The organism is Gemmatimonadota bacterium, from assembly GCA_041390125.1.
Taxonomy (GTDB): domain Bacteria; phylum Gemmatimonadota; class Gemmatimonadetes; order Longimicrobiales; family Gaopeijiaceae; genus JAGQIF01.
In genome coordinates this window covers 115,344-230,686 of sequence record JAWKQN010000010.1, presented here as the reverse complement: position 1 = coordinate 230,686, position 115,343 = coordinate 115,344, and the positions used below count along the sequence as shown (strand labels likewise).

The 115,343-nt window shown below is 71.2% G+C and carries 96 protein-coding genes (2 of these 96 cut by a window edge); 57 read left to right on the top strand and 39 right to left on the bottom strand.

Annotation, left to right across the window (positions count from 1 at the left end; translation table 11 throughout):
• Nucleotides 1–763, bottom strand: partial view of a type IV toxin-antitoxin system AbiEi family antitoxin domain-containing protein gene (locus R3E98_12780; protein ID MEZ4424279.1) — the 5' portion only. Its footprint begins 95 nt before the window's first position; only the first 763 of its 858 coding nucleotides appear in the window; the start codon lies at nt 761–763; its stop codon lies off the left edge, out of view.
• Between the two features lie 210 nt (nt 764–973).
• Between R3E98_12780 and R3E98_12775 the strand changes: the two genes are divergently transcribed.
• Together R3E98_12775 and R3E98_12770 are read left to right on the top strand one after the other, a co-directional pair.
• The gene (locus R3E98_12775; GenBank protein MEZ4424278.1) at nt 974–1,306 is read left to right on the top strand and encodes a helix-turn-helix transcriptional regulator; all 333 of its coding nucleotides are present in this window, start codon (nt 974–976) and stop codon (nt 1,304–1,306) included.
• Nucleotides 1,303–4,029 (top strand): ABC transporter permease, encoded by a 2,727-nt coding sequence (locus R3E98_12770; protein MEZ4424277.1) that lies wholly within the window; start codon nt 1,303–1,305, stop codon nt 4,027–4,029. Before R3E98_12775 ends, R3E98_12770 begins: the two co-directional genes overlap by 4 nt.
• 91 nt (nt 4,030–4,120) lie before the next feature.
• On the opposite strand, the gene R3E98_12765 is transcribed toward R3E98_12770, so the two are convergent.
• On the bottom strand, nt 4,121–4,687 hold the full coding sequence (locus R3E98_12765; GenBank protein MEZ4424276.1) for a DUF2306 domain-containing protein: 567 nt from the start codon (nt 4,685–4,687) through the stop codon (nt 4,121–4,123).
• Nucleotides 4,688–4,804: 117 nt separating this feature from the next.
• On the opposite strand from R3E98_12765, the gene R3E98_12760 reads away from it, so the two are divergent.
• The 4 genes from R3E98_12760 (at nt 4,805) to R3E98_12745 (ending at nt 11,285) form a co-directional block, all read left to right on the top strand.
• Nucleotides 4,805–6,646: a hypothetical protein gene (locus R3E98_12760; GenBank protein MEZ4424275.1), complete on the top strand. Its 1,842-nt coding sequence runs from the start codon at nt 4,805–4,807 to the stop codon at nt 6,644–6,646.
• Nucleotides 6,647–6,677: 31 nt separating this feature from the next.
• Entirely contained in the window at nt 6,678–7,499 is an 822-nt protein-coding gene (locus R3E98_12755; protein MEZ4424274.1) for a carbon-nitrogen hydrolase family protein, read from the top strand.
• A 142-nt stretch (nt 7,500–7,641) separates the two neighbouring features.
• Nucleotides 7,642–9,654, top strand: a complete 2,013-nt coding sequence (locus tag R3E98_12750; protein ID MEZ4424273.1) for an Ig-like domain-containing protein — start codon at nt 7,642–7,644, stop codon at nt 9,652–9,654.
• The gene (locus R3E98_12745) at nt 9,651–11,285 is read left to right on the top strand and encodes an amidohydrolase (protein MEZ4424272.1); all 1,635 of its coding nucleotides are present in this window, start codon (nt 9,651–9,653) and stop codon (nt 11,283–11,285) included. Before R3E98_12750 ends, R3E98_12745 begins: the two co-directional genes overlap by 4 nt.
• An 11-nt stretch (nt 11,286–11,296) precedes the next feature.
• On the opposite strand, the gene R3E98_12740 is transcribed toward R3E98_12745, so the two are convergent.
• Nucleotides 11,297–12,073, bottom strand: coding sequence for an NUDIX domain-containing protein (locus R3E98_12740; GenBank protein MEZ4424271.1), 777 nt, complete (start codon nt 12,071–12,073; stop codon nt 11,297–11,299).
• A gap of 383 nt (nt 12,074–12,456) precedes the next feature.
• On the opposite strand from R3E98_12740, the gene lon reads away from it, so the two are divergent.
• The 7 genes from lon (at nt 12,457) to R3E98_12705 (ending at nt 20,484) form a co-directional block, all read left to right on the top strand.
• A complete protein-coding gene (gene lon / locus R3E98_12735; GenBank protein ID MEZ4424270.1) occupies nt 12,457–14,991 on the top strand; it encodes an endopeptidase La in 2,535 nt (844 codons plus the stop codon).
• A gap of 255 nt (nt 14,992–15,246) precedes the next feature.
• Nucleotides 15,247–15,654: a GntR family transcriptional regulator gene (locus tag R3E98_12730; GenBank protein MEZ4424269.1), complete on the top strand. Its 408-nt coding sequence runs from the start codon at nt 15,247–15,249 to the stop codon at nt 15,652–15,654.
• A gap of 8 nt (nt 15,655–15,662) precedes the next feature.
• A complete protein-coding gene (locus R3E98_12725) occupies nt 15,663–16,571 on the top strand; it encodes an ABC transporter ATP-binding protein (protein ID MEZ4424268.1) in 909 nt (302 codons plus the stop codon).
• Nucleotides 16,572–16,573: 2 nt separating this feature from the next.
• Nucleotides 16,574–17,254, top strand: coding sequence for a hypothetical protein (locus R3E98_12720; protein MEZ4424267.1), 681 nt, complete (start codon nt 16,574–16,576; stop codon nt 17,252–17,254).
• Nucleotides 17,247–18,383 (top strand): hypothetical protein, encoded by a 1,137-nt coding sequence (locus R3E98_12715; protein MEZ4424266.1) that lies wholly within the window; start codon nt 17,247–17,249, stop codon nt 18,381–18,383. The genes R3E98_12720 and R3E98_12715 overlap by 8 nt, the downstream gene beginning before the upstream one ends.
• Nucleotides 18,380–19,462 carry a hypothetical protein gene (locus R3E98_12710; GenBank protein ID MEZ4424265.1) on the top strand — a complete coding sequence of 361 codons (1,083 nt, stop codon included), beginning with the start codon at nt 18,380–18,382 and terminating at the stop codon, nt 19,460–19,462. Before R3E98_12715 ends, R3E98_12710 begins: the two co-directional genes overlap by 4 nt.
• Nucleotides 19,463–19,572: 110 nt before the next feature.
• Entirely contained in the window at nt 19,573–20,484 is a 912-nt protein-coding gene (locus R3E98_12705; protein ID MEZ4424264.1) for a creatininase family protein, read from the top strand.
• 20 nt (nt 20,485–20,504) lie between these two features.
• On the opposite strand, the gene R3E98_12700 is transcribed toward R3E98_12705, so the two are convergent.
• Genes R3E98_12700 through R3E98_12690 form a run of 3 tightly spaced genes read right to left on the bottom strand, consistent with a single transcriptional unit; the run spans nt 20,505 to nt 22,992 of the window.
• Nucleotides 20,505–21,944 (bottom strand): hypothetical protein, encoded by a 1,440-nt coding sequence (locus R3E98_12700; protein ID MEZ4424263.1) that lies wholly within the window; start codon nt 21,942–21,944, stop codon nt 20,505–20,507.
• Nucleotides 21,945–21,991: 47 nt separating this feature from the next.
• Nucleotides 21,992–22,456, bottom strand: a complete 465-nt coding sequence (locus tag R3E98_12695) for a GNAT family N-acetyltransferase (protein ID MEZ4424262.1) — start codon at nt 22,454–22,456, stop codon at nt 21,992–21,994.
• Nucleotides 22,453–22,992, bottom strand: coding sequence for a DUF1572 family protein (locus R3E98_12690; protein MEZ4424261.1), 540 nt, complete (start codon nt 22,990–22,992; stop codon nt 22,453–22,455). Before R3E98_12690 ends, R3E98_12695 begins: the two co-directional genes overlap by 4 nt.
• Before the next feature lie 358 nt (nt 22,993–23,350).
• Between R3E98_12690 and R3E98_12685 the strand changes: the two genes are divergently transcribed.
• Nucleotides 23,351–24,373 (top strand): transporter, encoded by a 1,023-nt coding sequence (locus tag R3E98_12685; protein MEZ4424260.1) that lies wholly within the window; start codon nt 23,351–23,353, stop codon nt 24,371–24,373.
• Between the two features lie 205 nt (nt 24,374–24,578).
• Here the strand turns inward: R3E98_12685 and selD are convergent, their stop codons facing one another.
• Nucleotides 24,579–25,652, bottom strand: coding sequence for a selenide, water dikinase SelD (gene selD, locus R3E98_12680; protein MEZ4424259.1), 1,074 nt, complete (start codon nt 25,650–25,652; stop codon nt 24,579–24,581).
• 93 nt (nt 25,653–25,745) lie between these two features.
• On the bottom strand, nt 25,746–26,495 hold the full coding sequence (locus R3E98_12675; GenBank protein MEZ4424258.1) for a hypothetical protein: 750 nt from the start codon (nt 26,493–26,495) through the stop codon (nt 25,746–25,748).
• Between the two features lie 104 nt (nt 26,496–26,599).
• Between R3E98_12675 and R3E98_12670 the strand changes: the two genes are divergently transcribed.
• Both R3E98_12670 and R3E98_12665 read left to right on the top strand, forming a co-directional pair.
• Nucleotides 26,600–27,475, top strand: coding sequence for a tetratricopeptide repeat protein (locus R3E98_12670; GenBank protein MEZ4424257.1), 876 nt, complete (start codon nt 26,600–26,602; stop codon nt 27,473–27,475).
• Between the two features lie 4 nt (nt 27,476–27,479).
• Nucleotides 27,480–28,499 carry a glycine cleavage T C-terminal barrel domain-containing protein gene (locus tag R3E98_12665; GenBank protein MEZ4424256.1) on the top strand — a complete coding sequence of 340 codons (1,020 nt, stop codon included), beginning with the start codon at nt 27,480–27,482 and terminating at the stop codon, nt 28,497–28,499.
• A 77-nt stretch (nt 28,500–28,576) separates the two neighbouring features.
• Here the strand turns inward: R3E98_12665 and R3E98_12660 are convergent, their stop codons facing one another.
• Together R3E98_12660 and R3E98_12655 are read right to left on the bottom strand one after the other, a co-directional pair.
• Nucleotides 28,577–29,575, bottom strand: a complete 999-nt coding sequence (locus R3E98_12660) for a YpdA family putative bacillithiol disulfide reductase (protein ID MEZ4424255.1) — start codon at nt 29,573–29,575, stop codon at nt 28,577–28,579.
• 47 nt (nt 29,576–29,622) lie between these two features.
• Nucleotides 29,623–30,489, bottom strand: coding sequence for a c-type cytochrome (locus tag R3E98_12655; protein MEZ4424254.1), 867 nt, complete (start codon nt 30,487–30,489; stop codon nt 29,623–29,625).
• A gap of 154 nt (nt 30,490–30,643) precedes the next feature.
• Between R3E98_12655 and R3E98_12650 the strand changes: the two genes are divergently transcribed.
• The 6 genes from R3E98_12650 to R3E98_12625 are packed head-to-tail and all read left to right on the top strand — an operon-like array spanning nt 30,644 to nt 37,671.
• Entirely contained in the window at nt 30,644–31,120 is a 477-nt protein-coding gene (locus R3E98_12650; GenBank protein MEZ4424253.1) for a (2Fe-2S)-binding protein, read from the top strand.
• A complete protein-coding gene (locus R3E98_12645; GenBank protein MEZ4424252.1) occupies nt 31,117–33,252 on the top strand; it encodes a xanthine dehydrogenase family protein molybdopterin-binding subunit in 2,136 nt (711 codons plus the stop codon). Before R3E98_12650 ends, R3E98_12645 begins: the two co-directional genes overlap by 4 nt.
• Nucleotides 33,249–33,518: a hypothetical protein gene (locus tag R3E98_12640; GenBank protein ID MEZ4424251.1), complete on the top strand. Its 270-nt coding sequence runs from the start codon at nt 33,249–33,251 to the stop codon at nt 33,516–33,518. Before R3E98_12645 ends, R3E98_12640 begins: the two co-directional genes overlap by 4 nt.
• Nucleotides 33,519–33,558: 40 nt before the next feature.
• Nucleotides 33,559–35,232 carry a D-aminoacylase gene (locus R3E98_12635; protein MEZ4424250.1) on the top strand — a complete coding sequence of 558 codons (1,674 nt, stop codon included), beginning with the start codon at nt 33,559–33,561 and terminating at the stop codon, nt 35,230–35,232.
• A complete protein-coding gene (locus R3E98_12630; protein MEZ4424249.1) occupies nt 35,229–36,332 on the top strand; it encodes a long-chain fatty acid--CoA ligase in 1,104 nt (367 codons plus the stop codon). Before R3E98_12635 ends, R3E98_12630 begins: the two co-directional genes overlap by 4 nt.
• On the top strand, nt 36,325–37,671 hold the full coding sequence (locus R3E98_12625; GenBank protein ID MEZ4424248.1) for an acyl-CoA reductase: 1,347 nt from the start codon (nt 36,325–36,327) through the stop codon (nt 37,669–37,671). The genes R3E98_12630 and R3E98_12625 overlap by 8 nt, the downstream gene beginning before the upstream one ends.
• A gap of 20 nt (nt 37,672–37,691) precedes the next feature.
• Here R3E98_12625 and R3E98_12620 read toward each other — a convergent pair whose 3' ends face one another.
• On the bottom strand, nt 37,692–37,886 hold the full coding sequence (locus R3E98_12620; GenBank protein ID MEZ4424247.1) for an AbrB/MazE/SpoVT family DNA-binding domain-containing protein: 195 nt from the start codon (nt 37,884–37,886) through the stop codon (nt 37,692–37,694).
• A 204-nt stretch (nt 37,887–38,090) separates the two neighbouring features.
• Here R3E98_12620 and R3E98_12615 point away from each other — a divergent pair, with 204 nt between their 5' ends.
• The 3 genes from R3E98_12615 to R3E98_12605 all read left to right on the top strand — a co-directional run bounded on the left by R3E98_12615 (nt 38,091) and on the right by R3E98_12605 (nt 41,622).
• A complete protein-coding gene (locus tag R3E98_12615; protein ID MEZ4424246.1) occupies nt 38,091–39,014 on the top strand; it encodes an ATP-binding cassette domain-containing protein in 924 nt (307 codons plus the stop codon).
• Nucleotides 39,011–40,261, top strand: coding sequence for an ABC transporter permease (locus R3E98_12610; protein MEZ4424245.1), 1,251 nt, complete (start codon nt 39,011–39,013; stop codon nt 40,259–40,261). The genes R3E98_12615 and R3E98_12610 overlap by 4 nt, the downstream gene beginning before the upstream one ends.
• Before the next feature lie 239 nt (nt 40,262–40,500).
• Complete coding sequence (locus R3E98_12605; protein MEZ4424244.1) at nt 40,501–41,622, top strand: hypothetical protein; 1,122 nt, start codon at nt 40,501–40,503, stop codon at nt 41,620–41,622.
• 87 nt (nt 41,623–41,709) lie between these two features.
• Here R3E98_12605 and R3E98_12600 read toward each other — a convergent pair whose 3' ends face one another.
• From R3E98_12600 to R3E98_12585, 4 genes are read right to left on the bottom strand one after another with little or no spacing between them, the layout of a single operon-like run.
• Nucleotides 41,710–41,988, bottom strand: coding sequence for a hypothetical protein (locus R3E98_12600; protein ID MEZ4424243.1), 279 nt, complete (start codon nt 41,986–41,988; stop codon nt 41,710–41,712).
• A 29-nt stretch (nt 41,989–42,017) separates the two neighbouring features.
• Nucleotides 42,018–44,060: a transglutaminaseTgpA domain-containing protein gene (locus R3E98_12595; protein MEZ4424242.1), complete on the bottom strand. Its 2,043-nt coding sequence runs from the start codon at nt 44,058–44,060 to the stop codon at nt 42,018–42,020.
• A complete protein-coding gene (locus R3E98_12590) occupies nt 44,057–45,064 on the bottom strand; it encodes a DUF58 domain-containing protein (GenBank protein MEZ4424241.1) in 1,008 nt (335 codons plus the stop codon). The genes R3E98_12595 and R3E98_12590 overlap by 4 nt, the downstream gene beginning before the upstream one ends.
• Nucleotides 45,065–45,072: 8 nt before the next feature.
• On the bottom strand, nt 45,073–46,038 hold the full coding sequence (locus R3E98_12585; GenBank protein ID MEZ4424240.1) for a MoxR family ATPase: 966 nt from the start codon (nt 46,036–46,038) through the stop codon (nt 45,073–45,075).
• A gap of 148 nt (nt 46,039–46,186) precedes the next feature.
• Between R3E98_12585 and R3E98_12580 the strand changes: the two genes are divergently transcribed.
• Genes R3E98_12580 through R3E98_12555 form a run of 6 tightly spaced genes read left to right on the top strand, consistent with a single transcriptional unit; the run spans nt 46,187 to nt 53,644 of the window.
• A complete protein-coding gene (locus R3E98_12580; GenBank protein ID MEZ4424239.1) occupies nt 46,187–46,726 on the top strand; it encodes a cytochrome c3 family protein in 540 nt (179 codons plus the stop codon).
• A 58-nt stretch (nt 46,727–46,784) separates the two neighbouring features.
• The gene (locus R3E98_12575; protein ID MEZ4424238.1) at nt 46,785–49,787 is read left to right on the top strand and encodes a 4Fe-4S dicluster domain-containing protein; all 3,003 of its coding nucleotides are present in this window, start codon (nt 46,785–46,787) and stop codon (nt 49,785–49,787) included.
• 16 nt (nt 49,788–49,803) lie between these two features.
• Nucleotides 49,804–51,171, top strand: coding sequence for an NrfD/PsrC family molybdoenzyme membrane anchor subunit (gene nrfD, locus R3E98_12570; GenBank protein ID MEZ4424237.1), 1,368 nt, complete (start codon nt 49,804–49,806; stop codon nt 51,169–51,171).
• The gene (locus tag R3E98_12565; GenBank protein ID MEZ4424236.1) at nt 51,171–51,677 is read left to right on the top strand and encodes a DUF3341 domain-containing protein; all 507 of its coding nucleotides are present in this window, start codon (nt 51,171–51,173) and stop codon (nt 51,675–51,677) included. The genes nrfD and R3E98_12565 overlap by 1 nt, the downstream gene beginning before the upstream one ends.
• Complete coding sequence (locus R3E98_12560) at nt 51,674–52,288, top strand: cytochrome c (GenBank protein ID MEZ4424235.1); 615 nt, start codon at nt 51,674–51,676, stop codon at nt 52,286–52,288. The genes R3E98_12565 and R3E98_12560 overlap by 4 nt, the downstream gene beginning before the upstream one ends.
• A 27-nt stretch (nt 52,289–52,315) precedes the next feature.
• Nucleotides 52,316–53,644 carry a hypothetical protein gene (locus tag R3E98_12555; protein MEZ4424234.1) on the top strand — a complete coding sequence of 443 codons (1,329 nt, stop codon included), beginning with the start codon at nt 52,316–52,318 and terminating at the stop codon, nt 53,642–53,644.
• A gap of 228 nt (nt 53,645–53,872) precedes the next feature.
• Here the strand turns inward: R3E98_12555 and hisN are convergent, their stop codons facing one another.
• From hisN to R3E98_12525, 6 genes are read right to left on the bottom strand one after another with little or no spacing between them, the layout of a single operon-like run.
• Nucleotides 53,873–54,676 carry a histidinol-phosphatase gene (gene hisN / locus R3E98_12550; GenBank protein MEZ4424233.1) on the bottom strand — a complete coding sequence of 268 codons (804 nt, stop codon included), beginning with the start codon at nt 54,674–54,676 and terminating at the stop codon, nt 53,873–53,875.
• Entirely contained in the window at nt 54,669–56,183 is a 1,515-nt protein-coding gene (locus R3E98_12545) for a diguanylate cyclase (protein MEZ4424232.1), read from the bottom strand. Before R3E98_12545 ends, hisN begins: the two co-directional genes overlap by 8 nt.
• Nucleotides 56,184–56,219: 36 nt before the next feature.
• On the bottom strand, nt 56,220–57,032 hold the full coding sequence (locus R3E98_12540; protein MEZ4424231.1) for an RNA methyltransferase: 813 nt from the start codon (nt 57,030–57,032) through the stop codon (nt 56,220–56,222).
• Nucleotides 57,029–58,228, bottom strand: coding sequence for an MFS transporter (locus tag R3E98_12535; protein MEZ4424230.1), 1,200 nt, complete (start codon nt 58,226–58,228; stop codon nt 57,029–57,031). Before R3E98_12535 ends, R3E98_12540 begins: the two co-directional genes overlap by 4 nt.
• 7 nt (nt 58,229–58,235) lie before the next feature.
• On the bottom strand, nt 58,236–58,421 hold the full coding sequence (tatA, locus tag R3E98_12530) for a twin-arginine translocase TatA/TatE family subunit (protein ID MEZ4424229.1): 186 nt from the start codon (nt 58,419–58,421) through the stop codon (nt 58,236–58,238).
• Nucleotides 58,422–58,464: 43 nt separating this feature from the next.
• Nucleotides 58,465–59,634 (bottom strand): acyl-CoA dehydrogenase, encoded by a 1,170-nt coding sequence (locus R3E98_12525; GenBank protein ID MEZ4424228.1) that lies wholly within the window; start codon nt 59,632–59,634, stop codon nt 58,465–58,467.
• 209 nt (nt 59,635–59,843) lie between these two features.
• Between R3E98_12525 and gcvH the strand changes: the two genes are divergently transcribed.
• From gcvH to ssb, 12 genes are all read left to right on the top strand, one after another.
• Complete coding sequence (gene gcvH, locus R3E98_12520; protein ID MEZ4424227.1) at nt 59,844–60,233, top strand: glycine cleavage system protein GcvH; 390 nt, start codon at nt 59,844–59,846, stop codon at nt 60,231–60,233.
• Between the two features lie 125 nt (nt 60,234–60,358).
• Nucleotides 60,359–63,223 carry an aminomethyl-transferring glycine dehydrogenase gene (gcvP, locus tag R3E98_12515; protein MEZ4424226.1) on the top strand — a complete coding sequence of 955 codons (2,865 nt, stop codon included), beginning with the start codon at nt 60,359–60,361 and terminating at the stop codon, nt 63,221–63,223.
• 68 nt (nt 63,224–63,291) lie between these two features.
• Nucleotides 63,292–63,972 carry a metal-dependent hydrolase gene (locus R3E98_12510; GenBank protein ID MEZ4424225.1) on the top strand — a complete coding sequence of 227 codons (681 nt, stop codon included), beginning with the start codon at nt 63,292–63,294 and terminating at the stop codon, nt 63,970–63,972.
• A complete protein-coding gene (locus R3E98_12505; protein ID MEZ4424224.1) occupies nt 63,953–64,777 on the top strand; it encodes a hypothetical protein in 825 nt (274 codons plus the stop codon). The genes R3E98_12510 and R3E98_12505 overlap by 20 nt, the downstream gene beginning before the upstream one ends.
• 60 nt (nt 64,778–64,837) lie before the next feature.
• Complete coding sequence (locus R3E98_12500; GenBank protein ID MEZ4424223.1) at nt 64,838–66,541, top strand: ABC transporter substrate-binding protein; 1,704 nt, start codon at nt 64,838–64,840, stop codon at nt 66,539–66,541.
• Between the two features lie 33 nt (nt 66,542–66,574).
• Nucleotides 66,575–67,558, top strand: a complete 984-nt coding sequence (locus R3E98_12495; GenBank protein ID MEZ4424222.1) for an ABC transporter permease — start codon at nt 66,575–66,577, stop codon at nt 67,556–67,558.
• The gene (locus R3E98_12490) at nt 67,551–68,426 is read left to right on the top strand and encodes an ABC transporter permease (protein MEZ4424221.1); all 876 of its coding nucleotides are present in this window, start codon (nt 67,551–67,553) and stop codon (nt 68,424–68,426) included. Before R3E98_12495 ends, R3E98_12490 begins: the two co-directional genes overlap by 8 nt.
• Nucleotides 68,427–68,699: 273 nt before the next feature.
• Nucleotides 68,700–69,326: a MotA/TolQ/ExbB proton channel family protein gene (locus R3E98_12485; GenBank protein ID MEZ4424220.1), complete on the top strand. Its 627-nt coding sequence runs from the start codon at nt 68,700–68,702 to the stop codon at nt 69,324–69,326.
• A 233-nt stretch (nt 69,327–69,559) separates the two neighbouring features.
• The gene (locus R3E98_12480) at nt 69,560–71,842 is read left to right on the top strand and encodes a transglycosylase SLT domain-containing protein (protein MEZ4424219.1); all 2,283 of its coding nucleotides are present in this window, start codon (nt 69,560–69,562) and stop codon (nt 71,840–71,842) included.
• A gap of 101 nt (nt 71,843–71,943) precedes the next feature.
• A complete protein-coding gene (locus R3E98_12475) occupies nt 71,944–72,144 on the top strand; it encodes a cold shock domain-containing protein (GenBank protein MEZ4424218.1) in 201 nt (66 codons plus the stop codon).
• Nucleotides 72,145–72,287: 143 nt separating this feature from the next.
• Nucleotides 72,288–75,056 (top strand): DNA polymerase I, encoded by a 2,769-nt coding sequence (gene polA / locus R3E98_12470; protein ID MEZ4424217.1) that lies wholly within the window; start codon nt 72,288–72,290, stop codon nt 75,054–75,056.
• 189 nt (nt 75,057–75,245) lie between these two features.
• Nucleotides 75,246–75,605 (top strand): single-stranded DNA-binding protein, encoded by a 360-nt coding sequence (gene ssb, locus R3E98_12465; GenBank protein ID MEZ4424216.1) that lies wholly within the window; start codon nt 75,246–75,248, stop codon nt 75,603–75,605.
• A 133-nt stretch (nt 75,606–75,738) separates the two neighbouring features.
• Here the strand turns inward: ssb and R3E98_12460 are convergent, their stop codons facing one another.
• The 8 genes from R3E98_12460 to R3E98_12425 form a co-directional block, all read right to left on the bottom strand.
• Entirely contained in the window at nt 75,739–77,763 is a 2,025-nt protein-coding gene (locus R3E98_12460; GenBank protein MEZ4424215.1) for a hypothetical protein, read from the bottom strand.
• 195 nt (nt 77,764–77,958) lie between these two features.
• Nucleotides 77,959–78,819, bottom strand: a complete 861-nt coding sequence (locus R3E98_12455; protein ID MEZ4424214.1) for an RNA polymerase sigma factor RpoD/SigA — start codon at nt 78,817–78,819, stop codon at nt 77,959–77,961.
• Between the two features lie 205 nt (nt 78,820–79,024).
• Entirely contained in the window at nt 79,025–80,047 is a 1,023-nt protein-coding gene (locus R3E98_12450) for a DUF4126 family protein (GenBank protein MEZ4424213.1), read from the bottom strand.
• Nucleotides 80,044–81,297, bottom strand: a complete 1,254-nt coding sequence (locus R3E98_12445; protein MEZ4424212.1) for a beta-ketoacyl-[acyl-carrier-protein] synthase family protein — start codon at nt 81,295–81,297, stop codon at nt 80,044–80,046. Before R3E98_12445 ends, R3E98_12450 begins: the two co-directional genes overlap by 4 nt.
• Nucleotides 81,294–81,770, bottom strand: a complete 477-nt coding sequence (locus tag R3E98_12440) for an SRPBCC family protein (GenBank protein ID MEZ4424211.1) — start codon at nt 81,768–81,770, stop codon at nt 81,294–81,296. The genes R3E98_12445 and R3E98_12440 overlap by 4 nt, the downstream gene beginning before the upstream one ends.
• A complete protein-coding gene (locus R3E98_12435) occupies nt 81,764–83,002 on the bottom strand; it encodes an NAD(P)/FAD-dependent oxidoreductase (protein ID MEZ4424210.1) in 1,239 nt (412 codons plus the stop codon). The genes R3E98_12440 and R3E98_12435 overlap by 7 nt, the downstream gene beginning before the upstream one ends.
• Entirely contained in the window at nt 82,999–83,682 is a 684-nt protein-coding gene (locus R3E98_12430; GenBank protein ID MEZ4424209.1) for a methyltransferase domain-containing protein, read from the bottom strand. Before R3E98_12430 ends, R3E98_12435 begins: the two co-directional genes overlap by 4 nt.
• Nucleotides 83,682–85,595 carry a hypothetical protein gene (locus R3E98_12425; GenBank protein ID MEZ4424208.1) on the bottom strand — a complete coding sequence of 638 codons (1,914 nt, stop codon included), beginning with the start codon at nt 85,593–85,595 and terminating at the stop codon, nt 83,682–83,684. The genes R3E98_12430 and R3E98_12425 overlap by 1 nt, the downstream gene beginning before the upstream one ends.
• On the opposite strand from R3E98_12425, the gene R3E98_12420 reads away from it, so the two are divergent.
• From R3E98_12420 to R3E98_12405, 4 genes are all read left to right on the top strand, one after another.
• Nucleotides 85,563–87,827: an NADP-dependent malic enzyme gene (locus R3E98_12420; protein MEZ4424207.1), complete on the top strand. Its 2,265-nt coding sequence runs from the start codon at nt 85,563–85,565 to the stop codon at nt 87,825–87,827. The genes R3E98_12425 and R3E98_12420 overlap by 33 nt on opposite strands.
• Nucleotides 87,828–87,873: 46 nt before the next feature.
• Nucleotides 87,874–89,484: a phosphoenolpyruvate carboxykinase (ATP) gene (gene pckA, locus R3E98_12415; GenBank protein MEZ4424206.1), complete on the top strand. Its 1,611-nt coding sequence runs from the start codon at nt 87,874–87,876 to the stop codon at nt 89,482–89,484.
• A gap of 208 nt (nt 89,485–89,692) precedes the next feature.
• Complete coding sequence (locus tag R3E98_12410) at nt 89,693–91,066, top strand: M24 family metallopeptidase (GenBank protein MEZ4424205.1); 1,374 nt, start codon at nt 89,693–89,695, stop codon at nt 91,064–91,066.
• A 10-nt stretch (nt 91,067–91,076) separates the two neighbouring features.
• Nucleotides 91,077–91,541, top strand: coding sequence for an EVE domain-containing protein (locus tag R3E98_12405; protein MEZ4424204.1), 465 nt, complete (start codon nt 91,077–91,079; stop codon nt 91,539–91,541).
• Between the two features lie 132 nt (nt 91,542–91,673).
• Here R3E98_12405 and R3E98_12400 read toward each other — a convergent pair whose 3' ends face one another.
• A complete protein-coding gene (locus R3E98_12400; GenBank protein ID MEZ4424203.1) occupies nt 91,674–92,129 on the bottom strand; it encodes a nuclear transport factor 2 family protein in 456 nt (151 codons plus the stop codon).
• Between the two features lie 143 nt (nt 92,130–92,272).
• Nucleotides 92,273–93,463 carry a nuclease gene (locus tag R3E98_12395; protein MEZ4424202.1) on the bottom strand — a complete coding sequence of 397 codons (1,191 nt, stop codon included), beginning with the start codon at nt 93,461–93,463 and terminating at the stop codon, nt 92,273–92,275.
• Between the two features lie 121 nt (nt 93,464–93,584).
• Here R3E98_12395 and R3E98_12390 point away from each other — a divergent pair, with 121 nt between their 5' ends.
• From R3E98_12390 to R3E98_12365, 6 genes are all read left to right on the top strand, one after another.
• The gene (locus tag R3E98_12390) at nt 93,585–94,874 is read left to right on the top strand and encodes an HD domain-containing protein (GenBank protein MEZ4424201.1); all 1,290 of its coding nucleotides are present in this window, start codon (nt 93,585–93,587) and stop codon (nt 94,872–94,874) included.
• A 353-nt stretch (nt 94,875–95,227) separates the two neighbouring features.
• Entirely contained in the window at nt 95,228–96,127 is a 900-nt protein-coding gene (locus R3E98_12385) for an RNA polymerase sigma factor RpoD/SigA (GenBank protein ID MEZ4424200.1), read from the top strand.
• A 139-nt stretch (nt 96,128–96,266) separates the two neighbouring features.
• Nucleotides 96,267–97,184 (top strand): ribosome small subunit-dependent GTPase A, encoded by a 918-nt coding sequence (gene rsgA / locus R3E98_12380; protein ID MEZ4424199.1) that lies wholly within the window; start codon nt 96,267–96,269, stop codon nt 97,182–97,184.
• A gap of 283 nt (nt 97,185–97,467) precedes the next feature.
• Nucleotides 97,468–99,648 (top strand): carboxypeptidase-like regulatory domain-containing protein, encoded by a 2,181-nt coding sequence (locus R3E98_12375; protein MEZ4424198.1) that lies wholly within the window; start codon nt 97,468–97,470, stop codon nt 99,646–99,648.
• An 81-nt stretch (nt 99,649–99,729) separates the two neighbouring features.
• Complete coding sequence (locus R3E98_12370; GenBank protein MEZ4424197.1) at nt 99,730–100,035, top strand: hypothetical protein; 306 nt, start codon at nt 99,730–99,732, stop codon at nt 100,033–100,035.
• A gap of 121 nt (nt 100,036–100,156) precedes the next feature.
• The gene (locus R3E98_12365) at nt 100,157–100,381 is read left to right on the top strand and encodes a hypothetical protein (protein ID MEZ4424196.1); all 225 of its coding nucleotides are present in this window, start codon (nt 100,157–100,159) and stop codon (nt 100,379–100,381) included.
• Between the two features lie 100 nt (nt 100,382–100,481).
• Here R3E98_12365 and R3E98_12360 read toward each other — a convergent pair whose 3' ends face one another.
• Nucleotides 100,482–101,504: a hypothetical protein gene (locus R3E98_12360; GenBank protein MEZ4424195.1), complete on the bottom strand. Its 1,023-nt coding sequence runs from the start codon at nt 101,502–101,504 to the stop codon at nt 100,482–100,484.
• Between the two features lie 41 nt (nt 101,505–101,545).
• Here R3E98_12360 and R3E98_12355 point away from each other — a divergent pair, with 41 nt between their 5' ends.
• Complete coding sequence (locus R3E98_12355; GenBank protein MEZ4424194.1) at nt 101,546–102,133, top strand: hypothetical protein; 588 nt, start codon at nt 101,546–101,548, stop codon at nt 102,131–102,133.
• A 31-nt stretch (nt 102,134–102,164) separates the two neighbouring features.
• The gene (locus tag R3E98_12350; protein ID MEZ4424193.1) at nt 102,165–104,744 is read left to right on the top strand and encodes a zinc-dependent metalloprotease; all 2,580 of its coding nucleotides are present in this window, start codon (nt 102,165–102,167) and stop codon (nt 104,742–104,744) included.
• Nucleotides 104,745–104,837: 93 nt separating this feature from the next.
• On the opposite strand, the gene R3E98_12345 is transcribed toward R3E98_12350, so the two are convergent.
• A complete protein-coding gene (locus R3E98_12345; protein ID MEZ4424192.1) occupies nt 104,838–105,851 on the bottom strand; it encodes a CehA/McbA family metallohydrolase in 1,014 nt (337 codons plus the stop codon).
• Between the two features lie 288 nt (nt 105,852–106,139).
• Here R3E98_12345 and R3E98_12340 point away from each other — a divergent pair, with 288 nt between their 5' ends.
• The gene (locus R3E98_12340) at nt 106,140–107,540 is read left to right on the top strand and encodes a spondin domain-containing protein (protein ID MEZ4424191.1); all 1,401 of its coding nucleotides are present in this window, start codon (nt 106,140–106,142) and stop codon (nt 107,538–107,540) included.
• Nucleotides 107,541–107,683: 143 nt separating this feature from the next.
• On the opposite strand, the gene R3E98_12335 is transcribed toward R3E98_12340, so the two are convergent.
• The gene (locus tag R3E98_12335; GenBank protein ID MEZ4424190.1) at nt 107,684–107,845 is read right to left on the bottom strand and encodes a hypothetical protein; all 162 of its coding nucleotides are present in this window, start codon (nt 107,843–107,845) and stop codon (nt 107,684–107,686) included.
• Between the two features lie 149 nt (nt 107,846–107,994).
• On the opposite strand from R3E98_12335, the gene R3E98_12330 reads away from it, so the two are divergent.
• Entirely contained in the window at nt 107,995–109,326 is a 1,332-nt protein-coding gene (locus R3E98_12330; protein ID MEZ4424189.1) for an MATE family efflux transporter, read from the top strand.
• A gap of 14 nt (nt 109,327–109,340) precedes the next feature.
• Here R3E98_12330 and R3E98_12325 read toward each other — a convergent pair whose 3' ends face one another.
• The 5 genes in view from R3E98_12325 to R3E98_12305 are tightly spaced (at most 53 nt apart) and all read right to left on the bottom strand, a layout consistent with a single transcriptional unit that may run on beyond the window.
• Nucleotides 109,341–109,820 (bottom strand): nuclear transport factor 2 family protein, encoded by a 480-nt coding sequence (locus R3E98_12325; GenBank protein ID MEZ4424188.1) that lies wholly within the window; start codon nt 109,818–109,820, stop codon nt 109,341–109,343.
• 29 nt (nt 109,821–109,849) lie between these two features.
• Nucleotides 109,850–110,323, bottom strand: a complete 474-nt coding sequence (locus tag R3E98_12320; protein MEZ4424187.1) for a DUF4440 domain-containing protein — start codon at nt 110,321–110,323, stop codon at nt 109,850–109,852.
• 53 nt (nt 110,324–110,376) lie between these two features.
• Nucleotides 110,377–111,360: a mechanosensitive ion channel family protein gene (locus tag R3E98_12315; GenBank protein MEZ4424186.1), complete on the bottom strand. Its 984-nt coding sequence runs from the start codon at nt 111,358–111,360 to the stop codon at nt 110,377–110,379.
• Entirely contained in the window at nt 111,357–113,699 is a 2,343-nt protein-coding gene (locus R3E98_12310) for a DUF2723 domain-containing protein (GenBank protein MEZ4424185.1), read from the bottom strand. The genes R3E98_12315 and R3E98_12310 overlap by 4 nt, the downstream gene beginning before the upstream one ends.
• Nucleotides 113,696–115,343 carry the 3' portion of a hydantoinase/oxoprolinase family protein gene (locus R3E98_12305; protein ID MEZ4424184.1) on the bottom strand. The gene runs 335 nt beyond the window's last position, so the window shows 1,648 of its 1,983 coding nt (coding positions 336–1,983); its start codon lies beyond the right edge, outside the window; it ends in the stop codon at nt 113,696–113,698. Before R3E98_12305 ends, R3E98_12310 begins: the two co-directional genes overlap by 4 nt.

Genomic DNA, 115,343 nt, shown 5'->3' with positions numbered 1-115,343 from the left:
CGAGCTTCGCCAATCCCGACGTGAGTTGCGCTTGCCAACGGGTCAGGTGGGCTTCGCGATCTGGTACGGCAAGGTCGCTCCGCTCCACCAGGAACCCGAGCCGCTTGGCCACCGCCCCCGCGCCCATCTGGGCGAGGTAGTCATCGAGCACGTCCCAACGGATTCGATCGGTCTGGCGGAGCGCCTTCATGACCTCATGGATCCCTCCAGCCAGGTCCGGCCGGTCGAGGCAGTCGAGGAGCGTCTTCTCAGGGTCCGTGATCCGGTAGCTCCGATGACCGACGAACTCCCGTTTCTGGCCGAAGAGCTTCCGCTCCGTGACCGTGACGAACTGGTAGGTGATCCCGAGCACCGTCTTGCGACGGACACGCTTGCGAGCGGTCGTCTGGACGTAGGTGATCCGCGGCATCTGCTCCGTGAACTGCCAGTGATGCAGCGCCGTCCAATAGGCCACGACGGCCGGCTCGACCAACTCGCCGGCAATCAGGAAGGGGTTTTCCGACCACTCCCGCGCCGGCCCGGCTTCCAGGGGGATGATGATGTACTTCCCGCGCTCCAGGCGCTCGATCCATCCCTTGGATGCGAGTTTGTGAAGGTGCGCGCGCGCACGCGTTTCGTCGCCCCAGTGCGCATGGGCGTCCTCGACGGTGAACAGGGTCCGACCGTCCCCTGCCAGGGTCGTCAGGAACGCGGCCTCTTCTGCGCTCAATCCAGGTATAGTTTCTGTCACGTTGATTTGCTCTGAGGCCAATTTTCTACGCACAAACTATAACTCTTGGCGCTTCCGGCAAAGCCGGACCCGCCACAGCCCCGCCCTTCTAAACCGGAGCGGCCCGGTTGGACCCCGTTCCCGCCCCACTCCCGTCCTGCGCCCGGGACGCCCCCTGAAACTTCCCGCCCCCAAACCAGTATGGTTCCATATCGATATCAATTCCATACCGGTAAGGCCCCAGCCGTGACCCCACCCGACCCGATGGACCTGCTGCCTCTCAAGCCCGCCTGGTTCCACCTGCTCCTGGCCCTCCGTGAGATCGGCCCGGCCCACGGGAAGGCGCTGCGGCGCCACGTGGAGGAACGGACGGAGGGGCGGGTGCCGCTCTACCCGGCCACGCTCTACGGCTCCATCCGCGAGCTGGCGGACGCCCGCCTGATCGAGCCCGCCGACGGGTCGGACGGCGACGAGGACCAGCGGCGCCAGGACTACCGGCTGACCCGCGCGGGCTCCCGCGTCCTGGACGCCGAAGCGGACCGGCTGGCGTCCCTGGTGGACGCCGTGCGCGCGGCGCGCGGGCCGGGCTACGCGTGAGCCCACGGCGCCGCTCCCGGACGCACGCCGTGCTGGTGCGTCTGTATGCCCTGCTGGCCGCGCTGCTGCCGCCCGGCTTCCGCGCCCGTTTCGGGGACGATCTGGTCGCGGACTACGCCGACCTGCTGGAGGAATCCCGCCGCGCCGGTGGGCTTCCCGTTGTCCTGACCCGCGGCCTCCGTGGCCTCGGGGACCTGGCTTTGCGCATCCCCGCCGAACGCCGCGCCGAGCGCGCGCGGGCGGGCCGCACCTCCTTCTCTTCTCGAGCGAGTGACACCATGGGCACCCACCTGCGGGATCTGCGCGTCGCCTGGCGCGCCCTGGCCAAAGCACCGGCCTTCACGCTCACCGCGATCGTCACGCTCGCGCTGGGGCTGGGCTCCACGCTGGCCATCTTCGCGCTCGTGCAGGGCATCCTGCTGAACCCGCTCGCCTACCCGGACTCCGAGCGCATCGTCGAGGTGCGGCACCACTCCCCCGGGTTGGATCTGCCCAACCTGAACAACTCCGACGGCACACTTCGCTTCTATCATGCGAACGGGGATCCCGTCTTCGCGGCGTTCGCAGGGCTCGATGTCTCACGCCGCAACGTGCTGCTGGGCGACACGCCGGAGCGCGTGCCGGTGCTCTACGCCACGCCCGAGGTCTGGGACGTGCTGCGCGTACCTCCCGCGCTCGGCCGCGCCTTCACGGCGGCCGACGCCGCCGAAGGCGCCGCCCCGGTCGCGTTGCTCACGCACGGCGCCTGGACGCGCTGGTTCGGTCGCGATCCCGGCATCGTCGGCCGCACCGTGGACATCGATGGTCAGAGCACCGAGGTCGTCGGGGTGATGCCGGCGGGCTTCGACTACGACACGGACGGCCTGGCGCTGATGGCGCCGCTGTACGTGGATCCCAACGGACCCTTCGGCGCGTTCGGCACGGACGGCATCGCCCGCTTGCGGGACGGCGTCAGCCTCGCGGACGCGCGCACGCTGGTGTCCGATCTGCAGGCGCGCCTCCCCGACTTCTTCCCGGAGGAGGAGCTGGATGCCTCCTTCCTGGAGAGCGCCGGGTGGTCTGCGTCCGTACGCACCCTGCGCGAAGCGCTGGTCTCCGGGACCGACACGGCGTTGTGGGTGGTGCTGGGGTCGGTGGCGTTCCTGCTGCTGGTCGCCTGCGCGAACGTGGCCAACCTCTTCATGGTGCGCGCCGAGAGCGCCCGGAAGCCCACGGCCGTCCGGGCCGCGCTGGGCGCCAGTGGCTGGCGCATCGCCTGGAGCGTGCTGGCCGAGACGCTGTCGCTCACCGCCGTAGGCACCGCACTGGGCGCGCTCCTGGCCTGGGGCGCCCTCGCGTGGGTCACGTCCCGCGGCGTGGCCGACCTGCCGCGTCTGGACGAGGTCGCCATGGGCGGGACCACCCTCGCGGTCGCGGTGGGGCTGGCGCTCATGGTGGGGACGGTCCTCGCGCTGCTCCCCATCCTCCGCCTGCGCGCCACGGCGGTGGCGGACGGGCTGCGCCGCGACGGTCGGACCACCACGGGCGGTCGTGAATCGACGTGGAGCCGCGACGTCCTCGTCAGCCTCCAGCTCGCGGCCGCGCTGGTCCTGGTGGTCGGATCCGGTCTGCTGTTCCGGAGCTTCACGCGTCTGCAAGCGGTCGATCCCGGTTTCGATCCCGACAACGTCACCATCGCGGGCGTCAGCCGCAGCGCGTCCGAGGATCCCGAGCGCGCGCTCGCCGCGCACCGCGTCCTGATGGAGCGGCTCGAGGGCCTGCCCGGCATCGACCAGGTGGCGATGACCTCCGGTCTGCCCTTCATCGAGGGCAATGCGAACGGCGGCTCGTTCGACATCGAGTCCCGCCCCACGCCGGACGACGCGCTCCCACCCGTCGCGATGAACAAGTCCATCTCCACGGGCTACTTCGAGCTGATGGACATGCCCGTCCTGGCGGGTCGCACGATGCAGCGGGGAGACGGCGACGACGGTCGGCCCGTCCTGTGGGTCAACCAGACCTTCGCGGACCGCTTTCTCGACGGCCAGGCCGTCGGCGAGCGGGTGCGTGACAACGACGAAGGCGAGTGGGGCGAGATCGTCGGCGTGGTGGGCGACGTGCACGAGTTCGGCCTGAACGCCGAGGTGCGCCCGATGATGTACGTGCCCGCGGGCCTGCACGACTGGGGCCCGAACCTCGGCGTGGCGCGCGTGGTGCTCGTCATCAAGGGAAGCCTGGACCCCGCGTCGGTGGGCACGTCGCTGCGCGGCCTGATGGCCGAGCTGGATCCCGGCGTGCCGGTCCTCACGGTGCGCGCGCTGCGCGAGGGCATGGCGGAATCGATGGCCCAGCGCCGCTACACGATGATCATCGTGCTGCTGGCGGGCGTGGTGGCGCTATTGCTCGGAGCCATTGGTCTGTTCGGTGTCATCTCGTACGTGATCAGCCAGCGTCGCCGCGAGATCGGGCTGCGCATGGCGCTGGGGGCCGAGCGCCAGGACGTGGAGCGGCTGTTCCTGCGCAAAGGGGTGAAGGTCACCGCGTTCGGCATCGTGCTGGGGCTGGCCGGCGCCGTGGCGCTGTCCCGGACGCTGGCGTCCGCGCTCTTCGAGATCTCCGCCATGGATCCCGTCACCTTCGTGTCGGCTCCGTTGCTGCTCGCGGCGGTGGCGCTGCTGGCTTCGTGGCTGCCCGCGCGCCGCGCCGCGCGGCTCGATCCCATGGAGACGCTGCGGGCGGAATAGACGCGGCCGGGCGCCCGACGGTCGACCGGCCGCACCGGGACCGGAGGCACGGAAGCCAGGGCCGACCGCTCACCCGCGGTCGGCCCTTGGCTCAGCCGGACCTGGTCCCCACCTTCGCTTCGGCGGCCCGCAGCAGCTCCCGGTCCCGCCGCATGGCCGCGGGCGTGCCCGCGACGGCGCCGGGCAGCCGCTTCCGGATGAGCCAGGCGCCCACCCCGAAGACGCTGAAGCTCCCCACCGCCACCAGGGTCCAGAAGAGCGGCCAGAGCGCGTTCGCCTGGAGGCTCGGGGCGATGAGCGGCATCACGAACCGCGTCATGGACTCGGCGACGAACGCGGCACACAGCCCCACGTAGGACCAGGCCATCCAGGTGGCGTGCGCCAGGATCCAGTGCTTGGGAGGACGCCTGCCGAGCGCGGTCCACAGGCCGCCCGCGACGGTCACCCCGCCCACGACCGCGGCGAGGTGGAAGGGGCCCGGCCGGCCGGTCAGCCGATACATGGCGAACGACGTGCCGATCACGCCGATCATGCACCACACGTAGCCATGACCCCAGGTGCGGTGCCATCGTGTGCCCTTGGGGATCCTCAGGACCACGGCGCCCAACACCAGGGCGAGGAGGCTGAAGACCAGGTGGACGGTGCCGATCGGGCTCATGGACGGAACTCCGGATCCTCGGGGGTGCGGGGTGCGGCGTTCCCAGCCTACGGGGGCGAACGCCCCTGTCTTCACGGGGCCGGCCGCGGCGCTGCCGTGCCGGTGCGTCCTCCGCGCGTGCGCTCCGATCGCGCGCGCCACCGGCGCGCCTGGCTGACGGTCGGCCTCCTCGCCCTCGCGGCCTGCGGCCCCGACGACGTCGTCGTCGGGCGGGACGCCCCGCCGGGCGAGCCGCGCCTCCTCGCCACCGCCGTGCAGGACGGCCCCGTGGCCTTCCGCGACCCGGTGGGTGTGGTCTCACCGGACGGCCTGTGGCTCGCCTACACGGAGCACCGGCGGATCGTGCTCCTTCCGCTGGGCGGAGGGGACGCGCGCGTCCTCGGCGACGGCGAGCGCGAGCCCCGCGACCTCGTCTGGCTGCTCGACTCCAGCGCCTTCATCGCGCGCGAGCGCACCTACGATCGCTCCGACGAGACCTGGTTCCGCTACGAGGTGCCAGGCGGTGCGCGCTCGGTGTGGCTGGACGGCTTCGAGATCCCTATCCAACCCCAGGAGGGGGACACGCTCCTGCGCGAGCTGCGTCCCAACACCCTCGCGGACGTGGCGTTTGTGGAGGGCGTGGAAGGCGGCCTCGGCATCCAGCGCCGCGCCGAGGGCGACGTGCTGTGGGGTTGGCGGGACGACTTCAATCAGGCCGACCACTACGCACGCGGCGGACGTCTGCAGTATCCCCTGCGCATCCCGCCGAACGACGGACTCGCCTGTCTGCAGTCCGAAGGGGGTGCCGCGCCGCGGCTGGCGTTGCCCTGTGGTCAGCCGCGCTCCAGCCGTCCGTTGGCGAACGTGGACGTGGCGTACGGTCCGTTCGCGTTCAGTCCGCGCGGGGACGCCGTCTACTACGGCGCGCCGAACGAGCGCGGCGTCCTGGAGCTGTGGATGCGGGCGCCGGAGGGAGGCGAACCCGTACGTCTGGCGAGCGCGGAGCGCGACGCCTACGCGCCGTCCGTGACCGCCGACGGACGCGTGGTCTACAAGACGCAGGAGTATCGCGTGCGTCTGGCCACCGCACCCGCGGACGGCGGGCCGGCCACGCCGCTCACCACGTTCCAGTCGGAGACGCCCACGTGGAGCCCGGACGGGCGGCAGGTGGCATTCACGTTCGGGGACTGGCGCCGCGCGGCCGACGACTTCCGCTACCCGGACATCAGCCAGCACCTGGGCATGGTGGACGCGGACGGCGCGCCCCACGCCGAGCCGACGCGCGTCTTCCGGCAGTCGGACTCCGAGGACCAGGGGCTGTCGTGGTCGCCGGACGGCCGCTTCGTGGCGTTCCACTCGCATGCGGACGGCAGCGACGACATCTACATCCAGCGCGCCGACGGCAGCGGAGACGCGGTCCGCGTCTCCCCGGACGGGAACGAGACGGGCTGGCCGCGCTGGTCGCGCAACGGCCGCTGGATCGTCTACCCCTCCTACGCCGTCACGGAGTCGGGTGGTCGGCGGAGCGCGCTGTTCGTGATCGAGGTGGATCCGCGCAGCGGTCAGCCGCGCGGCGCACCCACGCGCGTTCCGCTGCAGGACTTCGACGCGGACGCGTTGCAGGCCGAATGGTTGGATGCGGGGGACGCGCTGGTGTTCGAGGCGGCGACCGCATTCGGGAGCAAGACGCTGTACCGCGTCCCGCGTACGGGCGGCGTGCCCACGCCGCTGCACACCTTCGAGACGGACCAGGTGCATTCGGGGATCGCCGTCTCGCCGGACGGACGCTGGGTGGCGTTCGTCGCGCCCGACAGCGCCGGCTGGTACCAGATCCAGCGCGTGCCGACCGCGGGTGGTCCGGCCGAGCCGCTGACCACGGACGCGTCGCACAAGACGCAGCCCGCGTACGCGCCGGGCGGGGACCACATCGCGTTCACCGTCTTCGACTATCACGCCTCCTTCTGGATGCTCGAGCCGTGAGCGTGAGGCCCGAATCCGCGAAGCGCGGACGATGAGCGACGTCCCCGCCCGCTGGACCGTGGCGCTGGCCTCACCCCGCCCGGCGGTGTCCCTGGTGCACGGCCTGGAGAAGATCGAGGCTTCGATCCGCGAGGCGCAGACCGCGGGCGCGGCCCTCGTCTGCTTTCCGGAAGCCTACCTGCCGGGGCTGCGCGGCCAGGACTTCCCGGTCTTCGAGTGGGACGGCGACACCCAGGGCCGGGTGGTGGAGGTGGTGGGCGGCATGGCCCGTCGGCACCACGTGGCCGTCATCCTGGGCCTGGAGTGGCTGGACGAACCCGGCCGCCAGATCGGAGCGGCCGTGTTCGGGCGCGACGGATCGCTTCTGGGGGTCCAGACCAAGAACCAGCTCGATCCCAGCGAGGACCACGGCTACGTGCCGGGGCACGACCGGCGCCTCTTCCGCGTGGACGGCGTCCCGTTCGGCGTCACCATCTGCCACGAAGGCTGGCGCTATCCGGAGACGGTGCGGTGGGCGGCGGCGCGCGGCGCGCCCATCGTCTTCCATCCCCAGCATACGGGCAACGAGACGGACGGCATCGAGCTCACCACCTTCGGTTCGCCGGAGGCGCCCTACTACGAGAGCGCGATGCGGATGCGCAGCATCGAGAACACCATCTGGTTCGCGAGCGTCAACTACGCGCTCCGCTTCCAGGAGTCGGCGACCGCGTTCATCGACCCGAACGGGGATTGCCATGCCTGGCAGCCCTATGGCCAGGAGGGTGTGCTGGTGCGCACGCTCGACCTGACGGCCGCCACGGGCCTGCTGGCGCGGCGCTGGGCGCCGGAGCGGTACGTGGAGGCGCGCGCCTGAGGGCTGGTCTCGCGCGGGTGGAGGGAAGGGCCGGGCGCGCAGGCGCATCCGCCCGGAGGGGCGCGTCTCCTGCTCCGCATCGCACCGCATCGCCGCGGCCCACGCTGCAACCCCGTGGGCCGATCGGCGTAGCACACCCGATATGGACGCCCGCACCTGCCGCCGGGGAGCCCGTCGTCTCCTGCTCCCGCTCGTCTTCGGCCTGATGGCCGGGTGCGGCAACGAGCCCACCGGCGGGCCGGTGGGCGTCGACCGAATCCTGGTCTCGACCGGCGTCCTCACCCTGGACGCCCTGGGCGCCTCCGACACGCTCCAGGCGTCTGCCGTGGACGGCAGCGGGTTGCCGCTGGAGGTGGCGCTCACCTGGACCAGCAGCGATCCGTCCGTGCTGCAGCTCTCCCAGATCCGGAGCGGAGCCGTGATCACCGCGCGCGCGGACGGGACCGCGGATGTGATCGTCTCCCATGGGGACGTCGAGGCCGTGATCCGGGTGACGGTGGCGCAGGCCTTCGCACGGATGGACTTCCGGGGTCTCCCCACCGCGCTGCGTAGCGGCACCCCCCTCGCGCTCGAGGTGGCTCCCACGGACCGGCTGGGCACGCCGCTGAAGGGCGCGACCGGTTCGGTTCGCCTCCAGTTGACGGGCGCCGGCGGCGTGCAGCTGGCCGGCGGGCTGGAAGCGCCGCTGGTGGACGGGTGGGCGTCGTTCCCCGACCTGTCGGTGCAGGGCTCCGGCTTCGAGCAGCGGATCGAGGCCCGCACCGACCAGCGCACGGGCAGCTCGGGCGCCTTCGACGTGGTGCTGGACTTCGACCGGGTCCACGTGCTGGGCGTCCCGACCGGAGTGCCCGCAGGCGTGCTGGTGGACGGCCGCGCCGGCGGCACCGAGGCGGTGGACCTCGGCTACGTGGGCGCCGACGCGGCCGGCATCGAGGTGGGCTCCGTTCGCAGTGGCCTCTACGACGAGGTGCTCGCCTTCGCGCCCGACCGCGCGCCGGGATGGGTGACGGGCGCGCTCTGGTCGGACGCGCCGGACGTGGTGCAGGTGGCGACCCACGACCCCGTCGTGGTGGACCTGGCGGTGTGGATCGTGAAGGGCCCGTTCGAGGCGCAGCGCGACTGGGCCCTGGACGCCGTGCAGCGTACCCGCGAGATCTGGGCCGCCGAGCGCTACGGTGTGTCCATCGGAGACGTCGAGGTCATCGACGTGACCAACCACCCGGACGCCAGCCGCTACCACGTGTGGGAGCTGTGTGGCGCGCGTCCGGACATCGAGGCGCGGATCGGACGGCGGGACGGCCGCATCAATCTCTACTACGTGGAGCGCGTGGACGGCGGACAGGACCGCGGCCGCACGTGTCCCGTGGGAGGCGATTTCGTGGTGATGGCCGAGCGGTCGGGCGACGAGTTGCTCTCCCACGAGATCGGCCACGTGTTCGGCATGGGGCACGTGGACGGGCTCATGAGCTGGTTCGACCGCACCAACGTCATGCACTCCGCCAGCAGCACCCGCGCCTATCTCACGGAGGGTCAGACCTTCCGCAGCCATGCCTCGCCGTTCTCGGCGCTGAACGGCGTGCTCGGCGTGCGCAGCGGTCCCACGCGCAGCTGCCCTGAGGGTCTGGCTTCCGCGGCCTGTCCGGCGCTGGAGCGCCGGCTGTGGTCGGACGGGGCCGTTCCCCGCGAACGCGGGCCCGATCGGCGTGCGCACGGCGCCGCCCGCCGTGGTGACCGCAGATCTGGCAGAGCGCTGGCTGGCCACCACCTGCATGCTGGAGGAGAACGCCGGGCTGGTGGCCGCGATGGCCGCGGAGGCGGAGCCCGTCATCGCGCGTCTGGAGCGCGCGGCGGGCAACGGCCACGCCAGCGAGGTCCGGCGCCGCAAGGCCGTGCTCGGCATCGCGGCGCTGGACGGCGAGGCCGCACGCGCCGCGCTGACGCGATTGGCGGTGGGCCCGGACGGACCGGCGGCCGCGGAGGCGCGTCGGGCGCTCGAAGCGCGGCGGCGGTAGAGGCGTCGACCCGCCCCGGGGGCGTACGCCTTCACGGCTCCTTCCCTCGGGATGCATCGGCGCCCACGCCGGCGAGGTTGCCGCGGCGCCGCGAACGGCCGCATGCTGGACGACTCCCGCCGCCGCCCAAGGAGCCCGCATGAGAGCCCGCGCCACCCTCTCCCTCGCCGTCCTGCTTCCGCTGATGGCCGCCCTGCTCCCCTCCAGCGTCCGCGCCCAGTCCGCGCGCCAGATCGATCGCTGGAAGAACGAGCTCTCCACCGCCGTGGATGAACGCGCGCAGTTCACGCAGCAGATGGTGGATCAGATCTTCAGCTTCGCCGAGCTGGGCTTCCAGGAGGTGGAGACCTCCGCCTACCTGGTGCAACTGCTCCGCGACAACGGCTTCACCGTGGAGGAAGGGGTGGCCGGCATCCCCACCGCGTGGGTCGCCACCTGGGGCTCCGGCGAGCCGGTCATCTCGCTCGGGACGGACATCGACAACATCCCCAAGGCGTCGCAGGTGCCGGGCGTAGCCTGCGCGCTCCCGCTGGTGGAGGGCGCGCCCGGCCACGGGGAAGGGCACAACGCCGGTCAGGCCGTCAACATCACGGCGGCGCTGGCGGTCAAGGAGCTGATGGAGCGGGAGAACCTCCCGGGCACGTTGCACCTCTGGCCGGGTGTGGCGGAGGAGCTCGTGGCCGCCAAGGCCTTCTACGTGCGCGCCGGTGTCTTCGACGACGTGGACATCGTGCTGTACGCCCACGTGGGCTCGGCGCTCGGCACGGGGTGGGGCATCACGCCCGGCACCGGGCTCATCTCCGCCGAGTTCACGTTCACGGGCGAGAGCGCCCACGCGGCCGGGGCACCCTGGCGGGGCCGCAGCGCCGCGGACGCCGTCACCTTGATGGACGTGGGCTGGAACTTCCGCCGCGAGCACATCCGTCCGGACGCGCGCTCGCACTCGGTCATCGTGGACGGCGGTGACCAACCGAACGTGGTGCCGTCACGCGCCTCCATCTGGTACTACTTCCGCGAGCGCAACGCGCCCGAGATCCGGCAGCTCTTCCTCGTCGCGGATTCGATCGCGCAAGGTGCGGCGATGATGAGCGGAACGAAGCTGGAGTCGGTGCGGGTCCTGGGCTCGGCCTGGCCCGGCCACTTCAACAAGACCGTGGCCGAGACCATGCAGGGCAACATCGAGCGTGTGGGCCAACCCACGTGGAGCGAGGCCGATCAGACCTTCGCGCGCGCGGTACAGCGCGAAGTGGGAGCCCAGCCGACCGGTCTGGACACCTCCGTGAGCCCGCTCCGGCCCGCGCTGCGCGAGGACCAGCGGCAGGCCGGCTACGCCGACGACATCGGCGACATCTCCTGGAACGTGCCGACCGCGGTGCTCTCATTCCCGTCCAACATCCCGGGCCTGCCCGGCCACAACTGGTCCAACGCCATCGCCATGGCCACACCGGTCGCGCACAAGGGCGCCACCGCCGGGGCCAAGGTGCAGGCCATGACGCTGCTGGACTTCCTGGTGCGTCCGGAGCTGGTGGAGCAGGCCTGGACCTACTTCCGGGACGTCCAGACCAAGGACGTGCAGTACGAGGCGTTCATCCGACCGGACGATCGTCCCGCGATCTCCATGAATGCGGGGATCATGGAGGAGTTCCGCGAGGAGATGCGGAAGTACTACTTCGACTCCAGCCGCTACGACACGTACCTGGAGCAGCTCGGCGTGAGCTATCCCACCGTGCGGCAGCCGGACGGGACCTGTCGGGGTGGGGCGGTCTCGCCCTAGGTGGACGGCGCCTACTCCTCCTGCGGCAGCCGCAACCCCACTCCGGTGGGCGTCCGCACCAGGCGAGGCAGGATCGTCGGGATCTCCCGGCGGTCCAGCGCGGCGTGGGCGTCGGCGGCGCTGGCGAACGGCGCCAGCGTCTCCAGCGTGTGGATGGTGGGGAAGACCATCGGCAGGTGCCCCGCGCGGTTCAGCTCGAGCGCGGCGGCCGGGCGCAGCCAGCGGGCCTCCGTCATCTCGCGCGGGTCGACCACCGACTCCGCCTCCGCGTGCACCTCGGCCAGGAAGAAGCGGGTGTCGTAGCGGCGAGGCTCCTGGATGGGCGTGATCCAGTGCGCCAGGTAGGCCACGCGCCCCCCGTCCAGCCGTGCGTCCAGGTGGCCGAGCACACCCGCGAAGTCCAGCTCGTCACCGAGCAGCGCGTTGCGCAGCGCCTCCACGTCCGGGTCCACCTGGGCCGGGGGAACGGGCTCACCGGCTCTGTGGCCCACCAGGATGCCGGTCTCCTCGAAGGCCTCGCGCAGCGCCGCCAGATAGTAGGCCACGGCGGCGGGCCCCGGGGTGCCCTCCGGCTCCAGCCCCAACCGGCGCGCCGCCTCGGCGCCGTCCAGTCCGTCCAGGCGCGCCAGCAGATCCGGGACGGCGTCGCCGGCATCCACCCGCCCGCCCGGGAAGACCCAGGCCCCGGGCACGAAGCCCGACGACCGGGTCCGTCGGAGCAGCAGCACCTCCGGTCCGTCGGCCCGATCGCGCACCAGGACGACCGTCGCCGCGGGCCGTGGCGCCACGGGCTCCGCCGGTGGCCGGTCGAGCGTTTCGGCGAAGCCGGGCGGCAGAAGTTCGGTCGGGAGGTCGTAGTCGGGAACGTCCGGCATCGTACGGAGTTTGGAGAATGGGGGGACCGCTTCGGGAAGCTGGACAGGGCGCGCTCGAAAACCAACCCCCGTGGTGACCGGGCCACCCATGGTCAGCGCCGTTCCGGCGGGGCCAGATTGGCAGGAACCTGCAGGAGCGGCGTACGGATCGGCCACTTTGCCGTGGCAGGGATCGTGCACCCGTCCCCCCGACCCTCTTCCGCCCGCCCGCGCGGAGGTCGTGCCGGGCGGCTGGACGAAACAACCCGTCAGAGGGGCCGGTCCGCTCGAGGACCGCTCCCGTCGCGAGAAGCCTGATGCCAGAGCAAAGCAGACTGCCGGTCCTCCCGCTACGCGACACGGTCGTGTATCCGGGTGTGGCCGTTCCCATCTCGGCCGGACGGCCGGGAACCATCGAGGCCGTGCAGAGCGCCCTCGACGGCGATCGCCGCCTCTTCGCGGTCGCGCAGCGCGAGAACGTGGATGAGCCGACGCCCGACGTGCTGTACAACGTCGGGACCGTCGTGCGCATCATCCAGACGCATCGCGTGCGCGGCGGCGTCCAGCTGCTCGTGCAGGGAGAGGCGCGGGCGCAGTCGCTGGGCTACGAGCGCAACGGCGAGGCGATGCTGGAGGCGCGCACCCAGGAGATGGAGCGGCAGCTCCCCCGGAGCCCGGAGGATCCTGCCTTCCAGGCCCTGGACCGCGAGCTGCGGGACCGGGCCGCGGAGCTGGGCACCCGGCGCGGTGTGCCCGCGGAGGCTCTGAACCAGCTCATCCAGGGCGTGGAGGATCCGGGTGCGTTCGCGGATCTCGTCGCCTTCTACCTGGAGCTGCCGTCCGAGGACAAGCAGCGCCTGCTGGAGACGCTGGACGACGAAGTCCGCATGCGCAGCGCCCTCGTGCTCGTCGAGCGCGAGCTGGCGCGCCTGGACGCGCAGGAGGAGATCCAGGCCAAGGTGCAGGAGGAGCTGGGCGAGCGGCAGCGGGAGATGCTGCTGCGCGAGCAGATGAAGCAGATCCAGAAGGAGCTCGGGGACGAGGACGAGCGCCAGGAGGTGGAGGAGCTCCGTCAGCGCATCGAGGGCCTGCAGCTGACCGAGGATGCGCGCACCGAGGTCGAGCGCGAGCTCAAGCGTCTGGAGCGTACCAGCCCGCAGTCGGCCGAATACCAGGTCATCCGGACGTTCCTGGAATGGGTGACGGAGCTGCCCTGGAACGATCGGACCGAGGACAAGATCGACCTCAAGCAGTCCTCCGGCATCCTGGACGAGGATCACTACGGGCTCGAGGACGTGAAGGACCGCGTGCTCGAGTTCCTGGCCGTGCGCAAGCTGCAGATGGAGCGCGCCGCGGAGACCGGAGAGGACGTTCCGGCCGCCGAGGAGCGCAAGGTCGTGCATGTGGGCAACGGCAACGGCCACGGGGAAGGAGGCGAGGACGCCGATCACGAAGGCGGTGAGCCCCCTCGGTCCATCGAGGACGTGAAGAGCCGTGCGGTGGGACGCGGCCCCATCCTGCTGTTCGTGGGCCCGCCCGGCGTGGGGAAGACCAGCATCGCGCAGTCCATCGCGCGCTCGCTGGGCCGCAAGTACGTGCGGATCTCGCTTGGCGGCGCCCGGGACGAGGCCGACATCCGCGGCCACCGCCGGACGTACGTCGGCGCCATGCCCGGCCGCATCGTGCAGGGCATGCGTCAGGTGAAGAGCAAGAACCCGGTCTTCCTGCTGGACGAGGTGGACAAGCTGGGCGTCTCCTTCCAGGGCGATCCCAGCTCGGCGCTGCTGGAGGTGCTGGACCCGGCGCAGAACTCGTCCTTCACGGACCACTACCTCGGCATCCCGTTCGATCTGTCCGAGGTGCTGTTCATCGCCACGGCCAACTACGTGGACCGCATCCCCGCGCCGCTGCTGGACCGCATGGAGCGGGTGGACTTCGCGGGCTACACCGAGCAGGAGAAGCTGGAGATCGCGCGACGCTACCTGCTTCCGCGCCAGCGCGAGGAGTCGGGTCTGCAGGAGAAGGAGTTCCAGGTCAGCGAGGACGCGCTCACCAGCGTCATCCAGCAGTACACGCGCGAGGCCGGCGTGCGGCAGCTCGAGCGCGAGCTGGGCAAGCTGGCCCGCAAGGTGGCGCGGCGGATCGCGAGCGACGACACGGACGCCGTGCAGGTCGAGCCCGGCGACATCTCCGACCTGCTGGGGCGGCCGCGCGTGCATCCCGAGCGGATGGCGCCCAAGGAAGCCGTGGGCGTCGCGACCGGGATGTTCTACACGCCCATGGGCGGCGACATCATGTTCGTGGAGGCCTCGGTCATGCCCGGCGAGGGCGGGCTGGTGCTGACGGGTCAGCTCGGGGACGTCATGAAGGAGTCCGGCCGGGCCGCGCTCTCGTTCGCGAAGAGCCACGCGGCCGAGCTGGACATCCCCGAGGAGATGCTGCGCGGCCGGGAGGTGCACATCCACGTGCCGGCCGGCGCGCTGCCCAAGGAGGGTCCGTCGGCCGGGATCACCATGGCCACGGCGCTCATCTCCGCGCTGGCGTCCCGCAAGGTGCGCCATGACATCGCCATGACCGGGGAGCTCACGCTCACCGGCCGGGTGCTGCCCATCGGCGGGGTGAAGGAGAAGGTGCTCGGCGCGGTGCGCGCCGGGATCACCGAGATCGTGCTGCCGGCGGACAACGAGGGCGACCTCGAGGACATCCCCGAGACCGTCCGGAAGGGGCTGACCGTCCACCCGGTGGAGGAGCTGGCGCAGGTGCTCCAGGTGGCCCTGCTGCCCAAGCGCGGCGCGGCCCGGAGCCGCAAGCGCGCCAGCGACGCCCCGAGCGAGGCGGGGGCCGTGGCGTAGGGCGCACGCTTCAGAAGGCCAAGGGGGTGCCGGTCCGGAGGGGCCGGCACCCCCTTGTCGTTTCTCGTGTGTCCGGGGGCTCCGCGGGTCCGGCGCCCGTCCCTTCCTTCCCCACCCGGCACCGAGTGCCCGGCTGCGCAGCTTGCGCGCCCCGCCGTACCGCTGTATTGGTACACCGATACAGCGGCACGGCGTTTGCTCTCCCCCCTGCAGACGCCACGGCCGGTCCACTCCGGAGCCCCATGGAGGAGCGCCGTGTTCGACCAGCTCGACCCCAGGAGCCCCACGCCGCTCTACGCGCAGATCGCCGAGCGCATCCGCGCGGCGGTGGCGGCGGGTGACCTGCAGCCCGGGGACGCCCTGCCGTCCGTGCGGGGCCTGGCGGCCGAGCTGCGGGTCAACCCGGCCACCGTGGTACAGGCGTACCGCGACCTGGAGAACGACGGGTTCGTGGTCACGCGGCGCGGCGCCGGGAGCTTCGTGCGCGCCATGACCCGCACCAAGCGTGGCGAGGAGCGGGCACGACAGGCGCGTACGCTCGTGCGGGACATGATGGCCGAGGCGGCGCGCCTCGGGATCGACGTGGCGGAGCTGGCGGAGGCCTTCGCGGAAGAGAGTGGAGTGCCCGCAGCCAAGCAGCGCCGCTCACGGGCCACCGGATAGGGGGGAGCATGGCCAACGCCATCCAGACCACGGATCTGACCGTGAAGCTCGGCACGTCGTTCGAGCTGCGCGGTCTGGATCTGAACGTGCCCGAGGGGTCCGTCTACGGGTTCCTGGGACCGAACGGCTCCGGCAAGAGCACCACCATCCGCATGCTCATGGGCATGATGAAGCCGGACGCCGGGGAGATCCGCCTGCTGGGGGCTCCGATCCCCGAGTCCATCGAGCGTGTCCTGGCCCGCACCGGCTATGTGCCGGAGCGACCCCACCTGTACCCCGCGCTGACCATCGGCGAGACGCTCGCCTACCACGCCGCCTTCTTCTCCGCGTGGGACGAGCGCTGGGCCACCGAGATGCTGGGGCGTCTCGGCCTGGAGCGCGGCCGCAAGGTGGGCCGTCTGTCGAAGGGCGAGACGGGCAAGCTCATGATCCTGCTGGCGCTGTACCAGCGGCCCGATCTGCTGATCCTGGACGAGCCCACCGACGGTCTGGATCCCGTGGTGCGTCGGGACGTCATGAGCGCGGTGATGGACTACGTCGCGGAGGCGGGCGCCACGGTCTTCATCTCCAGCCATCTGGTGCACGAGCTCGAACGCATGTGCGACTGGGTGGGCGTCATCGACGGGGGTCGCTTGATCGCCGAGATGCCCATGGACGCCTTCAAGAACGAGATCAAGCGCCTCCATGTGGTGGACCCGCCTGCCGCGCTGTCCGCGGCGCCGTTCGAGGTGTTGTCGCGCACCCACCTGAACGGGCACGGCCCGGGGGAGAGCTGGGTGGTGCGGGGCTGGCGGGAGCCCATGCGCGAGCTGCTGGAGAGCGCCGGCGCGCACGTGCGTGACGTGCAGCACCTGGATTTGGAGGACGGGTTCGTGGAGCTGCTCAGATCCGGCCGTCGGGCCGCAGAGGAGGAATAGTCGTGTTCAAGCAGATCCTGCACGTGCAGTGGCGGGCCTCCGCGCCGGTGGTGGCGCTGTTGAGCCTCGCCTGCTTCGCGGTCCCCCTGCTGAGCATCCAGGGGTCGGGCGGCATCGCCGATCCCGGCGCCCGCGTGGGCGCGCTGCTCGAGCTCACCCAGTTGTGGATCCCGGCCTATCCCGGTCTGGCCGTGGCCGTGGGCGGCATCGTGGGCATCCTGGCCTGGACCTGGGATCATCGCGGCAACCACGTCTACGCCCTGTCGCTGCCCATCTCCCGGTCCCGCTACTCGTTGCTCAAGATGGCCGCGGGCGGGCTGGTTCTCCTGGTGCCCGTCCTGGCGCTGGGCCTGGGCGCCTTCACCGCCGTTCAGGCCGCCGACATCCCCGACGCGCTGCGCGCATACCCGGTGGCGCTCACCGTGCGCTTCCTGTTCGCGGCCGGCGTGATCTACGCCATGCTCTTCGCGCTGGCGTCCGCCACCATGCGCACGGTGGTGTGGCTCGGGATCGTGGGGATTCTGGTGTTGTTGGCCGCGGGGCCGCTCTTGAACCAGTTCGCTGGGAGCGGCGGGCCGGGTTCTGCTGGAGTCAGGCCCGGCGTCCAGCTCTTCGACGTTCTCACGGACTGGCCGAGCCCCTTCTCGGTGCTGAACGCCAATTGGGCCTTGATCGATGTGTAGGCGATCCCTCTACGCGCTCGCCGGTGCGATCGCGCTCGCCGCGTTGGGCGGTACGAGGGTGACCGCCCAAACCTCGCCGCCCCCGCTGTTGAGTGCGCAGGAGCGGGCCGAGCTGGCCACGGCAAGAGCGCACGCCGAGCGTCGCATCCAGCGGTTGGAAGCGCGCCTGGAGGTGCTGAGTGCCGAGGCACAGGCCCGGGACGCGGTACGAGCCGAAACGGCGGCCAATGGCGTCACGGAACTCGATACCCTGTTCGTGGGCCCGTTCACGCTCGTGGCGCGTGCCAACCAGAGTGCCGACGCGGAACGCCTCGCCCGCGAGACCCTCGCGCCGTACGCGGCGGCGCTGGAGGGGACGCCTCCCTTCGACCGGATCTTCACCTACGAGATCGGGCCCGCGAAGACGGGCCTCGGTGTCACGAGTGACCGGAGCGAGGTCTGGCAGCACGACGTCGCTTCGGACGCGGCCCGCCGGGACGACATCCGCTCCAAGATGGCGAGGATGCTCAGCGATGCGTCGCCGTCCGACCTGCGGGACTGGATGGGGCGCCTGCAGCCGATGCCACAGGAGGCGCACGACTACCGCGCCGCGTACCGCACCATGGCCCGGACCGCGTCCATCTCCGTGACCGCATGTCTCGGTGGTGACCGTCAAGCGTGCTGGGCCTCGCTGGATCTCACCGGAGACCTGGATATGACCACCCTCTGGTACGATGCCGCGCAGCGTGAACGCGCCCCCCAGCAATGGGTGAAGCGCTATGCGTCGGCCGCCGAGGACTGCCAGAACGGTGTGGCCTCAGCGTGCGCCGAGGCGCGCGGCGGACTGTCACGGGAACGCGCCGCTCCGCTCGACGCGGGGGTCCGCGCCAATCTGGTCTGGTTCGCGCTCGAGCAGGGCGGCGTCGGCTCCTGGTCGCGGCTGGTGGAGACGTCGGGGTCGCTGCGCGACCGCCTGGCGGCCGCAGCCGGAATGAGCGACGCAGACCTGATGGATGCCTGGATGGGCGCGCTCCGCGGTCGACGTATCCCGGTCCAAGCGGAGCTGGGGCCGGCGGCGCTCTTGACCCTGCTGAGTCTGGGAAGTCTCGGCGTCGTGGCGCGCCGCAGCACCCGTTGGAGGTTCGGATGAGGCGCTGGATTGTATGGTCGGTGCTCGGATTGGGCGTGGTGGCTGCCTTGCTCCTGCCGCCGTCGCCGGAGCGGTTCATCGAACGCGTGTCGTCGAGCAGCACCATCGGCGCAATGACGTGGGCGGTGCGAGGGGAGTATCAAACGCTGGCCGAGACCCTGTGGCTGGACACCATCGCGGCACGGGCGGCTCTCGACGGCGGAATGGTGCTCGCGGGTCTGGTGACGCGAGCGGACAGCGTGACATCGGACGACCCTTACGCGCTCGTGCGAGCCGAGCTGGACGCGTTCGGTGTGGCCGAGCCGCGGGTGCGCGTGGGTGCCTTCTGGTTCGAACGGGAGCTGGCCAATGGCGCGACCGCTGGCATGGGTGGGATGCCGCTGATGCTGCTGGATGAGGGTGACCATCCCTATTGCTTCGTGCCGCGCGTGCGCGGACGTTCGCGATTCTGGGCTTCGCTCGATGAAGAGCCCACCATGGACCTCCCGGTACTCCAAGCGTGCTCCTTCTATGCACGCTACGGAGTGCCCGGACCGCAGGTCTCACGGTGGCTGCGCGCAGGGGCGCTTGGGCTGGCGGTGGATCCGCTGGGGCAGCTCCGATCATCCGCCGGGGAGATGCTCTACGCCGAAGCCCTCCCGGGGCGCGTGTGGCGTGGACGCTGGGAGGTCGCGCAGGCGGGGTGCGCCGGCGGGCGCATGGACGTGTGCGCCGCCATGTTCCTCGCGCCGGGGGAGTGGGAGCGGGGAGACGGCCCCGTCGCGTCGTACGGCCCGGTGGGGTTCAGGACGACGGCCTTCGGCCCCAACCGTAGTGCCGTCCTCGGCGACCTCGCCCGCGAGTTCGGGGACGAGCGCTTCGAGGCCTTCTGGTCCAGCTCCCTGCCGGTGCCCGAGGCGTTCCGCGCCGCGTTCGGGGTGTCCCACGCGGAATGGACCCGGACCTGGCTGCTGGACGAATACGGCCCCGTGACGTTGGGCGCGCGGATGAGCGCGGGCACGGTCGTCCTGACCTTGCTGGGGATCGCGTTCTGGGCGGGGATCGGCGTGGCGACGGCCCGGCGGCGGCGGGTGGCCTGACCCTTGTTCCCTTGACGCCGCCGCCATCCCCGGCGGTATAGTGACCGCCTTGTCACCGCATTCGGGCCGGCCTTCCCGGGCCGGCCCGCATCGCCCTTCGTGAGGCTGTCATGATCCGACTCCGTGCCCCGCTGGCCGCTACCGCCCTGGCGCTCACCCTTCTCCCGGCGGGCCTCGCCGCCCAGCGCCCCGGGCAGCGGCCGCCCCCGCCGGAGGTGATCCGTCCCGCCGACCAGCGCGTTCCGGCCCCCTTCAGCGAGGAGATGGTCCGTCCCATCGCCCTCGCGGACAACGTCTGGATGTCGGAGCTGACCATCCTGGAGATGCGGGATCTGGTCGACGAGTACGGCTACACCACGGCGCTGATCCTCAACGGCACCATGGAGTCCAACGGCCCCTACCTGACCACCGGCAAGCACAACCACGTGCTGAAGGTGACCGGGGACGCGATCGCCCGGACCCTGGGGAAGACGCTCGTGGCGCCCATCGTCATGCTGGACGAAGGCGAACCCACCGAGTCCGATCAGCCCGGTCGACTGGTGCTGTCTCCCGCCACGCTCAAGGCGGTGCTCAAGGACATGGCCACCAGCCTCAGGACGCAGGGATTCAAGGAGATCTTCTTCCTGGGCGACAGCGGGAGCAACCAGCGCATGCTGCAGGACGTGGCCACCGAGCTGGCCGCGGAATGGAAGGGGCAGGACGTGCTCGTCGCGCACGTGCGCGAGTACTACAACTACGGGGACGTGCTGCGCTATCAGAACGAGGTGCTGGGCAAGGTGGAGCTGAACAAGGACCTCGACGGCTACCACGACGACTACTACATCACGTCGCTCATCATGAACGACAGCCCCGAGCACGTGCGTCTACCCCAGCGCCAGCGCGTGAGCCTGGACCACATCAACAGCCTCCACATCGACGAGGCCGAAGCGTTGGAGATCGGCAAGAAGCTGGCGCAGTTCCGGGCGGACGTGACGGCCGCGGCCATCGAGCGCATCCGCAAGACGGGCTACCCGGCCAACTGAGGGGTCTGCACGGCGCGCGCCTACCCCGCGGGCGCGGCGCTCCCCGGGTCCTCCGCGCTGACCCAGCGCAACGCGGCCAGGAGCCCGCCGGCCAGCTCGCGCGGCCGCTCCAGGTGCCCGTAGTGGCTCAAAGGGACGTCGAACACGAGCACCCGGATCGGGACGCCCGGAGTGGCCTGACGGAACTCCGCTGAGATCCGCACCTCGCGTGCGAGCGCGGGGTCCGCATGCCAGTGGTTGGTGTCCCCGAGCGCGGTGGTCCAGATCATCCGTCGGTAGCCCACCACCGGAGCGGCCGTGGTGGTGAACAGGTCGGCGACGACCTCGTCGGCGTCCACGCCCAGCGTGTTGCCCCGCAGCACCTCCCGGATCTGTGCCTCCACCTGGGGGCGCAGTGCGTCCGCGCCCTGGTGCTCCATGTCCTGCAGCGGCTGCTTGAACTGCGGGCGGCGTCGGGCCTCCAGGCGGATCCATTGGGTGGCCACCTCCAGAGGGGTCGCATCGTCGCGCCACAGCGGGTTGAGCGGGCCCACGTAGCGCCGTGCGTACTCCTCGGGTCCGCGGGCGCGCAACTCGCTCACGTGCGCGTAGTCGTCGATCGACACCTCGCCCCGGATGTCCCGCATGGCCGACAGCGAGGCGGGACCGCCCGTCCCCCAGCCCAGGGAGCGCCCGTGCAGGCGGTCCGCCAGCGCGTCCCGCAGGAGGAACTGCACCTCGGCTCCGGTGGAGTGGCCCACGATGGCCACGGGACCCTGCACGACCTCCTCGATGGAGGCGCGCACGCCATCGCGGATCAGCGCGAACGTGAAGATCGCGTTGCGGACGCGCGCCTCTTCGGGCGACATATCCCGGTCGAGCACGTAGGCGGGGGTGCGCTTCGCGAAGTCCGGCTCATCCCAGCCGCCATGACGGTAGTTGCCGGGGATGGTCAGCAGCAGCACCGGGACGCGTTGCGCGAGATGCTGCGCGACCGCCGGCGCGTTGGTGGGCCCGACGAAGAACTCGTACCAGTTGGCGGAACCGCCGTTGATGAACACCACGGTGGGCAGACCGGGGACGGGGGTCTCCGGCACGAGGTGCAGCGCCGGGAGGTCCCAATCGAGCCCGTACTTCCGGAAGCGCACCTCGTGCCAGCGTGCGGAGTAGCCCAGCGTGCTCGCGGGTAGCGTCTCCAGGGCACGCGGATCGAAGGCCCCACCTGGCGCCGCGTTCGCGAGCGCGTGTACGGTCCGCCCGTCGTCGGGCAACTCCCAGCCCAGGCGCTCGAACAGCTCGGCTGGCACGAGCTGGTAGGGGGCGTCCTCCTCCAGCAGCCGCAGGACCTCCGCTTCGGCGGTCGACTCCGGAACGGCCGAACGAGCCGACGGGTCGGGGGCGCGGCACGCGAACGCCGACGCGGCGAGCACGGTGAGGATGATGTTCCGAGGAACCCTGCGCGCGCCTGCGCGTCGTTGCATCGATGCTCCTGCGTCCCGTGGGGGAGGCGAGGCCGGAGGGGGGTGGATCACTCCGCTTCCGGGGATCCGGACACGGCCTTCCGATAGCAGTGCTGCGTCTTGATGCGCGTGTATCCCAGTCCCTCGTAGAACGGATGGGACTCCACCCGCGCGGCGTTGCTGCGTACGAGCAGCGTGGTCAGACCGCGCGCCCCCGTCCACGACTCCGCCGCGCTCACCAGCGTGCGCCCCACGGCCAGCCGCCGCACCTGCGCGTCCACGACCAGCCCCAGGATCAGCGCGTGCGGTCCCGTCTCCAGCGGCTCTTCTTCCACCACGTGGAGCCATCCCGCCACGGCACCCCCGGCCAGCTCCGCCACGAGCACCGCGTCGGTGGAGCGCGCGAGGATCCGGCTCAGCCGGGCGTGCATCTCCGCCGGATCCGCGGGATACCCCAGCTGGCCGCTCAGGGCCGCGAGGGCCGGTGCGTCCGCGAGGACCGCCGAACGGATCCGCACGTCGGGGCGGTTCACACCGTCTCGCCCGGGTGGGGCCGGGCCCGCCCGATCCAGGCCTGGGACTCGCCTTTGGGGATGGAGAGCGTCTGCCAGGTGGTGCCGCGGAGGTGCTTGGCCATCATCAGGATCTGACCCACGTGCTGGCCGTAATGACCGATCTGCCGCACGATGGCATGCAGCACCGTATGCGGCTCGGTGCGGATGGTCACGGTGCGCGCGAGGTCCGCGTCGGACAGGGGGGCCAGCGCGTCCCGGAAGCGGCGCCACCCGTCCTCCCACGCCTCCAGCAGCGCCTCGCGTGTGTCGTCCTCCCCGATCTCGAACTCACGGTCCCGGTGCCGGTCCGGCTTCTCCCCGTCCGAGGTCAGGAGCTCCGTCCACCGCGAGCGCGCGTTCCCGGCCACGTGCTTGACCAGGTTGGCCACGCTGTTGGACTGGGAGTCGAGGGGCGTGAAGAACTCCCGGTCGTCGAGCTGGGCCATGGCCCGGTCGGCCAGGCTCTTCAGGTGTGCGATCTCCCGCTCGAGGACACTCAGGTGGGTCCGGTCCATCGGGCAACCTCGTCTTGGCGTCCGGCCGGTCGCGGGTCCCGCGCACGTGCCGTCCCTCTTCTAGCCTCCACGGGTCCTTCCACGCAACGGGAGCCCGGGTGGATCGATGCGGCGGGTCTGGCTTGTCGCCACGGCAAACCCTGACGCCGGTCGGCAGCGAGGGCCTCGGGCGGGGCGGGAGGCGGAGCGCTGCATGGATGCCACGGGGCCCGGAAACCGCTACTGTGCGGGGCTTCCCGGCGCTCTGTTGCGCGCCCGTCACAGCCCGATTCGTGGGTCCGGACCTTGCTCATGTGGGGTCCCCGCATCGGGGGTCCACGCGCCTGTGCGAGGGGCCCGTCCGGAAATCGGAGGAGCAATGCGCGCGAGGATCACGACCTTCTTTCTTGCCGCCGCCGCGGTGGCCAGCCCCGTCGGGGCCCAGGACTATACCTGGCGCTGGGACCGCGCGGATTCCTATGCGCCGATCGGCGTCCAGGGAGACCGCGTGCTTTCGCTCGGGGAGTTCCTGATCTCCTATCGCTTCCAGGCCCAGGAGCTGGATGGCATCCGCCTGGAGGAGACGGAGCTCGGGATCGACGAGGTGCTCGACATCTTCCAGTCGACCCCCTACAACATGACCGAGCAGGTGCACCGCGTGGGTGTGCAGATCGCACCCATGCAGTACCTGACGCTCATGGCCACCGTGCCCTTCGTCCAGCGCAACATGGACCAGGTGACGCGGCAGCTCGACCTCTTCTCCACGTCCACCAGCGGCATCGGGGACATCGAGGTCGGCGCGCTCTTCAACGTCTACGAGGTGGGCCCGTACAAGGCGCACGTCGGCGGTGCCGTCTCCGTGCCCACCGGCTCCATCGAAGAGGACGGCCAGAGCGCTTTCGGGTCGGGTCGGCTTCCGTACTCGATGCAGCTCGGGTCCGGCACGTTCGACCTGCTGCCGTCGCTGACCTTCCAGGCCATGAACCAGTACGGTTCCGTGGGCTTCCAGGGCCGTGGCGTCATCCGGACGAGCGAGAACGATTCCGGCTACACCCTCGGCAATCGCGTCGAGGTCACGAGCTGGTTCGCGTTCCCGATCAACGATCAGCTCAGCTTCTCCGCGCGCATGGTGTGGCAGAAGTGGGACGCGATCTCGGGCTCCGATCCCGCGCTGGACGCGGCCGTCGCGCTCATCCAGGATCCGTCCGTCTTCCCGGACCTCGTCGGCGGCTCGCGTCTCGATCTGCCGCTGGGACTGAACCTGAATCTGCAGAACGGACCGCTGGCCGGACACCGCGTCGGGGTGGAAGCAGTGTTCCCGGTGAGCGAAAGCCTCGACGGTCCGCAGCTGCAGCAGAACTGGACGGTGAACTTCGGGTGGCAGAAGCCGCTCAACTGGTGAGCCGCAGGAGATCTCGCTCGACTTCGGACCGCTGGACGACCGGTTCGTGACCGAGTGAGACGGTAACCTCGATTCCTCCGGGGTACCTGGCGCCCCGTGCGATTCCGATCGCACGGGGTGTCCTGCGTTCGGGGGTCGGACGCGAAGGGGTCGCGCGCGCCGAGCGCGTCCGATCGGCGGGCGCACGGCCCGTCCGCGCGCGCGCCTATGCGCGTGCGGCGCCGTCCGTCGCGAGCACGCGGGCCGTGCCGGGCTCCCCGTCCACGATGCGCCCGATCACGGCCGCCGCGGGCACGGCGGCCTGGAAGGCCTCGATGTGCTCGGGGGCGAGCGCGACCAGGAGCCCTCCCGACGTCTGCGCGTCGAAGAGCAGCATGCGCAGCGACTCCGGTACCGCCCCCACGAACGCGACGTCGCGCTCGAGATCGGAGCGATTGCGCTTTGATCCACCCGGGATGTGGCCTTCGGACACCAGCGCGGACGCCCCCTCCATCAGCGGGATGGACGCCCCTACCAGCTCGGCCGCCACACCGGAGGCGGTGAGCAGATTGCGCAGATGGCCGAGCAGACCGTAGCCGGTCACGTCGGTGGCGGCGCGCGCGCCGGCCGCCAGCATGGCGTCGGCGGCTCCGCGGTTCAGGGTGGTCATCCACCGGACGGCCGCCTCCACCACCGACGGCGGGGCCGCTCCGGCCTTGATGGCCGTGGCGATCACCCCGCTCCCCAACGGCTTGGTGAGCACGAGCACGTCTCCGGGACGCGCACCCCGGTTGGTGACCACGCGGTCGGGATGCACCTCGCCGACCGCCACCATCCCGAACTTGGGCTCGGGATCGTCGATGGAGTGGCCGCCCAGGACGGGAATGCCGGCTTCGGCCGCGACGGTGGCGCCGCCGCGCACGATGTCCTCCAGCACGCCGCTGTCCAGGTGCTGACGGGGGAAGCCCACCAGGTTGAGCCCGAACAGCGGGCGGGCCCCCATGGCGTAGAGGTCCGACAGCGCATTGGCCGCGCCGATGCGTCCGAAATCGTAGGGATCGTCGACGACGGGCGTGAAGAAGTCCACCGTGACCACCACGGCGCGATCGTCGCTCAGACGATACACGGCCGCGTCGTCACGGGTCGACGCGTCGACCAGTGCGTTGGGATCCTCGACCGGAAGCAGTTGACGCAAGACCTGCGTCAGCTCGGACATCCCGAGCTTGCAGGCTCAGCCGGCGCCGTGCGACAACTGGGTCAGCAGGAGCCTCGGCCGTTGGTCACGGGGCTCGTCGGACATGGTCCTCCTCGTTGTGTACGGCGTCCTCAAATCCCGCGGGTCGCGCGGGCTGGTTCTGCCGCGGAATGCACCTCGCGGCGCGTCCGTGCGCGATCATGGCCGGCGCAGCGCGCCGGGGGGATCGAACGCACCGGGAGGCGCCTCCACTGCGAGCTCGACGTTCTCATAGCGGACGGCGGGGCCGTCCGCAGGCATCCGCTCCGTCGCCAGCCGTACGCCCGCCACCTGCTCGACGCGCGTCCACCGGGCGACCTCCGCCGGCTCCGCGACGGATGCGGTTCCCACGATCCCGCGCCCGTCCGCGACCAGGACGCGGAGCGTGGTCGCCGAGCCGGGCAGCACGGCGTCCAGGGCCCGGGTCCCGTCGGCGGCGGCCTCGGGCGCCGCGCGCACGACCGCGGCATCGCCGGTCAACAGGAACGGCAGGAAGAGATCCTGGATCGCCGCATCGTGCAATGCGCGCGCGCGTTCCACCCACACCCGGGCGCTGTCGCCGGCCAGCGCGGTGCCGTTCCGCCACACCTGGCCTTCCGCGTCCCCGTCCCGGTCGAACAACGCCAGGACCAGCTCTCCGTCCACCGTGAGCTCCACGCGCGCCCGGCCCTCCTGACGATCCCACCGGACGGCGCTCCCCCCGGTGTCGCCGTCTCCCACGACGCGGTCGAAGGCGGCGTACCGCAGCGAGGCCCATACGCCGTGCGGGTCGTGTGCCTCCCGCACACCCTCAAGCGCGGCCTGCACATACGGATCGGTGGCCGGACCCGCGCCCGGGGCATCGGCCCGCTCCGTGTCCGCGCAGGCGAACAGGGTGGCGGAAACAAGAAGTGGAAGGAGTGTACGCATAGGCCCCTCGGATTCCGGGGGCCAATCTAGCAGGTCGCTCCAGGCGTGGGACGCCCCCGCCCGCCGCCCGCTCCAGGCCCCCACGTCCCGAGGATGTCTTCGAGATGGGCATGGTAGCTGCGGTGGACGAATCCATGAGCTTTCCCGTGGGAACGCCCCGACATCGGTTGCGCGCCGAGGTGGCCCGGCCGGACCAGGACATCGACCTGGCCCGGGCGGCGTTGCTCGTGGCGGTGGAGGAGTATTCCCAGCTCCCGATCGAGCGGTATCTGGGCCGGCTCGACCTCCTGGCAGAGGAGATCCGCGACCGGCTGAACGGAGAGACCGCCGAGCTGATCGTCATGCAGGAGCTGGTCGACCACCTGTTCCGGCGGCGGGGCTTCACCGGCAATCGCGAAGCCTACTACGATCCCCGCAACTCCTTCCTGAACGACGTGCTGGACCGGGGGCTCGGCATCCCGCTCTCGCTCGGCATCCTCACGCTCGAGGTGGGGTGGCGGCTCGACCTGCCTCTGGTGGGCGTCAACTTCCCCGGCCACTTCCTCGTGCGGTGGCAGGGCGAGGAGATCCGCCTGCTGATCGATCCCTTCCACGGGACGGCGAGCTTCGAGGAAGAGGCGCAGCAGATCCTCGATCGCGTGTACGGCGGCGTCGTGCGCATGCAGGACCGCTTCCTGCGCGAAGCGTCGCGGCGCGACATGCTGATCCGGCTGCTGACCAACCTCAAGGCCATCTACCTCAAGGTGAACGACCTGCCGCGCGCGCTCGCGGCCATCGAGCGCATCCTGCTCCTGCGGCCCACGCTGCGGGGCGAGGTGCGCGACCGGGGCATGGTGCTGGCGCGCCTGGGTCGACACGTGGAAGCGCTGGAGCATCTGGAGGCGTATCTGACCGCCGCGCCCGACGCGCGCGACGGCGAGCACGTGGGCGAGGTCGTCACGCGTCTGCGCCGCCGTCTCTACGGTCCCGGCGCGCGCTGAACCGATGAGCTCCACGTCTTCGGCACCCACCGCCGCCGATCACGCGGCCCGACAGGGGCTGGCGTGGTTCGATCGGGGCGCGCGGCCCCTGCTGCGTGTGGATGGCAAGTCGCCCGCGGCGATGCTCAAGGGCGTGGTCACCGGTCGTATCCCGGGTCCCGCCCACACGGGCGCCGGAGCGACCTGGTCGGAGGCCGCGTACTCCACGCTGCTCACGCCCAAGGGACGGATCGTCTCCGACCTGGTGCTCATCCGCCTGCCCGGTGAAGCCGAAGCGTTCTGGATGGATGTGCCCGCGACGGGCGAGGAGCCGCTGCGCGCCCACCTGGCGAAGGTGCTGCCCCCGAGACTCGCGCGGGTCACCCCGGTGACGGACGTCGTGCGGCGTGCGGTGGTAGGCCCGGACGCGGCGCGCGTGCTGGCCGCCCACGTGGGCGTGGAATCCGAGCGGCTGACGGAGCTCCCTGAGACCAGGGCGTGCTTCGCCGACGGAGGGCTGGTGCTGTTCCGGCCCCCGGATCTGGGCGGCGACGGCTTCGAGCTCGTCGGAGCAGCCGACGTGATGGCCCCCGTCGAAGAGGCCCTGCGCGCCGCCGGCGCGGTGGCCGCGGACGGAGCGGTCTGGGAGACCCTGCGCATCGAAGCACGCCGGCCTCTATTCGGCGTGGACATGGGCCCCGACACCATCCCCATCGAAGCGGGTCTGGGCGCGCGCGCCATCGATCATGCCAAGGGCTGCTACACCGGCCAGGAAGTCATCGTACGCATCCGTGACCGCGGCCACGTGAACCGGCACCTGCGCTTGCTGCTGCTGGGTGACGCGGACGTGCCCGAAGCGGGCACGCCGCTGCACACGTTCGACGGCGAGCGTGCGGTGGGCGAGATCACGAGCGCGGTGCGCTCTCCCGGATTCGGTCAGACGATTGCGCTCGGGTACGTGCGGCGGGAGGTGGAGCCCGGTCAGGCCGTGAGGGTGGGCACGCCGAGCGGACCCGAAGCGGTGCTGGCGCCTGACGTGACCTGACGGTACGGGGTGGGCTGCTCAGCCCGGTGTGCGGCGGGGGGACCGATCCCGGTCGCGACGGTCCGGCGCGGAGCCGCTCAGCCCCGCTGCGCCAGCAGGTCCTGCACGATCCGACCGCCGTGCTCGCGGCCGTTCTCGATGAAGATCTTGTTGGCGTTGTGCCCGGCCGCGATCACTCCCGCGATGTAGACCCCGTCCACGTTGGTGCGCATGGTGGTGGGATCGTGCGCAGGGATGCCGGTGGCGGTGTCGATCTCCACCCCGAGGGAGCGGAGCAGGCGTGGGTTGGCGCGCCAGCCCGTCATGGCCAGCACCCAGTCGTTGTCGATCTCCTCGACCCGGCGTGACCCCTCGTGGCGGATCAGCACCGAGCGGGGCAGGATCTCGACGAGCCGCGCGGAGAAGCGCGGGACGATCTCCCCGTTCTTCAGGCGGTTGGTGATGTCGGGGACCACCCAGGGCTTGACGCCCTTGTCGATGGTCTCGGCGAAGTGCACCAGCGTCACGCGCGTGCCGTTGCGGTACAGCTCGAGCGCCGCTTCGACCGCGGAGTTCCCGCCGCCCACCACCACGACGTCCTGGTCGTAGTAGGGGTAGGGCTCGTGGTAGTAGTGCTTGACCTTGGGCAGGTCCTCGCCCGGCACGCCGAGGAAGTTGGGTTCGTGGAAGCCGCCCGTGGCCACCGCCACCGCGCCTGCGCGGTAGGCGCGCTCCTCGCCCGTGTGCGTGGCGGTCGTGAGCGTGAACTCCCCACCGCTCCGTTCGATGGACTGGACGGCCTCGTACTGATGGACGTCCAGGTCGAAGTGCCGCACCACGTGCCGGTAGTATGCGATCGCTTCCCGGCGGGTGGGCTTGGGCTCGGGGATGGTGAAGGGCACGCCCCCGACCTCGAGCATGACGGCCGTGGAGAAGAACGTCATGTAGTACGGGTAGTGCAGCAGCGAGCTGGTCACCGCGCCCTTGTCGAAGAGCGTGCAGGCCAGGCCGGCCGTGCGGGCGGCGGCCCCCGCGGCGATGCCGCAGGGGCCGGCTCCGACGACGGCGAGATCGATGCGTTCGGTGGGGTCGCTCACCCTCAAGGTCTAATGCAAAGGGCCAGCGGGTGGAACCGCCCGGCGCGTCACATGTCCGCGGGGCGCGGCCGGTCGACGGGCGGGAGGGACCGCAGGAACTCCCAGATCTCGCGCACCTCGTCGTCCGTCAGATGGGAGAACCCCTTCCAGGGCATGTTGGCCGAATCCAGCGTGCGCCCGTCCGGTGTGCGTCCCTGCCGCACGGCCGTGGAGAACTGCTCCAGGCTCCACGAGGACGCGCCCGTGGCGTGGCCGGTGAGGTTGGGTGCCCAGAGCGGTTGCTCGGCCGCGAAGGGCTGTCCGCCGTAGTCGGCCCCATGGCAGGTGCTGCAGAGCGAGCCGAAGCGCGCCACGGCCCCGTCGTGGGTGGCCGCGTGCGTGGTGGCCTGTTCGATCCGGCGCGCCGGCTGCAGCACCGGCGCCTGGAAGGCGGAGACGGCCCGGCCGATCGGGCCGATGGATCGCTCGATGAGCAGCGAGTTCCGCGCCGGGAGCGACTCGATGTAGCCGACCAGCGCGCCCAGGTCCGCGTCCGACATGCCCACGAAGGCCTCGCTGGGCATGATGACGAGGACGCGACCATCCGCGCCGATCCCGTGGCGGATGGACCGCTCCAACTGCTCCGCCGTGAAGCGTGCTCCGGTGAGGTCGGGGGCCGGGAGCATCATGAACGGCCCGCCCTCCAGGAAGTTCGTGCCCTCGAGCCCGGGACCGTGGCACTCCGTGCAGGCGAAGGCGTCGGCGAGCCGGCGACCCTCCGCGATCCGCACCGGATCGCTGGCCGGCGGAGGCACCTCGTGGGCGGCGACCTCGACCGGGCGCGAGAGCCGGAAGGAGCCGATGAGGATCAACGTGAGGGCGAACAGCAGGACCAGACCCAGGACCCACTTCACCACGCGAAGGGCGACCGTCATCCTGACCTCCGGATCGGGGGGGGAGGTGATGAAGCCAAGCGGCCCAAAGTGGGCGCTTCGTTCCTCCAGGCAAGGTCGGCCGATGCCGCGATGGCCGGACCCCGGCGTCCCGGGTAAGGTACTATCCGCCCCGCTTCTCCTACCGGAGGTCCCTATGCCCGTCCGCTTCTCCGTCAACGGACGGCCCGTCACCGTGGACGTGGCCGACGACACGCCCCTGCTCTGGGTGCTGCGTGACGTGCTCGGGCTGACCGGCACCAAGTACGGGTGCGGGGTGGCGCGCTGTGGGGCCTGCACGGTCCAGCTCGACGGGCGGGGCACGCGGGCGTGCGTGACCGAGGTCTCCCGGGCCGAGGGCCGGGAGGTCACCACCATCGAGAGCTTGTCCGAGGACGGTCTGCACGCGCTCCAGGAGGCCTGGATCGCGGAAGAGGTGCCGCAGTGCGGCTACTGCCAGCCCGGGCAGATCATGGCGGCGGCCTCCCTGCTGGCCCGCACGCCGCGGCCCACGGACGGCGACATCGACGGGGCCATGTCCGGGAACCTGTGCCGCTGCGGCACCTACACGCGCATCCGCCGCGCCATCCACCGCGCCTCCGAGGCCCTGACCCAGCAGGAGGCCGGCCGATGAGCGTGCAACGCGTCTCCCGCCGCGACTTCGTGAAGTGGACCGGAACGGCCAGCGCCGGGCTCGCGCTCGGCGTGCATGTGCCGTTCGGCCAGCGTGGGCTCGAGGCGGCCGTGGCCGCCGAGGTCTTCAAGCCCAACGCCTTCGTGGCCGTCGAGCCGAACGGGCTCGTGCGCATCTGGATCAAGCACGTGGAGATGGGTCAGGGCATCGACACGGCGTTGCCCATGATCATCGCGGACGAGCTGGACGCGGAATGGGACCGGTTGGAGATCGTGCGGCCGGTCGCCGATCCGGCGCTCGGCCGGCAGATGACGGCCGGGAGCGGCTCCATCCGCAACGGTTGGGAGGAGATGCGCCGTGCGGGCGCCTCCGCGCGCGCCATGCTGGTCGAGGCCGCGGCGCGGCGGTGGGGGGTGGACGCCTCCACGCTCCGGACCGGGCCGGGCCGCGTGCTGCATCCGGACGGCCGTGCCCTCGCCTATGGAGACCTGGCGGAGGAGGCCGCGGCGCTGCCGGTGCCCGCCGAGCCCCCGCTCAAGGATCCTGCGGACTTCCGGATCATCGGGACGCCGGTGCCGCGCACGGACACGCGCGCCAAGGTCACCGGCGAAGCCCGCTTCGGGATCGACACGCGTGTGCCCGGGATGAAGTTCGCGACCGTGGTCCACTGCCCCCACTTCGGCGGCACGGTGGGTCGCGTGGACGACGCGGCCGCCCGGGCCGTGCCCGGCGTGGTGGACGTCTTCCGCGTGAGCAACGGCGTGGCGGTGGTGGCCGACCACACCTGGGCCGCCTTCCAGGGCGCTCGCGCGCTGGAGGTGGAGTGGGTGGGCGGATTCCGGGGCAGCAGCGCCAGCATCGCCGACGAGCATGCGGTCAAGCTGCGGGACGGCCCGGTCCGCGTGTCGGAGGACCAAGGAGATGCCGAAGGCGTGCTGGCGCGCGCGGAACGGGTCATCGAGGCCACCTACTCGGTGCCCTACCTCGCGCATGCCTGCATGGAGCCCATGAACTGCGCCGTGCATGTGCGGGAAGACGCGTGCGAGCTGTGGGTGCCCACGCAGAACCCGGGAGGCGCCCGCAGCACGGCGGCCCGTCTGACGGGATTGCCCGAAGAGGCCGTGACGGCCCACATCACGTTCCTGGGCGGCGGGTTCGGTCGCCGCGGCGAGGACGACTTCGTCACCGACGCGGTGGAGGTGGCCATGCAGGCCGGCGTGCCGGTGCTGACCACGTGGACCCGCGAAGAGGACATGCAGCACGATTTCTACCGCCCGGCTGCCACCAGCCGCTTCCGCGCGGCCCTGGACGCACGTGGTGAGCCGGTCGCCTGGAGCAACCGCATCGTGTGCGCGTCCATCATCGGGCGCGGGCGGCCGTTGCCGGAGGGACGCGTGGACTTCACGGCGGTCGAGGGCGCGGCCAACCTGCCCTACCACGTGCCGAACCGGAAGGTGGAGTGGGCGGAAGCCGACGCCTCGGTCCCGGTGGGCTGGTGGCGTTCCGTGGGCAGCTCCCACAACGCCTTCCACACCGAGAGCTTCATCGACGAGCTGGCGCATGCGGCCGGGAAGGACCCGTATCTCTATCGCCGCCAACTGGCCGCGGAGCACCCGCGCCATGTGGGCGTGCTGGCGTCGGTGGCCGAACGGGCGCGCTACGGCGTGGGGGTGCCGGCCGGCCGGGCGCACGGCATCGCGGTGGCCGAGTGCTTCGGCAGCTATGTGGCCCAGGTGGCGGAGGTGTCCCTGGACGATGCGGCCCGCCCCGTGGTGCACAAGGTGTGGTGCGTCGTGGACTGCGGGCGCTACGTCAATCCCGACACGGTGCGCGCCCAGATGGAAGGCGCCATCGTGTATGGCCTTTCCGCCGCTCTGCACGAGGCCATCACGCTGGAGGACGGCCGGGTGGTGCAGAGCAACTTCGACGACTTCGACGCGCTGCGGCTGCGCGAGATGCCCGAGATCGACGTGCATATCCTGGAATCGAACGAAGCGCCTGGCGGAGTCGGCGAGCCCGGCACGCCGCCGATCGCGCCGGCGGTGACGAACGCGCTCTTCGCCCTGACCGGGGTGCGCGTGCGCACGCTCCCGATCCCGCAGGATGCGTTCCAGCAGGCGAGGCAGGGATGAGCGCGGGTGCCGAGAAGGAAGCGCGCCGCGCGCTGGCCCGACTGCGGCGCGCCGTGGAGAAGGTGGAGCGCGAGCTGGACGCGGTGGCGGGATCCATCCGCCATGCCGAGGGCAGCGATTTTCCCGCGGACGCCTACGAGGAGGCGCGGGAGCGGCTGCAGCGGGTCACGGAGTTCGTGGACGAGGAGTCCGCGCGCCTGCAGATGAAGATCCTGGAGACCGGCGGGATCGAGCCGGGGCGGGTCCGCCGCTCGGGCGGGCTGTGATCGTGGGAGACGAGATGCGGCGCAGGCACGAGGAGGGGCATTGAAGCGGCGGGAGTTCGTGGAGCGCAGCACCGTGCTGGGCGCCGGCGCCCTGGTGGGCCTGCCGGGTGCGCCGTTCGTGCCGCGCCGGCCGCGCGCCGACCTGGTGCTGCGCAACGCCACGCTGGTGGACGGCACGGGGCGCGCGGCCTATGAAGGGGACGTGGCCGTCACCGGGGACCGCATCGAGGCCGTGGGTCGGGTGGACGGACGGGGCTCGGAGGAGATCGACCTGCGGGGCCTGGTGCTGGCGCCGGGCTTCGTGGACATCCACTCGCACGCCGACCTGTCGCTCTTCACCAACCCCAAGGCGGAGAGTCGCATCCGGCAGGGCGTGACGCTGGAGGTCACGGGGCAGGATGGCGGCTCCATGGGGCCCTGGTCGGCCGCGGAGCGCACCCGGATCCGCGAGAGCTACGGCGCGCTGGCCGACTTCTCCGACGTGGGAGGCTTCCTGGACGCCATCGACCGGCTACGGCCGGCCGTGAACGTGGCCACCATGGTGGGGCAGGGCACCATCCGGGGCCACGTGGTGGGCTTCCGGGACCGGCCTGCCAACGACGGTGAGATCCGCCTCATGCGTCAGCTCGTCCGCGAAGCGGTGGCGGGCGGAGCCGTGGGGCTGTCGTCCGGGCTGGAGTACACACCGGGCAGCTTCGCCCCCGCGGAGGAGATCGCCGAGCTCGCCTCCGAGCTGAAGGGAACCGGCTATCCCTACGCCAGCCACATGCGCAACGAGGACGACCGCGTCCTCGCCGCGCTGGAGGAATGCATCCAGATCGGGCTGCGGGCCGGTGTGCCGGTGCAGGTGTCGCACCTGAAGGCCATGGGCGAGCGCAACTGGTGGAAGGCGGACGCCGCGCTCGACATGCTGCGCCACGCGGGCGCCTCGGGGGTGGACGTCCACTTCGACCGCTATCCGTACGTCGCCTACCAGACGGGGCTGCAAAACCTGTTTCCCGCCTCCATGCGCTCCGGCGGCACGCGCGCCTTCCTGGACCGGCTGGTGGCCGCCGGGGAGAAGGAGGCGCTGGAGCGGGCGGCGCGCGACAAGATCGCGATGCTGGGTTCGTGGGACGCCGTGCAGATCGTCTCGGCCAACTCCGCGAAGTACGGCAACCTGCGGGGACAGCGGCTGGGCAAGGCCGCACAGGCCGCGGGCGTCGATCCCTATCAGCTCACGGTGGAGCTCCTGCGCGACAACGGCGGGAGCGTGAGCATGATCGGCTTCGGCATGTCCGAGGAGAACACGGAGAAGCTCCTCGCGCACCCGCTGGGCATGATCTGCTCCGACGGTGGGAGCTACGCGCCCTACGGAGTGCTGTCGCGCTCCTCGCCCCATCCGCGCACGTACGGCAGCTTCCCCCGCGTGCTGGGCTACTATGTGCGCGAGCGGCGGGCGCTGACGCTGGAGAGCGCGGTGCGCAAGATGACGTCGATGCCCGCGCGCAAGCTGCGCATCTCCGAGCGCGGCCAGTTGGAGCCCGGCTTCTACGCCGACCTGGTCGCGTTCGACCCGGACACGGTCATGGACGGCGCCACCTTCGAGGACCCCCACCAGTATCCGGTCGGCATCCCGCTCGTGATCGTCAACGGCGTGATCACCCTCCGGGACGGCGAGCACACCGGCTCGTTGGCGGGACGCGCCGTGCGCGGGGCGGCGGCGGCCCGGTGAGCGAAGCGCTGGCCCGCGAGCTGAAGGCGCTCTTCGCCCGCGGTGCCGACACACCGCTCCCGGACGGAGCCTTCGACGCGCTGGCCCTGCGGGTGTTCGAGCACCAGCACGCGCACAACGCGCCGTACCGCGCGTACGCCCTCTCCCAGGGCCGCACACCCGCGTCCGTGCGACACTGGACGGACGTGCCCCTGGTGCCCACCACGGCCTTCAAGGCGCTGCCGCTCGTGTGCGGTGCTCCTGCGCCCGCGGCCGTCACCTTCCGCACCAGCGGGACCACGGCGGGAGAGCGCCGCGGCACCCACGTGGTCCAGGACGTGGAGCTGTACCACGCGTCGCTGCGGAGTGCGTTCCGGCACTGGGTGCTGCCGGACGGCGCCCGCCTGCCGCTGCTGCGGCTCGTGCCCTCGTCCGAGGAGCTGCCCGATTCGTCGCTGAGCCACATGGGCGCCACGGTGGAGGAAGCGCTGTGCGCCCCCGGCGGTGCGCGGCTGGTGGACGCGGCCGGGGGTCTCGACGGTCGAGCCTGGGAGGAGGCGCTGGCGCACGCCGTGGAGGCGGAACGTCCGGTGCTGATCTTCACCACCGCGTTCGCCCTGGCAGCCGCACTCGAGCACCTGGACCGGCGCGACGTGCGCGTAGGACTTCCGGCCGGGTCCCGGCTGATGGAGACGGGCGGCTTCAAGGGGCGCCGCGCCGCGGTGAGCCGGGACGCGCTGCGCGCCGCGGTGGAGGATCGGTTGGGCATCCCCGCGACCCACATCGTGGCCGAATACGGCATGACCGAGCTGCTGTCGCAGTTCTACGATCCCGTGCTGCGGACCGGAGGCGCGGTCCGCGGCGTGTTCCAGGGGCCGCCCTGGGTCCGCACCCGCGTGCTGGACCCGGACACGCTCCGGGAGCAGCCGGCGGGTGTGACGGGCGTGCTCGCCCATCATGATCTCGCCAACCTGCACTCCGTCTCCGCGGTGCTGACCGAGGACCTGGGCGTGGCCCGGGCGGACGGGTTCGAGCTGCTGGGGCGGGCCACCGGCGCCGAGCTGCGCGGGTGCTCGCTCACGTTCGAGGAGATCGAGCGGGCGCAGGTGCACCGTGTCTGAGCCGTTCGACGCGTGGTCGCTACCGCCCGACGTCTCCCTGCCCGCCCGGCGCAGCGAGGGCACGCTCGGCTTCCTGCAGGTCACCGCGCCGTGGCTGAACGCGCTGCTCGGCCGTCTCGAGGAGGCGCGCGTCGAGCGTGGCGTCCGTCCCGCGGCCGAGACCGCCGAGGTCCTCGGTCGGGTGGGCCAGCGCTTCCTGGATCCGGCCGACCCGTTGCGCGCCCAGGCCCTGGACGCCCTCCCCGGGCGATCGGGCCTGTCCGTGGAGATGGCCGCACACGTGCTGGATGGCATGGCGCGCGACTGGACCACCGACCGGCTGTTGCTGCACCTCGAAGCCGAGCTGGGCGATCCCAGCGTGCTGGAGCGCTTCGTCCCGGACGGGCCCCGCCAGGTGCGGGCTCTGCCCCGCTCTCCGGCCCTGCACGTGGGGTCGGGCAGCGTGCCCGGCGTCACGACCACGTCGCTGATCCGGGGCCTCCTGGTCGGGAGCGCCCTGGTGGTCAAGCCGGGCGCGGGGGACGTGGTCCTTCCCGTCCTGTTCCACCGGGCGTTGGCCGAGCTCGATCCCGCCCTGGCCGCGACCTGCGCCGTGGTCTACTGGCCCGGGGGCGCGCTCGACCCGTGGCCCACCCGGCCGCGCACGGTGGTGGTCTACGGCGACGACCGGACCATCGCGGCCGTGCGCCGCAGCGCCCCCGTCCACGCCCGGCTGGTGGAGTATCCCCACCGCGTGAGCGTGGCCGTGCTGGACGCGGAGCGGGCGGATGCGGACCCGGTGGCCGAGGCGCTGGCTGCAGCGGTCGGCACGTTCGAGCGGCGCGGGTGCGTGTCCGCCTACCAGGCCTGGGTCGAGGACCCCGACGGCGATCGGTGCGCCCGACTGGGGCCCCGGGTGGCGGAGGCCTTGAGGACGTGGGGCGGCCGGCTCCCGCCTCCCGAGGACCTGGGCGGCGCGGCGCTGCGCCGCCAGTGGATCAGCACGCTCCAGATGCGCTCCGCCGCGGGCGAGGCCGTGCAGGTGTGGGATGCGGGCGCGGCGGGCTGCGTGGTCCTGGGCGACGTCGGAGCCCTCCCGGACGGCCGGGTCGTGGCCCTGCGACCGGTGCCGGACCTCGAGACCGCCTTCACGGAGGTGGACGCGCTCCGGCCCCACCTTCAGAGCGTCGCTCTGGAAGCGGGGCCGGAATGGCGGGATGCCTGGGCCGAGCGGGCCGCCCGCGCGGGAGCCCTGAGGGTCACCACGCTGGCCGATCTCCCGTGGCCCCCGGCATGGTGGCACCACGACGGGAGCGGATCGCTCGAACCGCTGTTGGACCTGGTGGATCTGGAAGGCTGAAGCGCCTTCCCGGACGGATGCTACTCCTCTTCCGCCTGCTGCTCCGCCCGCCACAAGACCATCTGGCGGACGCCCTTCGGGGTCTCCTCGACCCGGACGGTCAACACGTCCCCCTCCTCCAGACGGAGGTCGTCTCGCATCTCCTGCGGGATCGTGATCCGACCCCCCACGCCGATGTTCACATCGCCGTAGTAGAGCGTACGATAGATCGCCATCGAGCCTCCTCGGATGCCTGAGAATCGTTGAAATCTAAGGGTTTTCGGCCCCTGCCGGCAAGCTGAGGGGCCAGGTTCGTTGCGTTGCCGCAACACTCACGGGCGCGGGCCGGCGCGGGGCGGCCCGTGTGGCCCCGCACATCTGAAGAATCCCCGGACCCGGGCCGTAGCACCCGGGATTCCTCCCCGAACCGAAGAGGCGGTATGGACCTGGCGATCCAGTTGGAGGGGGTGTGGAAGCAGTTCGGGAAGCACACGGCGGTGGCCGATCTGAGCCTGGCCGTGCCCCGGGGTGCGGTCTACGGCCTGCTCGGTCCCAACGGCTCCGGCAAGACCACCAGCATCCGGATGATCATGGGCATCCTGCTCCCCGACCGGGGCCGGGTGACCCTGTTCGGCGGCGACCCGGACGAGCCCCGCCGCAAGCGGGTGGGCTACCTCCCGGAGGAGCGGGGCCTCTACCGGAAGATGAAGGTGGAGGACGTCATCGTCTTCCTGGGCGAGATCCGGGGCGTGGACGCCCGGGAGGCCCGCCGGCGGGCGCGGACCTGGATCGACCGGCTCGAGCTCGGCGCCTGGGCCGGGAAGCGGGTGGAGGATCTCTCCAAGGGGATGCAGCAGAAGGTCCAGTTCATCGGCACCGTGGTGCACGAGCCCGAGCTGCTGATCCTGGACGAGCCCTTCAGCGGGCTGGATCCCATCAACCAGGACGTCCTGGAGAGCATCGTCCTCGACTACAAGCAGAAGGGGACCACCATCCTCTTCTCCACCCACTTGATGGAGCAGGCCGAGCGCATGTGCGACGCGGTGTGCCTGATCTCGCATTCGCAGAAGGTGCTCGACGGCGACCTGCGCTCGATCAAGCGGGCCGAGTCCCGTGGCGTCATCGCCGTCGAGTACGAAGGCTCCGACGACTGGATCGAGCGCGGCTCCGAGGTCCTCTCCATCGAGCGCACGCGCGATGACGGCGTGCACCTGCTTCTGCGCGATGGCGCCGATGCCCAGGCGCTGCTGCGGCGCGCCGTCGCCGACCACGTGGTGATGCACCGCTTCGAACGGGTGGAGCCGCGCCTGCACGAGATCTTCGTCAAGCACGCCGGCCGACGCGGCCAGGAGGTGGTCTCGTGAACGCCGTCTGGAGCGTGCTCAAGCGCGAGTACCTGGAACGGGTGCGCAAGCGGTCCTTCCTGTTGGCCACCATCGGGGGCCCTCTGCTGATCATCGCGCTCATCTTCGGCAGCGGCTTCATGGCGGCGCGCAGCTCCGAAGGGCGCACCCGCATCGCGGTGCTGGACCGCACCGGCGTGTTGATGGACCCGGTCACCGCCGCGCTGACGGACGCCGACTACACCGTCGTCCCTGCCGAGGCGGGCGACACCCAGGGGCTGGACGACATGGTGCGGGGCGGTGACATCGGCTCGTACCTGATCCTGGACGACGCCACCCTGACGCGCGGTGAGGCCACGCTCGTCGGCGAGGACAGCCCGGGCACCGTGCGGCGCATCGCGCTGCAGTCGGCCATCACGCGTGCGGTGATCGAGCAGCGCTTCGGCGCCGACACCGACACCGAGGACGTTGCGCGGCTGGTGCGCGGCGGCGACCTGGAGTTCCGTTCCGTGGACCAGGAGCTGAGCGAGAACGAGCGCGAGCTGCGGACCGGCTTCACGCTGGTGGGCGCCTTCTTCCTCTACTTCGCGCTGCTCCTCTACGGCGTCTTCGTCATGCAGGCGGTGCTGGAGGAGAAGACCTCACGCATGGCGGAGATCGTCGTGAGCGCCGTGCGGCCCTGGCAGCTCATGCTGGGCAAGATCGTGGGGGTGGGCCTGGTGGGCCTCACGCAGATCGCGGTGTGGGTGCTGCTGGTGGTGCTGGCCGGCACGTTCGGCCTGCCGATGCTGGTCGCAACCCGGCCCGAGCTGGCGACCTTCTTCGAGCCGGGCAGCCTCGCTCCCGCGGCGCTGACCGTGGTGTGGTTCACCGTCTTCTTCGTGCTGGGCTACCTGCTCTACTCCGGTCTCTACGCCGCGGTGGGTGCCATGTGCAGCACCGAGGAGGAGACCCGCCAGCTGCAGCTCCCCGTCACCATGATGCTGGTCATCCCCTTCGTCATGATGATCCCCGCGCTGGAAGGGGCCGGGGACACGCCACTCCTGGCCGGGATGTCCCTCTTCCCGCTCTTCACGCCGCTGCTGATGTTCGCGCGCGCCGCGTCCGGGACCGCTCCGTTCTGGCAGATCGGGCTGTCCATCGTGCTGACGGTGCTGGCGATCGTGGGCGTGGCCTGGATCGCGGGCCGCATCTACCGCGTGGGGATCCTGATGCAGGGGAAGCGACCCACGTTGCCCGAGCTGTGGCGCTGGGTGCGGGAGGCGTAGCCGACAGCCGGCGGGTGCAGGATCGGAGCGCGTGACTGGAGCGCGTGACCTTGCGTCTGCGGCTTTCGGGTCGGTAATCTGCGCCTAGGTGGTGTACAGGCCGCGAGGTCCACGTACGCCCGTCCTTCCCTCCGAATGGTTCGTCCCCCCGTCGTTGCCGCGTAATTCGCGGGGCGCCGCCTACCGATGCCCTCGAATCGTGCAATGCGCATGGAGTCACCCCCCAACAGGGAGGGGCGATGGGCCGGCTGAAACGTCTCCCGGTTACTCTACACGTAGCGGTGCTTCTGATCCTGGTCGGACCAGGATCCGATCTGATTGGCCAGGAGATCACGATTCCTGGCGATCTGGCGTCCTGCACGACCTGCCGGATCGAGTTGACGCCAGTCGTGATCTTGGATGGGCGCTCGGCGGATCGCGTCAATGAGCCCTTCTCGCTCGCCCGCGACTCCCGTGGATGGTGGTATATGTCCTCGATGCTGGACGCGACCGCCGTACTCAGGTTCGACTCGGTGGGCCGATTCCGAGGCGCCATCGGTCGAGGCGGTCAAGGGCCGGGTGAGTACAGCTTCATCCGGTTTCTTCAAGTGACAGAGGGTGACTCGCTTCTCGTATTCGACATCGGCAATCGTCGGATGACGACAGTTACTCCAACGCTCGATGTGGTTGCCACGCGAGCTATCGCGCTGGGGGCGTCTCAGGGTCTGCTCCGCTTGCCCGACGGCAGCATGGTCACGGCAGAGGTGATCCGCTCTCCCGAGCGAGCAGGATTCCCCCTGCACAGGATCGACACCGAGGGAGTCCTGGAGCGGTCTTTCGGTGCGGAGAACCCGGAGTATCGGAGATCCGACGACGAGTCTCTCTGGCGCTCGTTGTCGAACCTCCATGACGGGCGCTTCTGGTCGGCGAACTTGACGGAGTACCGACTGGATCAGTGGTCCGTTGCTGGGGAGCACGTCCGCACACTTCGTCGTGACGTCCCGTGGTTTCGTCCTCACCGCGACCCGGGCATCGACGTGGAGCATCCAGAGCGACCGCCGCGGCCCGGGATCATGGATGTACGGATCGACCCCTCGGGTGCACTATGGGTCAACGTTCGCGTGGCGGACCAGGAGTTCCACGAAGGTCTTGGGGACATCAGAGGGATCTACGATCGCCCAATGACGGGAATCACCGACTACGTACGGTACTACGACTCGAGGATCGAGATTCTCGATCCACAGTCGGGCGCACTGATATGGTTTCAGACGCTGGATCAACCACTGCGCTTCGTTGCCGGTGGGGACTATGCATACTGGTACGAAGAAGACGCCAATGGCGTGCCGAGAATCCCCATTGTGAAGGTGATGCTCAGACGATAAGGGCGGGTCGCAGCCGGCGAAGGCTGCGGCCCCGCCCCGAAGAGTCGGCGGACCCGCGAGCGAGACTGCTCTGACTTCGCGCGCCCTTCACTCCGCCCGCGCCGACCGCAACAGCGACACGAGCTGGTGGTCCGAGAACGAACGGGCCTTGAGCAGGATGTCGTCCAGGCTGGGCTCGATGAAGATGACGGTGGTGTTCACCGGATCCTCGTCGGGCGCGTCCGCCTGGGAGAAGGAGACGAACGCGCGATAGGCCGCGCTGTCCGGCCGCTCCGTGAAGTCCAGGTAGGCGTCCCAGAAGCGCCCGTCGAAGCTGACGGTGGCCAGGTGCTGCCGCTCGGTCCGGCGGGCGGATTCCGCTTCCATGCTGCCTCCAGAGGACGTTCGGGCGTCTGCTACCCGGATCGGCGCAGCAAGAGCCGCCGCCACCGGTCCCGCAGGAGCCGTCGGACGAGGGCCGCCACGCCGATGCGGAAGCGCTCCCGCTCCTCGGGTGCAGGCGTGCTTCCCCACCGGACCCGCTGGTACAGCGCGAGGAGTGCGCCGGCTTCCGCGGCGTGCGGCGCGGCCTCCGCCTGCAGGCGCGACGACAGCGCCTGCGGTCCCAGCGTGTCCGCGCCCTCCACCCCGGACCGTGCATACGCGCGGCGCAGGCGCAGGAAGGTACGGCTTTCGGGCCGGAGCCGCGGCCCCCCGCCGCGCTGCAGCACCATCCAGGTGAGGATCACGGCCACGGTGGCGACCAGCAGGATCAGAGGCGCCCGCTGCGGACCGCGTGGGGGTGCGGGGGTGCCGGGCTCGACCGGGGGCTCCTCGCCCCGGAGGCGATCGAGCAGGTCGCCCTGACGCTCCGGTCCGTAGTCGAGCACCCACTTGTTCCAGCGATGCCGGAGCCCGTCCAGGAGCAGCCGCCCGGGCCAGTTCGCGCCCGCGCCCACCGCCGAGCCCGCCACGGAGGAGGGAGTAGGGTCGAACGGCACCCACCCGAACCCGGGGAACCACACCTCCACCCACGAGTGGGCCTCGTTCTGCGTGACGGCCAGGTAGCGACCGAAGCCGTTCCACTCCCCGCCCAGGAACCCGTTGACCTCCCGGGCCTCGATCCCGAGGGCGCGCAGGAGCACGACCATCCCCGTGCTGAAGTACTCGCAGTGGCCGGCGCGTCGCTCGAAGAGGAAGTACTCCAGGGTGGCCTGCTGGGCGGTGGCCGGCAGCTCGCGCGTGTAGGTGAACTCGCGGTGGAACCAGTCCCGGATCGCCACGGCCCGGTCGTAGCGCGTGGGCGCGGAGGAGCCTAGCGAGTCCGCCAGGCGGACGATGTCGATCTCCAGCGGCGGCAGCTGCAGGAAGGCCCGTCCACCGGGAACGAAGCGTCCGTCGGCCACCCGCAGCGAATCCGCGTCGGGGATCTCCAGGCGGGAGAGGGCCGTGTAGACCGGCTCGCCGGCCCCCCAGTAGAGAAGGTCGCCCGCGGTGTCGAGCAGGGGGTTGATGGTGGACGTGGAATAGACGGACATCACCGGGTGCAGCGCCGGCAGGACGCGCGAATCGAGGCGGGCGGCGTAGATGCGTTGCTCGACCTCCGGACCGGGCCAGCGCGTGCGATACCACTCCCGCGGAGCCGCGGCCGGGCGCAGGCCGCGCGTGCGCGACCAGCGGGTGCCGTCGAAGCGGTCGTAGGAGCGGCCGCGCCAGTACAGCGCGGAGGCGGGCGGCGGGCCCCCACCGGGGAATTCCACCCGGAGCACCACCTCGGGATTGGGGCCGATGGTGGCGCCGTGGGTGCCGAGCGTCACCTGATCGGCGAAGCCCGCGACCGGTGTCCCGCTGGTGGGGTCCCGGCCGGGGAAGTCCCGCGAGACCCGCGGGAAGGCCGCGAAGACGAACACGGCGAAGACCACCACGAAGCAGGCGGCGCCCAGCGCGGGGCCGGCCAGCCCGGGAAGACGACGGGGCGGGGTGCCGCCGTGGCGCCGGGCCTCACGCTCCAGGTGCCCGAGCACCAGGGCGGGGACCAGGGTGACGGCGCCGCCCAGGAAGGCGAACGCGAACACCGGCCCGGGTCGGTACGCCGTCGAGGCCAGCAGCAGCGCGAAGACCAGCGCGTACAGGCGGGCATCGTTGGGGGTCTCGAGCGGGCGGAGCGCCTCGGCCACCAGCAGGAGCAGCAGCAGGTCCACCACCGGGAGGACGAGGTCGCCGCGCAGCACGAAGGCCTCGAACAGCGCGCGCGCCACCAGCAGCAGGGCGATGGGCAGCCACACCTGCTCCACCCGGCGCCCCAGCGCGGGGCCGGGCTGCCAGATCAGGACCAGGCCCAGGATGGCGGCCGCGAGCCAGCCGCTGGGCCAGACGAACCCGACCCCCCCGGCGTAGGAGAGCAGCGCGAAGAGCGCGGCCGTGACCACCAGACGACGGTGGAGGCGCGCCAACGTCACGGCGCCTCCACGTCGACGATCTCGTCCCCGATGGGGGCGCCCGTGACGGCCTGCCGTGGGATGGCGACCGGGTCCCTGCCCTCGCCGCCGAACTGCACGCGCGCCATGGTGTCCAGCACGCGGACCAGGTGGGCGCTGCCCGTGCCCGGGTCGATGCGCGCGGGGGCGGCCAGGAGGCCGAAGGGGACTCCACGCGCGTGCAGGGCCCGCGAGAAGGCGCACGCCCGCTCCAGCGCCCGCTCCGCCTCCGGGCCGGGCGCGCGCCCGGTGTCCACCCGCAACCACAGGGGCCGGTCCCGCTCGCCCTCGAACTCGCGGATGATGGGTTCCCCGCGTCGGGCGGACGAGGTCCAGTGGATGTCACGGGGGTCGTCGCCCGGTCGATACTCGCGCAAGGAGTGGAAGTCCGCGCGCGCGCCCGCGGCCACGGCGGCCTGGCGGGCGTGGGTGCCGGCGGAGCGCCGGCCTGGATCGCCGGCGGGTGCCGGGAGCTCCAGCTCCACGAAGCGGGGCCAGACCAGGATCTCGCCCGCCAGGCGCACGTCGCGCGCCTTGCGGAAGAGGCCGAACGGGAAGCCCGTCTCCAGGGTCAGCCGGTCGAGCGGGTAGGCACCCCGATGCTCGAAGCGGACCGTGACGCGCGTCTCGGCGCTCGTGCCGGGTCCCACCCAGGCCACGAAGGCGTCCCCCCGGATGCCCTCCTCCCGCAGGTGCAGGGCCAGGGTGGGGAGGCGCCGCTTCGCGTTGTGGACCCGGTAGGCGAGCTCGATGGGCCCCTCCGCCGGCCCCGGCCGGACGCGCTCGCGCTCCACCCGCAGCCCGCGCAGCGCCCGCTCCGAAAGCCAGCCGCTCACCGCGATCAGGCCCAGCATGCCGCCGACGAGCAGGAACAGCAGGTTGTTGCCGGAGTGGATCGCGGCTCCGCCGGTCGCCAGCGTGCCGAGGCTGAAGAGGGTCCCGGCGCGCGTGAAGCGGAGCCGGCGCGGAAGCCGGAGGCGGGACACGGGCGCCGTCAGAGCGGAGCCGGCACCGCCGTCAGGATCTCCTCGAGCCCCGACACGGCCTCGCGGTCGACGCCCGGAAGCCCTCCGCTGCCGAGGATCCGGTGCGAGAGGCAGGGCACCGCCAGGTGGCGGACGTCTTCGGGGACCACGAAGTCGCGGCCGTCCACCAGGGCCCAGGCACGCGCCGCGGCCAGCAGGCCCACCGCCGCGCGCGGGCTGGCTCCGAGCGCGATGGCCGGGTGGCTCCGGGTGCGCCGGACGATCTCCAGCAGGTAGGACGAGATGTCCTCCGCCACGTGCACGTCCTCGACGCGCTGCTGCAGGTCCAGGACCTCCTGCCGGTCCAGGATGGGCTGCAGCTGGGCCAGCCGATCCTCGACGGCTCCACCCTCCAGCAGGATGCGCCGCTCCGCCTCCGGGTCCGGATAGCCGATCGTGATCCGCATCAGGAAGCGGTCGAGCTGGCTCTCGGGGAGGGGATAGGCCCCGTGCGACTCGAAGGGGTTCTGGGTCGCCAGCACCAGGAAGGGCTCGGGCAACGGGAGCGTGCGGCCGTCGATGGTGGCCTGCCGCTCCTGCATGGCCTGCAGCAGGCCGCTCTGGGTGCGGGGCGGGGCCCGGTTGATCTCGTCCGCCAGCAACACGTGGGCGAAGATCGGCCCCTGCCGGGTCTCGAAGGTGGCGGTGTGCGGGTTGAAGACCGCAACGCCGACCACGTCCGAGGGCAGGAGGTCGGCCGTGAACTGGACGCGCTGGAAGTCGAGCCCGAGCGCCCGGGCCAACCCACGGGCCAGGGTGGTCTTCCCGACGCCGGGCACGTCCTCCACCAGGAGGTGGCCACGGGCCAGGAGCGTGACGAGGGCGAGCCGGACCGTATCCCGCCGACCGTGGAAGACGCGCTCGACCTGGTCGATGAGATGTTCGACCCGCTCCAGCCGCGGAAGCGTGCGGGAGGCGGTCTCCACTGGATGCATCCATTTGACACACCGTGTCCTGGAAAAGGTTTCTCCCGGGAGTGGGTTGCGGCGTTGACACCCCCGGCGGACCCGGTCTAACTTCTGCCCGGCTTTTTCCCAGCCTTTTCCGGCTCTTGTCAGCCGCCCGCCGGGGCGATCGGAGCGTATGAGAAAGCGGTGGACGGTCCTCGCCGGAGGCGGGGCACTGACCCTGGCCATCATGGCCTTTGTCCAGGGAAGCGATCAGCAGGCGGCCCCGTCCGATGTGGTCTATACGTCCGACGTGCAACCGATCGCGTTTCCCCACAGCGTGCATGCCGGCACGTTCCAGATCGACTGCCAGTACTGCCACTTCTCGGCGGAGCGCTCGGTGGACGCGGGCATTCCCCCCGTGAAGACCTGCATCGGGTGCCACACGCTGATCAACGGCCGCACGCCCTCCGCGCAGGCGGCCATCCAGCAGGTGCGCGAGTACGACCAGCGCGGTGAGTCCATCCCCTGGACCCGCATCTACAAGATCTCCGACCACGCCCACTTCCCCCACCTGCGTCACGTGAACGCGGGCGTGGACTGTACCGAGTGCCACGGCCAGGTGCAGGAGATCGGCGTGATCGAAGAGGTCAACCAACCGCTCTACATGGGGTGGTGCGTGAGCTGTCACCGGGAGCGCGACGTCACCACGGACTGCACGGTCTGTCACTACTGACCGTGCGCCGGATGCCGCCTTCCCCCGAGCCCGCATCGACCCGACACCGAGTGACTTCATGAGCGAAGGGATACAGAGAAGGGACTTCCTGAAGGTCCTGGGCGTCGGGAGCGCAGGCGCCGCCGTGAGCGGCTGCTCCACCCAGTCGGCCGAGAAGCTCCTGCCCTATGTGGTGCCGCCCGAGGAGATCACCCCCGGCGTCGCGACCTGGTACGCGACCGTCGACGGCGACTCCCCCTACGGCTACGGCCTGTGGGCCCGCACCCGCGAAGGACGCGTGGTCATGCTCGAGGGCAACCCCGAGCACCCGATCAACGAGGGCGCGCTGACCTCGCAGGAGCACGCCGCGCTCCAGCACCTCTACAATCCCGACCGCTTCACCGGGCCCATGCAGCGCGTGGGCGGGCAGCTCCAGCCCATCACCTGGGAGGAAGCCGAGCAGCTCCTGGCCACCCGTATGCGGGAAGCCGGCAGCAACGTCCTGTTCCTCCACGGGCACACGGGGCCGTCGCTGTCGAGCCTCATCGGCTCGGTCACGCAGGCGGTCGGGGGCAGATCCGTAGGCTGGGAGCCCATCCAGGACACGCCGCTGGAGGAGGCGGCCCGCATCGCCTTCGGCGCCGCCGGCCGGCCCCGCTACGACATCGGCAGCGCCCGGTTCCTGCTCTCGTTCGGCTCCGACTTCCTGCTCACCTGCGGCCCCGTGCTCGAGAACACCCGGGGCTTCATGGAGATGCACCACGTCGACGAGCACGGCACCAAGGGCACGTTCGTCTACCTGGGTTCCCGCCTGAACCTCAGCGGCCAGAACGCGGACGAGTGGTTCCCCATCGCTCCGGGCTCGGAGGCCGTGGTCGCGCTGGCCATGGCCAACGTGATCGCGCGCCGCGGCGGGGACGCGGGCCCGTACGCATCGCTGCTCGGGGCCTACGATCCGCAGTCGGCTGCCGCGGCTTCCGGCCTGTCCGCCGAGGCCATCGAAGAGCTGGCCACCCGCTTCGTCGAGGAGGGACCCGGCCTCGCGCTCGGCCCCGGGCTCGGCGGCCATCACCGCGGGGCGACCGCCGCCAACCTGGCGGTCCTGGTCCTCAACGCGGTGGCGGGCGCGGTCGGCCGCTCGCTCCACTTCGACGGGGGCGCCCCGCTGGTCTCCCAGGCCGCCATGATGGAGGCCCTGCGCGCCGCCCAGGGCGGCGTCGTGCTGGTACGGGGCGTCAACCCCGCCTACGCGCTTCCCGAGGGCGCGGGCTTCGCCGCGGCGTTCGGCGCCGCCGGCTTCCGGGTCTCCTTCGCGACCGCGCCCGACGAGACGTCGGCGCTGTGCGACCTGATCCTGCCGGACGCGCACTTCCTGGAATCGTGGGGAGACTCCAACCCCCGGCCCGGACTGTGGGCCATCCAGCAGCCGGCCATGCGGCCGGTCCCGATGTTCGACAGTCGCGCCACCGGAGACGTGCTGCTGGGTGTCCTGCGCCAGCTGGGCCAGGATCCGGGTGCCGCGGACTACCGCACCTTCGTGCAGAACCGATGGTCGCAGCTCCACGCCACGCAGGGCGGGGGCGGGGACTTCCAGGCCGCGTGGCGCGAAGCGCTGCGGACGGGCTTCGTGCAGTGGGGTGGCACGGCGGACGCGGCCGCTCCGGCGCTGCAGGCGGCCAACGCGGCCCTGTCGTTCGATGCGCCCCAGATGGACGGCGACGGCCTGATCCTGACGGTCCACCCGTCCGGCCGCTTCGGCGACGGTCGCTACGCCAACAGCCCCTGGATGCTCGAGCTGCCGGATCCCATCTCCAAGCTCATGTGGCAGTCGTGGCTGGAGATCCATCCCGCCACCGCCGACGAGCTGGGCGTGCGGGACGGCGACATCGTGCGGGTGAGCTCCCCGCACGGGGAGCTGGACGTGCCGGTGTGGCTCTACCCCGGCATCCGGCGCGACACGGTGGCGCTGGCCGCAGGCATGGGGCACACGGACTACGGTCGCTGGGCCACCAATCAGGGCGTCAACGCCATGCGCCTGCTGGGCGGCGAGACGGAGGTGCCCTCGGGTGCCACGGTGCTGCTGTCGACGCGGGTGCAGGTGACGCCCACGGGAGACTGGAAGCGCCCGGTCACGATCGCCGGCTCGGACAGCGATCATGGTCGGCCGATCGCGCCGGCCGTGGCGCTCGCTGCGCTCGGCCACGCCGAAGAGGGCGAGGGCGGGCACGGCGAAGGGCCCATCGGTGAGCTCCAGCTCATGGGCGGCTTCAAGCCCGTCGAGACGGACGGCGAGCCCGAGGACTATCCGCTGCCCGGGCTCCTGTACGGCAACTACGCCGACCCGGAGAACACCCCGCGGTGGGCCATGGCCATCGACCTGGACAAGTGCACCGGGTGCAGCGCCTGCGTCACCGCCTGCCAGGCAGAGAACAACATCGCCTACGTGGGCGAGGACCAGGCCGCCATGGGCCGTGAGCTGCACTGGATGCGCATCGAGCGCTACTACGCCCATGTGGACGCCGAGCACGCGGGCCACGTGGACGTGCGCCGGGTGCCCATGCTGTGCCAGCACTGCGGCAACGCGCCGTGCGAGCCGGTCTGCCCGGTCTTCGCCGCGTACCACACGCCGGACGGGCTGAACGGCCAGGTCTACAACCGGTGCGTGGGCACGCGCTACTGCGCCAACAACTGCCCGTACAAGGTCCGGGTCTTCAACTGGTACCGGTACACGCAGGCCATGCCGGAGCCGTTGAACTGGCAGTTCAACCCGGACGTGACCGTTCGGGACAACGGCGTCATGGAGAAGTGCACGTTCTGCGTCCAGCGGATCCGCGAGGTCCAGAACCGTGCCCGCGTCGAGAACCGGGCGCTGCAGGACGGCGAGATCGTGCCTGCCTGCCAGCACACGTGTCCGGCGGACGCGATCGTCTTCGGCAACATCCGCGACCCCAACTCGCGGGTCGCGCAGTGGACGCACAACGAGCGCACGTACCGTGTGCTCGACGAGCTCATCAACACCCAACCCGCGGTGAGCTACCTGAAGAAGGTGACGCACCACGAGGTCGCCCAGGCGGAGCATTAGGAGCGGACCGACGTCCATGGCCATCGACCAAGCCACCCGCCGCGGTGCCCTGACCCACCCCGACGTCACGTCGTACAGTCAGGTCAATCGCGACATCCTGAAGATGATGTCCAAGCCCGGTCCGGGCTGGTGGGCATTGCTCGTCGTCGCGATCCTCGGGATCGGGCTGTTCTTCGGTTCCTGGGGCAACCAGATGGTCCAGGGGATCGGCGTCAGCGGCCTGAACAACCCGGTGGGATGGGGCGTCTACATCACCACCTTCGTGTTCTGGGTCGGTATCGCGCACTCGGGCACGCTGATCTCCGCCATCCTGTTCCTGTTCCGGGCGCCCTGGCGGCAGTCCATCTACCGCGCTGCGGAGGCCATGACGGTCTTCGCGGTGATGACGGCCGGTCTGTTCCCGCTCATCCACGTGGGGCGGGTCTGGCTGGCGTACTGGCTGATCCCCTACCCGAACTCGCGCTTCCTCTGGCCGAACTTCCGCTCCCCGCTGGTCTGGGACGTGTTCGCGGTGACCACCTACTTCACCGTGTCGGCCACGTTCTTCTTCCTGGGCACCATCCCCGACCTGGCGTCGGCGCGCGACGCCGCCACCGGGCTGCGCAAGAAGTTCTATGCGGCGGTGTCGCTGGGCTGGCGCGGCACGGACCGGGAATGGCACCACTTCTCCAAGGCCTACATCTACCTGGCCGCCCTCGCCACGCCGCTGGTGCTCTCGGTGCACTCGGTGGTGTCGTGGGACTTCGCCATGTCGATCGTGCCCGGCTGGCACGCCACCATCTTCGCGCCCTACTTCGTGGCGGGCGCCATCTTCTCGGGCGTGGCGATGGTGATCACCATCGTCGTGCCGCTCCGGAAGATCTTCGGTCTCGAGGCCTACCTGACCGTCAAGCACTTCGACGCGATGGCCAAGCTGTGCCTCCTGACCGGCCTGATCGTCTTCTACGCCTACCTCACCGAGTTCTTCATGGCGTGGTACTCGGGTGAGGAAGTGGAGCGCACCGCCTTCTGGAACCGCCTGTTCGGGCACTACTGGTGGGCCACGTGGACCATGCTGGTCTGCAACGGCTTCATCCCGGTGCTGCTCTGGTTCAAGCGGGTGCGCCATTCGATCGCGGCGCTCTTCGTCATCACGCTGTTCATCAACATCGGGATGTGGTTCGAGCGCTACGTCATCATCGTGACGTCGCTGTCGCACGAGTACGAGCCGTTCGCGTGGGGCGTCTACCGGCCCTCGCTCACCGAGATGGGCATCCTGATCGGCAGCTTCTGCTGGTTCGGCTTCTGGATGCTCCTCTTCACGCGGCTGTTGCCGCCGGTGGCCATCGCGGAGCTCAAGGAGGTCCTGCCCGCCCCGATGCGGAGCAAGGAGGGAGCGCACTGATGAGTGCTTCGAGCGTTCTCGCGAGCTTCAACGAGGTCGACGCCACCGTCGGCGCCATCGAGCGCCTGCGGGCGGCCGGCTTCAAGAAGCTCACCGCCTATGCGCCGTTCCCGGAGCACCACATCGAGCACGCCCTGGGCTACAAGGAGAGCCCGGTGCGCGTCTTCACGCTCGTCGGGGGTCTCACCGGAGCGGCCACGGGCTTCGGCTTCACCATGTTCTCGCAGATGGACTGGCCGCTCGTCACGGGGGGCAAGCCCATCTTCTCCATCCCGGCCTACGTGGTCATCGCGTTCGAGCTCACCATCCTGTTCGGCGCGCTCTCCACGTTGATCGGGCTCTTCGCCCTGATGAAGCTGCCGCGCTTCCGCTCCCCGGTCGTCTACGACGCGGAGCTGTCCAGCGGCCGCTTCGGCGTGTTGGTGGAAGCGCCGCCCGACCGGATCGCGGAGGCACGCCGCATCCTGGAGGAGGCGCGTCCCGCCCTGCTCGAGGCCACTCCATGACGCGCATGTCCCACGTGGTTCGGCGGGCCGCCCGCCAGGTCCGCCTGCCTCTCCTGGCGCTCCTGCTCGGTAGCGGCGTGTCCGCCTGCATTCCGATGGACAACCTCATGTTCGCCATCTTCGGGCGCAGCATGCGTAGCCAGCCGTCCTTCGATCCGTACGAGAACACGATCCAGCCGCCCGAAGGGGCCGTGCCGTTCGCGGCGGGGAACTTCCCGGCGGCTCCGGGCCAGCTCAACATCGGCCAGCCCGAGGGCACGGCCATCCCGGCGCCCGTGACGCAGGGAGACCTGCTCACCCGGCCGGACGTGGTGAACAGCCTCACCAATCCGGTGGCGGCCGACGAAGCCTCGCTGGCGCGCGGCCAGGTCGTGTTCAACCGCATGTGCGCTCCCTGCCACGGCGTCCAGGGTGCCGGAGACGGCCCCACGACCCAGGTGGGCATGCTGCCGATGCCGCTGACCTCCGATCAGGCCCGCGGCTTCTCGGACGGCTACATCTACTCGATCATCCGCGTCGGGCGCGGTCTGATGCCGGCGTACGGACATCAGGTCACGCACTTCGATCGCTGGAACGTCGTCAACTACGTCCGCCAGCTGCAGGGCCAGTAGGCGACCCGCCAGGGCAACGAGACCCCTATGTCGAGCATCCACGTCCCCAGCGAGATCCCGACCCGCTTCCTGGCGAAGAAGACGCCGATCGTCGCCGGCGTCCTCTTCCTGATCGGGTTGGCCGCCTTCGTGCTGACCCTCATGCGGGATCCCGCGCAGGCGTGGCGGGCCTACGTGGTGGCCTGGCTGTACTTCCTCTGCATCTCCGCCGGCGCGGTGACGGTGGCCGTGGTCACCTGGATCGTGAAGGCGAAGTGGAACTGGTCGGTGCGGCGGGTCAGCCTGTCGTTCGTGGCGTATCTGCCCATCGCCTTCCTGCTGTTCCTGCCCATGCTCACGCTCGGGGGCGACTACTTCCCCTGGGTGGGGCTGATGGACAGCGACCCCATCGTGGCCAGGAAGGCGGCCTACCTGAACCTGCCGTTCCTGACGGCCCGGGGCGTGGTGGGCCTGCTGCTGATGATCGGGATGGCGGTGTACTTCGCCATGCAGGCGCTGCGGCCGGACATGGGTCTGGTGAAGTCCTCGGGTGCGCACGAAGGAGACGCGGGCCGGACGCGTTGGGTGGAGCGTCTCACCCAGAAGTGGCGGGGCCAGGAAGCCGAGGAGACCATCTCCTACAAGCGCATGACCACCATGGCGCCGGCCTACGTGATGGTCTACGCCGTCGTGATGAGCTTCATCTCGTACGACTGGATCATGTCGTTGGAGCCGCACTGGTTCTCCACGCTGTTCGGCGGCTGGTTCTTCATGGGTGCGCTGTGGGGTGGATTCGCGGTGACGGCCCTGACCACGGTCCTGCTCAAGCGCGCCGACCCGGAGTTCGACCGGGCCGCCGGCATGCAGCAGCTGTGGGATCTGGGCAAGCTCTGCTTCGCCTTCACGGTGTTCTGGACCTACCTCTTCTGGTCCCAGTACATCGTGATCTGGTACGGCAAGCTTCCCTGGGAGCAGTCCTGGGTGGTCGAGCGCTCCGGCGAGCGCTGGAGCATGGTGTCGCTGGCCATGATCCTGCTCTGCTTCGTGCTGCCGTTCGCCACCCTGATCGGCAAGCGCCCCAAGATGATCCCGGGCTGGCTGGCCATGGCCGCCTCCATCATCCTGGTGGGGCAGTGGGTCTGGCAGTACGTGATGGTGGTGCCGTCCATCCATCACGAAGGGGCCACCCTCACGATCTGGGAGCCCCTGATCGCCCTGATGTTCCTGGGCCTGTTCATCGGGTCCGTGCGCTGGTTCCTGTCCACCTTCCCGATCATCCAGGTCTGGCAGCCGATGGTGGACCCGGAGTCCATCGAGGCCGAAGTGGGCGAGGATGCCTCGGCCTGGAAGCGCCACGGGCACGTGATGCACGGATAGCCGGTCCGCGCGTCCTCGCGAGCCACCGAAGGCCGACCCGGTAGCGGGTCGGCCTTTCTGTTACCTGGTGGGCGGAGAGGCGCGTCCGGGCGCTACTCCACCGCGGCGGCGGCCCCCCCGCGCCGAATGCGTACCAGGTGTGTGAGACCGGCGTGATCGCGGCTCAACGACGCGGCAGGTGGGGAGCTGAGATGGGCCCACGTGCGCTGACGGTCCATGCCGCCGTCGTCAGCCTGGCGCCCGCAGCCTCTTCAGAACCGCGTCGTGCAGCGGTCCGTTGCTGGACACCCCCGATCCGCCGTGGATGGTCTCCACACCGTCGAGGCTCGTGAAACGACCCCCGGCCTCCCGGACGATCGTGAGCAGCGGAGCGGCGTCCCAGGCGGACAGGATGGGATCGACCATCACGTCCGCCCGTCCGGTGGCCACCAGCACGTGCCCGTAGCAGTCCCCCCAGGTGCGCGTGAAGCGCGCGGCGCTCTGCAGGGCCGCCCACCCGGGACCGACCGGCCCGCTCAGGATGGTGGGGGCGTCGGTCGTGAGCACCAGCGCGTCGGAGATGGCGCCCACCCCCGAGACGTGGGCGGGGCTGCCGTTCCACCAGCAACCCAGCCCCGACCCGGCCACGACGGTCTCGTCGAGCGCGGGGAAATGGGCCACTCCCACCACGGGCTCGCCGCGCCGCTCGATGCCGATCAGCACGCCGTAGAGCGGCACGCCGTGCATGAAGGACTTCGTGCCGTCGATGGGGTCGACGATCCAGCGGACCTCCGCGTCCGGGCGGGTCTCCCCGAACTCCTCGCCCAGGATGCCGTGGCTGGGATAGCGCTGCTCGATGTCGGCCCGCAGGGTCCGCTCGGCCTCGCGGTCCGCCTCGGTCACGGGCGTGCCGTCCCCCTTGGTGTCCGCCCGCACCATCCCACCGAACCAGCGCAGCGTCACCTCGCCGGCGTGGCGGGCGAACGCTTCGGCGGCCTCCATGAGGCCGAGGACCTCCGGGTCGTGACGCATCGTCGGCACCGGATCAGCCACGCGGTCCCTCCGTTCCCCGCGATCGCCGCCGCTGGCTCTTGAACGCATACAGGTTCTGGTCGGCGGCGCGGATGATGTCGTCGATCGTGCGCATGGCGCGGTCGAACTGGCTGATGCCGTAGCTCAGCGACATCCCGTGGCGGGAGAGGTACGGATCGCGGTCGACGGCCTCCGCGATGCGCTTCGCGTGCTGCAGACCTTCGAGCGCGCCGGAGCCGGCGAGCACGGAAACGAACTCGTCGCCGCCGTAGCGCGCCACCACGTTCATGGCGCGCGCCTCGCGCAGGAGAACGCGGCCCACCTGGCGGAGCGCCTCGTCTCCGGCCACGTGCCCGCGGGTGTCGTTGAACGTCTTGAAGTTGTCCAGGTCGAAGATGACCAGCGTCAGCGCCCGGCCCCGACGCGCCGCCGCCAGCTCGCGCTGCAGGTGGATCTGCAGGTGCCGGCGGTTGGGGAGCCCCGTCAGCGGATCGGTCAGCGACAGCGCCTGCAACCGCTGGTGCAGCTGCGCGTTCTGGAGCGCCACCGACGCCTGGCTGGCCAGGCGGCGCAGCAGGTGCACTTCGTCGTTGGTGAAGGGCAGGAGGCGCTGACGGCCGGCGGTGAGCGCACCGGCGAGCCGTTCTCCCACGGTGAGCGGCATCAGGATCGCGCAGTTGACGTCCAGCCGCGCCCGCAACTCCGCCAACAGCGGATCCTCGCGGTCGGGGTCGGGCGCGCGCAGCGGAGTGGTATGGTCCCGCAGCCGTTGCAGCGCCTCGGCCGGCATCTCCCACGTGGTGCCCTCGGGCAGCGGCACCTGGCCCCCCGACGCGGCGAGGCGCGCGGAGCCGTCCTCCAGCAGCCAGAGCGCCGCGGCGTCTGCGCGCAGCAGCTCCAGCACGGCGTCCACCACCTTGGGGATCACCTCCTCCGCGTCGAGCGTGCTGGTCAGCGCCAGCCCCAGCTCCTCCATGCGCTCGGCCTCGAGCCGTCGCTGCTCCAGCTCGGAGATGTGCCGGGCGTTCTCCACCGCGACCGCCGCGATGTCGGCGATGCCCTGGAGCAGCTCGAGGTCCCCCTCGGAGTAGGCGGACGGCCGGTAGCTCTGGCAGCTCACCGCCCCGATCACCCGCCCCTTGTTGCGCAGCGGCGCCGAGATGGCCGACCGGGTGATCTCGGAGTCACGCTCGCCCAACACCAGGAGCGAATGCGCATGCACGCGGTCGTCGATGAGCGTGGGCCGGGCGGCCCGGATCACGTCGGAGTCGGAGCCGCGATAGGTGATCTCCACCCGCCGCTCCTCGCCCCGGTCCGCGTAGAAGACGACCGTGGCCAGGTCGCCGTCCTCCTGGTACAGCGAGATGTAGAAGCCCGCGGACTCCAGCACGCGCGCGGTCTCGCGGTAGATGATCCGGTACAGCTCTTCCGCGCTGAGCGTGCGCGTCAGCGTGTTGCCGATGTCCAGGAGCACCCGGTAGCGCTCCGAGAGGTCGGCCTGCTGGATCCTGGGGCGGTCGCGCGTCATCTCAGGCGGAAGGTGCAAGAGGGGTGCCCTGGGGCGCTACCGGTCGGGGTCCTCCCCGTCCTCGTGGGGGCTGGACCGCACCGAGGCGGCGGAAGTGCCGTCCGGGGCGGGCGAACCCAGGTGGCGATCGAGGTAGTTGCGCATCTCGTAGCCGATGCCGGCGACGAGCCGGGCTTCGCGACGGTCCATGCGCGCCTGCGACAGGATGGTGCGCAGGGTCCGCATCACCGACTCCGGCTTGCGGGCCTTGAAGAACTCCACGCGCTCGAGCCCCTCCCGCAGCGCGCCGTACATCTCCTCGAGTTCCTCGTGCGCGGCCGGGGCCGTGGCCCGGCGCCCGCGGGGCAGGGGCCCCTCCGCGTCGCCGGACGCCAGCATGAGCTCGTAGGCGATGATCAGCACCGCCTGGGCGAGGTTCAGGCTGCGCATGCCGGCGGTGGGGATCATCAGGGTGGACTGGCAGAGGTCGAGGTCTTCGTTGGAGAGCCCGTGGTCCTCGCGGCCGAAGACCAGCGCCACGGTGCCCTGCTGCGCCCACTCCAGCAGGGCGGGCGCGTCCTCCCGCGGGCGTCCGTAGAGCCGCGAGGCGGTGCGGCCCCGCGAGGACGTCCCCACCGTGAAGACGCACCCGGCCAGCGCGTCGGCCAGCGTGTCGAAGAAGCGAGCCCGTTCGAGCAGGTCCCCACTGCGGTGGGCGATGCCCTCGATGCGGTACGGGTCGAACTCGACCGGTCGCACGAGCCGCAGGTCGGTCAGACCGGTGTTCATCATCGCGCGCACCACGCCGCCGATGTTCACCACGTCCTGGGTCTCGACCAGGACGACCGCGATCCGATCGAGGAGGCTCATGCCCGGACGGGTTCGCCCGCGCTGCGCTCGGCGCGCGGTTGCGCCAGGCTCAGGGCCAGCGCCGCCGCGCCCGCCGCCACCACGGCGCCCAGGAAATACGGGGAGCCCACGCCCAGCCGGTCGAAGGCGATGCCGGCCCCGAGCGGGCCGGCCATGCGGGCCAGCGAGCCCGCGCTCTGCCCCAACCCCAGGGTGCCTCCCTGGATGCCCGCTCCGGCCCGTCGGCTGAGCAGCCCGAGCGCGCTCGGGACCGCGATGCCGTACCCCAGCGCCAGGAGCCCCAGCCCTCCGAGGAGCACCCCGACCGAGCCCGCGCCCCCGATCGCGACCAGGCCGGCCACGAAGGGAAGACCGGCCAGGCGCACCAGGCGGGCCTCTCCGAAGCGGGGGACCAGCCGACGCACGAGCCCGCCCTGGACGCCGGCCGAGATCAGGCCCAGGAACGCGAAGAGGTAGCCGGCGCGTCGGGCGTCGAACCCGAAGCGCTCGGCGCCGAACAGCGACAGGGTGGGCTGCAGGACGGACCAGGCCACGCTGAAGAGGAAGTAGACCCCGAGGACCGTGAGGACCTGGGGGTCCCGTCCCAGCCGGAGCAGGCGGGGGATGCCATGGCGCCGGGCCGGAGCGCCGCGGCGTTCGGGCGGGAGGGATTCCCGCAGCAGGACGAGCGCCAGGCCGGCGTTGAGCGCGCAGAGCACCGCCGCCAGGAGGCCGGGTGCGACCGGATCCACCCCCGACAGCGCGCCACCCAGAGCCGGGCCGATGGTGAAGCCCAACCCGAACGCCGCGCCGATCACCCCCAGGCCGCCAGCCCGACCTTCGGGGGGCGTCACGTCGGCGATGTAGGCTTCGGCCACCGGGATGGTCGAACCCCCGATCCCCGCCAGGATGCGGGACACGTAGAGCCAGGTCAGCGAGGGCGCGAAGGCGAACACCACGTAGGAGACCGCCGAGCCCGCCAGCCCGAGGACCAGGACGGGCTTGCGCCCGATGCGGTCCGAGAGCCGACCCCAGAACGGGGCCATGAAGAGCTGGATGAGCGAATAGACCAGGACGAGCAGCCCCACCTCGGTGCCGGTGGCGCCGAAGCGATCCGCGTAGAACGGCAGGAGGGGGAGGACGATCCCGAAGCCGACGAGATCGACGAGGACCGTGAGGAAGAGGAAGGACAGGCCGGTGCTCCGTGTTGCGCCCACGGAGCGGTCATTCCGGCTTGGAGCGGCCGTCCCCCAGCTTGCGGTCCTCTTCCCCATTCCCCCGCACCGATCCCTTGAAGTTGCGGATGCCTTCTCCGAGCCCCCGGCCGATCTCGGGGATGCGCCGGGCTCCGAACACGAGGATGAGGATCCCGAAGATCAGGATGATCTCCCAAACGCCTAGACCGAACAAATTCCCTCCTGGTCCGCCCCGCATGGCGGGGCGAGTGCGCCCGTCAGCGCATGATCTGCTTCGCGATGGTCTGGAGCTGCATGTTCGTGGTGCCTTCGTAGATCGTCCCGATCTTGGCGTCCCGGTAGTACTTCTCGACCGGGTACTCCCGCGTGAAGCCGTACCCGCCGTGGAGGTCGATGCAGGTGGAGGCCACTTCCTGGGCCACCACGGACGCCTTGAGCTTCGCCATGGCCGCCTGGGTCAGGAACGACTCCCCCGCGTCCTTCAGCCGTGCGGCGTTGTACACCAGCAGGCGCGCGGCCTCGATCTCCGTGGCCATGTCGGCCAACTGGAACTGCACCCCCTGGAAGTCCCCGATGGGCTTCCCGAACTGCTCCCGCTCCTTCACGTAGCGCAGGGTGTGGTCGAGGGCCCCCTGGGCCAGGCCCAGCATCTGGGCGCCGATCCCGATCCGGCCCTCGTTCAGGGTCTCGATGGCCACCTTGTACCCCACACCGACCTCTCCGAGCACATTGGCCGCCGGAACCCGTACGGAGTCGAAGACCAGCTCGGTGGTCGACGACGCCCGGATGCCCAGCTTGTCCTCCTTCTTCCCGACGGTGAAGCCGTCGGTTCCCCGCTCGACCACGAACGCGGTGATCCCCCGGTAGCCGGCGTCGGCGTCCACGGTGGCGAAGACCACGAACAGTCCGGCTTCGGCGCCGTTGGTGATCCAGAGCTTCTGCCCGTCCAGGATCCAGTCGTCCCCGTCCGCGTGGGCGCGGCAGCGCAGCGCGAAGGCGTCCGACCCGCTCCCGGCCTCCGAGAGGGCGTAGGCGCCCACGGTGTCCGTGGCCAGCCGCGGCAGCCAGCGGCCCTTCTGCTCCTCCGTGGCCCACCGCAGCAGGGCGTTGATGACCAGGGTGTTCTGGACGTCCACCAGCACGCCGACGGCCGGGTCCACCCGCGACAGCTCCTCCACCACCAGGACGGAGGTGAAGAACGTGGAGCCGGTCCCGCCGTGGGCCTCGGGGATCTCGATGCCCATGAGCCCCATCTCGAAGAGCTGGGGGATCAGGTCGGGGTCGAGCGCGCCCCGCTCGTCCATCCCGATGGCACGGGGCGCCAGCTCGCTCTCGGCGAACTCGCGCACGGCGTCCCGGAACATGACCTCGTCCTCGAGGAGGGAGGTCAGCGGCGGGCGCGACTGGGGGGCGACGACGGAAGACATGTCCAACGGGGTTCTCGGGTGGCGGGTGCCCCTTCCGGGCTCCTGCGGCCGGAGCCGGGCGGGGCGGGATCGATCCGAAACCTATCCCCCCGGGGTGTCGCTGAAAACGGGGGGAGCCCGGGCCCCCCGCGCCCCTCCGCCGGGGTTGACGCTTCCGGGGCCGTTCCCGTAATTCTCCGGCCCCAACCCCTGTGGAGGCGCTGAACCCCATGTCCGAGATCCCCGGCGATCTGTCCTACACCCCCGAGCACGAGTACCTCAAGGCGGCGGACGAGGCCGGCGTGTACATCGTGGGCATCACCGACTACGCCCAGGGGGAGCTCGGGGACGTGGTGTTCGTGGAGCTCCCGAGCGCCGGCGATCGCTTCGAGAAGATGGCCACCTTCGGGACCATCGAGGCCGTCAAGGCCGTGAGCGACCTGTACTGCCCGGTCGCCGGGGAGGTCGTCGAGGTCAACGGCGCCCTGGACGGCGAGCCGTCCCTGGTCAACTCGGACCCCTACGGCGAGGGCTGGATGATCAAGCTCCGCGTCGATGACGTCTCCGAGGTCGAGGGGCTGATGAGCGCGCAGGCATACGAGGCCCACCTCGAGGGCTGAGCCGCTGAGCCCCGGTGTGACGCCGCTGGACCGCCGGAACGGGCTTCCCGCCGGCGGGTTCTCTCCCGCACGATGCAGACGCCTCCCCGCCGGAGGCGCGTCCCCTCTTTCCACGACCATGATCGATGGCTGACATCCGCTTGCCGGCCGCGTTCGCCGATCGGCACGTGGGCCCGCGCAAGGCGGACCTGCAGGCCATGCTCGACGAGCTCGGACTCGAATCGCTCGAGGCGCTGATCGCCGAGACCGTTCCCGCTTCCATCCGCCTCGGGCGCGATCTCGCGCTGGACGAGGCCGTCCCGGAGTTCGAGCTCCTGCAGCGTGTGCGGGAGATCGCCGCGCAGAACCAGGTCTTCCGCTCGTACCTCGGGATGGGCTATCACGGGACCATCACGCCCGGCGTCATCCAGCGGAACATCCTGGAGAACCCGGGCTGGTACACGCAGTACACGCCCTACCAGGCGGAGATCGCCCAGGGTCGTCTGCAGGCGCTGCTCAACTTCCAGACCATGGTCATCGACCTGACCGGCCTGGAGATCGCCAACGCCTCGCTGCTGGACGAGGCCACGGCCGCTGCCGAGGCCATGTCCATGCTGCTGAACGGCGCGGGCGAGCGGACGCGCTTCTTCGTCTCCGAGCGCTGCCATCCGCAGACCATCGCGGTGGTGCGCAGCCGCGCCGAGCCGCTCGACGTCGAGGTGGTGGTGGGCGACCCCGCGGCCTTCCAGCCGGACGAGTCGTTCTTCGGCGTGCTGCTCCAGTATCCGGCCACGGACGGCGCCGTGGTGGATCCCCGCGCCCTGATCGAGGCCGCGCACGCCGTGGGTGCCAACGTGGTGGTGGCGGCCGATCTGCTGGCGCTGGCGCTCCTCACGCCTCCGGGCGAGCTGGGGGCCGACATCGCGGTGGGAAGCACACAGCGCTTCGGCGTGCCCATGGGCTACGGCGGTCCGCACGCGGCCTACCTCGCGTGCCATGACGGATTCAAGCGCCAGATCCCGGGCCGCATCATCGGGCTGTCGCGGGACGCGGACGGCAATCCGGCGCTCCGCATGGCGCTGCAGACCCGCGAGCAGCACATCCGCCGCGAGAAGGCCACGTCCAACATCTGCACCGCGCAGGTGCTGCTGGCCGTGATGGCCGGCATGTATGGCGTCTATCATGGCCCCGACGGCATCAAGCGCATCGCGCGGCGCGTGCACGCGCAGGCGCGTACGCTGGCGGCGGGTCTGGCGGCCGGCGGTCACGAGATCGTGCATGGTGGGTACTTCGACACGCTGCGCGTGCGTCCGAAGGGGCGGAGCGCCGGCGAGGTGCTGGACGCCGCGCGGGCTGCGCGCATCAACCTGCGCGACTTCGCGGACGGCACCGTGGGCATCGCGCTCGACGAGACCGTGCGGCCCCAGGACCTGGACGACCTCCTCGAGGTGTTCGGGGAGGAGCGGCGGGCCCTGGCGTTGGCCGCCAGCATCGAGGGCGATTCGCTGCCCGCGGACCTCAAGCGGACGTCGCCGTATCTCACGCATCCGGTCTTCAACACGTATCACTCCGAGACCCAGATGCTGCGGTACATCCACATGCTGGAGACGCGGGATCTCTCGCTGAATACCAGCATGATCGCGCTGGGCTCGTGCACCATGAAGCTGAACGCCACCAGCGAGATGGTGCCGGTGACGTTCCCGGAGTTCGGTGGGATGCATCCCTTCGCGCCGGTCGAGCAGGCAGGCGGCTACGCCCGCATCATCTCCGACCTGGAACGCTGGCTCACGGAGATCACCGGCTTCTCCGCCTGTTCGCTGCAGCCGAACTCGGGCGCGCAAGGCGAATACGCCGGACTGCTGGTGATCCGGGCCTACCACCTGGAGCGCGGGGACCATCACCGCCGCGTGTGTCTGATCCCCTCCTCCGCGCACGGCACCAACCCCGCCAGCGCGGTGATGGCCGGCATGGACGTGGTGGTGGTCGCCACGGACGAGAACGGCAGCATCGACGTGGCCGACCTCCGGGCCAAGGCCGAGAAGCATGCCGACCGGCTGGCCGCGCTCATGGTGACGTATCCGTCCACGCACGGCGTGTTCGAGGAGGCCATCCGCGAGGTCTGCGACATCATCCACCAGCACGGGGGGCAGGTCTACCTGGACGGCGCCAACCTGAACGCGCAGGTGGGGCTCTGCCGCCCCGGCGACTACGGCGCCGACGTCTGCCACATCAACCTGCACAAGACGTTCGCGATCCCGCACGGCGGGGGCGGTCCCGGCATGGGGCCCATCTGCGTCGCGTCCCACCTCGCGCCGTTCCTGCCGGGCCATCCGGTCGTGACGGTCGGGGGCGACAAGGCGATCGGGCCCGTCTCGGCGGCTCCGTGGGGGAGCGCCAGCATCCTGCTGATCTCGTGGGCGTACATCGCGATGCTCGGGCGCACCGGCGTGCGCTCCGCCACGGAGCACGCCATCCTGAACGCCAACTACATGGCCGCTCGCCTCGGCAAGCATTTCGAGGTGCTCTACCGCGGCGCGCACGGACGGGTGGCGCACGAGTTCATCCTCGACCTGCGCCCCTTCCGCAAGACCAGTGGCGTGACGGACGAGGACGTGGCCAAGCGGCTCATCGACTACGGCTTCCACGCGCCCACCATGTCCTTCCCGGTGGCGGGCACCATCATGGTGGAGCCGACCGAGAGCGAGCCGAAGGCGGAGCTGGACCGGTTCTGCGACGCCCTGGTCTCCATCAAGGCGGAGATCGAGCAGATCGAGATGGGCCTGTCCGACCGCCAGGACAACCCGCTCAAGAACGCGCCCCACACGGCCGCAGCCGTCACGGCGGACGAGTGGACCCACGCGTACGGCCGCGAGAAGGCGGCCTGGCCCGCACCGTGGGTGCGGGAGAACAAGTTCTGGCCCGCGGTACGCCGGATCGACAATGCGTTCGGTGACCGCAACCTGGTGTGCGCCTGCCCGCCGATGGAGGCCTACCAGGACATCAGCGGCTGAGCCGGAGGCCCGGAAGGACCCCGCGCGGGTCCCTCCGGGTCCAACGACCCCTGCAGCAGGAGGCGGCCATGGCCACGCTCCACTATCACGGGCACTCGACGGTGTCCATCCGCACGGACGACGGCACCCGGATCGTGATCGATCCGTTCTTCACCGGGAACCCGCGGGCCGACGTGGCCGTCGACGACGTCGAGGCCGACTGGGTCCTGTGCACCCACGGCCACGGCGACCACTTCGGGGACGCGCTGCCGCTCGTGCGGCGCACGGGCGCCACGCTGGTCTCCTCCCACGAGATCGTGCAGTACGCCGCCACGCAGGGCGTGGACAACGCCCACGGGATGGGGATCGGCGGGGGTCACGACTTCCCGTTCGGCCGCGTGCAGATGACGGTGGCCGCGCACGGCGGCCTCATCGAGGGGGCCGACGGCCCCTGGAGCTGCACGCCCGGCGGGTTCCTGCTGCACGTCGACGGACGCCGCGTCTATCACGCGGGCGACACGGCGCTGATCATGGACATGCAGCTGCTCGCCGGCCGCGTGGACGTGGCCCTGCTGCCCATCGGGGACAACTACACCATGGGCCCCGAGGACGCCGTGCGCGCCATCGACATGATCGGCCCCGAGGTGGTGATCCCCATCCACTACGACACCATGCCGGTCATCGAGCAGGACGCCCACGCCTTCGCGCGAGCGGTGGGTTCGCGCGCCCGGGTCGTGGTCCTGGAGCCCGGTGGAGAGCACCCGCTCTGAGGTGGCCCTCGCCGAGGCTCGCGCGCGCCTCGGTGACCTGGCGTGGGGGCTCCTGGACGACGGGGACCGACCCGGCGCCGAGAACATGGCCCTCGACCATGCCCTGGCGGCCACCCTGCCCGAGGGGACCGCGGTCCTCCGGCTCTATGGGTGGGCCCGGCCCACCGTGTCCTTCGGCCGTCACGAGCCGGCGCGGGAGCGCTACCGCCCGCTGCCCGACACCGACCACGTACGCCGGCCCACGGGAGGCCGGGCCGTCCTGCACCGGGCCGACCTGACGTACGCGGTGGTGTTCCCGGCGGCGACCGGTCTGCGGGCCGCGTACCGGCTGGTGCACGCCGCGCTGGGCGCCGGTCTGGCCAGGCTCGGGCTGGACGTCACCCTGGCGGCCGATCGGGACGTGGCCTCGCCACGGAGCCCGGGCGCCTGTTTCGCGCGTCCCGCGGGCGGGGAGCTGACCACGGGGGGCAGAAAGGTCCTGGGAAGCGCCCAGGCCCGCATCGGCCGGACCATCCTCCAGCACGGCTCGCTCCTGCTGGTGGACGACCAGAGCGCGCTGGCCGCCGCCGCGCTCGGGCCGGTCCCAGCGGTGGAGGCCACGACGCTGGAGCGGGTGCTGGGCCGAGCCCCGGATCCCGCGTCCCTGCGCCGTGCGTTGGTGGAGGGGGTGCAGGAGACCCTGGGGGTGCGGCTGCGGCCCGCCGAGGGCGCGGCCGCCTTCGAGGCCGCCCGGTCCCTCCGCGCGCGCTACGCCTCGGCGGCGTGGACCTGGGATGGCGTGGACGGGCTGGCCCGGACCTTGTAACCCCCCGCGCGACGGAACGGAGGATCCCTGGTCCCACGCACCCGAGCCCCAGACCTGCCCATGACGCTCCGCCCCTCCACTCGCTGCGCGCTCGCGCTGGCGGTGGCCGCCTGTGGCGGCTCCGAGACCCCTTCAGGGGCCGTCGCCGCCGACGGGTTCTGCGAGGCTGCGCTGCAGGCGGTGGACGAGCACTTCGCCGGCCTGCAGGCGGAAGCGGGCGGCGGGACGCTGGTGGGTGCGGGCGTGGCCGACCTCGATGGGGGGATGAACCCGCTGGCCACCACGCTGGTCGCCTCCATCCAGCATCAGCTCCACGTCAACCTGATGAGCCTGGTGCGTCTGGACGCGAACCTGGCGCCCGTCCCCTACCTGGCCGAGTCGTGGAGCCTCTCCGAGGACGGAACGCTCCTGGAGTTCCGTCTCCGCGACGATGTCGCCTGGCATGACGGCACGCCCACGCGCGCGGCCGATGTGGCCTTCACGTTCGAGCGCGCGCGCGACCCGGAGACGGGCTACGCGAATCCGGCCTACTTCCGCTGGTACGAGAACGTCGAAGTGGTCGACGACCGTACCGTCCGCTTCCGGGTGCAGCCTCACGCCCAGATGCTGGAGACCTGGGCCGTGGTCCCCATCCTGCCGGCCCACCTGCTGGAACCCGTGCCGCCCGCGGAGCTGGCCACGCACCCCTTCAACACCCGCTGCCCGGTGGGCAACGGTCCGTTCCGCTTCCTGGAGCATCGCGAGGGCGATCGCTGGATCTTCGCGCGCAATCCGGCGTTCCCCGACGCGATCGGAGGCCCGCCGCAGGTGGCGCGCTATGTCTTCCGCGTCATCCCGGAGCAGACCACGCTCCTCACCGAGTTGCTGACCGGCGCGGTGCACGTCTACTTCGACGTGCGTCCCGACCAGGCCGCGACCATCGCCGCCTCGCAGGCGGCGCGCGTGTTGCGCGCCGGCTCCCGGGAGTTCGCCTTCATCGCCTGGAACGCGCGCCGCGCGCCGTTCGGGGACGCGGCGCTGCGCCGGGCCCTGACCCAGGCGATCGATCGCGGTGCGATCGTCACCGAGCTCCTGGGTGGCTACGGCTCGGTGGCGGAGACCAGCGTGCCCCCGTTCCACTGGGCCTTCGACCCCTCCGTGGGTGGGGCCGTGGCGCACGATCCCACCGCCGCCGCCGCCGCGCTGGCCGCGCTGGGTTGGGAGGATCGTGACGGCGACGGCGTGCGCGAGGATGCATCCGGAGCCGAGCTGACGATCGAGCTCCTGTACAACCAGGAGAACCAACTGCGGGCCACGATCGCGCAGATCGTGCAGGCGGACCTGGCGGCCGTCGGCGTGGCCGCGCGCCCGCAGGGTCTGGAGATGGCCACGGTGCTGGCGCGCGTCACGGACCCGGAGCGCCGCGAGTTCGACGCGTTGCTCCTCGCCTACGAGACGGACTTCCGCATCGACGACGCGGACCTCTTCCACTCCGGGCGACGGGGCGGCGGCCTGGCGCTGGCCGGCACGGCCAACCCGGACCTGGATGCGATCCTCGACCGACTCCCGCTCGTGCCGGACCGCGACGAAGCGGTGGCGGAGTGGGCCCGGTATCAGCAAGCCCTCGTCGCGGAGCAGCCCTTCACGTATCTCTATTTCCCGGACGTGCTCACGGGAGTGAGCCGACGCCTCCGCAACGTGGAGATCGACGAGCGTGGCGCCTGGCGCACCATCCAGCAGTGGAGCCTGGAGCCGGGGCCCGACGCCGCCGCCGGTCAGGACTGACGCGACCCCGCGGGTCGCGGTGACGGTCGGCGCGTGACGCGTTGGCTTCTCCGCCGCGTGGCCGGCGCGGTCCCTCTCCTCTTCGGGGTCGTCACGCTGGTGTTCTTCGCCGCGGAGGCGATGCCGGGAGATGCGCTCGACACGCCCGGCTTCTACACGTTGGACGCTGCGGCCCAGGAGCGCCTGCGCGCCACCTTCGGGCTCGATCAGCCGCTGCCGGTGCGCTACGTGCGCTGGCTGGGGGCCACCGTCCGGGGTGACTTCGGCGTCTCCTACGCGCGCCGCCGGCCGGTGGCCGAGATCCTCTCCGAGCTGCTCCCCAACACGCTGCTCCTGACCGGTAGCGCACTCGCGCTGGGCTTCCTCCTGGGAACGATGGTGGGTGTGTGGCAGGCGCGGCGCCGCGGATCGCCGACCGACCACGCCGTGTCGTTCGTGACGCTCCTCGTCTACTCGATGCCCACCTTCTGGGTGGCGCTGCTCGCCGTTCTGGTGTTCGCCTACGGCGCATCGGCGTGGGGGTGGCCGCTCCGCTTCCCTGCGAGCGGGATCCTCGCCGTGGACCACGACCAGATGGCGTGGACGGCCCGCGTGATGGATCGGCTGCGGCACCTGGCGCTGCCGGTCGCGTCGCTCACCGTTGTGCTCGCCGCGGGCGTCGCCCGCTATGCGCGCAGCAGCGTGGCCGACGAGCTGGCACAGGAGTACGTGCGGGCCGCCCGCGCCCGCGGGCTGGCGGAGCGCGCGGTCGTCTGGCGTCACGCGCTGGCCAACGCCCTGTTGCCGTTGATCACGTTGCTCGGGTTGTACCTGCCGTTGCTGCTGTCGGGCGCCGTGTTCGTCGAGACGGTCTTCGCGTGGCCCGGGCTCGGGGGGCTCATGGTCTCCGCGATCGGCGCGCGCGACACCCCTGTTCTCATGGCGTGCGCCGTCCTGTTCGCCACGCTGGTGGTGGCGGGCAACCTCCTGGCCGACGTGCTCTACGGGATCGTGGACCCGAGGGTGCGCCATGGCTGAGGCGCGGGTGCTCCGGCACGCGACGATCGGCCCGGCGACCCGTGCGCGACACCCGGGCGCCGGTGCTCTGCGCGCCGGCCTGGTGTTGCTCGGCGTGCTGGTCGTCGCGGCCGTGCTCGCGCCGTGGATCGCGCCGCACGACCCGCTCGCGCCGCCTGCGTTGTCCGTGCGTCTCGAAGCGCCCTCGGCCGTACACCCGCTGGGGACCGACGGGCTCGGTCGGGACCTTCTCTCGCGCATCCTCTACGGCGGGCGCACCTCCATCGCCGTGGGCGTCTTCGCGATGGCGCTGGCGCTCGCCGCCGGGACGTTGCTCGGCGGCGTGGCCGGCTACCTGGGCGGCTGGTGGGACGCGCTCCTCGCGCGCGTCGTGGACGTGGTGTTGGCCGTGCCCCGCCTGGTGCTCCTGATCGTGATCGTGGGGGTGCTCGGCGCCCCGTCGTTCGCGGCGGTGGTAGGGGTGCTCGCCTTCACGCAGTGGCCACAGGTCGCGCGCCTCGTCCGGGGGCAGGTCATCGCCTTGAAGGAGCGTCCGTTCGTGGAGGGCGCGCGGGCGGCCGGGGTCACGGATGCGGGTATCCTGCTCAGACACATCCTGCCGAATGCGCTCGGTCCCCTGCTGGTCGCGGCGACCCTGGGCGTCGGAGACACGATCGCCCTCGAGGCGGGTCTCTCCTTCCTCGGTCTCGGCGTCCAGCCCCCGCTCCCGTCCTGGGGCGCCATGGTCGCGGACGGTCGCGACCACCTCTACACGGCGTGGTGGATCTCCACCTTCGCCGGGCTCGCGATCGCGGCCACGGTCATCGCCTTCAACCTGGTCGGGGCCGGCCTGGAACGGGCGCTGGACCCTCGCCGTTCCGCGCCCTGAGCCGGGTCGGCGTGGGGGGCCGCCCGGGATCCGGAGCAGCGCCGGTCCGCCTCCGGGGGGCATCCGAAAGCGCCCCTTTTCGGCCCGCGTTCGGTTCTTGACAGCCCCGGCAGGGGGCTTCATGTTGGCCCCCTTCGCTTTTTTCCAGCCCCCTCCAACGGGGGGCGAGACAAACTGATTACCTGAACCCCTTTGGTGAGGGAGGTCCTCTTGGGCGGGATGATTCGACTCCACGGAATTCTGGCACAGATCCCCGGCGTGGATCAGCCGGACATGACCTTCACCGAGAACCTGGCCTTCATCTGGGCGAACCTGGGGTTCATGGGCTGGCCACTGGCCATCTGCCTCGTCGCGGGCATCATCATCATCATCTGGAAGTTCTTCAGCCTGATGACGAAGGCGGCCGGCACCCGCAAGGTGCTCCGTGAGGTGGACGAGCTCCTCGCGCAGCACCGGGTGAAGGAGGCGCTGGAGGTCTGCCGCAACTCCGACTCGCCGGCCGGGAAGATCCTCTTCGCGGGCCTGGAGCGGCACGAGGACGGGTCCGAGCGCGTCATGAAGGCGATCGAGAACCAGGGCCTGATCGAGCTCTCCAAGCTCGAGAGCGGGCTGGTGTGGCTGGCCACCCTGACCAACGTGGCCCCGCTGCTGGGCTTCCTGGGCACCGTGGTCGGCATGATCGTGGCCTTCCAGTCCATCGAGGCGGCCGGTGAGGTCGAGGCCACCCTGGTGGCCGGCGGCATCAAGATCGCCCTGCTGACGACCGCGGCCGGGCTGGTCATCGCCATCCCGGTGAGCATCGCCCACAACTTCTTCGTCGCCCGGATCGACAGCCTCGTGCTGGACATGGAGGAGTCGGCGCAGAAGATGGTGGACGCGCTCGCGGCCATGGAGGCGTAGCGCGCCTGCTCCCGGGAGCGCGCTCCCGGGTGTGACGAGGAGGGGGCCACCGGACCGGTGGCCCCCTTTTTGTACGCTACGGAGAGGGACGACCCGCGCCCGCAAGGAGACGTGGGATCCGGCCCGCGTCGGCGCGGTACGAGACGGGTACGGCTCCCGGCGGCGCGGGTGCGGACAGCGGCTCTCCCGCGCCCCTTTCGGCCCGGGAACATCTGTTTAGATTGGGCCCCGCCATGACCATCACCACAGGCCTCTTCGCGCAGCTCGCGAGCGTCGCCCTCCTGGCGTCGACGTCCGCCGATACGACCACCTGGTCGTCGGATCTGGCCGTGGGTCGCTACTGGCATGCCGCGTCCGCGTTCGAGGCCAGCGCGGCGGGCGCCGCGCTCGCCCCGGGCGACCAGCTCGCGCTCGCTCGCGCCGAGGCGGGGTGGGGGAACTGGGGATCGGTGGTCGACCACCTCGAGGGCCAGGACTGGCTGGACCGCTTCGAGGGCGGAGAAGGCCGCTTCCTCCTGGCCCGCGCGCTCGAGGAGCGGCGCCGACCGGCCGAAGCCGCGGAGGCCTACCTGCGCTTCGCCTCCACGGCCAGCCTGGGGGACCTCCGGATCGAGGTGGCCCGGATCCGGGCGGCGCGCATCCTCGCCGATGCCGGGGACGCCCCTCGGGTGCTCTCCGTGCTGGACGACCTCACCGACGCCCGGGACGGCCTCGCGAGCTGGACCGCGCTCGAGCTGGCCCGCAGCCGCTCGGCGGCGGGCGACGTGACCACCGTGCAGGCGCTGCTGCCGCGCATCGTCTACCGACCGGCGACGGCCCGCTCCTGGGACCTGTTGGCGCGCGCCTACCTGGACAACGACGACGACGCCGGCGCGCTGCGCGCCTACGAGCAGACGCTGACCGACCTGGACGGCGCCGGCCAGCGCGCCGCCGTGTGGGCGCGCGTGGGAGACCTGCGGGCGCAGCTGGACGACACGGCGGGCGCCCGCGATGCCTACCTCAACACGCTGGAGCTGCGCTCGGACGGGGACGACGCCGTACGGGCCAGCATCGGGCTGGTGCGGCTGGGTGTGACCACGGACGCCTTCGCGCTGCAGGTTGCGCGTACGTTGCGTAGCGCCGACCGCTTCAGCGAGTCCCTCCTGGCCTACGACCGTCATCTCGAGCTGACCGGTGCCGACCGTGAAGGCGCGCAGGCCCGTCTGGAACGCGCGCAGGTGATGGCGCGGCTGCGCAAGGATGCCGACGCCGCGCGGGTCTTGGAGACGCTGGTCGGCGACGCCACGCGGGGCGGGGACGCGCTGGCCGAGCTCATCCGGATCCGCAAGCGTCAGGGACGCAGCGGAGACGTCGGGCGCCTGGAGCAGGAGATCGTGGACCGCTTCCCCGCCCACACCACGGCCGTGGAGGTGATGTTCCTGCGGGCGGACGCGGCGCACGACGACGCGGATATGCCGCGGGCCATCGAGCTGTACGAGCGGACCGTGGCCATGAATCCCACGGCCGAGCGGGCGGAGCTGGCGCGGATGCGGCTCGGCCAGATCCACATCACGCGTGGAGACCTCCCCTCGGCCCTGGCGGTCTTCGAACGCTATCTGAGCGAGGTGCCGTCGGGCTCCAGCGTGGACGAGGCCGCCTACTGGGCTGCCTGGACGGCCCTGCAGATGGGCGAGCGCCAGCAGGCCGCCCACCACGTGGAGCAGGTGCTCGACCTCTCGCCGCTGTCGTACTACGCGGTGCAGACGGCCGGTCTCCTGGACATGCCCTATCGCATCCCGCTCTCCGACCGGACGCCGGCCATGACGCCTGCCTGGGTCGCGGAGGGGCTCACCCACCTGGATCTCCTGCGGCAGGCCGGTCTGCTCTACACGGAGCGTGCGACCATGGAAGCGCTCGTGGACCGGGCGCGCACCAACGACGACTTCCTCCTGCAGGTGGCCAAGGGCCTGCACCTGCGGGACTGGAACTGGACGGCGCTCGACCTGGGCTGGGAGGTCCGCCGCCGCGGCCGTCCCTGGGACCGGCTGCTCCTGGAGGTCATCTATCCGTTTCCCCACCGCGAGATCGTGATGCGGGAGGCGGAGGAGTTCGGCGTGGATCCCTACCTGATCGCGGGGTTGATCCGGCAGGAGTCCGCCTTCTGGGCCAACGCGCGGTCCGCGGCCAACGCGCGCGGGCTGATGCAGGTCCTGCCCGAGACGGGGCGGAGCCTCGCCCGCAACGTCGGCCCCACCCAGTTCGGCCCCGAGACCCTCTACCAGCCGGACGTGAACCTCCATCTGGGCACCGCCTACCTGCGGGACATGCTGCGCCGATACGACGGACAGCTTCCGCTGGTCCTGTCCGCCTACAACGCGGGGCCCAGCCGCGCCAACCGGTGGCGCGCCTTCCCGGAGGCGTCCGATCCGGTCCGCTTCACGGAGCGGATCCCCTTCCGGGAGACCCGGGGGTACGTCAAGAACGTGACCCGCAACCGGGCCATCTACGCCTTCCTCTACGGCGACTTCGCCGACTGAACCCCGGCCGGCCAGCCGGCCGGTCGGTTCCTTGCCCGCCCCCGGTCACCCCCCCTACGTTGGGCGGACGTTCTCGGGTTTACTTCGCGGGAGGAAACACCATGCCCAGAGGGACGGTGAAGTGGTTCAATGATGCCAAGGGGTACGGGTTCATCCGGCAGCCCTCTGGCGAGGAAATCTTCGTCCACTTCACCGCGATCGTCGGCGAGGGCTTCCGGACCCTGGCAGAGGGGGAAGAAGTCGAGTACGAGATCCGTGAGACCGATCGCGGTCTCCAGGCGGCCAACGTCGTACGCGCCTGAGCGGACTCGGTAGCGGCGCTCCTCGCCGAGCGCAGCGAGACGTCGCGCCCCGCCCCACGGCGGGGCGCTCGTGCTTTCGGGGGCGGTGACCGCTCCTCCTCCCGCATCCCTTCCTTCGCGCCGAGCAGGGCCAGGAGACTTCCGTGCAGGTTCCGGAGAAGACCGCGCCGCGGCTCTTCCTGATCGACGGCTATGCCCTCATCTATCGCTCGTACTTCGCGTTCATCCAGCGACCGCTGACGAACTCGCGCGGCGAGAACACGTCGGCGGCCTGGGGCGTGGCGAACTTCATCGTCAAGATCCGCGAGGATCTGGCGCCGGACTACCTGGCCGTGGTGTTCGACGCCGGCCGCAGCGCCCGCGAGGTGGAGTATCCGGAGTACAAGGCCACGCGCGAGAAGATGCCCGACGATCTGGCGGCATCGATCGCCGGCATCCGTGAGCTGGTCGAAGCCTACGGGTGCCCCGTGCTCGAGGTGGAGGGCTTCGAAGCGGACGACGTGATCGGCACCCTGGCCCGACGTGGCGAGGAGGCCGGGCTGGAGGTGGTGCTGGTCTCCGGCGACAAGGACTTCTACCAGATGATCGGGCCGCGCATCCACCTGCTGAACCCCGGGCGGGGCGGCTCGAGTGGCGTGGCCGCGGAATGGGTGGACGAATCCAACGCGTCCGACAAGTTCGGCGTCCGTCCCGACCAGGTGGCCGACTACCTGGCGCTGGTGGGCGACAGCTCCGACAACGTCCCCGGTGCGCGCGGCATCGGGCCCAAGACGGCCCAGGCGTTGCTCGAGCGTTGGGGTGACCTGGACGGGATGTACGCCCACCTGGACGCCGTCGAGCCCGCCCGGGCGCGGGGTGCGCTGTCGGAGCACGAGCAGGATGTGCGTCTTTCCCGCCGTCTCGTGACCATCCAGACCGATGCCCCGATCGAGCTGGATCTCGAGCGCCTGCGGGAGTGCGATCCCGAGTGGGACCGCCTGCGCGATCTGCTCATCGCGTACGAGTTCCGCACGCTGATCGAGAAGCTCCCGTTGGCTGCCTCCACCTCGGTGGCCGGAGAGGAACGGCCCCGCCTGCGTGTCGCCGGCCCCGACGACCTGGACGCGTTGGCCGATGCGCTCGAGCGGGCGGGCGCGTTCGAGCTCCAGACGTGGTCGACGCGGGACAAGCCGGTCGAGGGGAGTCTGGTGGGGGTGGCGCTCCTGCCCGACGGTGGCGACGAGCTGTGGTACCTCCCGCTCGGCCACCGCGCACCCGGAGGCCTCTCCCTGGGCATCGACGCCGTGGACGAGCCTGAGAACCTCCCGGCGCTGGACAGCCCTCCGTGCGCGCGTCTCCGCGCCGTCCTCGAAGCTCCCGCGTCACGCGTGGGCGCCCACGACGCCAAGGACGCGCTCGTGGCGTTGGAAGGGGCGGGCATCGCATTGGCTGGGCTCGACTTCGATGCCATGGTCGCGTCGTACGTCCTCGACCCGTCGCGTCGCACCCACGACCTGGATGCGCTGGCGTTGGACCTCCTCGGAGAGACCCTGCCGACGCGCAAGAGCCTGGTCGGGACCGGCAAGTCGGAGGTGCCTCTCGAAGAGGTGCCGGTCGCGGGCGTGGCGGAGCTTGCCGCCGCCCGCACGTGGACGTCGGCCGTGCTGCATCGCCAACTGCGGAAGGGTCTGGAGGACCAGCAGCTCCTGCAGCTCTTCGACGAGCTGGAGATGCCGCTCGTGCCCATCCTGGCGGAGATGGAGAGCACCGGGATCAAGCTGGACGAAGGATTCTTCCGTGAGATGAGCGTCCGGTTGGCGCGGGAGCTGCGCCAGCTCCAGGACGAGCTGTTCAAGATCGCCGGCGCCGAGTTCAACCTGAACTCGACGCCGCAGCTGCGTGAGGTGCTCTTCGATCGGCTGGGCCTCCCCGTCATCAAGCGGACGAAGACCGGTCCCTCCACCGACTCCGATGTCCTGGAGGAGCTGGCCGCGGCGGGGCACGCATTCCCGCTGCAGCTCCTGGAGTACCGCCAGCTGGAGAAGCTGCGCAGCACGTACGTGGATGCCTTCCCCCGCCTGATCAATCCGCGAACGAAACGCCTGCACACGCGCTTCAATCAGGCCGTGGCCGCCACCGGACGCCTCTCGTCCAGCGAGCCCAACCTGCAGAACATCCCCATCCGCACGGCGTTGGGCCGGGAGATCCGCAAGGGGTTCGTGGCCGATCCGGGCTACGTCCTGCTCGCGGTCGACTACTCGCAGATCGAGTTACGGATCCTGGCGCATTTCTCGGGGGACGACGCCTTCGTCGACGCCTTCCGCAACCGGGTGGACGTCCACCGTCAGACGGCCGCGGTGATCTTCGAGGTGCCGATCGCCGACGTGAGCGCCGAGATGCGCGCGCAGGCCAAGACCATCAACTTCGCCACGCTCTACGGCCAGGGGGACTTCTCGCTGGCGCGACAGCTCGGGATCGAGCGCACGGCGGCGCGGGCCTTCATCGACGCGTACTTCGAGCGCTTCAGTGGCGTGCGCTCCTTCCTCGACGAGCAGATCGACTTCGCGAAGCGGCATGGCTATGTCGAGACGCTGGCGGGTCGGCGACGCTACGTGCCGGAGTTGCAGTCGAGCAACTGGAACATCCGCCAGTTCGGAGAGCGGGTGGCGCAGAACACACCCATCCAGGGCACGGCTGCCGACCTCATCAAGAAGGCGATGATCGACGTGCACGATCGACTGCACCGGTCCGGTGGAGGTGCGCGCATGCTGCTCCAGGTGCACGACGAGCTGTTGCTCGAGGTGCCGGAGGCGGAGCTCGACGAGACCCGCACCGCGGTGGTCGAAGCGATGGAGGGGGCGATGGAGCTCGCCGTTCCGCTCGTCGCCGAGGCCGGCACCGGGCCCACCTGGTACGACTGCAAGGCGGACTGACCGCCGCGCGGGACGCGCGGGCGGCTTCCATCCGCGCGCCGCGCGCCGCGGACCCGTGACGCCTGCGTGCGTCCGGCGCACGGCTCCATCCCCAGGCCCAGCCACGGCGGCGAGGATTCGTCCCCGCCGCCCGCGCCGGCGGTCCCACTCGCTTCGTCGGAGGCCGGGCTCCGGCGGCCGGAGGTACGCATGAGCCGCTCGGTCAACAAGGTCATCCTGGTGGGCAACGTGGGGAGGGATCCGGACATCCAGGTCACGCGCAGCGGGACCAAGGTCGCCCACCTGTCGCTCGCCACCAATCGCCGCCACACGGGGGAGGAGGAGGAGCGCACGGAGTGGCACCGGCTGACCCTCTGGAATCGGCTCGCGGAGGTGACGCAGGAGCACGTCCACCGGGGGGACCGCATCTACGTGGAGGGCCGGCTCGAGTACGACTCCTACGAGCGCGAGGGGGTGCGCATCCCCACGGTGGACGTGATGGTGCGCGAGCTGGTGCTGTTGTCACGGCGGGAGGACGGGGGCGAGGGCGAGCCGGACGAGGAGGCCTGACGACGCCCCCGGCCCGGCGGACCGGACCGCGGTGGCCGGTCTCCGGCCGCCGGGCCGGTCGGTCGGCGCCGTTCCCAGCCCGGGCGCGCCGCGTCCATCCCCGGATGCCCGCGCGGGGTCGTGTCGCGGCGGACTACAGCCAGGGATGGAAGCGGCGCTGGACGCCCACCTCCAGGGCCCAGCTACCGCCGTTCAGACCGCGCGAGAGGTCGATGCGCAGGAGGTCCCACAGGAGCTCGGCGAAGACGCCCGCCGACGCCGTGGGGACGTCCGTGGGCCCCGCCTGCCATCCGGCCGGCACCGCGTGGGAGCCGAGGGCCGTCCCGCCCAACGCGAAGGTGCCCCCCACGCGCACCCACGGGGCGCGCAGCGTGCGGGACGCCTCCGACCGGACGAGCCAGAGCCGGTCCCCCAGGAAGGACCGGTAGACGTAGCCCGGAAGGGTGCTCCGACCGCCCAGGAGGAAGAGGGACTGGGGCGGCGCCTCGGCCGAGGCCCACCCGGCCGTGCCCTCGACGCGGAGGCGGACGCCCCGCTCCACCCACTCCCGCCGGGCCTCCCCGCGCAGCAGGACGGTCCCGTACGTCGTGCCGTCCAGGCGGCCCAGCGTGACGGTGGGGTCGAGCGTGACGTCCGGACGGGGCGACCAGGCCACCCCGGTCTCGACGAGCACGGCATCGCCCTCCCGGATGGGCCGGACCGCCCGGCCCAGCCCTGCGCCCAGCGCCCCGTCCGGAGACCCCGTGGTGCTGTTGACCCACGAGCGCTGCCGCTCCCACCGCAGCGCCACCCAGGGCCGGGCGGGCGTCCCCGGCGGGGACGGCTGCCAGCGCACGGCCACTCCGGCCGCCCCGTAGGGGTCCAGCCAGTCCTGATCGGCCACGAGGCCGCCCACGGTGTTGAGGGCGCCGCTGGCGCCGGGGAGGGGACCCACGTCGCGCAGGCGGCCCAGGTAGGCGTCTGCGACGAGCCCCGGTCCGGGGGCCTCCAGGCGCAGCGTGGCCGTGGGACGCTCGCGGCCCAGGGACCACCCGCCGTGGACGCGGAGCGTGAGGGCGTCGGCCGGCTGGAGGGATGCCCCCAGCCCGACGGCGAGCCCCTCGGCGCGGTTGTAGCGCAGCACGGACGAAGCGGACGGGATCCAGAGGCGGTTGGGTGCCAGACCGCTGATGGCCTGGCGGCCGGCCAGGCGCACCGCCTGGGCCCGCACCTCCGCCAGGTCGGGCAGGGTGCCGAGGCCTTCGTCGTCCAGCTGCGCGTGCAGCGGCTGCTCGAAGTCGAACGCGCGCCGGGCGGCTTCCGGCAGTGCCGTCACGCGCGGTCCCCGGAAGAGCAGCGGATCGAGGTCGGGGTCGAACGCGTAGTTGCGGATCTCGTAGCGCCCGCGGATCACGCTCCCCGCGGGGAAATCCAGGAACGGGACCTCGCGGCGCAGCTCCACCCGCTGCTCGTAGGGGAGCCACCAGCGCTCGTCCCAGACCGAGTTGTCCAGCGAGATGCGGATGTAGTCCAGGTACTCGTCCACGTAGGACGAGGGGGTGAACGTGAAGCTCATGCGCACGATGGCCGCGTTGTCGCGCGACAGGAACAGGCTGCCCAGGAAGCCGGGCGCGTCCAGGTCCTTCGGCTTGACCTCGATCTCGTAGACGCGGATCTCGCTGCCGCCCCCGTAGCTCAACGTGATCGAATCGGCCAGATGGTAGTCGTAGACCGTTTCGGCGTCGGGTGCGACGGGATGGGTCACCGCGGCCACCTCGTCCCCGTCGCCGAGCCGGATCACGTCGGCGAACTCATCCTGCACCACGGTGAGGTGGTCCAGATGGTAGCGGATGTTGGTGGGCAGGGTCTTCTCGTCCCGCAGACCCACGATCCGCTGCCGTGTGCTGTCCGGCGCCTTCCAGTAGACCTCGAGAGCCACCTGATCCGTCTTCACCAGGACCCGCTCGTCCGTGTCCTCGCGGTCCAGGTAGAAGTAGACGAACCCACGGGCATCGGCGCGGTAGCTCTGGAACGTCGCGTCCAGGGAGGCCGCCTGACGGAGCGCGCGGGCCCGCGCCACCAGCTCCAGCGCCCGCGGCGTGTTCCACCCTTCCTGCGCACCCAGGTGCGGCGGGAGCGCCACTCCGAGGAGCAGCAGGGCGAGCGGGAGCCTGGGCATGGGCCGCGGGAACCGGAGGACGGGGATGGGGACGCCGACTGCGCGTGCCCGGACCGTAAACCCCGCTCCCCGGTGACGTTCCCCGGCCCGGTCCGCCGCCACGCGCGGGTGGCGGATCCTCGGGTCGCGGATGCTGGGGCAGGGCCCGTGGCGCTCCGGACGCGGAGCGCCGCAGGGGTGTGGAGCGTCCCCGGGCTAGGACGCCATCCAGAAGTTGGAGAGCGATTCGCCGTCGGGGCTTTCGCGGAGCTTCTCGAAGGCGCGGTTGCGGATCTGGCGGATGCGCTCGCGGGTCACGCCCAGCAGCGAGCCGATCTCCTCCAGCGTCCGCTCCTCGCCGTCGTCGAGCCCGTAGTACAGGTAGAGGATCTTCCGCTCACGCTCGGTGAGGTAGCGCTCGAACATGGTCTCCATGTAGTCGCGCCGGGCGATGGCCTCCACATCCTGCTCGATGTCCTCGGCGTCGGCACCGGCGAAGCGCTCTCCGAAGCTGGCGCTGTCGCGGTCCCCCCGGTCGATCGGCGCATCCAGCGAGAGCTCGCTGGCGGCGACGCGCCGCAGGGCCCGGATGGTGTCGATCGGCTCGCCCATCTCCTCGGCGATCTCCTGGTCGGTGGGCGTGCGGCCCAACGCCTGGGTGAGCGCCGTGTCCGTGCGGGAGAGCTTGGCGAGGTTGCTGTTCTGGTTCAGCGGGATGCGGACCGAGCGGGTCTGCTCGGCCAGGGCCTGCAGGACCGTCTGGCGGATCCACCAGACCGCGTAGCTGATGAACTTCACGCCCTTCTCGGGATCGAACTTCTTGACCGCCTTGAGCAGTCCCTCGTTCCCGATGCAGACGAGCTCGGCCAGACCCAGGCCGCGGCCCTGATACTTCTTCACGTAGGAGATGACGAAGCGGAGGTTGGCGGTGACCAGACGCTCCGCCGCCTCCTTGTCTCCGGACCGGGCGCGGCGCGCGAGCGCCCGCTCCTCCTCCGGATCCTGGATCAGGGGGTATTTCTCGACGTCCTGGAGGTACTGATCGAAGGAGTCGAGGCCACGAGACGAAGAGAACATTCGTGAGCGCACTTACCCGCGATGGCAGCGCGACGACGGAGGCGCTGCTGCGCGCTTCCGTGCCCCCTGCGGGGGGGCGTGCCGCTGGGTGGGTCCTGTCTCGAAAATCCTATGTTCCCAGGGACCGACGGGGGGACCCGTTCCAGATCCGCCGACCGAGCGATCCCGACTCATCCCGTTTACCGGAAAAATACCAGGGGCCGCTTTACACTCGGTCCAGCGACGGGTTCCCCGCCGCCACGCCCCACCGCTCCACCTCGACCTCCAGGGCGTCACGGGACGGCCCGGCCCGGGGGAAGACCAGGGCGAGGAACGGACGGCTGCGGAGCCGGAGCCGGACGAACAGGGCCTCCGACTCCAGCCGGGCCGCCGGGGTGAGCGGCAGGGCCTCCAGGACGGGCGAGCGCCGCCCACGCCGGACCAGGAGCAGGGGGGTGTCCGCCCCCGACACCAGCCAGGCGGCGCGGAGCGAGCGGCGTCGGCCGCTCTCCAGCCGGGCGCAGCCCGCCACCCGGAGCGACTTGCCGAAGGGGCGGTCGACCGCGGCCAGGATCTCGCGGACGGCCGGAGCGAGCGCGCCCTCGTCCGTCCACTGGAAGGGCACCAGCGAGCCCCAGGACCGGCTCCACGCCAGCGAGCGGCCCAGACGGCTCGCGGTCAGCAGCGAGGGGGTCAGCACCCAGGCCAGGACGAGCGCCGCCAGGGTGACCCCCAGGGACAGCGCGGGGGCATCCAGGGCCAGGGTCACCAGCCCGATCGCGACCACGTCCTCGGCCAGGGAGAGGAGCAGGCCGGACGGGGCCTCGACGCCGTAGAGCCAGCCCAGCATGCCGGCTCCGGTCTTGAGGTCGTGGGCGAGCAGCGCGATCCCCGCTGCGAGCACGCTCCAGACGAGCGCTCCGCCCGGGACGGCGACCCCGTCCAGGAGCAACGCGGTGAGCAGGCCGGCGGCGATCGGACGCACCACCGTCTGGGGCAGGTGCCAGTAGACGCGCACCGGCCGGGAGCGCTCGGCCGCGAACTCCAGGACGTAGAAGCCGACGGCCAGCACCAGGGGGAGGGGGGCCGCCACGGCGGCGCGGAACGTCTCGGGCAGCCATTCCCCGAACCCGAGGACGGGCGCCAGCGCGAGCAGCCCCAGCGTGAGGTAGAGGTCGACCCCGGCCGCCGCCGCCAGCGTGAGACCGGCGAGGAGGGCGGTGGGGAGGAGCCCTTCCAGCAGCGTCACGCGGCCCCGTTCTCCGCGGCCCGACCCAACACGAGGCACGCGTTGATCCCACCGAACCCGAACGAGTTGGTGAGCACATGCCGGAGCTCTGCGGTACGCCCGGCACCCGAGACGTAGTTCAGGTCGCAGCCGTCCCCGGGCTCCTCGAGGTTGAGCGTGGGGGGCATCCATCCGCTCTGGAGCGCCATGCAACAGATCCCTGTCTCGATCGCGCCGGAGGCGCCGAGCGCGTGGCCGTAGAAGGGCTTCGTCCCACTCACCGGCAGGACGTCGGCGCGTTCGCCGAACACCGTGCGCAGGGCCAACGACTCGGTCGAATCGTTGAGTGGGGTGGAGGATGCGTGGGCGTTCACGTAGTCGATCTGCTCGGGTCGGACGTCGGCGCGTTCCAGCGCCATGCGCATGGCGCGCGCGGCCTGGCTGCCGTCCGGCAGGGGTGCCGTCATGTGATGCGCGTCGTTCGAGTTGGCATAGCCGAGGATCTCGGCGTGGATCCGCGCGCCGCGGGCGGTCGCGTGTTCCAACGTCTCCAGCACGAGCGTGCAGGCGCCCTCGCCCATCACGAAGCCGTCGCGCGCGGCGTCGAAGGGGCGACAGGCGCGAGCGGGATCGTCATTGCGTGTGCTCATGGCGCGGATGATGGCGAACGCCCCATAGGACAGCGGCGACAGGGGCGCTTCGATGCCTCCCGCCAGCGCGACGTCGGCACTGCCGTCCCTGATCAGCCGCCACGCTTCGCCCACGGCGATGGTGCCCGATGCGCAGCTCATGGCGTTGGTGGAGTTGGGGCCGCGGAATCCGAACTCGATGGCGACGTTGCACGACGCGGCGCCGCCGAAGACGGTCAGCGCCAGGCGCGGGTCCACACCCCGCACACCGCGCGTGAGGTAGTTCTGCAGCTCCGCTTCCGCGTGGCTGACGCCGCCGAGCGCCGAACCCATCTGCACGGCGACGCGATCTCCGTCCAGCCGCGTCTCGTCCAGTGCAGCGTCCTCCAGCGCGAGACGCGCGGACGCGATCGAGAACTGGCCGAACCGGTCGAGCCGCTTGGCGCGCGCCGCGTCCATGTGGTGCGTAGGCTCGAAGTCGGGGACCTCGGCGGCGATGTGGGAGCGGAAGGGCGAGGGATCGAAGCGGGAGATGCGATCGACGGGCGAGCGGCCGCCGCGTAGCCCTTCCTCCAACCCGGCCCGACCGATGCCCGAGGCCGTGATGGGCCCGATCCCGGTGACGACCACGCGGCGGCTCACGTGGCGCTCCCGTCCGCTTCGGCCGCGCGCGCGATGCCGGCGAGCGTGCGCGAGGCGATGACGTGCACGAAGTGCGGACCGATCACGGCATCGGCCGCGAACCGGCCGATGAGGGGCCACTCCGGACCCTCCCATTCGTGCACGATGCGGAGCAGCGTGCCGCGTCCATCGTCCGCGGGCCGCACCTCCCACTGGACGCGCATCCCCCGGGTGATCCCCCCGATGTGCTTGTAGTAGACCGTGTGGCGCTCGGGGTCGTGCGTCATCTCGGAGAGCCACCAGGTGGGATAGTTGAACGCCCCGAACGGGCGCCACGCCGCCATCTCCACGATGCCTTCGCCGAAGCCTGCCTTGGAGCGGAAGCGCACCCACCGGTAGTGCGGGAGGATGTCGGGCCACCGTTCCACGTCGGCGGCGATGCGGAAGGCGCGCTCGACCGGAGCCGCGCATACCCGTTCGTCGATCGTCAGCACGTCCTGCCTCCATCCAGTGTGACGGGGGAACGGTTCAACAGCGGGCTCCAGACCCGGGGCCGCAGCAGCGTCAGCGGGTGGGCCAGGTCCCCGGTGACCGTCAGCAGCGCGGAGGCCGAGGCAGGGTGGGCCGCGAGCCGCGGCAGCACCTGGCCGCCGAGTCGGGGTCCCTCCACCACGGCGGCCACCAGCCGCTGCACGGCGCGCGTTCCGGCCAGGGAGCGGGCCAGGCGGCGCGCGTAGCGGTGCAGGGGTCGGGCGCCGTCCGCCCGTGCCAGCGATCGCTCCGCGTCCGCCGCGGCCAGCTCGGCGCTGTGGACCGCCTGATGGATCCCCTGCCCCGTCAGGGGATCGAAGTACCCGGCGGCATCCCCCACGAGCGCCCAGCGGGGTCCGGTGCGGCGCCGGACCGGCCAGTCGAAGGGGCCACTCGCCCAGGGTCCGGCGACGACCCGAGGATCCTCTACCCACGGGAAGGCCGCCTGCTCCAACAGCAGCGCCAGGAAGGCCTCCGGGTCGGCGGCGAGTCGCCGGCCTTCGACCTCGGAATCGACCACCCCGGTGACGTTCCACAGCGGAGGGTCCAGCGAGACGGGCGCCATGCCCACCGTCCGCGTCCCCCCGATGCGGAGCCAGCCGCGATCGGACGCCGGCCCGACGCCGCGAACGCGGGCCGTCAGCGACACGCGGGCACGGCGCGGCCGTCGGCGCGTGGCTCCGAGCTGGCGGGCGATGCGTGAGCGCAGACCGTCGGCGGCGATCAGCAGACGGGCCCGGCGCACGCTCTCCCGGGCGCCGGATCGCACGTCGATCTCCACGCCGTCCGGGCCGGGCCGCACGCGCAGCACCTGCTGACGCTCCTCCAGGACCGCGCCGCGGCGCACCGCCTCCAGGGCCAGGGCCTGGTCCAGGCGGGCCCGGTCCACCCCCAGGCCGTGCGGCGGCACGGTGCCGCCCGGATGCGCGAACCCCGCCGAGACGTGCACGCCAGACCAGGTCGTCAACTCCCAACCGCTCAGGAGGGGCGGGTCGAGCCGGAGCACCGCCGACGCGAAGCCCGTGCGCTCCAGGGCGGCCAGGGCGCCCGGGTTGAGGAACTCGCCGCAGGGCTTCGGACGGGGATGGCTCCAGCGTTCGAGCAGGAGGACGCGTCGTCCGCGCTCCGCGAGCAGCCCCGCCGTCACGCTCCCGGCGGGGCCGGCGCCGACGACCACGACGTCCCAGTCGGTCATGGCTGGGCCACCAGGACGAAGCGGAAGGGGAAGTGGCGGCGCACCCGGACCCGCGACAGCCCGGCCTCACGCGCGAGCACCCCGGCCTCTCCGTCCGTGTAGGCCTTGCTCGCGGAGAGGGGCGCGTCGTGCCGCGTGAAGCGGTTGCGGCGCCAGACGGTCTCGGCCAGCAGCCGCGCGCCCCACGAGCCGCCCACCGACCGGCGCAGGTCGGAGACGACCACCGGCCCCCGCGCCACCCGCGCCATCTCCGCGAGGACGGCGCGCGCGTCCCCGGGGTCGAAGTGGTGCAGCGTGAGCACGGAGACGGCCGCGTCGAAGCTGTCGTCCGCGAAAGGAAGCGTGCGGGCGTCGCACGCCACGCGCGGCGTCCGGGGACAGAGCACATGGTCCAGGGCGCCGGGGGCCAGGTCGGAGCACACCCAGCGGACGGGGCGGCCGCGCCGCTCCAGGATGCGGGCGAGCATCGCCGCCACCCGGCCGTTGCCCGCGCCCACGTCCAGGAGGCGCAGCGTGCCGTCGGACGTCGGCACGCGGGCCAGCGCCCGCGCGAGCGGGCCCAGCCCCCCCAGCCGGGTGGTGGCGTCGGCCACGTGCTCCAGGCTCGCGCCCAGCTCGGGGCCGGTGATCCCGGGCTCATCCAGCAGCTCGATCCCCACGCCGCGCGCCCCCCGGCCCATTACCGCACCAGCTCGCTGGACCCGAGGCTTCCCCACCGGCTCCGCGTCATCTGGTCGTCGGCCAGACCGTTCCGGATGCCGGCGAACTCCCGCATGCTGACGCGGAACACCACGTCGCGGAAGGTGCCGGCGCCCGACACCGGGAAGGCCAGGTCCAACCGCACCGCACGCGCGGTCCCGGCGGGCAGCCCGAAGCGGATGCCGCCACCGATCGCGGCCTGCATGCCCGAGTCCATGCCGAAGGGGACGTCACCCGGCCAGACGCGACCGACGTCCACGAAGAGGGTGGTGCCGAAGTCGAACACCTCGGGGGCCGGCCAGCGGTAGTAGGCCCGGTCCTCCACCGTGACGATCATGCGGCGGCCACCGGGGAACGCGTCCGTGTCGTAGCCGCGGATGGCGTCACGACCCCCCAGCGTGAGCTGGAAGGGGATCCCGACGTTCCACCCACCTGCCAGGGAGACCCGGCCCACCAGGGTGTGGTTCGGGATGGCGGGCGGGAGCCAGTAGGCGTAGGCGTCCAACTCGGCGAAGACATCGCGCCAGTCGCCGGCGTGGGGGCCGGTGCGGACCCGTCGTCCTTCGGTGCGGGTGGCGGCCTGCAGGACCAGCTCCGGTCGCGACAGCCCGCCGAACAGGGTGAGCAGCCCGTAGACGTCCTGGTCGGCGTCCGCGCCTCCGCTGCCCCACGTGCCCGGCGTGAAGCCCAGGGTCAGCGCCACGTCCGTCCCCAGCTGCACGTCCTGGATGCCGCGCAGGGCATCCAGGCCGCGTCGGGTCTCGTAGCGCACCCCCCGCCACCCCAGCAGCAGATCCACCCGGGTGCGCCAGCCGTCGAACGCCTGCGGCAGCACGCGCTCGATGCGGGCGCTGTCGGCGACCACGCCGCTGCCGAACGCGCCGCCCGCGATCAGCTCGGAGGCCGAATAGAGGTCCGGAAGCGATGCGGTCTCCCGGGACACGCCCGCTCCGAGCAGGGCCAGCCGTCCCGGACGGCCCCAGCGGGTGGCGGCCATGGCGGCGATCCGCTCGAACGTGAAGGGCACCACGAGGTTGGTGTAGGTCTCACCGCGCTCCAGCGAATAGGGGAACAGATCGTCGCGGCGCTGGAAGGAGAAGAGCGCGGCGTGGCGGCCGGTCTCCGCGAAGAACGGATAGCTCACCTCGGCGTCGTAGAAGTCCCCGCGTCGGGTGCCGCCGACCGTGAAAGCCGCGTCCCAGCGTGTCTGGAAGAGCCTCGTGGTCTTGTAGGAGAAGCCGATATCGCGGCGCTCGCGCCGCCGCTGATACTGGAACGCCAACTCCATCCCGCGTCCCAGGAAGTTCTCCTCGGTGACATCGAACCCTTCGAACTGGATGCCACCGTCCAGGCTGACCCCGAGGTCCACCTTGGTGGTCCAGTCGTCCTGGGTGTCGACGACCACGTGATGATTGCCGTCCGACTGCGGAACGGCGTAGACGTCGGCGCGGGCCAGGAAGCCGTAGCCGCGCAGGATGCGCGCCGACTCCTCCAGCAGGAAGAGGTCGAGACAATCGCCCTGCCGGAACAGGAGCTCACGCCGCAGGAAGCTCGAGCGCGTGCGGATGTGGAGCTTGTTGGCGAGCTGCAGGGCCCAGAGGAAGGATCCCCCCTCCTGCAGGCGCTCCACGTCGAAGATGGAATGCGTGTCGAAGAACAGGTCCGTGACCCGCCCGTTCGGACACGTCCCCGGCGGCGTCTCCCGCGCACCCTGCGCCACGAGCGGAGCCGCGCCGCCGAGCGTGCCCAGCAGCAGGGTCAGGAAGACCCGCCACAGGGGCCCGGCGATGCGTCCCGACTTCGTTGCGGGTGCGTCCGGGGTCCGGATAGGATTACCGCTCCTTTCAAGCCGAGGAGATCGATGAGCCAGCGCCACCCCGCGCTCGAGTACCATGAAGCAGGACGCCCCGGGAAGGTGGAGGTCGTGCCCACCAAGGCGGTGGCGACCCAACGGGACCTCTCGCTGGCCTACAGCCCCGGGGTGGCGGAGCCCTGCCTCCACATCCATGCCACCCCCGACGACGTCTTCCGGTACACCATCCGCGGCAATCTCGTTGCGGTGGTGTCGAATGGAACGGCGGTCCTCGGGCTCGGCAACATCGGACCCCTCGCGGCCAAGCCGGTCATGGAGGGCAAGGGCGTCCTCTTCAAGAAGTTCGCCGGCATCGACGTGTTCGACCTCGAAGTGGGCTCCGAGGACCCGGAGGACGTGATCCGCTTCTGTCAGCTGCTCGAGCCCACGGTCGGGGGCATCAACCTGGAGGACATCAGCGCTCCGGCCTGCTTCCACATCGAGGAGACGCTCAAGCGTACGCTGGACATCCCGGTCTTCCACGACGACCAGCACGGCACGGCGATCATCGGTGGCGCGGCCCTGCTGAACGCCCTCGCGCTGGTCGACAAGTCGATCGCCGAGGTCCGTGTCGTCTTCTCCGGGGCGGGTGCGTCCGCGCTGTCCACGGCCGAGCACTTCGTGCGCCTCGGCGTGCAGCGCTCGAACATCCTCATCGTGGACTCGAAGGGGGTGCTGTACGCGGGCCGCACCGAGGGAATGAACCAGTACAAGGAGCGCTTCGTCGTCGAGACCGACCGCCGCACGCTCGCCGAGGCCATCGAGGGCGCGGACGTGCTGGTGGGCCTCTCCGTACGGGGTCTGGTCCACCCGGAGATGGTCGCGACCATGGCGCGGGACCCGATCATCTTCGCGCTGGCGAATCCGGATCCGGAGATCACCCCGGAGGAGGTGGCGCAGGTGCGCGACGACGCCATCGTCGCGACGGGTCGCTCCGACTACCCGAACCAGGTGAACAACGTCCTGGGCTTCCCGTTCCTGTTCCGGGGCGCGCTGGACGTGCGCGCCCGGGGCATCAACGAGGAGATGATGCTGGCCGCCACCCGCGCGCTCGCCGACCTGGCCCGCCAGGACGTGCCGGAGTCCGTGGCCACGGCCTACGGGACCCGCAGCTTCGAGTTCGGGCGGGAGTACCTGATCCCGAAGCCGTTCGACCACCGTGTGCTGTTCTGGGTCGCGCCCGCCGTCGCGCGCGCCGCCATGGAATCGGGCATGGCGCGGATCGACCTGGATCTCGACGAGTATCGCGATCGCCTGATGGCGAGCCTGGGGCCCGGCCGCGAGTTGATGCGGTGGATCACCGCCCGCGCCCGGCGCGAGCTGCAGCGGGTGGCGTTGCCGGACTCCTACAACGACCGGATGCTGCGCGCCGCGGAGGAGATGGTCAGCGAGCGTGTGGCGCAGCCGGTGCTCATCGGCCAGGAGGCGCGGATCCGCGAGCGGGCGGAGCAGTTCGGGGTGGACCTGAAGGGGATCGAGATCGTGGATCCGGCCGCCGACGACGCGCGCCGCCACGGGTACGCCGAGGCGTTGTACCAGCGGCGCTCCCGGAAGGGGATGACCCGCGACGTCGCCTGGGCCACGATCTTCGACGGCATCCACTACGCGTCGATGATGCTGCTCGACGGCGCCGTCGATGCGGTGGTGGCCGGCGCCAATCAGAACCATCCCGAGGTTCTGCGGCCCGTCCTGCAGGTCATCGGGCCGGCTCCAGGGGTCCGTCGTGTGGCGGGTCTCTACCTCCTGGCGTTCAAGGGACGCGAGCCGCTCTTCCTGGCCGACACCACCGTGAACATCAATCCGGACGCGGACGCGCTCGTGGAGATCGCGACGCATACGATCCGCTTCGTCCAGGAGCTGGGGATCGTGCCCCGCGTGGGCATGCTGTCCTTCTCCAACTTCGGATCCGCTCCCCACGCCGCCTCCCGGAAGGTGGCCGAGGCCGCCCGCCGCCTCCAGGAGCTGCATCCCGACCTGGAGATCGACGGCGAGATGCAAGCGGATACGGCCGTGAACCCGCATATCCTTCGGGGTACCTTCGGGTTCAGCCGGCTGTCGGAGCCCGCCAACGTCCTGATCTTCCCCGACCTGGGCTCGGCCAACGCATCCTCCAAGCTCCTGTCGGAGCTGGGCGGCGCGGACCTGATCGGGCCGGTCCTGCTGGGCACGGCCCATCCGTTCCACGTCATCCACCGGGAGAGCTCGGTGGAGCAGATCGTCAATCTGGTGTCTTTGGCAGCCGTGGACGCGCTGGCCCGGAGGAAGCACATTTAGCTTCTTTGCCCAATTCGGGGCGGGCCATCCGGAGGCGAAGCGAGACATGCAGGCAGCGGGCACGGCGACCGCCGAGGTCACCAGCGAATACGGAATCGAGAACCACGGCATCCGGCCCACGAAGCCGGTCCACTGGAATCTCTCCCCGGCCGCGCTCTACGAGGCAGCGCTCCGGCGGGGCGAGGGTCAACTGGCACAGGGAGGCGGCTTCGCGGCGGTGACCTCGCCGCACACGGGCCGTTCGCCCAACGACAAGTTCCTGGTCCAGGAGCCCTCCACCGAGGGCGACATCGCCTGGGGCTCCGTGAACCGGCCGATCAGCGACGAGCACTACCAGACGCTGCGCAAGGAGGTCGTTGCCTTCCTGGGTGACCAGGAGCTGTTCGTGCGCGACGCGCGTGCCGGGGCCGATCCCAAGTACGGCATGAACGTACGGGTGATCAGCACCAATGCGTGGCAGACGCTCTTCGCCTACAACATGTTCCTGCGCCCGGCCGCGGCGGACCTCGCCGCCATGGTCCCGGACTTCACGGTGCTGCACGCGCCGGAGTTCGAAGCCGACCCCGAGCGTCACGGAACGCGCAGCACGACCGCCATCCTGCTCAACTTCGCAGCGCGCGAAGTCCTGATCTGCGGCACGCGCTACGCCGGCGAGATCAAGAAGTCGGTCTTCTCCGTGCTCAACTTCACGCTGCCGGAGCAGAACGTCTTCCCCATGCACTGCTCCGCCAACATCGGCGACAGCTCGGACGTCGCCCTGTTCTTCGGCCTTTCCGGCACGGGCAAGACGACGCTGTCGGCCGACCCCGAGCGGGGTTTGATCGGCGACGACGAGCACGGCTGGTCCGACAAGGGCGTCTTCAACTTCGAAGGTGGCTGCTACGCCAAGGTGATCCGCCTCTCGCCCGAGGGTGAGCCGGAGATCTACAACGCCACCCGCATGTTCGGTACGATCCTCGAGAACGTGGTGCTGGACGCCAACACGCGCGCCATCGACTACGACGACAGCTCGATCACCGAGAACACGCGCGCGTCCTACCCGATCGAATACGTCCCCAACGCCGTCACGCCGAGCCACGGGGGGCACCCGCAGAACGTGGTGTTCCTGACCGCGGACGCCTTCGGGGTCATGCCTCCGATCGCGCGCCTCACGCCGGAGCAGGCGATGTACCACTTCCTGTCCGGCTACACGGCCAAGGTGGCGGGCACGGAGCGCGGCGTCACCGAGCCCAAGGCGACGTTCAGCGCCTGTTTCGGCGCGCCGTTCCTGCCGCGTTCGCCGGTGGTCTACGCGCGGATGCTGGGCGACAAGCTCCGCACGCACGAAGCGCGGGTCTGGCTGGTGAACACCGGGTGGACGGGCGGCCCGTTCGGCACCGGGAGCCGCATGAAGCTGAGCCACACCCGCGCCATGGTGCGGGCCGCGCTGGCGGGCCAGCTGGACGACGTGGAGACCCGCACCGATCCCGTGTTCGGCTTCGAGGTCCCCACGGAGGTGCCCCACGTTCCCCCGCAGGTGCTCGAGCCGCGCGCCACCTGGTCGAACGGTGCCGAGTACGACGCCCAGGCGCAGAAGCTGGCCCAGATGTTCCGGGACAACTTCAAGCAGTTCGAAGGCGAGGTCTCGGACGAGGTGAAGGCCGCCGGACCGCGCTGAGCGGAACGCACCCGGCATCCGCGAGACGGGTCGGGGCCCCCGGGGGCTCCGGCCCGTCCGTCGTTCGGGGCCGGGCGTCCGGCCGGGCGCAGGAGCGGTCCTCTCCGCTCCGCGGTCGGGACCGCCGATCCGGGGGCGGGTTGGACGATCGGCTCCGCCAGGCGTACCCTTCCGGCTCCGATCCATCCGCACCACCTGGGGTCCTCCGATGCGCCGTCTCGTGCTCCCGCTGTTGCTCCTGGCCGCTCCGCTGTCCGCGCAGGCCCCCGCGCCCGTCCCGGACGAGGCGCCGGCCCGGTATCACGTCCTGCCGCCGCTCCGCGTCCAGGCGGACGAGCAGCTCGCCTGGACCTCGGCGCGCCTCGACCGGGTCCTGCCCGCGCTGATGCGCGAGTACGACGTCCACATGTGGATCCTCTCCATGCGCGAGTACGCGGAGGATCCGGTGTTCTGGTCCATCACCGCGCCGACCACCTTCGCGGCCCGGCGCCGCTCCATCTACGTCTTCTTCGACCGGGGCGAGGGGCAGGGGGTGGAGCGCATCGCGCTGGGAGGCGGGACGCAGGGTGGGCTCTACGAGGCCTACCGCTCGACGCGCCCGGCGCCGACCGGTCAGGAGACGGCCGAGCTGTGGGGGGACGAGCAGTGGCGTCTGCTGCGCGAGCTGGTCGAGGACCGCGATCCCCGCAACATCGTGCTCAACATCGACGAGCACTGGGCGTTCAGCGACGGGCTGCACGCAGGCGAGCGTGAGGCGCTCGAGCGGGCGCTCGGCGACCCGTACGTCCGGCGCGTGAAGCGCGAGCCCCGCCTCGCCCTGAACTACATCGCGCTGCGCGTGCCGGAGATGATGCCGCGGTATCGCCAGATCCAGGAGACCGTGCACGCGATCATCTCCGAGGCGTTCTCCAACGCGGTGATCACGCCCGGTGTGACCACGACGGACGACGTGCTCTGGTGGATGCGTCAGAAGGTGAACGACCTCGGGATGACGACCTGGTTCCAGACATCGGTGGACATCCAGCGGCCCGGCGAGGCCTGGCCGGTCGGGGGACAGAGCGGCGTCATCCAACGCGGGGACGTGCTCTGGACGGACTTCGGCGTCGTCGCCATGGGCCAGCGGACCGACACGCAGCACATGGCCTACGTGCTGCGAGACGGGGAGACCGGCGTCCCGTCCGGGATCCAGCAGTGCCTCGCCAACTCCAACCGTCTCCAGGACATCCTGCTGGCGCACATGGAGCCGGGCCTCACGGGCAATCAGGTGTTGGCGAACGCGCTCGGGCAGATGCGCTCGGAGGGGATCGACGGCACCATCTACACGCACCCGATCGGCGACCACGGCCACGGGGCCGGTCCGCTCATCGGGCGCTGGGACGCCCAGGACGGCGTGCCGCACCGGGGAGATGCGGTGTTGCTGGCGTCCACGTGGCACTCGATCGAGCTGCAGGCCACGACCCCGGTGCCGGAATGGAACGGAAAGGGCTTGAGCTGCCGCCAGGAGGAGGAGGCGTACCTGGACGAACAGGGCGAGCGCCACTGGGCCTTCCGGCGCCAGAGCCGCTTCCACCTGGTGTGGTAGGAGGACGACCATGGCGAAGCGGTACTGGTTGATGAAGTCCGAACCGGACGTCTACTCCATCGAGGACCTGGAGCGTGACGGGCGCACGCACTGGGACGGGGTGCGCAATCCGGTGGCCCGGAAGAACATGGAGTCGATGCAGGAGGGCGACCTCGTGTTCTTCTACCACAGCAATGCCAAGCCCCCCGGGGTGGCGGGGATCGCGGAGGTGGTGCGCGAGGCCTATCCCGACCCCTCCCAGTTCGACCGCTCCAGCCCGTATCACGATCCCAAGGCCACGCGCGAGAAGCCGCGCTGGTCCCTGGTGGATGTCGGATTCGTGGAGAGGTTCGCGGACGTGGTGGGATTGCCCGAGATCAAGGACACGCCCGAGCTGGAGGACATGGTCCTCGTGCGGAACTCGCGCCTGAGCGTGCAGCCCGTCCAGAAGTCCGAGTGGGACCGCATCGTGCGCGTGGGGCGTCGAAAGACGTAGCCGATCCGGCATGCCTCGCAGAGGCGCGAGCGACCTGACGGGTCCACGTCCGCGCCCTCGTGCGCACGGGCACCCCGTGGGCGGGGCGACGGCGCGGTGGCCCCCCAAACGCCGCCGGGACGCGCGTCCGCGCTACGGGCACCCCTTGTCGAAGACCACCCGCCAACGTCCGTCCGCGTCCAGCCGCCACACGCTGTTGAACGTCCCCGAGCGCGTGCCGTCCGGGGCCCGCACCGGTCCGCTGCTCAGGGCCAGGGTTCCGGAGGGCAGCACCTCGACCGTCTCCGGCTCCCAGGAGAACGGCGCCTCGGGGCCGTCGAAGAAGGGCCGCCATCCCGCCGCCACCGCCTCCCGGCCCCTCAGGGGCTCGGCGCCCGTGAAGAACACGGCCTCCTCGGCGAGGAAGGACGTGAAGGCGGCGTGGTCGCGGTCGGCCATCGAACGCGCGAAGGCACGCTCGGCCGTGCGGACCTCGGCCGCCAACCGGGTCTGCTCGGGGGTCTGGGCCGCGAGCGGAGCCGGGTCGGACAGGGCGGCGCAGGCCGTGGACGCGGTCAGGACGATCAGGAGCAGACGGAACGTACGCATGGTCGCCGGAGGTGTGGGGAAGCGCGCGGTGGAAGCCGGGCACCCGCTGGGACGTGCGCCGCAGCCCGCGCGTTGCTCGGACGTCCCCGCAGGTCCGCCGCGGGTGATGATGCGCCTACGGAGCGCGCCGGCCGGCCGGCGCCTCAGCCCCACGCCGCCCGCGGCCCCAGGACCACGGTGCCCTCCGCGGTGCGGTCTCCGCGTCGGCCGCGCTTCTTGCGAGGCGCCGAGCCGGGATCGAGCCAGCGCTCGGGCTTGATGGTCCGACCGCGCTCGGCCGGGTTCATCCGGAACCAGCGCGCCACCAGCAGGATCTCCGCGGCCTCCTCGGGGGCGAGCGCCGAGACCGGAGGGTCGGCGCCGCGGAAGACCGTGCGCACCGTCTCGTCCGCGGCTGTCCGTTCGGCGCGTCCCCGGGGCAGGCTCCGTTCGGCGCGGACGCGCCCGCTCCGGATCACGTAGATGCGGTCTTCGCCTCCGTCCCCCGGCACCTTGTAGACGAACGAGAGGTCGCGGACGAAGCCGCGGAACTCCTCGAGCTGGTCGCGGAACTCGGCCAGCGCCGTGCGCCGGTCACGCAGCCGCGCAGCATACTCGAACTCGTGGCGGGCGGCGGCAGCGTGCATGGCGGCATCCAGAGCGGCCAGCGGCCGATCGTCCGTGCCGTCGAGGAAGCGGCCGGCGGTCTCCACCCGCTCCGCGTAGGCGCGGCTGGACACGCCGCCGGCACAGGGCGCCGGACAGGTGCCCAGCTCGGCCCGCATGCACAGCGGCGGTCGGTCGGCCGCGAACATCTCCAGTTGATCGTCGAAGAAAATCGGAGTGGCGCTCGCGCAGTCGCGCAGGCCCACGACCTGCGAGAGCCCCCGGGCCGCGTCGCGCAGGCGTGTCACGGCGGGGAAGGGTCCGTAGTAGCGCGAGCCGTCGGCCACGACGTCGCGGACCGGGACGAGACGGGGGGCCGCTTCGCGGGTCAGCTTCACGAACGCGTACGGCCGCTTCTTCTTGTGCTGCACGTTGAACGGCGGCCGCCAGCGCTGGATGAGCCGCATCTCCCGCACCAGGGCGCCGAACTCGTTGGGGATGTAGTCCCATTCGATCGAGGCCGTCTCCCGCATCAGGTCGAACGCCTTGTCCCCCTTCTGCGCCCGGAAATAGGAGAGCAGGCGCGTGCGCACCCGGATGGACTTCCCCACGTAGAGGACGTCCCCACCCCCGCCGACCATCCGGTAGACGCCCGGACGGTTCTCCGCACGGCCGCGGACCGACTCCCTGAGCGCCTCCACGTTCGACACACCGGGCTCCGGCTGCACGCTCGGCTGGGGCGTGGCCACGCCGCTCCGTCCGGAGTTGGCGTGTCCGCCGCGAAGGAAAGGGCGGACACCGTAGCTTCGGGATGTGTTCGGGTCAAGGCCGCTATTGCTGGGCCCCGTTGGCCCCTCTAACCTCCCGCGCATGTCCGGCCCCGAGTTCCGCGTCGTCCGCGACCCGATCTGGAACACGATCCGCGTCGACGCCATCGCGATGCGGATCGTCGACACGGCCGCCTTCCAGCGGCTCCGGTATATCCGTCAGCTCGGGCATGCGCACCTGGTCTATCCGGGCGCCACCCATACCCGCTTCGACCACGCCCTGGGGGTCTACCACCTCGCGCGGCGTGCCCTGCACCTGCTGGACGAGCGCGGCTTGCTGGGCGGTGCGGCGGGGGAGGGCGCCGAGCTGGTGCCGTATGCGGCCCTGCTCCACGACATCGGGCACTACGCGTTCTCACATGCCATCGAGGAGCTGGAGCCCGAGCGCACGCCCGGCGATCACGAGGCCGTGGCGGAGCGCTTCTTCCGCTCGGAGGCGCTGGCCCTGGCCCTGGCTCCGTTGGGCGAGGATGCGCCCGGACGGATCTTCGACCTCATCCGGGGCCGGTCCGACGCGCCGCTGGCCGGTCTGGTCAGCGGGAGCCTGGATCTGGACAAGATGGAGTATCTGCGGCGGGACGCGCGCTTCTGCGGCGTCCCGTACGGAGAGGTGGACGTGGACCGGCTCCTCCAGGGCTTGCTGGTGCTGCCCGCTCCCGAGAGCGGTCGGCTCGAGATCGGCGTGGACGAGAAGGCGCTGTCCGCCCTCGAGTCGCTGCTGTTCGCCAAGTACCAGATGTTCCGCAACGTCTACTGGCACCACGCCGTGCGGTCGGCCACCGCCCTGTACAAGCGGATCGTGGAGAGCGCCGTGGAGGCGGAGTGGCTGGGTCCGGACGAGCTGGTGGGCCCGACGGACGAAGAGCTCCTCTTCCGGATCGCCGAGCGCGCCCGGGCGCGGGGCGCCGGAGGCCCGTTGGCGCGGCGCGTGACGGAGCGGTGGCTGCCGGCCCTGCGCGAGCGGCGTCTCCCCAAGCGTGCGGTCGAGATCCCGGCTGCCGACATGGACGGGGGCGAGCGGATCCCGGAGCTGGCGGGTGACCTTTCGGCCCGCAGGGGTGTCGAAGACGAGTGGGCCGTCGAGCTGGGCCTGGAACCCGGCGAGGTGTTCATCGACTTCCCGGTCAAGCCGGCCATGTTCCAGTCCAATGCCCTGGTGCGCCGGTCCGGTGGGACCGTCGTGCGGATCGGGTCGGGGGGGATCCGGGGGCTGATCGACCTGCCGGCCCTCGCGGAGGCGCTGTACCGCTCCGCGCGGGTGCTGCGGGTCTTCACCCTGGAGCGGAGGACTCTCGACCCCGCCCGGGTGTTGGAGCGCCTGAGCCGTCGCTGACGGCCGCCGGGACGGGCGCGGGCGCGCTGCCCCGTTCGAGGACGGCGGAGGGGAGCGCGGTGGCGGGCAGGGGCCCTTTCGGGGGCTGCCGGACGGGGGTCGGAGGGTCCGGCCGCTGGAACCGGGCCCACCCAGGCATCGTATGGCCCGACCGGGGCGTCCAAGCTTGGACGCGGGGACGGGAACCTCCCCGGGGTGGGGGTGTTCTTACGTCGAACCTCTGGACATGGTCGGGGACCGGGGATATCTTCGACGGCTTTAGAGCTTCCTGAGGCATCCCCCTTGCAGTCGACACCTACAGAAGACGACGGTGCCCCGGGGAAGGTGCGCCGGAGGAAGAGGTTAAGGGATACATGGCCACGGCGACGCAGAACCGGAAGCGGAAGGGGCGGGGGAACCTGCTCACCGGGTTCGACGCCAGCATCGAAGAGCAGTCCTCTCTCGATCAGTACCTGCGCGATGTCAGCCGCCACGAGCTGATCACGCCGGATCGGGAGAAGGAGCTCGGATATCGGGCCCAGAAGGGGGATCAGGACGCCATCCAGGAGCTGGCCAAGGCCAACCTGCGCTTCGTGATCAGCGTCGCGAAGAAGTACCAGAACCGCGGTGTGGCGCTCACGGACCTCATCCAGGAAGGCAACGTCGGTCTGGTGACGGCGGCCCGGAAGTTCGATCCCGATCAGGGCGTGAAGTTCATCAGCTACGCGGTGTGGTGGATCCGGCAGGCCATCCTCGCCTCCCTGGCCAACCAGGGGCGCGCGGTGCGCGTGCCGCTCAACCGTGCTTCGGACCTGGCGCGCATCTTCCGCGAGAAGGAGCGTCTCAAGCAGGAGCTCGGTCGTGACCCCACGCCCGAGGAGCTGTCGAACGCCACCGACCTGACGCCGGAGCTGATCGAGTCGCTGCAGACGCTCAACGCGGCGGAGATCCGGCTGGATGCGCCCATCGGCGACAGCGAGGACTCGCAGCTGGTGGAGCGCTTCATCCTCGAGGAGGCGGCCGAGCCCGAGCACGAGGTCGAGGACCGTCTTCTCACCGAGGTGGTGGAGGGCGCGCTCGAGACGCTCGAGCCGCGTGACGCGAAGGTGCTGCGGCTGTACTTCGGGCTCGAAGGCGAGCGGGAGCACACGCTGGAGGAGATCGGCAACCTGCTGGGCGTGACGCGCGAGCGGATCCGACAGCTGCGCGACCGCGCGCTGCGCCGCCTGCGTGAAGGCACGAAGGGCTCCGCGTTGGCGTCCTTCGCCGCCTGACCGCGCGGCCCTTGGCGGGTCGTCTGTTGAACCGAGCCCCCCGGAGACCGATCGGTCCCGGGGGGCTTCGCGTTTCGTGCCGCTGCGAGGCGGCGAGACGCGTGCCGCCGGCAGCGTGCACACCCGCAGGACCGCGCGCATGACGTCCTCCACGGGCTGGGTCGAAGAGGCCCTGGGCGGCGTGTACCGCGTGGTGCTGGAGGACGGGCGGCGGGTGGAGGCCAGCGTGCGCGGGCGGCTCAAGCAGAGCGGTGGGGGCACGGAGCGGATCGTGGTCGGGGACGTGGTGCGCGTCACCGCCGAAGGCGACACCTGGGCCATCGCGGAGCGCGGCGCACGCCGCAGCGAGCTGGTGCGCGCCGGCTTCCGTGCGCGTGCCGGGAAGGTGATCGCCGCCAATCTGGACCACATCGCCGTCATGGTCGCGGCGGCCGACCCCGCGGCCCGCGAGGAATGGATCGACCGCATGCTCGTGATCGGCGAGCACGCGGGCCTCACGCCCCTCCTGCTCATCAACAAGCTGGATCTGCCGGGCGCGCCCGAGCGGGTGGCGGCGCTCACCCACCTCTACGCAGCCGTCGGCTACCCCGTGCACGCCGTATCCGTCGTGTCCGGCACCGGACTCGAAGCGCTGCGCGAAGCGTTGACCGGGCACGAATCCGCGTTGGTGGGTCCGTCCGGCGTGGGCAAGAGCTCCGTCCTCAACGCGCTCGTACCCGACCTGGCCGCGCGCACGGGCACGGTGAGCGGCGACGGACGGGGCCGGCACACGACGGTGTCGTCGCGCGCGGTGCCGCTGGCCGGCGGCGGCCACGTCGTCGACACGCCCGGCTTCGCCGACGCCGAGCCCTGGGACGTCCCGCCGGAGGATCTCGACCTCTGCTTCCCGGAGCTGCGCGTCCTGCGCGCGCAGTGTCGCTTCCGCGCGTGCACGCACATGCACGAGCCGGGATGCGCCGTGCGGGACGCGCTCGGCGTACAGGTGCCCGAGTCGCGCTACCGCAGCTATCGCAAGCTTCGCGACTCGCTCGAGGAGCGCGCGCGCCGCGACTGGTGAGGCACGTCGGATCGGCCCGGAGCCGATCGGCGGGCGCGGCTCCGGACGCCGACGTGCGGAGTCGATGCGCCGTGCGCGGTGCCTGCTTGTCCGCTTTCCCACCGCCTCCGCGCACTTGAGGGCGAGCAGTCCGATCGCGTGCCCCCCGGGGCGATGCATCGGCGGCCTTCGCGACTGAACGCGTCTTCCCGTCCCTCCGGCTCTCCCGGTCCGGACGTCCCCCGGTCTCCCCCCGCCGGGCCTCCGCGCTCCGTCGCCTCCACGCACGTCCTCCGGAGGATCCATGGCGCAATCGAAGAAGCCCCAAGGGGCCGTCACCCTCGAGATTCCTCTCGACGCATCCGGCGTCGAGGACTTCACGCCCGATCAAGCCCTGAAGGTGGTGGCGCGCTCGAGCGCCGGCCTCCGCTCGGCGACCGTCAAGCTGGACAAGTCCGGCAAGGGTACGGCGAAGCTGTCCTTCGACGAGCCGCCCCGTTCGGTGCAGCTGCACGTGGGACCGGACGGTCTCGCGGACGACGAGATCGCCGGGATGGACACGCTGACGCAGAAGGTCCCGGCGCGGGTCCTGGCCGGCGGTGGCTCGATCCGTCTCACGCCCATCCTGATCCCGCCGTTCTACTGGTACTGGTGGCTGCGCTGGTGTCGTGTGTTCACCGTGCGGGGCCGCGTGGTCTGTGCCGACGGAACTCCGGTTCCCGCAGCCGAGGTGTGCGCGTTCGACATGGACGGCTGGGCCTTCTGGCATTCCAAGCAGCAGGTCGGATGCGCGACCACCGACCAGAACGGCGCGTTCGAGATCCGCTTCCGCTGGTGCTGCGGGCTCTGGCCCTGGTACTGGTGGCGCCGGCGGGTGTGGGAGTTCGATCCCGACCTCGCCAAGCTCTTCGGCTCCGCCGTGCGCATGAATCCGGACCTCGCGTTCGACCCCCCCGGGGGCGTGCCCAGCTTGAAGCCGTTCGCGACCCTGCTGCGCGACACGGGCATCGACACGACGTCGCCGCTCGGTCCCGATCAGCTGGATTCGCTCGAGCGGGTCCGCCTCCGGCTCCTGGAGCGCCTGCCGCAGGTCCCCGAGCTCGAGCGGCTGCACATCTGGCCGTTCCATCCCTGGTATCCCTGGCGGGACTGCCACCCCGACCTGGTCTTCCGGGTCACCCAGGACTGCGGCCAGCCCGGCACGGTCATCGTGGACGAGGGGTGGTTCGATACGCGCTGGAACGTTCCCACCGACCTGACCGTCACGTTGGTGGCGAACGACAAGGCGTGCTGCATCGACGACGGCTGCCAGGACCCGCCGTGTGACGACGACGAATGCCTGGTCGTCACATCCGTCTGCGGATACACCATCGACCAGATCGGCGGCAACCTGGGCGCGCCGGCCGCTCCGGTCGGATACGCCCGCCCGGGCGCGGTGACCGCGGGCACGCAAGCGTACAACGGCGACCGGCCGTTCGGCGGCAGCGTGAACGTGGTCAAGAACGGCGCGGACACGCTGGGTGTCGACTACTACGAGATCGAGTACGACGGCGGCTCGGGCTGGACTCCGCTGCCGTTCGGCTGGGCGCACAACATCACCCGCGCCTGGCTCCAGACGGACGGTGCGCTGTGGACCAGCGGTGCCGAGGTCTTCAAGTGGGACAACACGCTCGCCGCCGGCCACAGCGTCATCGAGAGCCGCGAGCACTTCGAGGCGAACGGGCCGTTCAACGACTGGTTCCCGCCGGGCGCCCCGGGCAGCAGCCGCTTCTGGACGTCCAACAAGTACCTGCTGATGTCCCTGGATTCCACGAAGTTCGCGGACGGCACCTATCGCTTCCGCGTGATCGGCTGGGATCTGGTGGGCGGTGCGCTGCAGAACCCGCAGGTCATCCCGCTGTGTGGCACGCAGCAGGACAACGAGCTGGTGCTGACGTTCGACAACCGCGTGGTCGACTCCGCCACGCACGACCCGACGCACCTCTGCGGATCCGTGCACACGTGCACCACCGAGCCCGACACACACTTCGTGGCGGTGCGCATCAACGGACAGAGCGTCGGTCCCTGCGAGACGGTGCCCTCCGGGCCCGGCACGCTGGAGATCGACTTCATGGCGCTCGACCCCGACGAGCACCTGGGAGGCTACAGCCTCATCGCCACCTACGGTCTCAACCAGTCGCGCAACCTGCTCAACCAGCCCGGCTCGACGGTCACCACGTTGGTGCCGGGGCTGCCGAGCGGATGGCAGGCGGCGCCCGCGTCGAGCGAGGGCACGTATGGGGTCGCGCTCGCGCAGGGCGCGGTGGCGCCGCACTGGCGGGGTGGTTCCTTCCGCCTGACGGTGCCGCTGACGGAGGCGTTCCCCGAGCCGTGCTGCTATCAGCTCGAGCTCCGCGCCTGGAAGCGCACCGTGGTGAGCTGCAGCGGCAACTACGACCACCGCAACCTGAGCGAGTACACGCTCGGGGTGGGTGTCTGTCCCTGACGGGACGGAGGACCGCGAGACGCCGCGCCCGCCGGGCGCGGCGTCCCGCCGGGTCGGGGACGCAACCGGGAGGACCGGCCGATGGGTCTGTACGGCATCGTGGTGGGCAGTCTGGTGGTGTGGCGCGTCAGCCATCTGCTGAGCGTCGAGGCGGGGCCGGGGGGCGTCTTCGACCGTCTGCGGGCGCGGACGGTGGGGACGTTCTGGGGTGACCTGCTGGGCTGCATCTGGTGCGTGAGCCTGTGGGTGTCGGCCCCCGTCGGTTGGTGGATCGGGGCGGACCTGCGGGAGCGGGTCCTGCTCTGGCCGGCGCTGTCGGCGGGCGCGCTCCTCGTGCAGCGGGTGGTGGGACAGGACGAGCGGTCGGCGACCTGGGTGGAGGAGTGATGGTGAACCTGGACGCGTCCGGTCGGCCTTCCGGCCGCCGGACGCCAGAACGGGAGGAACCGGGATGGCATGCTGCGGGCAGGGTCGGAGCAACAACGCGGGGGGTGGGAGCTGGAGCCGGGTGCCGAACACGGGTTCGGGAGCTCCGAGCGCCGCACCCGGGACACCCCGCACGGGACATGCGTGGTTCCAGTACGTGGGGCCCACGGCGCTGACGGCCGTGGGAGGCGTGACGGGCGCCCGCTACGTCTTCGGGCAGCGCGGGGTGACACTCGCGGTGGATCCCGCCGACCGCCGCTCCCTGGCGGCGGTGCCCAACCTCCGTCAGGTGATGGGACCTCCCTGATCGGGCAGGACGGGCGGGAGCACGGGTCCGACGTGGGGCCGCACGGCGGCGGGCGCCGCCTCCGAGGCCGGGACCGCGCGGGCCGCGGCGGGAGCGACCCTCAGTTCGCCGCGGACGGCGGCTGCCCGCAGGGATCCTGGAAGGCCACCTGCCATTCGCGCGCCTGGGCGCCTCGATCGAGCGCGGCCAACCAGCGGCCCGAGCTCCCGAAGACGTCCAGGAGCAGCTCGTCCTGGCCGTCGCCGTCCCAATCGCCCCAGGTCAGGAAGCGCGGGACGCCCTTGGTCTCGCTGTCCACCGGACGATACCACACGAACGTCGTGCCGTAGCCGTTGCCCTGGTTCTCGCCGATGAAGAACAGCGAGTAGGCGTTCTCCGGGGCCGGTCCCACGGAGATGGCGTCCCGGTAGAGGTAGGTGCTGGCGACGAGGGGCTGCTCCGAGCGCGACGTGGTGAGCGCCTGCACATCGGCGCGCGCGCCGGCGATGTCGGGAGGCCAGCGGTAGTTGCGGGCGTTGAGCAGGTCCTCGACCAGGCGATAGGAGGTGATCCCCAGCCCGCGGGTCACCTCGTCCTGCGGCAGGCTTCCACGGCCCAGATGGCTCGCGTGCTCGCTCGGCAAGGCGAGGAAGGTGCTGCGACCGGCCACTTCGGGGATCAGCTCCACGAGGCCCGACACGGACGGGCGCGGCTGGCAGTACATGGAGTCCGGCCGCACCTCGTTCCCGGCGATGAAGCGGCCGACGCGGGTGCTGCCCTGGAAGAGCGTGAACTCCCGCCCCTCGACCAGCCGCTCGCGGACGTAGCGGGCGGTGAAGCCCGGCGTGCTCGCCTCGGTCGGGAGGGGCGTCAGCGCGTCGCCCGCCACCTCCCCGATGGGCTCGGCCTGCCAGGTGCCGCCCGCTCGCCGGACCAGGAAGACCACGGGCTGCTCCGGAAGGGGGACCTGGACCTCCTCGGGCGCCTCCGTCACCTCCGGCTCGACGACCTCCTTCGGCGGTGGAGGGCGCCACTCGAACTCCGCGCCCCCCCAGGCCACGTTGTCGCAGCCCGCGAGCCCGCCTATCATCAGCGCCCCTGCCATTCCGGCGCGCAGGCGTCTTCCGGTCGTGTGCCGTCTCATCCGAGCTCGAAGGTAGGGCGGGCTCCAGGCCCTGCAAGGTCGTGCGTCGAGCCGACGATACCGTCCAGCAGCTCGAGAGGATCCGCGGACGCATCCAGAAGCTGGCGCAGGCGCCCCAGCGTCTGCGCGACCTGGAGGCGGAGCTGATGCAGCTGCGGGCGGATTCCGCCGAGGTGACCGGAGACCTCGAGGTGCGCACCATGGAGTGGCTGCGCGAGCGCCAGGACGCCGAGACCAAGCTCCAGGCCTACCGCTCGCGCGCCCGCGAGCTGAAGGCCAAGATCGAGGCCCTGGAGGTGGTCGGCGCAGGCGCACCCTGCCCCACCTGCGGCCGGTCGCTCCAGGACCACTTCGGCTCGGTCATGGGCGACCTGGCGGACGAGTGGGACAAGCTGGTCCAGGATGGGCGCTGGTGGCGGCGGCGCAGGGAGCAGCTGGAGCTCAAGCCGCCGGCGCTCCAGGAGCTGGAGTCCCGGTCCTTGCGGCTGCACGCCGAGATCGAGGCCCTGGCCGAGCGCGTGGAGCACGGGCGCAGTGCCCTGCGCGAGCTGGAGGATCTACGGGAGCACGCTGCCACCCTGGAACGGACCCAGGCCATGGACGCGGGCACCGACACGTTGGAACCCTGACACCCCGGCCGCGCCGGGTGAGGAGAGCACGATGAGGTCGTCTGGACGGAGATCCCGGGCCCTGCCGCTCTGGATCGCCACGCTGTCCCTGTGGTCCGCGCACCCGCTGAGCGCCCAGGAGGCGGGGGTCATCCCCAGCATCGAGGAGAGGACCCGCGGCGCGGAGGCGATGCGGGGCTTCTTCACCCTCTACTGGCACGCCGACACCGGCACGCTCTACTGGGAGATCCCGGAGCTCGACACCGAGTTCCTGTACCAGATCTCCATGGGCTCGGGGCTGGGGTCCAACCCGGTGGGGATCGACCGCGGGCAGTTGGCGGACACCCACGTGCTCGAAGCCAAGCGGGTGGGCCCGCGCGTGCTGCTGATGGAGCCCAACTACCGCTATCAGGCCCGCAGTGACAATCCCGTCGAGGTCCAGGCCGTGCGCGACGCGTTCGCGCCCTCCGTGCACTGGGGCTTCGACATCGTGGCACAGACGGGCGGGCGGATCCTCGTGGATGCGACGGACTTCTTCCTGCGCGACGCCCGGGGCGTGATCGAGACGCTGGCGCAACGCGGTCAGGGGCGGTTCCAGCTGGATCGCACGCGCAGCGCGCTGCACCTGCCGGCCACGAAGTCCTATCCGGACAACACCGAGGTGGAGGCGACGCTCACCTTCACCTCCAGCGAGCCCGGGGGCCTCGTGCGCGGTGTGGCCGCGTCCGGCGAGGCCGTCACGCTGCGGCAGCATCACTCGTTCATCCGGCTTCCGGAGCAGCCCTGGGTCACCCGGACCGCGGATCCGCGCATCGGGGTCAACGGCCCCACCATCTACGACTACGCGACGCCGATCGACGAGGACATGCGTCTGCGCTTCGTGGCGCGCCACCGGCTCGAGCGGCGTACCCCGGGGACGGAGCCGTCCGAGCCGGTGGAGCCCATCATCTACTACGTGGACCCCGGAACGCCCGAACCCATCCGCAGCGCGTTGATCGAGGGCGCGAGCTGGTGGAACGATGCGTTCGAGGCCGCGGGCTTCATCGACGGCTTCCGGGTCGAGGTCCTCCCCGACGGTGTGGATCCCCAGGATATCCGCTACAACATCATCCACTGGACCCATCGCAGGACGCGCGGCTACTCGTACGGGAACTCCGTGGTCGATCCGCGCTCGGGCGAGATCCTGCGTGGCGTCGTCAACCTGGGCAGCCTGCGGCTTCGTCAGGACTATCTGCACGCGCAGGGCATGGTACCCCCGTTCCCCGGCGGCATCTCGTCCGCCGACGGGCAGGGATGGCTGGATGCGGCCTGGGACACCGGAGCCGACCGGCCCTACTGGGACTCCTGCAACCTCTCCGATGCGCCCGACTTCGAGTACCTGGCGCAGGTGGCGCCGAACAGCGAAGCGGTGGAGATGGCGTTGGCGCGCGTGCGGCAGCTTTCCGCCCACGAGGTGGGCCACACCCTGGGATTCCCGCACAACTACATGGCCAGCTCCTACGGCCGTGAGAGCGTGATGGACTATCCGGCGCCGTACGCGCAGATCGACGCGAATGGCGACATCGACCTCTCCGAGGCCTATCTGCGGCGGATCGGTGAGTACGACAAGATCTCCGTCAACTGGCTCTATCGTCAGTTCCCTTCGGGCACGGACGAGGTCCAGGCCCTGAACGCCATCGTCCAGGAGAGCCTGGATCGGGGCCTCATCTACATGGGGCACACCAACAACAACTTCATCGGTGCCGGACACCAGTACGCCAGCGTCTGGGACAACGGCTCGAACCTGGTGGACCACCTCAAGCTCGAGATCCGCGTACGGCAGATCGGGCTGGAGAAGTTCGGTACCGACATGATCCGCCCGGGGCAGCCCATCTCCGACCTGGAGTACGTGCTGCTGCCGCTCTACATGCACCATCGCTTCCAGATGCGCTCCGCGGCGCAGAGCCTCGGCGGAGCCGACTACCGCTATGCGCTGAAGGGCGACGGGCAGGTGCCCCTGACCATCGTGCCGGGCGCAGAGCAGCGGGATGCGCTCGAGACCATCCTGGGCACGTTGACACCGGACTTCCTGGCGCTGTCCGAGGACATCGTGGCCATGATGCCACCGCTGGCGGACCGGTTCGACGAAGGCGAGGACTTCCCCGGCCATACGGAGCTGCTCTTCGATCCGCTGGGCGCTGCGGAGGCCGCGGCGGCGTTCGCGGTGGGAGAGATCCTGCATCCGGCGCGGCTGGCCCGCATCGTGGTGTACGGCAGCCTGGACGGGGACTATCCGGACCTGGAGGAGGTGTCCGATCGCCTCATCGAAGCCACCTGGGGTGTGACCGCCCAGCGCAGCGAGTACCGGCAGAAGGTGCAGAACATCATCCAGCGCACCGTGGTCGATCAGATGATGCGCCAGGCCAGCCTGGAGGGGAATCCCGCCGAGGTCCGGGCCATCCTCGCCGACCGCCTGGACCGATTGGCGGACCGCATCGAGGGCCAGATGAACGCGTCACCACACGCGCGGCTGGTGGCGGCCGACATCCGTCGCTGGGAGACGCGCGCGGAATCCACCATTCCCGGGCCGGCGCTCCAGATGCCCGCGGGCGACCCGATCGGAGGCGGCGGCAGCACGCGCAGTCCGGGTTGATCGCCTGGGGTCCGGGTTGATCACCTGACGTCGTAGCGCACGGGACGGGCCCGGCCGAGACGGCCGGGCCCGTCGCAGATCCGCCGCTGCGGCTCAGCGCGTCACCCACACGGGTTGGATCCACGCCCGCCGCCCGCCGGAGTCGACGACGCGGGCGCGCACGTAGCCCTCGTCTCCGCGCAGCGCGTAGGACGCATCCAGTCCGCCCACACGCGCGAGCTCCGTTCCGCCCGCACCCACGAAGACGGTCGTGTATCTGAAGTCTCCCTGGGGGCGGATGCGGATGCGGATACGGGTGGGCTCGACCTCCACCGTCTCGAGCTCCGGCCCGGTCGACGCGTAGAACCAGCCCTTCTCCAGGTTCTCCAGGATCTCGCGCGCATCGAGCCGGGAGGCCCGCACCACCACCCAGGCCCGTCCCGGATTCGCACGATCCGCGGCGAACTCGCCCTGGAAGTGGTGGGCATCGTCCACCGCGATCCCGTAGATGCGCTTTCCGCCGGTGAGCAGGTAGTCCCAGATCTCCTCCAGACCGGGACGGTCGTCCCCACCATGGTTGTGCACGGTGGGGTGGCCGTTGTGGATCTCCAGGAGCTTGTCGTTGCGCACCTGCGCCAGCACGTCCTGCGGGATGGCCCAGCCGAAGTTGGGGTGGTTGATGTGCGGGACGCCCTCCACCTCACGGATGGCGTCCACGTTCGCCTGTACGGTCGCCAGCAGGCTCTCCGCGCTGCGCGGCTCCACCAGCCCGGGAAGGCCCAGGCCGTTCACGTGCACGGGCGCCCGTTCGAAGCTCGACGTCACCTCCTCCCCGGGGATCAGCAGGAAGGTGGAGTCGACCAGATGGGCCAGGGTGGCCGGATCCGTGAAGACGTTGTGGTCGGAGAGGACCAGGAAGTCGTATCCGTGCTCCTTGTACCAGCCGGCCACGTACTCCGGAGGTGAGTCGCCGTCGCTCTCCAGCGTGTGCGTGTGCGTGTTCCCCTTGAGCCAGGACAGCGTGGAGGGCGGCCCCGGCTCGAAGCGCGCGGTCTGCGCGACGGCGGGAGCAACGCTCGTGAGAACGAGAACGGTGGCGAGCGCGGACGGGTGGGGTCGGTTGGGCACGGCGGTCTCCTCTGGGGTCCACTGCGCAGAATGCTGCCCGGCGCGCCTCTCCGACAGGCCCGCTCGCGCTGCGGGGCTGAGGGCTACGCAATCGTTGCTCACCCGTTGCGCCTTCGTTCACGGCCCGGACCATGAAACACGATCCGCGCACGGAGCGGCTCTCGCCCCGAGAGGCCCCAGCAGCCGGAAGCGCAGCGTGGGCGCGGGATCCGTCCCTTGGCGGTGCGACGGAGCGAGGCTTGCGGGATGCATAGAGGTTCCTGAACACCCGAGAACGAGGAACCACGTATGTCCCATTCCGCGACCGACACGGTGCGGAGCGCATTTCGCATGCTGGCCGCAGTGGCGTTCGTGTCCACCGGCGCCACGCTCTCCGCGTGCGACGACGACGACAACGGCCTTGAGCCCGGCGAGCCTACCGAGGCCGCGTTCACGCTCCGGATCGAGAACGTGGGCGAGATGCACGAAGTGCTGAAGTCGGGGTCGTTCGACACCCCCGTCGGCGCTTCTGCACCCGCCGCCCTGCTTCCCGGCGACGCCTATGAAGTCGATCTGACGGCCCCGCCGGGCGCGCACTTCTCCTTCGCCACCATGTTCATCCCGTCCAACGACTTCTTCTTCGCGCCGGACGAGGACGGCATCCCGCTCTACGATGCCAATGGCGACCCGGTCGACGGTGTGGTGACCTCGCAGATCATGCTGTGGGACGCGGGGACGGAAGAGAACCAGGAGCCCGGGCTGGGTGACGACCAGGCCCCGAGCCAGGGCGACCCCGACACGGGTGCGTCGGATCCGGACATCTCGGTCCGCCCGGCGGCCGACGACTTCGGGAACCTGCCCGATGTGGAGGACGTGATCGAGGTGATGGTGCAGCACGACAGCGCGCAGCGCTTCACCGTGATCATCCAGAACGTGTCGGACTCCACCACGTTGATGACGTCCGACGGCGGTCGACAGGCGGTGCCGCTCTCCCCGGGCGCCTGGGTGCTGCACACCGAGTCGGCGCCGCTCTTCACGGCGGGTGATCCGCTCGAAGACGACGGCCTGGAGGCGATCGCCGAGGACGGCGACCCGGCCACGCTCGCGGACAATCTGGAAGAGCGGTCCGGCGTGACCGTTCCGCTCTCTCCCGGCGTGTGGGCGGTCTACCAGGGTGACAACCCGGTCTTCACCGTCGGTTCCGCCGATGCCGACGACGGCCTCGAGGCCATTGCCGAGGACGGGGATCCCACGGCCCTGGCGGCAGCGCTCGGCGCCGCGACGGACGTCGACGCCAGCGGCACGTTCACGATGCCGGAGGGCAGCGCCACCGCCGGTCCCATCGGGCCCGGTGAGGCGTACGAGATCCAGTTCACGGCCATGGAGGGTGACCGACTGTCGTTCGCCACGATGTTCGTGGCGTCCAACGACCTCTTCTATGGGCCCGAGGACGGGATCGCGCTCTTCAACGGCGACGTGCCGGCCAACGGCGACCTCACCGCGCAGGTGGGCCTGTGGGACGCCGGCACCGAGGTGAACCAGGAGCCGGGCGTGGGGCCCGACCAGGTCCAGCGGCAGGACGGACCCGATTCGGGTGAGGACGAGGACGGGATCATCCGCGCCATCGCCGACGTCGAGGATGGATACTTCTATCCGCCCGTGGGCGACATCATCCGGGTGACGATCGTGTCGACGCCGATCGTGAACTGACGCGGAGACCCGGCGACGTGGCCTGAGGCTGCGTCTGCCGGGACGGACACACGGGAGAGGGTCGGAGGCGGTCGCGTCTCCGGCCCTCGTTCCGTGGGTGCCTCGAGCGGAGGTTTCGTGGGGGGGGCTCTGTCTCGGGCCCGTCACCCCAGCAGGGACGCCAGGGCGCGTCGCGCGGCGAACAGACCGGCCCCGGTGCCCACCACACTGGCGATGAACGCGGTGAAGAAGGACACGTGGGCGCCGATCGCCCAGCCGAGCCAGCCACCGAGGGTCATCCCCAGGAATCCGAAGAGCTTGTTCATCGCCTCCTCCCGCGGGCGGGTCCAGGGGGCACCACGCCGCCTCGAACGGGGCGGGCGGGCCCCGCCCGGGGCCTGCAATCCCCGCGCCCGCACCTCGCGAGGGTGGGGCGGGGCTGGCCGACGAAGGCCGATCCGCGACCTTCCTCGCCATGCACGCGCCTGTCACGCCCCGGACGATCCTCCACCTCGCGTGGCCCATCGTTCTCGCCAATGCGGCCGTGCCCCTCCTGGGCCTGGTCGACACCGCCGTGATCGGGAATACGGGCAATGTGTCCGCGTTGGGCGCCATCGGGCTGGGGGCGCTGGTCTTCAGCTTCCTCTTCTGGGGCTTCGGCTTCCTGCGCATGGGCACGACGGGCTTCACCGCCCAGGCCGCCGGTCGCGGCGATCCGGCGGAGGTCCGCGCCACGTTCGCGCGCGCACTGATGCTGGCGGGGGTGCTCGGCTCCGGGCTCGTCCTGCTGCAGGTGCCGCTCGGTCGGGCTGCCCTGGCCCTGCTCGGGGCGCAGCCGGACGTGGAGGCGCTGACCGAAGCCTACCTGCGGATCCGCATCTGGGCCGCTCCGGCGAGCCTCGGGGTCTTCGCCGTGCTCGGGTCGCTGATCGGCCTCGGCAAGACCCGCCAGGTGCTCGTCACGCAGGTCTTCCTGAACGGCGTCAACATCGCGCTGGACGTGCTGTTCGCGGGCGTGTTCGGATGGGGGGTCCGTGGGATCGCCCTGGGTACCGCGCTGGCGGAGTGGAGCACGCTCGTGGTCGGATGCGGCCTGCTGGTGCGGGTCTTTCAAGCTGAGCGCACGGACAGCGAGCCCTTCTGGCCGCGTGCCCGCATCCTGGATCGCGGCGCCGCGCGCGCGATGATGTCCGCGAACGCGGACATCATGATCCGGACGCTGTTCCTGCTGCTCGGCTTCGGGTGGTTCACCAACCAGGGCGCCCGCTTCGGCAACGACATCCTCGCGGCGAACCACGTCCTGATGCAGCTCGTGACACTCAGCGCGTACCTCCTGGACGGCTACGCGCACGCGACGGAGATCCTCGTGGGTCGAGCCGTCGGCACGGCCCGGGTGGACGCGTTCGACCGTGCCGTGCGCCTGTCCACCTGGATGGCGGCACTCACCGCGATCGTCCTCGCCACCCTGGTGCTGCTGCTGGGCACGCCGCTGGTGCACGTGCTCACCGACCTGCCGGACGTACGGACGGTGGCCGTGCGCCACCTGCCATGGACGGCCCTCTACGTGGCGCTGTCCTTCGCGGCGTTCCAGCTGGATGGGGTCTTCATCGGAGCCACGGGCACGCGCGCCATGCGGAACGCCAGCGTCCTTTCCTGCCTCGTCTTCCTGGTGCTCTCGCTTCCGCTGGCGCGGTGGGGGGGCAACACGGGGCTGTGGCTGGCGTTCGTGACGTTCGTGGTGGCGCGCGCCCTCACGCTCTGGAGGCGCTACCCGGCGCTTCGCGCGCGGGTGCGCATGCGCGGGTGAACGTCGGTGCCCGCCTACGGGGACCCCTGGTTTCCGTGATCGAGGTCCGCGGCGATGCGCCACGGTGCATCGGCAGAGTCACGCCGGAGCGCCAGCAGGAAGCGACCCATGTCGCGGGTGGCAGCTTCCTCCGCGTAGCCGTACGAGCCGGCGATCCAGCCCACCGTCCCGGACGTGGCGAACGCGTGGGCCCGCAGCCGCAGGTCCCCACCGGTCGAGGCGTAGGCGTCGAGGATGGCGGCACGTCCGCGCGTCCATCCGTGGGGACGAGGCACGAACCCGTCTTCCGTGAACAGCCGGGCCAGACCCTCCGCGTCCCCTCCGGACCACGCCTGCTCGTAGTCGCGCAGCACGCGCTCCAGCTCCGGCGGCAGCTCCACGGAGGGGAGCCGGCCGGAGGCCTCCTGGGCCGGGAGCGGGGGGACGTTCCATCCCCCGGAGACCAGGGCGATCAGCAGGGCCCCGAGCGTGGAGCGGCGGGCAAGGACCGACATGGGCGTCTCCTGGGTGGAAGCGGGATGGATCAGGACGGGGGCCGGTGCCACATGTCGTACACCATGCGCCAGCGGCCGTCCGGTCCGCGACGCCAGACCACGAGGTAGCGACCGGAGGCGGTCTGCGCCTCCTCCTCTCCGATCCGCCACGTGTTGGACCACTCGCCCACGTCGGTGGCGAGGTCGCCCTGTACGTCCAGCCGCTCCGACGTCATGGCGTGCGCGAGGTTCGCACGCCGCGGTCCCGGTCCGAAGTAGCGTTGGATGGCCGCTCGCCCCTGCACGGTCCGTCCGGGCGGGAGGACGAGCGCGTCCTCCGTGTAGAGCTCGGCCAGGCGGGCCGTGTCTCCGTCCACGTATGCGTCGGAGAATGCGCGGCTCGCTGCGACGATGGCCGCGGAATCCGCTGCGGGGTCCGTGGAGGACGGCGCAGGTCCCCGGCCGCATCCGCTGCCCACCACCAGGGCGAGCCCCCCGAGACACCGTCGCGCGAATCGTCCCATCCCATCCTCCCCTCGTCGGTGCCGCCGGCTCCGCCGCTCGGCTTCGGGTCCCCTCAGTCGGTCGTTCCCGGCTCCAGAGGCGCGCGCTTGTCGGATGCCTCCGCCCGCTCCCCGGGTTGCTGCCCTTCCCCCCAGTAGAACGTCATATGGGGGAAGGGGATCTCCACCCCCTCTTCGTCGAAGCGGTTCTTGATCCGCCGCCGCAGCTCGCGCGATACGGCGAACTGCTCCTGCGGCAGGGTCTTCACGCTGGCGCGGATGACGACGGCGCTGTCCCCGAGATCCTGGACCCCCAGGACCTCGGGTGCCTCCAACAGGCGCGGAGCCCAGGCCGGGTCGCGGTGGAACTCCTCCACGATGGACGCGAGCAGCGCGATCACCCGGTCCACGTTCTCCTTGTACGCAACCCCGATGTCGAGGACGGCCTTCGACCACGACTTGGTCAGGTTGCTGACGCGGGTGATCTCGCCGTTGGGTACGATGTGGACGACACCGTGCAGGTCCCGCAGCGTCGTGGTGCGCAGCGTGATGCGCTCCACCTGTCCGGAGACGTCGGCGATGCGGATCACGTCCCCCACCCCGAACTGGCTCTCGAGCAGCATGAAGGTGCCGGTGATGACGTCCTTGACCAGCGACTGTGCGCCGAAGGAGACGGCCAGCCCGAGCACGCCGACGCTGGCCAGCAGCGGGCCGATGTCGATGAAGTTGTCCAGCACGGTGAGCGTGGCCAGGGTGGCGATGACCACGAAGGCCACGCTGCCCAGCAGGCTGGCCAGGGTCTGGCTCCGTTGCAGCCGAAGCCGCCGGGTCACGGGGTCCTCGTCGGCCACCTCGCGCTGCACCATCCGGCGGATCAGGGCCTTCACCAACCGATACGCCACGATGGCCACCAGCAGGATGACGGCCGTGCGGACGAGCTCGGGGAGGAGCGCCTGCGCATCGAGCGATCCCCGGAAGCGGGCCGGCTGTGCGCTTTCCTCCTGCGCCGCGGGCAGGAGCTGCGCGGTGAGCGCAAACGTCGAGGTCGCGGCCCTCAACTCCCCAGGTCTCCCCAGGCCTCGGCCCGCTCGCGGTAGCGCTCCATGGCCTCGGCGTCGCGCCGCTGCGCGGCAGCCTGCGCGAGGGAGTAGTACGTCCACGAGTAGTAGTTGGGGATGCCGATGCTCGGTCGGTCGGGCCAGGCGTCCCAGGCGTCCGGGATGCCCCCGCGATGCACGAAGACGTGCTCCACCAGCCGACGCGTCCGCTCCACGTCCAGCCAGTACCCGATCACCGGTGTGAGCGGACTCTCGTCGAGCTGGATCACGCCAGGGGGCATCGAGTCCGGCGACGGAACGGCCGGGAGGAGCTTGTACGCCAATCCCTGGCGCATCAGGAAGCGGTCCAGCCCGAGCGCGGAGGGCGCGCCGCTGCCGCTCGACGCGAAGTAGATGGGTCGCTCGCCCATTGACTCGGCGATGATGCTGATGGCGAACTGGTGCCACGGCTGCAGGTACTGGCCGCCCGGCAGGACGGCGTCGATGGGACCGACGCGGTAGCGTGTGTCCTCGCGGATGGGAATGATGGTGTTCGCCACCCGTGTCAGCGTGGTGTCGGGCACGGACGTGATGGCGCGCTGCGGGAGCACCAGCGGGCGGTCGAGCGGCAGCAGCGTTCCCTCCCCGGCGTCGGTGGGTGCCGCCGCTACGGCCTGCGCGTACAGCGGATCGCTCGAGCCGACATACCGTGGTCCACCTTCAGCGGGCTGGTAGGATCGCTGGCAGGTGATCAACGTGGGGTCGTCCGCCCAGGCCTCAGGCGCGGCACAGGGCTCCGTCAGCGCCTTCAGCTGCCGCACGTACCAGTCGGTGTTCAGGTACGACGTGACGATCACGGTCACGTCGCGACGGATGCCTTCCACCTCCTGCAGATACCAGAGCGGGAACGTGTCGTTGTCGCCGTTGGTGAAGAGCACCCCGTAGGGCTCGACGCTCTGCAGCAGGTTGTAGGCCCAGTCGCGCGCCGAATAGTCCCGGCTGCGGCTGGCCCACCCGAAGTTGAGGAGCAGCGGGACCAGGGCCAACGCCAGCACGGGCGCGCCCAGGAGCGCCCGACCCGTGCGCGCGCCCGCCCAGCGCCACAGCGTTGCGATCCCCACGCCCGACCAGAGCCCCCACAGCGAGAAGCTGACGATGAAGAAGTAGTCGCGCTCGCGTACCTCGTGCAGCTCGGGATCGTTGACGGGCGCGGCGATCGAGAAGCCGTACCGGAAGTTCAGATAGATGACCAGGCCCAGGGAGAGCGTGCCCAGCAGCACCAGGAAATACAGACCGGAGCGCCGGTCCCGCCGCAGGTGCTCGGTCCCACCGATCACCCCCAACGCCGTGAACAGCAGCGTGACGGGCAACCGGAGGGACGAGAACACCACGTCCGTCGCACCCAGGGAGCGTGCCCACTGCCAGTCGAAGTACTGCAGGTAGTTGGCGATCTGCGAGTGGATCGGCGCCAGCCGCGGGAACAGCGGCGGTTTGTCGTACTGCTGGCGGCTGAGCGCGGCGGAAAGCTCCGCGCATCCGGCCTGGCCCCAGCTCAGCACGCTCACCAGGGCTCCGCCGACCGAGCCGCACGTCGGACTGGCCTCGTTGATGATCGGCCCCAAGCCCGCTCGGATGGGGAGGAACAGGTGGACGGAGAGGCCTGCGCCCAGCGCGATGAGGCCGGCGACGTAGAGTCGCCAGTTGATCAGGCTGCGGGGGTGCACCACCGCCACATAGACGAGCAGGGCGGGCGTGGCCAGGAAGGCCATCAGGTGGTTGGCCACCGACAGGCCCAGGATGAAGACCACCAGAACGAGCAGGTTGTCGTCCTTGCCTTCCCCGAGGTGCTCGCGCCACTGGAAGATGAGCCAGGTCAGCAGCGCGATCGTGAACAGAGAGACCGTGTAGACCTTCTCGTTCACGTTGGACTGATTCCACACCGTGAAGGCCGTCGCGGACACGGCCACCGCTGCGGCGGCGCCCACCAGGCGGAAGCTCCGGCCTTCATCGAAGGCGCGCAGCACGCGATGGACGACCAGGAACCACAGCCCGTGCGCGCCGGCACCCATCGCCGCCGAGAACAGGTTGATGCGCACCGCGGTCGACAGCCCCAGCGGCGTGAGGAGGATGTCCCACGTGCGCGCCAGCAGCACGAACAGTGGATTCCCGGGCGGGTGGGGGATGCCCAGGATGTGCCCGGTGGCGATGTACTCGCTGGCGTCCCAGTACTGCGTGGTCCGCGCGAGCGTGAGCGTGTAGAGCAGGAAGACGGCCAGCCCGGCGAGCAGCGCCGCGCCGTAGGGAGGCCGCTCGCGCGTGCGCGTCCCGGCGCCGTCCAACGTCGGGTGGGATGGGCTCACGCGTCCGTCTCCGCACGGAGGTGCAGGCAGGCGGAGGCGTCCACCTCCACCGTCCAACCGGACGGCACCCACACGGTGCCGCTGTACTCGGTGATCACCAGCGGGCCCCGCAGTCGGTGTCCCGCCCGGAGCGACGCACGCTCCACGCGCGAGCCCTGGGCGTGCGCGCCGCCTTCGTACACCGGATGGGGCCGAAGGGGCGCGGCGTCCCGGACGTCCGGGAGCGTCGGGAACGGCGCGGCGGGCCCGGACGCACGGGCGTCGCTGCGCACGGTCACCACCTCCACGACCGCCTCCCGTCGCTCGTAGCCATAGCGCGCCCGGTGGGCGGCGTGGAACCGCTCGAGCCAGTCGTCGGCCGGCACGCGCAGCTCGAAGCTCTGCCCGCGGTAGCGGGCGTCCACCTGGCGCTCCACCTCGATGGACTCGTCCGCATCCGACTCGCCGGACAGAAGGGCGCGGGCCTCCGCGTCCGTCTCGGCCAGCGCGTCCCGCACGCGGTCCTCCAGACCGTCCTGGCCCGTGTGCGCGAGCAGCGTGCGCACCGCCGTGCGGCTCACTGGCGCCACCAGCATCCCGAACGCGGAGAGCAGGCCCGGGTCGGGGGGCACGAGCACGGAGGCCGCGCCTAAGGCGCGCGCCAGCTCGGCGGCGTGCAAGCCGCCGGCCCCCCCGAAGGCCACCAGCGTGAAGTCGGCCGGATCGAAGCCCCGCTCGACGGAGATCACCCGGAGCGCCCGCACCATGGCGGTCTCCGCCACCGCCAGCACGCCTTCGGCGGCGCGCTCGGGCGTCGAGCCCAGCGCCTGCGCCAGGGCGGTCAGCGGGGCCCGTACGGCCTCGCGGTCGAGCTCCCGGTCCCCCAGGAAGGCGTCCGCCGGGAGGCGGCCCAGCCAGACGTTGGCGTCCGTGACCGTGACCTGCGTGCCTCCGCGACCGTAGCAGATGGGCCCGGGCACCGCGCCCGCGCTCTCCGGCCCGACGCGGAGCGCTCCTCCGGGGTCGACCCGGGCGAGGCTGCCGCCACCCGCCCCTACGGTGTGGATGTCGATGACCGGCACGGCGACGGGCTGGCCGTCGATCTGGAACTCCCGCGTGTGCAGCGGGCGACCCGGACAGAGCGAGACGTCGGTGGAGGTACCGCCCATGTCGAACGTGATCAGGCGATCGAGGCCGGTCCGCTCCCCCCAGGCCAGCGCGCCCACGACGCCCCCGGCGGGCCCGGAGAGCACGGTGTGGACCGGCTCGGCGCGGGCGCGCTCGGCGGACAGGGCCCCTCCATTGGAGCCCATCACCCGGAAGCGGCGCGCTCCGGCCTCACGGTCCAGGCGTCCCAGGTACCGGTCCATGAGCGGACCCACGTACGCGTTGACCACGGTGGTGGAGGTCCGCTCGTACTCCCGGTACTCCGGCAGGATGCGGCTGGAGACCGACAGGGGGACCCCCAGGTCCGCCAGCGCCGCGGCCACCCGCTCCTCGTGCGCCGGATCGGCGTAGGCGTGGAGCAGCACCACGGCCACCGACACGGCACCGGCCAGGCGTTCCGGCAGGGCGGTCAGCTCGGCGGGGTCGAGCGGCTCCAGCTCGGTGCCGTCGGGCCCGAGTCGTCCGCGCACCCCGACCCGGTCTTCCCGCGCCACCAGC

What these genes read in the sequence shown, in the direction of transcription:
- R3E98_12675 (MEZ4424258.1), bottom strand. Translation starts at nt 26,495, where the DNA reads ATGCGTACACTCCTTCCACTTCTTGTTTCCGCCACCCTGTTCGCCTGC.
- R3E98_12485 (MEZ4424220.1), top strand. Translation starts at nt 68,700, where the DNA reads ATGACCTTCACCGAGAACCTGGCCTTCATCTGGGCGAACCTGGGGTTC.
- R3E98_12585 (MEZ4424240.1), bottom strand. Translation starts at nt 46,038, where the DNA reads ATGCATCCAGTGGAGACCGCCTCCCGCACGCTTCCGCGGCTGGAGCGG.
- R3E98_12500 (MEZ4424223.1), top strand. Translation starts at nt 64,838, where the DNA reads ATGACGCTCCGCCCCTCCACTCGCTGCGCGCTCGCGCTGGCGGTGGCC.
- R3E98_12640 (MEZ4424251.1), top strand. Translation starts at nt 33,249, where the DNA reads ATGAGCGCGGGTGCCGAGAAGGAAGCGCGCCGCGCGCTGGCCCGACTG.
- R3E98_12320 (MEZ4424187.1), bottom strand. Translation starts at nt 110,323, where the DNA reads ATGGGACGATTCGCGCGACGGTGTCTCGGGGGGCTCGCCCTGGTGGTG.
- R3E98_12435 (MEZ4424210.1), bottom strand. Translation starts at nt 83,002, where the DNA reads ATGACCGACTGGGACGTCGTGGTCGTCGGCGCCGGCCCCGCCGGGAGC.
- R3E98_12665 (MEZ4424256.1), top strand. Translation starts at nt 27,480, where the DNA reads ATGAGCTCCACGTCTTCGGCACCCACCGCCGCCGATCACGCGGCCCGA.
- R3E98_12690 (MEZ4424261.1), bottom strand. Translation starts at nt 22,992, where the DNA reads ATGGACCGGACCCACCTGAGTGTCCTCGAGCGGGAGATCGCACACCTG.
- R3E98_12460 (MEZ4424215.1), bottom strand. Translation starts at nt 77,763, where the DNA reads ATGCCCAGGCTCCCGCTCGCCCTGCTGCTCCTCGGAGTGGCGCTCCCG.
- pckA (MEZ4424206.1), top strand. Translation starts at nt 87,874, where the DNA reads ATGCAGGCAGCGGGCACGGCGACCGCCGAGGTCACCAGCGAATACGGA.
- R3E98_12710 (MEZ4424265.1), top strand. Translation starts at nt 18,380, where the DNA reads ATGAGGCGCTGGATTGTATGGTCGGTGCTCGGATTGGGCGTGGTGGCT.
- R3E98_12410 (MEZ4424205.1), top strand. Translation starts at nt 89,693, where the DNA reads ATGCGCCGTCTCGTGCTCCCGCTGTTGCTCCTGGCCGCTCCGCTGTCC.
- R3E98_12340 (MEZ4424191.1), top strand. Translation starts at nt 106,140, where the DNA reads ATGTCCCATTCCGCGACCGACACGGTGCGGAGCGCATTTCGCATGCTG.
- R3E98_12575 (MEZ4424238.1), top strand. Translation starts at nt 46,785, where the DNA reads ATGAGCGAAGGGATACAGAGAAGGGACTTCCTGAAGGTCCTGGGCGTC.
- rsgA (MEZ4424199.1), top strand. Translation starts at nt 96,267, where the DNA reads ATGACGTCCTCCACGGGCTGGGTCGAAGAGGCCCTGGGCGGCGTGTAC.
- R3E98_12580 (MEZ4424239.1), top strand. Translation starts at nt 46,187, where the DNA reads ATGAGAAAGCGGTGGACGGTCCTCGCCGGAGGCGGGGCACTGACCCTG.
- gcvH (MEZ4424227.1), top strand. Translation starts at nt 59,844, where the DNA reads ATGTCCGAGATCCCCGGCGATCTGTCCTACACCCCCGAGCACGAGTAC.
- R3E98_12645 (MEZ4424252.1), top strand. Translation starts at nt 31,117, where the DNA reads ATGAGCGTGCAACGCGTCTCCCGCCGCGACTTCGTGAAGTGGACCGGA.
- lon (MEZ4424270.1), top strand. Translation starts at nt 12,457, where the DNA reads ATGCCAGAGCAAAGCAGACTGCCGGTCCTCCCGCTACGCGACACGGTC.
- R3E98_12700 (MEZ4424263.1), bottom strand. Translation starts at nt 21,944, where the DNA reads ATGCAACGACGCGCAGGCGCGCGCAGGGTTCCTCGGAACATCATCCTC.
- R3E98_12765 (MEZ4424276.1), bottom strand. Translation starts at nt 4,687, where the DNA reads ATGAGCCCGATCGGCACCGTCCACCTGGTCTTCAGCCTCCTCGCCCTG.
- R3E98_12330 (MEZ4424189.1), top strand. Translation starts at nt 107,995, where the DNA reads ATGCACGCGCCTGTCACGCCCCGGACGATCCTCCACCTCGCGTGGCCC.
- R3E98_12555 (MEZ4424234.1), top strand. Translation starts at nt 52,316, where the DNA reads ATGTCGAGCATCCACGTCCCCAGCGAGATCCCGACCCGCTTCCTGGCG.
- R3E98_12325 (MEZ4424188.1), bottom strand. Translation starts at nt 109,820, where the DNA reads ATGTCGGTCCTTGCCCGCCGCTCCACGCTCGGGGCCCTGCTGATCGCC.
- R3E98_12745 (MEZ4424272.1), top strand. Translation starts at nt 9,651, where the DNA reads ATGAGAGCCCGCGCCACCCTCTCCCTCGCCGTCCTGCTTCCGCTGATG.
- nrfD (MEZ4424237.1), top strand. Translation starts at nt 49,804, where the DNA reads ATGGCCATCGACCAAGCCACCCGCCGCGGTGCCCTGACCCACCCCGAC.
- R3E98_12670 (MEZ4424257.1), top strand. Translation starts at nt 26,600, where the DNA reads ATGGGCATGGTAGCTGCGGTGGACGAATCCATGAGCTTTCCCGTGGGA.
- R3E98_12400 (MEZ4424203.1), bottom strand. Translation starts at nt 92,129, where the DNA reads ATGCGTACGTTCCGTCTGCTCCTGATCGTCCTGACCGCGTCCACGGCC.
- R3E98_12650 (MEZ4424253.1), top strand. Translation starts at nt 30,644, where the DNA reads ATGCCCGTCCGCTTCTCCGTCAACGGACGGCCCGTCACCGTGGACGTG.
- R3E98_12425 (MEZ4424208.1), bottom strand. Translation starts at nt 85,595, where the DNA reads ATGGTACTCGAGCGCGGGGTGGCGCTGGCTCATCGATCTCCTCGGCTT.
- R3E98_12685 (MEZ4424260.1), top strand. Translation starts at nt 23,351, where the DNA reads ATGCGCGCGAGGATCACGACCTTCTTTCTTGCCGCCGCCGCGGTGGCC.
- R3E98_12525 (MEZ4424228.1), bottom strand. Translation starts at nt 59,634, where the DNA reads ATGTCTTCCGTCGTCGCCCCCCAGTCGCGCCCGCCGCTGACCTCCCTC.
- R3E98_12560 (MEZ4424235.1), top strand. Translation starts at nt 51,674, where the DNA reads ATGACGCGCATGTCCCACGTGGTTCGGCGGGCCGCCCGCCAGGTCCGC.
- R3E98_12455 (MEZ4424214.1), bottom strand. Translation starts at nt 78,819, where the DNA reads ATGTTCTCTTCGTCTCGTGGCCTCGACTCCTTCGATCAGTACCTCCAG.
- R3E98_12375 (MEZ4424198.1), top strand. Translation starts at nt 97,468, where the DNA reads ATGGCGCAATCGAAGAAGCCCCAAGGGGCCGTCACCCTCGAGATTCCT.
- R3E98_12490 (MEZ4424221.1), top strand. Translation starts at nt 67,551, where the DNA reads ATGGCTGAGGCGCGGGTGCTCCGGCACGCGACGATCGGCCCGGCGACC.
- R3E98_12705 (MEZ4424264.1), top strand. Translation starts at nt 19,573, where the DNA reads ATGATCCGACTCCGTGCCCCGCTGGCCGCTACCGCCCTGGCGCTCACC.
- R3E98_12715 (MEZ4424266.1), top strand. Translation starts at nt 17,247, where the DNA reads ATGTGTAGGCGATCCCTCTACGCGCTCGCCGGTGCGATCGCGCTCGCC.
- R3E98_12510 (MEZ4424225.1), top strand. Translation starts at nt 63,292, where the DNA reads ATGGCCACGCTCCACTATCACGGGCACTCGACGGTGTCCATCCGCACG.
- R3E98_12540 (MEZ4424231.1), bottom strand. Translation starts at nt 57,032, where the DNA reads ATGAGCCTCCTCGATCGGATCGCGGTCGTCCTGGTCGAGACCCAGGAC.
- R3E98_12545 (MEZ4424232.1), bottom strand. Translation starts at nt 56,183, where the DNA reads ATGACGCGCGACCGCCCCAGGATCCAGCAGGCCGACCTCTCGGAGCGC.
- R3E98_12370 (MEZ4424197.1), top strand. Translation starts at nt 99,730, where the DNA reads ATGGGTCTGTACGGCATCGTGGTGGGCAGTCTGGTGGTGTGGCGCGTC.
- R3E98_12405 (MEZ4424204.1), top strand. Translation starts at nt 91,077, where the DNA reads ATGGCGAAGCGGTACTGGTTGATGAAGTCCGAACCGGACGTCTACTCC.
- R3E98_12600 (MEZ4424243.1), bottom strand. Translation starts at nt 41,988, where the DNA reads ATGGAAGCGGAATCCGCCCGCCGGACCGAGCGGCAGCACCTGGCCACC.
- R3E98_12605 (MEZ4424244.1), top strand. Translation starts at nt 40,501, where the DNA reads ATGGGCCGGCTGAAACGTCTCCCGGTTACTCTACACGTAGCGGTGCTT.
- ssb (MEZ4424216.1), top strand. Translation starts at nt 75,246, where the DNA reads ATGAGCCGCTCGGTCAACAAGGTCATCCTGGTGGGCAACGTGGGGAGG.
- R3E98_12385 (MEZ4424200.1), top strand. Translation starts at nt 95,228, where the DNA reads ATGGCCACGGCGACGCAGAACCGGAAGCGGAAGGGGCGGGGGAACCTG.
- R3E98_12615 (MEZ4424246.1), top strand. Translation starts at nt 38,091, where the DNA reads ATGGACCTGGCGATCCAGTTGGAGGGGGTGTGGAAGCAGTTCGGGAAG.
- R3E98_12565 (MEZ4424236.1), top strand. Translation starts at nt 51,171, where the DNA reads ATGAGTGCTTCGAGCGTTCTCGCGAGCTTCAACGAGGTCGACGCCACC.
- R3E98_12475 (MEZ4424218.1), top strand. Translation starts at nt 71,944, where the DNA reads ATGCCCAGAGGGACGGTGAAGTGGTTCAATGATGCCAAGGGGTACGGG.
- R3E98_12750 (MEZ4424273.1), top strand. Translation starts at nt 7,642, where the DNA reads ATGGACGCCCGCACCTGCCGCCGGGGAGCCCGTCGTCTCCTGCTCCCG.
- R3E98_12775 (MEZ4424278.1), top strand. Translation starts at nt 974, where the DNA reads ATGGACCTGCTGCCTCTCAAGCCCGCCTGGTTCCACCTGCTCCTGGCC.
- R3E98_12360 (MEZ4424195.1), bottom strand. Translation starts at nt 101,504, where the DNA reads ATGAGACGGCACACGACCGGAAGACGCCTGCGCGCCGGAATGGCAGGG.
- R3E98_12755 (MEZ4424274.1), top strand. Translation starts at nt 6,678, where the DNA reads ATGAGCGACGTCCCCGCCCGCTGGACCGTGGCGCTGGCCTCACCCCGC.
- R3E98_12620 (MEZ4424247.1), bottom strand. Translation starts at nt 37,886, where the DNA reads ATGGCGATCTATCGTACGCTCTACTACGGCGATGTGAACATCGGCGTG.
- R3E98_12655 (MEZ4424254.1), bottom strand. Translation starts at nt 30,489, where the DNA reads ATGACGGTCGCCCTTCGCGTGGTGAAGTGGGTCCTGGGTCTGGTCCTG.
- R3E98_12350 (MEZ4424193.1), top strand. Translation starts at nt 102,165, where the DNA reads ATGAGGTCGTCTGGACGGAGATCCCGGGCCCTGCCGCTCTGGATCGCC.
- R3E98_12725 (MEZ4424268.1), top strand. Translation starts at nt 15,663, where the DNA reads ATGGCCAACGCCATCCAGACCACGGATCTGACCGTGAAGCTCGGCACG.
- R3E98_12390 (MEZ4424201.1), top strand. Translation starts at nt 93,585, where the DNA reads ATGTCCGGCCCCGAGTTCCGCGTCGTCCGCGACCCGATCTGGAACACG.
- R3E98_12480 (MEZ4424219.1), top strand. Translation starts at nt 69,560, where the DNA reads ATGACCATCACCACAGGCCTCTTCGCGCAGCTCGCGAGCGTCGCCCTC.
- R3E98_12335 (MEZ4424190.1), bottom strand. Translation starts at nt 107,845, where the DNA reads ATGAACAAGCTCTTCGGATTCCTGGGGATGACCCTCGGTGGCTGGCTC.
- R3E98_12430 (MEZ4424209.1), bottom strand. Translation starts at nt 83,682, where the DNA reads ATGGGCCGGGGGGCGCGCGGCGTGGGGATCGAGCTGCTGGATGAGCCC.
- R3E98_12420 (MEZ4424207.1), top strand. Translation starts at nt 85,563, where the DNA reads ATGAGCCAGCGCCACCCCGCGCTCGAGTACCATGAAGCAGGACGCCCC.
- gcvP (MEZ4424226.1), top strand. Translation starts at nt 60,359, where the DNA reads ATGGCTGACATCCGCTTGCCGGCCGCGTTCGCCGATCGGCACGTGGGC.